The following is a 102,608-nucleotide window of genomic DNA, read 5'->3' as shown; positions in this document are numbered from 1 at the left end:
TCGCTAGCATCGGGGATGATGCGCGCCGCGGGCCGCGGCGCCCGGACCCGGGGACCTCGCGATGACCACCGACCGATCGACCGCCCACCCGTTCACTCGCGATCAATCCGGACACGCCGCGCGGGACCGGCCCCCAGCGGTGCTTTTCGTCTGTCTCGGCAACATCTGCCGCTCGCCGCTCGCCGAGGCCGCGCTCCGCGCCGCGGCCGAGGCGGCGGGGCAGGCGGTCGAGGTCGATTCGGCGGGGACCGGCGGCTGGCACATCGGCGAGCCGCCCGATCCGCGCGCGCAATCGGTCGCGCGGGCGCACGGGATCGACATCGGCGGCTATCGCGTTCGGCAGGTGTCGCGCTCCGACTTCGCGCATTTCGACCATATCGTCGCGCTCGACCACGAGAATCTCGACGTCCTGCGGTCGCTTCGGCCCGACGATGCGCGGGCGCGGCTGAGCCTGCTTCTCGACCACGTTCCGGGCCGGGAGGGGGAGGCGGTGGCCGATCCCTATTTCGGCGGTCCGGAGGGGTTCGAGGCGGCCTGGGCCGAGGTGACGGCGGGCGCCGAGGGCCTGCTGGCGACGCTGCGCAAGGCGGAGTGACCGATCTCGCCACCCGCGTCGCGTCGCTGCTCGGCGCCGAGGTCAAGGCGCCGCGGGTGCTCGCGAGCGGGACCTGCCTCACGTGCGCCGGATCGGCTTCGCGGACGGGCGGTCGATCATCGCGAAACTAGGTCCGACCGTGCGTGCCGAGGCACGGATGCTCCGCGCAACCAGGGCGGCGGGCGTTCCGGCGCCGGAGGTTCCCGCGGCCGAGGCGGATCGGCTGCTTCCGGAGGGTCTCGGTCCCGATGTGGGCTTGCCGGCGCGGCGGATCAGGCGTAGCGCGAGATGTTGAGCGGCCGCGCGTCGATCTCCGGGGCGACGCCGGACATGAGGTCGGCGAGAACCCGGCCCGCACCGCAGGACATCGTCCAGCCGAGTGTCCCGTGTCCGGTGTTGAGCCAGAGGTTGGCGAGTTTCGTCCGGCCGATCACCGGCGGCCCGTCCGGCGTCATCGGCCGGTGCCCGGTCCAGAACGTCCCCGATTTCGGCAGGCCGCCCTGCGGATAGAGATCCTTCACCACATGTTCGAGCGTCTTGCGCCGCCGCTTCGGCAGCCGCGAGTCATGGCCCGCGAGTTCCGCCATGCCGCCGACGCGGATCCGGTCGCCGAGCCGGGTGATCGCGACCTTGTGCAACTCGTCCATCACGGTCGATTCGGGCGCCCCGTCCGGATCGAGAATCGGGATGGTCAACGAATAGCCCTTGACCGGATAGACCGGCAGATCGATCCCGAGCGGCTTCACGAGCAGGGGAGAATAACTGCCGAGGGCCACGACATAGGCGTCCGCGGTCTCGGTGACGCCGCCGTCGCCCCCGTCGGTCACGACCCCGGTGACACGGTTGTTGCCGGTGGTGATGGCGCTGACCCTGGTCTCGTAGCGGAAGCGCACGCCCCGCGCCGCGGCCAGATCGCGCAGCGCGTTGGTGAACTTGAAGCAGTCGCCGGTCTCGTCGTCGGGCAGGCGCAGGCCGCCGACGAACTTGCCCCGCACACGGATGAGCGCGGGTTCGGCCTGGACGCAGCCGTCGATGTCGAGAAGCTCATGCGGCACGCCGAGGTCGCGGAGCACGGGCATGTCCTTGGCCGCGCCCGCCATCAGCTTCTCGGTCCGGAAGAGCTGCAGCGTGCCAAGCGATCGCTCGTCGTAGGAAATGCCGGTCTCGGCCCGGAGCGCGCGCAGGAGGTCGCGGCTGTATTCCGCGATCGGCACCATGCGGCTCTTGTTGACCGCGTAGGCCGCGGCGTCGCAGTTGCGCAGCATCGCGAGCGAGAAGCGCCAGAAGGCCGGGTCGAGCGACGGGTGGATGATGAGCGGGCTGTGCTTCATGAACAGCCACTTGATCGCCTTGGTCGGAATGCCGGGCGCGGCCCAGGGCGAGGCATAGCCGGGCGAGATCTCGCCCGCGTTGGCAAAGCTCGTCTCCAGCGCGGGGCCGGGCTGGCGGTCGATGACAGTGACCTCATGGCCGGCCTTCGCGAGATACCACGCGCTCGTCACGCCGATNCGCGTTGGCAAAGCTCGTCTCCAGCGCGGGGCCGGGCTGGCGGTCGATGACAGTGACCTCATGGCCGGCCTTCGCGAGATACCACGCGCTCGTCACGCCGATGACGCCGCTTCCGAGGACGAGTATCTTCATGCGCCAGCCCCACCTTCGCTTCCCGGCACCGGCGCCGACCCTTCCGGGCGGCGCCCCGAAGGCGCGACTGGCCGCGACCGGCCCGGCGCCGTCTCCGGAGGATGCTCAGTCTAGCGGCGATCGCATTCCGCGCAATCCCGCCCGGGTCAGCGTCGGGTGCGCGTCCTCAGGCCGCGCCGATCTCGGGCACCCGGGTTTCCTGGCCGGTCTCGGCGGCGAGGATGATCGCCTCCAGCGTCGCCATGGTGCGCGCGCCGTCGAGCGCGCCGATCATCGGCTCGGCGCCATCGATGACCGCGGCGAAATGCCGGAGCTGCGCCGCGTATGGATCGGCGGGCGTGAAGGGCAGGGTTTCCGAGTTCTGCGGATCGTACCAGCTCCCGTCCGGCGGATGCGTCCAGAGCCGCAGGTCGGGCAGGCTGAGCCCGGCGCGCGATCCGGAAAAGAAATGCGCCTGCGCCGCATGGGCCGGGAACCGCTTCGTCTCCGCGGAGGTGTTCTCCCAGGACCAGGGGCCGCGGGCCGCGTCGGAGATCGTGAGCGCGCCGAGACCGCCGGCGGCGAACCGAACGGTCGCCGCCGCCGTGTCCTCGACCTGAAAGCCGCGCCGGCGGTTCGAGACCTGCGCCGTGACGCTCTCGATCTCGCCGAAGAAATGCCGGAGCAGGTCGATCTCATGCACGAGGTTGATGTGAAGCGGCCCGCCGCTGCCGGTCCGGGTCCGCCACGCGACGGTATAGTAGGGCTCGTCCTTGTAGAGCGAGCAGATCACCGTCGCGAGCACCAGCTCCCCGATCCGGCCCGCGTCGATCGCGGCCTTCGCCGTCCGGATCATCGGGTTGTAGCGCCGGTGATGACCCACGAGGACCGGGACGCCGGTCTCGGCCTGGAGTGCGACGAGTTCACGCGCCTCGTCGATCGAATTCGCCGGGGGCTTCTCCAGCAGCACCGGGATGCCGGCCTTCAGACAGAGGCGCGCGAGCGGCAGATGCGTCTCGTTCGGACTCGCCACCAGCACGCCATCCGGCCGGGCGGCGGCGAGCGCGGTCTCGAGATCCGGATACCACGGGACGCCGTATTGCCCGGCGAGATCGGCGGCCGAGCGCATCGGGTCGATCAGCGCCGAGAGCGCCAGCTCGGGAACGTTCGCCATCGCGGCGACATGCATCCGGCCGATGATGCCCCCGCCGACCAGCGCGATCCGCTTCTGAGCGCCCCCGTCCTGGCCGCCCCCGTCCTGGCCACCCCCGTCCCGGGCGGTCGTTTCTTGCGCGGCCATGTCGGTTCCCTTCTCCACGTGTCCTCGCGGGTACAGTAGCGAGGCTGGACGCGGATTCCAGAGTTCCGTTCGTGACGGTCAGGGATCGATCATGGCGTCGCTGCGACGACGGCGGCCGGGAGGTATCAATCCCCGGTGAAGCTCCGCGCCCGGCGATCCTCGCGCGCCTGATAGATGATGATCCAGGCGAGCAGGATGAAGATCGGATGACCGAGCCCGCCCGAGAGCAGGATCGCGGGCAACCAGATCACGAAGGTGACGATGGCCAGGACCCACCGACCCGTGAGCAGGATCGAGAGCGGCGGCAGGAACAGGGCGAGAACATAGTTCATTCAGGGGACCTCCTCGTTGGCTTCGCAGGTAAGGTGCGCCGGCCCTTCGCGCAAGGGAGGCGCGCGGACGGTGGCGCCTCTCCCGGCCAGACGGGTGGGGGAGCCGATCGTCCCACGCCGTTGGACGGGTGCGCGCCAGGGGCCGGCGGACCGGTCGGAATTGGCGGCGGCGGAGACCATGATATGATCGGCCGCGACCCCGGCCGCTTCGGGGGATACGCGGGATGGCCCTGTTGCCTGCCGCGACCGCGCCGGTTCGGAACGGAGGTTCAGGGATGCTCGACAACCGACTGATCGTGATCAATCTTTATGAGCTGATCGAGGCGCCGGAGGATTTCACCCAGGCGATCCGCGCGCTCGCGACGCGGGTCGAGGCCGAGGGCGATCCGGGCGTTCTCGCCTACCGGTTCTTCGTCGACGCCGCCGAGCGCACGGCGCGCGGCGTCGTCGAGTATCAGGACCCCGATGCCTGGATCGGGCATCACGACATCGCCATGGGGTGGCCCGAGATGACCGCGCTCCATTCCGTGGCCCGGCTGGCGGAGGTCGTGTTTCTCGGGCCGCTGACGCCCGAGATCCGGGCCTGGATCGATGGCTCGACGCTGACCGCCCGCATCCGGAGCGGGAACAGCTTCGCGGGCGGGTTCCGGCGGGCGGGCGGAGAACCGTTCGATTAGGCCCGCGAACGCGCCGGGCGCGCGGGCGCGGGACCCCGCCGCGCCCGGTGCGATCCGCGGGGTGCCTTCCACCCGACCGCGGGACGACATTCTCGATTCTCGCAGGTTCTCGTCCTCCGCCGGGCTCCGACGCGGAGATCTCAAACGCTTTTGGGACTGGCAGGTACTGAGTCCCGGCGATACGCTGCAGTGCCCGTCGGTTCCGCCCGGTCCCGTCATCGCCGGAGGTTGCTACGCGCATGCGGACCATTCTGCACATCGGCATGTCGAAGACCGGCACCACCGCGTTGCAGGAAACCTTCGCACGCTCGCGGAAGGTTCTCGCTGGCCGGGGCGTGCTCTATCCCCGCAACCCGCCCGGGGGGCCGCAACGCAATCATCAAGTGATCGCCTGCGGCCTCGCTCCCTTCGAGCGGCTGCCACGCGAATTCCATTCCCGCTACCGCGACGCGGAGGCCGCGCGGGCCGCCTTCGGTGATTTCGCGGGGATGCTGGGCGCGCGGCTCGACGAGGCGCGGCCCGAGGTTCTGCTTCTCTCGGGCGAATCGATGTTCCGGGTTCTGAACGCGACGGCCGCGCGCCGCCTTGTCGGTCTGATCGGCGATCCCAAGGACGATTCCGGCGGCGAGGTCCGGGTCGCGGCCTATGTCCGCCGCCCTTCGGAGCACTTCCTGTCCCACATCCAGCAGGCGATGCGCTACTCGCACCGGCCCCGGCCCGCGCGCGGCCGCGAGATCCTGCCGGTTCTGGACAGCTACGCCCGGCTTTTCGGCGCCGGGGCGATCGACGCGCGGCCGTTCGAGCGCGAGATCATGGCGGATGGCGACGTGGTGTCGGATTTCTGCGCCCGCCATCTGGCGGATCGGGGCGTGACACGGGCGGAGCTCGCGGCGCCGGCCTTCGTCAACGAGAGCCTTTCGGCAGAGGCGAGCGACATCTCGCGCCGCTACCGCGCGGCCTTTCACCCCGGAAAGGACCGGTTTTCGCCCGATTCCAAGGCCTTGCTCGCGGAACTCGCGGATATAGATATTCGTCTCGGGCCGAAGCGGCCGCGGCTGCGCCTGGGGCTCGGGGAGGCGCTCGACTACGCGACCACCGAGCCGCTGGCCCTGCGCGACCGCTATGGGATCGAGTTCGCGGGTCTCGACTACGGCAGGCTGGAACGGGGCGAGTTGGTACGTCCACCGGCGGGCCGGCTCGACCTCGACGCGATCCTCGTCATCGACCGGGAGCGGCGATGCGCTGTCTTCGATGCGCTCCGTGGGTCCACCTGGGCCGACATGGCGGAGCGGCGGATCTGGATCGAGCGGGAACTCGGTTCGCTCGCATCTCTCGAGGCGGCGGGGGCTTGACGGGACGCCGGGGCCGCGTCCCTTGTCGCGACGAGGGTAACACCGGTCCGCGCGGAGCGGAGGGGTGATGGTCAGCGCGCAATTCGGCGAAGTGATCCTCGGGCGGCTGCGGGCGGCGTTGCCCGACGCGGCGGCGGCGACCGTGGCGGCGGCCCTCGCCTGGGTGCTCGCCCGGATGCTGTTCGGCCATCCGCATCCGGTCTTCGCATCGGTCGCGGCGATCATCTGCCTCGCACCGGGCCTGCCCGATCATGGGCGGCAGGCGGTCGGCCTCGTCCTGGGCGTCGCGACCGGGATCGCGGTGGGCGAGGTGGCATTGCTTTGGCCGGACGCCGCGCCGCTGCTCCGGATCAGCCTCGCCTCGTTCATCGCCGTGATGATCGCCGCGAGCTATGGGCTTCTGCCGGTGGTGCCGATCCAGGCCGGAGTCTCGGCGCTTCTCGTGCTGGCGCTCGGGTCCGAATCGGCGGGCCCCGCGCGCATGCTCGACGTGGCCTCGGGTACCGCGGTCGGGCTGCTCTTCAGCCAGGTGCTGTTCACGCCCGATCCGGTCAAGCGGCTCCGCGCCGGGGAGCGGGCGCTGCTCTCGGCCCTCGCCGCCGCCTTCGCCGAGGCGCGAGCGGCGCTTGAAGCCGGGGATCAGCCGAAGGCGCAGACGGCGCTCCGGTCCTTCTCGAACGCGCATACAGCGCTCGTAGCACTCGCGGGCGGCGTCGACGCGGCGCGCAGCACCGCGACCTGGACGCTGCGCGGGCGGTTCACGCGGCGCGACGTGCGCCTGGTCGCAGGACGCTTCAGCCGGCGGTCCGCCCGCGCCTACGCGGCCGCGTTGCTCTTCGGCTCCGCGCTCGCGACCGCGATGCAGCGCGATTCCGGCCCGGCGCCGGAAGGGCTCGGGCCGGCGATCGAGGCGGCGATCGCGCTCTGCGACATGAGCCGGCCCATGGCCGCGCCGGTCGTCCTGCCCTATGCTGGTGTCCAGGACGACTGGCGCCGCTGCCTCGTGCGTCTCTCCGAGGCGATGGAGGCGATCCGGGAGTTCCGCGAGGCTGCGTTGCCGTCCTGAGCGTAGATGCTCAACCTAAGAGAGAATCGGGCCCTCAAGGGTTATTCACACGCGGTTGTGGGTAACATCGTGTCAACCACAATATCTAGCGCGGATGTGAGATAAAGCGGTTGCGACTCGCAGGCAATTGCGTTCCCTTGAGGCAGCGCGGGGCGCAGCCACAATATCTGGTGGCGCCTACAAGATGCCCGAGGAGAGAGCAATGCAGATCGAACGTCGCTTCACCACCGAGGAAACGGGCGCCTATGGCGCGCTCGGCTTCCGCGTCACCGCGTCGGAGATCCGCAATCCCGATGGGTCGGTCGTCTTCAGCCTCTCGAATCTCGAAGTACCCGAGGGCTGGAGCCAGGTGGCCTCCGACGTTCTCGCGCAGAAGTACTTCCGCAAGGCCGGCGTCCCGGCGGCGGTGAAGCGCGTCAAGGAGAAGGGCGTGCCCTCGTTCCTCTGGCGCTCGGTCCCCGACGAGGAGAAACTCGCCGCGCTCCCGGAGGGTGAGCGTTTCATCGGAGAGACCTCGGCGCGGCAGGTTTTCGACCGCCTCGCCGGCGCCTGGGCCTACTGGGGCTGGAAGGGCGGCTATTTCTCCGCCGAGGCCGACGCCCGCGCCTATTACGACGAGATGCGCTACATGCTCGCGTCGCAGATGGCGGCGCCGAACAGCCCGCAGTGGTTCAACACCGGGCTGCACTGGGCCTATGGCATCGACGGACCGGGGCAGGGGCATTACTACGTCGATCACGCCACGGGCGACCTGGTGAAATCGCGCTCGGCCTATGAGCATCCGCAGCCGCACGCCTGTTTCATCCAGTCGGTCGAGGACGATCTCGTCAACGACGGCGGGATCATGGATCTCTGGACCCGCGAGGCCCGGCTCTTCAAGTACGGCTCCGGCACCGGCACCAATTTCTCGAGCCTGCGCGCCGCGAACGAGCGGCTCGGCGGCGGCGGCAAGTCCTCTGGGCTCATGTCGTTCCTCAAGATCGGCGACCGGGCGGCCGGCGCGATCAAGTCCGGCGGCACGACGCGCCGCGCGGCGAAGATGGTGATCTGCGATCTCGACCATCCGGATATCGAGGAATTCATCAACTGGAAGGTGGTCGAGGAGCAGAAGGTCGCCTCGCTCGTCGCCGGCTCGAAGATCCACGAGGCGCGGCTCAACGACATCTTTGGCGCGATCCGCGCCTGGGACGGCGCGGAGGGCGATGCCTTCGACCCGAAGAAGAACGCGGGCCTGAAGGCCGCGATCCGCTCGGCGAAGAAGTCGATGGTGCCCGAGACCTATGTGAAGCGCGTGCTGCAATACGCCGGGCAGGGTTTCGCCTCGATCGAATTCCGCACCTATGACACCGACTGGGATTCGGACGCCTATCTGACCGTCTCGGGCCAGAACTCCAACAATTCGGTCCGCGTCACCGACGCCTTCCTCAAGGCGGTGCGCGACGATGCCGACTGGGCGCTGATCCGGCGCACGGATGGCAAGGTGGCACGCACGGTGAAGGCGCGCGATCTCTGGGAGCAGATCGGCCATGCCGCCTGGGCCTGCGCCGATCCGGGCGTGCAGTTCCATGACACGATCAACGCCTGGCACACCTGCCCCTCGGACGGGCCGATCCGCGCCTCGAACCCGTGCTCGGAATACATGTTCCTCGACGACACGGCCTGCAATCTCGCGTCGATGAACCTGCTGACCTTCCTCCACGAGGGCAAGTTCGACGCGCAGGGCTATGTCCATGCGACCCGGCTCTGGACGCTGACGCTCGAAATCTCGGTGCTGATGGCGCAGTTCCCGAGCCAGCGGATCGCGGAGCTTTCCTACCGCTTCCGCACGCTCGGCCTCGGCTATGCCAATATCGGCGGGCTCCTGATGAACCTCGGGCTCGGCTATGACTCGGTCGAGGGCCGGGCGCTCTGTGGCGCGCTGACGGCGGTGATGACGGGCGAGGCGTACCGGACCTCCGCCGAGATGGCGGCCGAGCTTGGCGCCTTCCCGGGCTACGAGCCGAACGCGGAGAACATGCTCCGCGTCATCCGCAACCACCGCCGCGCCGCGACCGGCGCGCTCACCGGCTATGAGGGGCTCGCGGTTCCGCCAGTCGCGCTCGACCACACGAACTGCCCCGATCGCGCGCTGCTCAATCTCGCGCATTCGGTCTGGGACGAGGCGCTGGCGCTCGGCACCGAACACGGTTTCCGCAACGCCCAGGTCTCGGTCATCGCGCCCACCGGCACGATCGGCCTCGTGATGGACTGCGACACCACCGGGATCGAGCCCGATTTCGCGCTGGTGAAGTTCAAGAAGCTCGCCGGCGGCGGCTATTTCAAGATCATCAACCGGGGCGTGCCGCAGGCGCTGCTGAACCTCGGCTACACCCCGGCGGAGGTCGAGGAGATCGTCGCCTACGCCGTCGGCCATGGCACGCTCGGCAACGCGCCGGGGATCAACCCGACCGCGCTCGTCGGCCAGGGCTTCGGCCAGGAGGAGATCGCGAAGATCGAGGCGGCGCTGCCGACCGCCTTCGACATCCGCTTCGTCTTCAACCAGTGGACGCTGGGCGAGGACTTCTGCACCCGCGTCCTCGGCATCCCGGCCGCGAAGCTGCGCGACCCGTCCTTCGACCTGCTCCGCAGCCTCGGCTTCACCCGGGCGCAGGTGGACGCGGCCAATGCCCATGTCTGCGGCACGATGACCCTCGAAGGCGCGCCGCATCTGCGTCCCGAGCACTACCCGGTCTTCGATTGCGCCAATCCCTGCGGCAAGATCGGCAAGCGCTACCTTTCGGTCGAGAGCCATATCCGCATGATGGCGGCGGCGCAGAGCTTCATCTCGGGCGCGATCTCGAAGACGATCAACATGCCGAACGAGGCGACGATCGACGACTGCAAGGCGGCCTATGAGCTCTCGTGGTCGCTCGGCGTGAAGGCGAACGCGCTCTACCGCGACGGCTCGAAGCTTTCGCAGCCGCTCTCCGCCGCGCTGATCGAGGAGGACGAGGATCTCGAGGAGGTGCTCGCGACCGCGCCGCAGGCGGAGCGTGTGACCGTGCTGGCCGAGAAGATCGTCGAGAAGGTCATCGTCAAGGAGATCGAACGCTCCAACCGGGTGAAACTGCCGGAACGGCGCAAGGGCTATACACAGAAGGCCATCGTCGGCGGGCACAAGGTCTATCTCCGCACCGGCGAATACGAGGACGGCTCGCTCGGCGAGATCTTCATCGACATGCACAAGGAGGGCGCGGCCTTCCGGGCGATGATGAACAATTTCGCCATCGCGGTCTCGGTCGGGTTGCAGTACGGCGTGCCGCTGGAGGAATTCGTCGAGGCCTTCACCTTCACCCGGTTCGAGCCGGCGGGCATGGTGCAGGGCAACGACTCGATCAAGTCGGCGACCTCGATCCTCGACTACATCTTCCGCGAACTCGCGGTCAGCTATCTCGACCGCACCGACCTCGCGCATGTGAAGCCTTCGGGCGAGAGCTTCGACGAGCTTGGACACGGCGTCGCGGAATCGGCCGGGCCGGTCGACGAGGCACGGAACGAGGTGAGCCAGATCGAGGTGATCAAGCAGCTTTCCTCGACCGGCTACCTCCGCAAGCGACTGCCGCGCGAACTGGTGCTGCTGCAGGGCGGCGCGGCGGTCCCGGGCGCGCTCAACCTCGGCGCGGTCTCGACGGTGACGACGGTGGTCGAGACTTCCGGCACCTCCGCGCTCGATGCCCGCGCCAAGGCCCGGATGCAGGGCTACGAGGGCGACCCCTGCGGCGAATGCGGCAACTTCACGCTGGTCCGCAACGGCACCTGCCTGAAGTGCAACACCTGCGGCGGCACGAGCGGCTGTAGCTGAGATTGAGAGTTGGGGATCAGTGCTGCAACACCGATCCCCGGCTCGTCCGGCATCCGATTGTCACGCTGCCGGTAAGCGAGTTCGGCTCAAGGGCCGAGTTTCTGAGAAAGACTCGAACGGACGAAGCGATCAATAGCGTGACAGGTTATCCACCGAGATTTCCACAGATCTATCCTCAGGAATCTCGGATATCCAAGAATGGATAAATCATGACTAAAAAGAACGTCGAAGTGACCAGCAAGAAAGCCGCAACGGCCGCTTCCAAGGTGCTTCGCTCGCCGAGCGCATCGAAGGCTGCCAAAATTGCAGCGGGTTCCGCGCTGACGCAGCGCCCAAACAATAAATAGCGGCTGCGAGCGCCGACTGGTCCGGAAAGGTCGTTCAGCGGGCGACCGCGAATCGGTTGGGCAAGCAAGGGAAAGAGGAACTCGCGAGACCGGAAGGGGCCTTCGGGCCCCTTTGTCCTGTTCGGCCACCGTATCGTGAGCGGGAGGCGGCCCGTGACCTGCTACGGTCGCGACGGACTTCCGGGACCGCGCCGTTCAAACGGGGTTATAGTCCGAAGCGAGGTGTTCCGATGCCGAACGAATCCCCGACGACCAGAACCCCCGTCTTCGCACGCCGCGCGATCCTGCGCGCGCTGGCGCTTTCGCCCGTCGCCGCGCTCGTGCCCGGGCTCGCCCGGGCCGCGGCCGAGAAGGCGGGGCTCGTCAGCGCCAATGTCTGCATGCTGACGCCCGAGACCACCGAGGGGCCGTTCTACGTCGATCCGCGACTCGTCCGCGCCGATATCACCGAGGGGCGGTCGGGGGCCCCGCTCGAACTCAGGATGCAGGTCGTGACCGCCGACTGCCGGCCAATCGAAGGCGCGCGGGTCGATGTCTGGCATTGCGACGCCGAGGGGCTCTATTCGGGCTATGCCGACCAGCTCGGGGGCCTCGACATGCGCGGCGAGACCTTCCTGCGCGGTACGCAGATGACCGGGCGCGACGGGATCGCGCACTTCACGACGATCTGGCCCGGCTGGTATCCGGGCCGCACGGCGCATGTGCATTACAAGGTCTTCCTCGGCCGATCCGAGACGCTGACGAGCCAGCTTTTCTTTCCCGATGGCGCGAGCGAGGTGGTCTATGGCCGGGCCGAGCCCTATCGCGCGCGGGAAACCGCCCGCTACCTCCCGAACGCGCGTGACGGGATCGCCCGCCGCGCCGGAGAGGGCGCCTTCGCCGAGATCGCGGAGCATGGCGCGGGGTATCGCGCCACGCTCGTGGTGGGTGTCGCGGCCTGACGGCTCAGGCGAGCGTCGCGTCCATGGTGATCTCGGCGCCCGCGAGCACTTTCGAGACCGGGCAGCCTTCCTTCGCACCCTTGGCGATCGCGGCGAAGGTCTCCGCGTCGGTGCCGGGGACACTCGCCTTCACGGTGAGATGCACCGCGGTGATGGTGAAGCCGCCATCGTCGGGCACCACGGTGACCTGGGCGGAGGTCTCGATCCTGTCGGCGGTCAGGTCCTTCTGGCCGAGCGCGCCGGAGAGCGCCATCGAGAAACAGGCGGCATGGGCCGCGCCGATCAGTTCCTCGGGATTGGTGCCCTTCTCCTCGCCGAAGCGCTTGGCGAAGCTGTAGGGGACTTCGGCGAGAACCCCGCTCTCGGTCGAGACGGTGCCCGAGCCCCCCTTGATGTCGCCTGTCCAGACGGCGGAGCCGGTACGTTTCATGACATTCTCCTCGCGTGTTGTCGCCCGGACCGGATTCGAGGTCCTGTCCGGGCTCGCCTTGGGTACGATCGCGCACCCCTTGGTCACGAAACGGGGCGCCGCCTGATTCTGTTCCGTCCGCTTTCTGCCCGGCCGTCATCGCTGGCGGTCAACTGGGAAAAGCCGGGGCTTCCCTCCTTGCCTTGCGATCCCGCGTGTGCGAAACACGAAAAACCGCCGTCATGGACGACCTTTGCCCGAAGTTCCTGGGCCGGTGTCACTCTGTTCCGTTCATCTAGTTCCGGCCAGGCCCGCCGGGGGAGTGTCTCGTGAAGCCGATTACCGAGACCGACGATCTCGCAAGGTTCTGCGCGGAATGCGCGGACGCACCCTATGTGACTGTCGATACCGAATTCCTGCGCGAACGCACCTATTACGCGCAGCTCTGCCTCGTGCAGCTTGCCCGGCCGGGGAAGGGCGATTCGGAATCGGGTGACGGGGCCGCCGTCCTGATCGACGCGCTCTCCGAGCGCCTGTCGCTGGAACCGCTCTACGAGCTCTTCCGGAACCCGAATGTGATGAAGGTCTTTCACGCCGCGCGGCAGGATCTCGAGATCTTCCAGCTCGGCGCGGGCGTGTTGCCGAGGCCCTTCTTCGATACCCAGGTCGCGGCGATGGTCTGCGGCTATGGCGATCAGGTGAGCTACGAGACGCTGGTCCGGCAGATCGCCCGGGCCTCGATCGACAAGAGCTCGCGCTTCACCGATTGGAGCCGCCGCCCGCTCAGCGAGGCGCAGATGTCCTACGCGCTCGCCGATGTGACGCATCTGCGCCGGATCTACGAGGTGCTGTCGCGGCGGCTGAGCGAGACCGGCCGGGAAAGCTGGGTGTCGGAGGAACTGGCGGTGCTGACCGATCCCGCGACCTACGCCGTCGATCCGGAGCAGGCCTGGACGCGGCTCCGCACCCGGTCCACCCAGCCGCGCTTTCTCGCCGCGCTGCGCGAGCTCGCGCGGTTCCGCGAGGAGATGGCGCAGCGCAAGAACGTGCCGCGCGCCCGCATCCTGAAGGACGACGCGTTGCTGGAACTCGCGGCGAACCGGCCGAGGACGCCCGATGATCTGGCCAAGTCGCGGCTCTTGCTGCGCGAGGCGCGGCGCGGGGATGTCGCGGAGGGAATTCTCGCGGCGATCGCCCGCGCCGAGAAGCTGCCCGCCTCCGAGATCCCGAAGCCGCGCGAGGACCCGCCGCGCAAGCCCGGGTCGGAAGCGGTGGCCGATCTGCTGCGCGTGCTCCTGAAGGCGCGCGCCGATTCCTCGGGCGTGGCGCAGCGCCTGATCGCCTCGGGCGCCGATCTCGACGCGCTCGCCGCCGAGCAGACGGATGTTCCCGCGCTGAACGGCTGGCGCTACGAGGTCTTCGGCCGCGATGCCGCCGCCTTGCGGGAGGGCAGGATCGCGCTGGCCGCGAACGGGGGCTCGGTGCGGGTGGTTCCACTCGATTGAGCGGCGGCGGACGGGGGGACGCGCCGCGACGAGGGCGCACGGAAGCCCGTCCTACGAGCCGCTCGCGGCGTCGAGTTCGTCCATGACGCGGGTCCAGACCTCCGGGGCCTGCGCGCCATTGACGGCGTAGCGGCCGCCGAGGATGAAGGTCGGCACGCCCGCGACGCCCATCCGCGCCGCCTCGGCGATCTCCGCCTCGACCTCGGCCCGATCCGAGTCGCCCGCGAGCAGGCGCGCGACCGGCGCGGGATCGAGCCCGGCGGCGCGGGCGGCATCGGCCAGCACCCCGGCGTCGGAAATGTCCTCGCCCTCCTCGAAATAGCGCCGGAAGAGCTCGTCCGCGACGAGGGTCTGGCGATCCTCCGCCGCCGCCCAGCGGGTCAGCCGGTGCGCGTCGAGCGTGTTCGGCGCCCGCGTGATCCGGTCGAAACGGAAGGCGATGCCGATCGCCGCGCCCATCTCGGTCAGCCGCGCATGCGCCGCGGCGACCTTCTCCGGCCCGCCGAGCCTCGCCTCGATGTAAGGGCCACGCTCGTAGCCCTCCGGCGGGATCGTCGGGTCGAGCTGATAGGCGCGCCACTGGATCGCGAAAGGATGGGCCGCGCGCCCCGCTATCGCGGTCTCGAGGTTGGTCTTGCCGACATGGCACCACGGACAGACGAAATCGGAGATGATGTCGAGACGCGTCATGCCGGCTCCTCCCTCAGCGCGCGGCGGATGATCTTGCCGTTCGCGCTCCGGGGCAGGGTTTCGAGCGCGGTGAAGATCCTCGGGCATTTGTAGCGCGCAAGCCGCGCGGCGCAATGCCGGGCGAGCTCGTCCCCGGATGGCGCGGCGCCTTCGGGGACGTAGAAGGCGGCGATGACCGAGACGCCCGCGCGTATCTCGCGCTCGACCACCGCCGTCTCGGCGACACCGGGATGGGCGAGAAGCGCTGCCTCGACCTCGGCGGGCGAGACGCGGAAGCCGCCGGCGTTCAGGAGGTCGTCCGCGCGGCCGTGATAGGTGATCGTGTCGTCCTCCGCCATCTCGGCGCGATCCCCGGTCAGGAACCACTCGCCGCGGAAGGCCGCGGCCGTATCGTCGGGGCGGCGCCAGTAGCCCAGCATCAGACCCGGGTCGCGGCGCGAGACCGCGAGCCGGCCCGGTTCGCCGCGCGGCACCGGCGCCTCGCCGCCATCGTCGGGCAGGATCGCGACGCGGCGTCCGCGCTGCGGTCGGCCGGCACGGCCGGGGACCGGCGGCGAGCCGGGGGAGAAGGAGAGGTAGGTCGAGACCTCGGACATGCCGAGCGCCTCGTAGACCTCGCACCCCGCGCGCGCCCGGAATTCCGCCGCGACCGCCTCGGGCATCGCCTCGCCGGCGGAGAGCCCGTGGCGGAGATGCGCGAACCCGGCGGCCAGATCGGCGTCGGTTCCCAGCATCTGCCGATAGACCCCCGGCGTCGCCGCGAAGATCGTCGCCCGGTGCGCGGCGGCGAGCGCCGGCCAGACCGCCCGGTCCGGCGGCCCGGCATGGATGAGCGCGGTCGCGCCGATCGCCCAGGGGTCGGTCAGCCCGGCGCCGAGCGTATAGGTCCAGTTGAAGGCGCCCGCGTGCAGCACCCGGTCCTCCGGCGTGAGCCCGTACCAGTCCTGCCACATCATCCGCCGCGCCCAGGCGGCGCGCTGGGCATGGACGACGCCCTTGGGCCGCCCGCCGGTGCCCGAGGTATAGACCATATAGGCCGGATCGTCGGACCCTGTGTCCGCGAAACCCGGCGCGGGGGCATGGTCGCGGAGCGCGGCGATCGCGTTGGCGTCGAGCCGGTTCGGCGCCTCCGGGCAGGCGACGCCCACGCCCGCGAGGATCAGGGCGGGGTCGAGATCGGCGATGATCCCGGCGACCTCGGCCTCGGTCAGCTGCGTCGAGGTCGGGACCGGCACGGCGCCGAGCGCGTTGGCGGCGAAGAACAGGATCGGGAAATCGGAACTGTTGCCGATGCGAAGCAGCACCCGGTCGCCCTTGCCGATCCCGCGCGCCGCGAGCCCGCCCGCGGTGGCGAGCACCACGCGGCGGAGATCGGCGTGGCTCCAGCGTTCCGCGACCTCGCCCGGCGCGTTCAGCACTTCGAGCGCGACCTTGTCGGGGTCCGGGTGGTCGTGATCCAGCGTATGCGCCGCCATGTTGAACCGCGCGGGACAGGGCGGCGGCGGGCCCTGATCGAAAAGGGAGGGTCGGGTCATGGCTCCCTTTCCGTGCGGGACCGCGCCGGATCGCAGGCTCCGCCCATGCTATCGCGCCAGTTCGCGAATGCCGGCTTCGAGCCCGGCGAGGGTCAGGGGGAACATTCTCCCCTCCATGATCTGGCCGATCATGCCGATCGAGAGGTCATAGTCCCAGCGCTCCTCGCGCACCGGATTGATCCAGATCGCATGTTGCCAGGCCGCGAGCGCCCGGCCGAGCCAGACCGAGCCCGGCTCCTCGTTCCAGTGCTCGTTGGCGCCGCCCGGATGGGTGATCTCGTAGGGCGACATCGTCGCGTCGCCGACGAAGACCAGCCGGTAATCCGGGCCATAGGTATGCAGCACCTCCGCCGTCGGGATGGTCTCGGTCCAGCGGCGGCGGTTCTCGCGCCAGACATGCTCGTAGAGGCAGTTGTGGAAATAGTAGTGTTCGAGGTGCTTGAACTCGCTCCGCGCCGCCGAGAAAAGCTCCTCGACCACCTGGACATGGCGGTCCATCGAGCCGCCGACATCGAGAAACAGCAGCACCTTCACGGCGTTGTGCCGTTCCGGCCGGGTGATCACGTCGAGCCAGCCGCGCTCGGCCGTGGCGCGGATCGTGCCGGGCAGGTCGAGCTCCTCGGCCGCGCCCTCGCGCGCCCAGCGGCGCAGGCGGCGGAGCGCGATCTTGATCGCCCGCGTGCCAAGCTCGGCCGTATCGTCGAAATCGCGCAAGTCGCGGCGGTCCCAGACCTTCACCGCGCGCTGGTGCCGGCTCTCGTCCTGACCGATACGGACGCCCTCGGGATTGTAGCCATAGGCGCCGAAGGGCGAGGTGCCGGCGGTGCCGATCCACTTGTTGCCACCCTGATGACGGCCCTTCTGCTCCGCGAGCCGGTCGCGGAGCGCCTTCATCAGCGCCTCGAAGCCACCCAGGGATTCGATCTCGGCGCGTTCCTCGGGCGAGAGGTGCTTCTCGGCGAGCTTGCGTAGCCAGTCCTCGGGCAGCCCGACCGCCTCCAGCACCGCCTCCGGGCCCTGCGCGAGCAGTCCGCCGAACACGGCGGCGAAGACGCGGTCGAACCGGTCGGTGTGTCTCTCGTCCTTCACGAGCGCGGCGCGGGCGAGAAAGTAGAACCCGTCGGCGTCGTAGAGCACGACCTCGGCCTTGAGCGCGCCGAGGAAGGTCAGGTATTCGCGGAGCGACACCGGCACGCCGGCGGATCGCAGATCGGCGAAGAACCGGGTGAACATCGCTGCCTCAGCGGGCCCGGGGCGGGCGCCCCGGCATCAGAACAGTCCCACCCGGACCGCGACGATCCAGGCCACGAAGGTGACGAGCGTGAGCGGGATCGCATGCGCCGCGCCATACTGCAGCTTGTCGAGGCGGTCGCCGCCGCGTCGCGCGGCGCGCTGCCATCCAAGGGCGAATCCGGCGATGAAGACGAGGGTCAGCAGCATTCGGCGCTCAATTCCGGGGGGCTGGCATGCTGGCCGCGAGCGCGATCTGCTCCCGCGCCAGCGCGCCGTCGATATCACCGAAGCCATACCGCGCCCAGCGCAGGCTGTCGAGCCGTGCCTCCGCCGCCTCGCTCTCGGCGCCGGTCGCGGCGAGCGCGTCGGCCTTGAGCGTCAGGAAGCTCGCGACGAGGATCGCGTTCTGAAAGGCGATCGCATCGGGAATGTGACGGTCGGCGAGGCGGATCGCCGCGTCATGGTCACCGGCGCCGAGCGCGAGCGCCGCGAGGTGAACGCCCGCCTGGGCGGTGCGAATGTCGCGCGTGCCGAACTCGTCGCGAAACTCGGCATAGGCATCCGCGAACTGTTGCGCGGCGAAGACGGGATCGCGGCTGAGCGCGGCGCGGCCGAGCGCGAGCCGGGCCACGCCGAGGCGCTGGTCGGGCGGGCGCATCTCGGCCGCGACGCCGGTCGCGAGCAGGCCGGCGTCGATCCGGTCGGCGCGGTCGACGCGCGCGTCCTGCGCCGCCTCGATCGCCCCGGCCCAGACGCGCGACTCCGGCGCCCGCGGTCGCCGGGGCAGGGACCGCCCCATCGGATTGGTCCGCGCCAGCACGCGGGGGAGGACGGCGGCGACCTCGTCGCGCGTCATGCCGCTCCGGAACTCGGGCTGATAGAGCGTCCGCAGGATCGTCATGTCGAACCGAGTCGCCATGCCGTGGAAATTGTCGTCGTTCCAGATCGAATCGGGCAGGCGGTAGAGGTCGTTCGCCGGGCCGAGCGCCTGGGTGATCTCCTCGGCGAGGCAGTCGCGCGTATCCTGGGGCGTCGCATCGGGGGGCAGGAAGATCGCCGCCTCGCCGAGCGCCCGCTGCGCCGCCCATCGCGGATGCGTCTCTGCTGCGCGCGCCCGGAAACCGCGCCAGTTCCGCTCGCCGGGGGCGATGAAACAGGCGGCTGTCGGGAAGACCGAGGCGATCTCGCGCGAGGGCACCGCCTCGATGAAGATGCGCGCCTTCGCCGGGTCCCGGACGCGGGCGATGTCGATCCCGGCCTCGGTCCGGATGCGGCTCAGCAGCTGCGCGAGGTCGGGTTCGTAATAGGCGAGTTCGGGGCTGTCCATATAGACGCGGACCGGCTCCTCGTAACGGAGCAGCACGGGCAGCTCCTCGCCGTTCTCGAGCGCGAAGGTCAGGTCGAGGAAATCCTCGGCGAGATCGCGGTTCGACTGCCGGACGCCTTCCGGCAGCGTGGCCGGCGCGAAGCGGATGCCGGTCAGCGTCGCCGGCGGATCGGCGGGAAGCGTCGCGCAGCCCGCGAGCAGCGCGAGCGCGAGGCAGGTGCCGGCGCGTGCTGTCACGAGGCCGGACGCCGGTATTTGACGAAAGGCGTCAGCGTTCCCATGCTGTCGTAGAGCTGGCGCGCGGCCGCGTTGTCGGCCTGGGTCAGCCAGTAGACATCGGGCCGCCCGGCGGCGTCGGCGGCGTTGAAGACCGCCTGGAGCAGCGCGCGGCCGACTCCCGCGCCCCGGACATCGCTCGCGACATAGAGATCCTGCAGGTAGCAGACCTCGGTGGTCTGCCAGCCGTGGAAATGGAAGATCAGGTTGGCGATGCCGATCGCACGGCCGTTCTGCCGCGCGATCAGGCCAGTGTACTCCGTCACCTCCGGATCGATGATCCGGGCGAAGCTCCGCGCATAGACCTCCTCCGCCCGCTCGGTGCCGTAGAACGCGAGATACTCGCGCCAGAGGCGCCGCCAGTCCGACTCGTCGGAAGCAACGGTGGGAGAGATCTGCAACATCGGGTACCGCCGGATCTGCCCGGTGGACCGGGCGGGTTTCAGCCGCGAAGCTTGCGCGCGTTGGAACGAGTCTTGGCGCCATAGGGCTTTAGCGCGGCGGAAGCAATCTTCATGACGTCGCCGCCCTTCGCCGCCGTGATCGCCGCGCGCTCGCTGGCGATGGCAAAGGCGGTGGCCTTCTCCATCACCATCCCGATCGCCTCGGGCGGGGTCATGGTCCCCGATGCCATGCGTAGCGAGCGGCGGGTGATGACCTCCGCGGCGTGCATCGACATCTCGTAATAGGCCCGGGCGAACTTCATCCACGAAGTCGCGTAGGCGGTGTAGGCGTTGAAGGAAAGCATCCTGGCTCCTCGGTATTATATTGCACCGCAACATAGCATGGGCGCGACGTTCTGTCACGGGGCAAACGATGTAGCGCGATCAGCGGTGACGGCCATCCCGTCCCGCGCCGCGCGCGATGAATGCGAGCCGCTCGAACAGATGCACATCCTGTTCGTTCTTCAGCAACGCGCCGTGAAGTCGCGGCAGAGCCTCGGTGGGATCGCGGCGCAGATCCTCGGCCTCCAGATCGTCAGCCAAAAGAAGTTTAAGCCAGTCAAGGACTTCGGACGTGGACGGCTTCTTGCGCAGGCCGGGCGTCTCGCGGATCTCGAAGAACTGCGTGAGCGCCGCCCGGATCAGGCCGGGCTTGATGCCGGGGAAATGCACCGAAACGATTCGTGCGAGCGTCTCCTGGTCCGGGAAGCGGATATAGTGGAAGAAGCAGCGGCGCAGGAAGGCGTCGGGCAGTTCCTTCTCGTTGTTGGAGGTGATGACCACGATCGGTCTTGTGCGGGCGCGAACGGTTTCGCCGGTCTCGTAGACGAAGAACTCCATCCGGTCGAGCTCCTGCAGGAGGTCGTTCGGAAATTCGATGTCCGCCTTGTCGATCTCGTCGATCAGAAGGACGAGCTTCGCGTCCGAGGTGAAGGCCCGCCAGAGCGGCCCGCGCCGGATGTAGTTCGAGACATCGCCGACCCTAGGGTCACCGAGCTGGCTGTCGCGCAGCCGGCTGACCGCGTCGTATTCGTAGAGCCCCTGCGCCGCCCTTGTCGTCGACTTGACGTTCCATTCGATGAGTTCTAGCCCGAGGCTCGCCGCGATCTGGCGTGCGAGTTCGGTCTTGCCGGTCCCGGGCTCGCCCTTGACGAGCAGGGGCCGCTCCAGCGTGATCGCGGCGTTGACGGCGACCGTCATGTCCGCCGTTGCCACATAAGCGTCAGTGCCATTGAATTTCATGGATATTCTGGTCCGTTGCCTGTTTCCTGCGCAGCTTGCGCCGCGACCCTCGGTGGTGAGCATGATTCCGTACGTAGCGCGTGACAAGCCATCCGAATCCCTATATCGGGATGCAGCGAAAGCTTTGAGGGGCCATGGGAAAACCGGCCGGTATTCAGACGGGCGGGTCACACGGCCGAGGCGGCATCAAAGGTGTGGATCGTATGAAGCCTGAAACGAAGTTCGATGTCGAGTACCGGCCGACCGATGACGAGCCCTTTATGAATCCGCGCCAGCTGGACTATTTCCGGCGGAAACTGCTCGCCTGGAAGGCATCGATTCTGGCGGAGAGCCGCGGAACGATTGAAACGATGCAGGAGGGGACGCGGAACATCCCCGATATCGCCGACCGGGCCTCCGAGGAGACCGATCGCGCGCTCGAACTTCGGACGCGGGACCGGCAGCGCAAGGTGGTCTCGAAGATCGACTCGGCGCTGCGCCGGATCGAGGATGGCAGCTACGGCTACTGCGAGGAGACCGGCGATCCGATCTCGCTCCGCCGGCTCGAAGCCCGCCCGATCGCCACGCTGAGCCTCGAGGCGCAGGAGCGGCACGAGCGCAAGGAGCGGGTACACCGCGACGACTGACGCGCAGCCCGGGGCCCGGTCCCGCCGAAGCTCGCCGCGTCGGGGTCGGCTCACCGCATCAGCTCATCGGCGGCACACCGCAACTGACCGGCGTGTCGGTGACATCGGTCATCAGCTGCGTCATCGGCGTATCCTCGCCGTTCTCGGTCTCGATGATCAGGATCTCCGAGCCGAGCCGGGCATGGCGGAAACAGGCCGGCGGCTGATCCTCCCAGTAGAAGCAGTAATGCGGCGCCTCGTAATTCCAGGTGCCCTGCAGGCAGCGCCCGTCGCTGGCCTGCAAGGTCACGCGGTTCGAGCGCGGGTAGTAGTGTTCGAGCGCGAAGAAGACGCCGTTGATCCTGTAGGTCAGCGTATTGCCATCGGCCATCGCCACCCATTCCTCGAGAGGAATGTCCCTCGCCGCGTCGCTCTCGCCCGGCAGATCCTGCGCGATGACCGCGACGGGGGCCAGGAGAGCAAGGAGCAGGGCGGGCGTCGAACGCATGGCAGGTCCAGTCGGATGTCGCGGGTGCGAGGGTCGCCGGCGAAGATAGCTCGGCGGGAGACGGCCGGCCAGCCACCCATGCCGCGACACCGGTCACGTCCGTGCGTCCGCGGGAGTTCGCCGACTGCCAAGCACATCGCAAAGGCGGATCCCGACGAGTGCGCCGCGCAACGCAAGGGATGCTTCACCGGGGTTCGCGCACAAGCCGCCGTGACCAGGTGTGCGCGCAACAAGGCCGCGGGCGGGAACGGAGTCCGAGAGCCTGCGCGCTGTGCCTGTCCGGCAGCGCCTGTCGCCGCCGGACAGGCGCTTCATTCCCGCCGCGGCTTAGCCCAGACCGACGAAGGACAGGATGGCAAGGACGATGACGACGAGGCCGACGATGTAGATGATCGAATGCATGGGCTTCCCTCCCAGGGTGGCTTCGGCCGACGCGGCGGGAGCGGATGCCCCATGCCGGCGGATGTGCGCGATTAACGGCGACGCAGGCACTCGGGTTCCAAAAAAGCGGAACCGGGCGGGGAGTTACCGGAGACAGGGGTGAGGCGGGGTGGGCGCCCTCAGACGTCGAGTTCGTCCAGATCGACGAACTTCGCGTTCTCCTGAATGAACTGGAAGCGCAGTTCCGGCTTCTTGCCCATCAGCCGTTCGACCAGGCCCGCCGTGTCGTCGTCCTCGTCGCCGTCGAGCGTCACGCGGATCAGCGTGCGCTTCTTCGGGTCCATCGTGGTCTCCTTGAGCTGCGCGGGCATCATCTCGCCGAGACCCTTGAAGCGGCTCACCTCGACCTTGCCCCGGCCGCCGAGCCCCTTGGTCATGAGCGCGTCCTTCTCCGCGTCGGTCGAGACATAGACGGACCTCGCGCCTTGCGTCAGCCGGTAGAGCGGCGGCGCGGCGAGATAGAGGTGACCGTGGTCGATGAGCGGGCGCATCTGCGTGAAGAAGAAGGTCATCAGGAGCGAGGCGATATGCGCGCCGTCCACATCGGCGTCGGTCATGATGATGATCTTCTCGTAGCGCAGGTCGTCGAGGCGGAACCGCCCGCCCGTCTGCACGCCCATCGCCTGGCAGAGGTCCGAAAGCTCCTGGTTCTGCGTGAGCTTCGAGGAGGCCGCGCCGAGCACGTTCAGGATCTTGCCCCGGAGCGGCAGGATCGCCTGGGTCTTGCGGTCGCGCGCCTGTTTCGCCGAACCGCCCGCCGAGTCGCCCTCGACGAGGAAAAGCTCGGAGCCCTCGCGTGTCGCGCCCGAGCAGTCGGCGAGCTTGCCGGGCAGGCGGAGCTTCTTGACGGCGGTCTTGCGGCTCGTCTCCTTCTCCGCGCGCCGCCGCGCTCGCTCCTCGGCCTTCAGCACCAGGAAGTCGAGGATCGCGCCGGCGGTCCGCGTGTCGGCCGCGAGCCAGTTGTCGAACCGGTCGCGCACCGCGCCCTCGACGAGCCGCGCGGCCTCCTGCGTCGAGAGCCGGTCCTTCGTCTGGCCGACGAATTCCGGGTCGCGGATGAAGACCGAGATCATCGCCGAGCCGCCGGCCATCACGTCGTCACGGGTGATCTGGGCCGCCTTGCGGTTGTTGGATAGCTCGCCATAGGCGCGGATGCCCTTCAGGAGCGCGGCCCAGAAACCCTGTTCATGGGTGCCGCCCTCGGGCGTGTTCACCGTGTTGCAGTAGGAGGAGACGAAGGGATCGCGCTGCGGCGTCCAGTTGATCGCCCATTCGACCGAGCCAACCGTGCCGGCGCCAAAACGCTCGGCGAAATCGACTTTGCCCGCGAAGGGCCGCTCGGCATAGGTGTCCGCCCCTTCGAGCCGCTCGCCGAGATAGTCGGCGAGGCCGCCTGGAAAGTGGAAGGTCGCGCTCTCCGGCGTATCGTCCCCGGAGGGGATCGCCGAACGGTCGCACTTCCAGCGGATCTCGACGCCGGAATAGAGATAGGCCTTCGATCGGACCATGCGCAGGAGCCGCGCAGGCTTGAACTTCGCCGAACTGCCGAAGATCTCGGCGTCGGGATGGAAGGTGACAGTGGTGCCGCGGCGGTTCAGGGTCTGGCCGACGTTCTTCACCGGTCCGAGCGGCAGGCCGCGCGAGAAGCTCTGCGAGTAGAGCTGGCGGTTGCGCGCGACTTCGACCGTCACCCGGTCGGAGAGCGCGTTCACGACCGAGATGCCGACACCGTGCAGCCCGCCCGAGGTCTGATAGGCCTTGCCCGAGAACTTGCCGCCGGCGTGCAGCGTGCAGAGGATCACTTCCAGTGCCGACTTGTCGGGAAACCGCGGGTGCGGGTCGACCGGGATGCCGCGGCCGTTGTCGCGGATCGTCACCGAATGATCCGCTGACAACTCGACCTCGATGCGGTTCGCATGGCCCGCGACCGCCTCGTCCATCGAATTGTCGAGCACTTCCGCGACCAGATGGTGCAGCGCACGCTCGTCCGTGCCGCCGATGTACATGCCCGGGCGTTTGCGCACCGGCTCGAGCCCTTCGAGAACCTCGATCGCCGAGGCGTCGTAGCCGCCTTGCGAGGGATCGTCGTCGAAGAGATCGGAAGCATGGACCATGGTTGGCTCTTTATCTTTTGTCCGGTTTCGCCAAGGATAGGGAGGCGGATGCTTGCCCGTTCCATATCTGGTTTGGCGCCGGCGGGCAAAGGGTCTTTGGGAACGATGCCATGAGCGGGATCTTGCAAGAACGCCTGCCGGTCGCCCCCTGGATGACGGATCACAGCTGGCGATTGCCGGGAACCGGGCCCATCGCACCCGCGGAATGGCTGGTCCGCGACGAGGCCTTCGCCGGCCAGATGGCACTCCGCGACCGGCTGATCGCGGGGCGTCCGGAGGCGGTCCATGCGCTCGACGAACGGGCGCGGCCGGCGGCGGAGGAACTGCTCGCGGTCGTGCTGTCGCATCTCGAAGGGGTTCCGGGTTTCGCGCGCGAGGGCGCGGTGATGCGCCGGCCCGACGGCGTCGCGGTGCCGCTCGGGGGCGAGCCGCTGATCGCGGCGGGGCGGCTCGCGCAGGAGGATTTCTGCCTGCATCTGAAGCTCGGGGGCGAGGCGGAGCATCGGCTGCTCGGCGCGATCCTGTGCTTTCCCTCGAACTGGACCCTGGCGCAGAAGTTCGGCCATACGCTGAGCCGGATTCACGTGCCGGTGCCCCAGTACGACGACGGCGTTGCGAAACGCGTGCAGCGGCTCTTCGACGGCATCCGGCCGGAGAGGCCGATGGCGCGGGCGAACCTGCTCGTCTATGGCGAGGACCGGCTGCACAACCCCCGGAGTGAGTTCGACCGCCACCGGCCCGAGGGACCGGCGCGGTTCGTCCGGGTGGAGCGCCAGACCTTCCTGCGGCTGCCCGCGACGCGGGCGGTGGTCTTCGGCATCCATACCTACATGGTCCGGCCGGAAGCCCTGACCGGGGATCAGCGCGCTGGCCTGGAGGCGGTCCGGCCGGGCGTGCTGCCCTTGGGCGACGCCGCGTGAGGATCTTCGTCCTGACCGGGGCGGGCATCTCGGCGGATAGCGGCCTCGGCACCTTTCGCGACGCGGGCGGCATCTGGGACAAGTTCGATCCGATGAAGCTCGCGACGCCGGCGGCTTTCGCAGCCGATCCGGAGCGGGTGCACGAATTCTACAACCTGCGCCGGCGCGACATGCTGGCGGCGCGGCCGAACGCCGCGCATGTCGCGCTCGGCCGGCTCGGAGAGGGCCTCAAGGTGGATGGCGGCGCGCTGTTCCTCTGTACCCAGAACATCGACGACCTGCACGAACGCGCGGGCTCGCGCGCGGTGCATCACATGCACGGTCGCCTGTCGCGCGCGCTCTGTTCCTCCTGCCGGGCAACGCGCGAATGGCGCGCGGATCTCGGCGTCACCGACCGCTGCGCCGCCTGCGGCCGGGTCGGCACGCTCCGCCCCGACGTGGTCTGGTTCGGCGAGATGCCCTATGGGATGCCGGAGATCGAGGAGGCTCTTGCCCGCTCCGATCTTTTCGTCGCGATCGGAACGTCTGGCGCGGTCTATCCGGCGGCGGAATTCGTCGAGATCGCCCGCATGATGGGCATCCTCACGCTCGAGTTCAATCTCGGCAAGTCGGCGAACGCTCATCTCTTCGACGAATCGGTCTATGGGCCCGCGATCGAGAGCGTGCCCCGGTTCGTCGCGCGCCTGCTCGGGACCGGAGGCGAGGGATTGTGAGGCGAAGCCGGGCCGGAGAGTAAGGTCGCCCTCATCGCTGGGCAGCCTGACCAGAGGGTCACGGGGAGCTTCGCGGATAGCAGAAAGGCGGCGCCGAAGCGCCGCCTTCGCGAAATCGGAGGACCCGCCCGGATCAGCCGGAATAGTACATCTGGTATTCGATCGGGTGCGGCGTGTGTTCGAAGGCGAAGACCTCCTTCCACTTCAGCGCCATGTAGCCTTCGAGCTGATGCTCGGTGAAGACATTGCCCGCGAGGAGGTAGTCCTTGTCCTCCGCGAGGCACTCCAGCGCCTCACGCAGCGAGCCGCAGACGGTCGGGATCTCCGACAGCTCCTCGGGGGGCAGGTCGTAGAGATCCTTGTCCGAGGCGTCGCCCGGATCGATCTTGTTCTTGATGCCGTCGAGACCGGCCATCAGGAGCGCCGAGAAGGCGAGATACGGGTTTGCGAGCGGATCGGGGAACCGGGCCTCGACGCGCTTCGCTTTCGGGCTCTCGGCCCAGGGGATGCGGACGCAGCCCGAGCGGTTGCGCGCGGAATAGGCGCGCAACACCGGCGCCTCGAAACCCGGGATCAGCCGCTTGTAGCTGTTGGTGGTCGGGTTGGTGAAGGCGTTGAGCGACTTCGCGTGATGCAGGAGCCCGCCGATGTACCAGAGCGCCTCCTGGGAGAGGTCCGCGTATTTGTCGCCCGCGAAGAGCGGCTTGCCGTCCTTCCAGACCGACATGTTGACGTGCATGCCCGAGCCGTTGTCCCCGTAATAGGGCTTCGGCATGAAGGTCGCGGATTTGCCATAGGCGGCGGCGACCTGCTGGATGACGTATTTGTACTTCTGGATCTCGTCGGCCTGCTTCGTCAGCGTGCCGAAGATGAGGCCGAGCTCGTGCTGCGCCGAGGCCACCTCGTGGTGGTGCTTGTCGACCTTCATGCCCATCCGCTTCATCGTCGAGAGCATCTCGGCGCGGATGTCCTGGGCGCTGTCGACCGGGGGCACGGGGAAGTAGCCGCCCTTGACGCCGGGCCGATGGCCCATGTTGCCCATCTCATAGGCGGTGTCGGTGTTCCAGGAGGCGTCGATCGCGTCGATCTGGAAGCTGACCTTGTTGATCGTGTTCGAGAAGCGCACGTCGTCGAACAGGAAGAATTCCGCCTCGGGGCCGAAATAGGCCGCGTCGCCGAGGCCGGAGGACTTGAGGTAAGCCTCGGCCTTCTCGGCCGTGCCGCGCGGGTCGCGCTCATAGGGCTCGCCGGTATCGGGCTCGACGACCGAGCAGTGCAGGCAGAGCGTCTTCTCGGCGAAGAACGGATCGACGTAGGCGCTCTCCACATCGGGCATGAGCTTCATGTCCGATTCCTCGATGCCCTTCCAGCCGGCGATCGAGGAGCCGTCGAACATGAATCCCTCATCGAGGAAATCCTCGTCGACGAGATCGGCGAGCACGGTCACATGCTGGAGCTTGCCCTTCGGGTCGGTGAAGCGGATGTCGACATAGGAGATCTCGTCGTCCTTGAGGGACTTCAGAATGGACTCTTTATCGCTCATGTCTGTTCCTTAGCTTAGTTCTGTCTCACTATGCATTCGCGGCCTCGGCCGGGCCGCTTGGACCCGGGAAGCCGGGTCCGGCACTGTCTCGCGGGAGCGCCGCGTCAGAGGGCGTCGTTGCCTTCCTCGCCGGTGCGGATGCGGATCGCCTGATCGACGGGGAGGATGAAGATCTTGCCGTCGCCGATCTTGCCGGTCTTGGCGGCGGAGATGATCGCCTCGACCGCCGCGTCCACCTGGTCATCGCCGAGCACGACCTCGATCTTCACCTTCGGAAGGAAGTCCACGACGTATTCGGCGCCGCGGTAGAGTTCGGTATGGCCCTTCTGACGGCCGAAACCCTTCGCCTCGGTCACGCTGAGGCCCTGAATGCCAACTTCCTGAAGCGCCTCTTTCACCTCGTCGAGCTTGAATGGTTTGATGATCGCTTCGATCTTCTTCATGAGGGGGACGCTCCCTTTTCCAGTCCGAACGACCCAGTCGTGGATCGGGGTCGAAAAATCAGCTTGATGGGGTGGATTCAAGCACCCGGCCGTCGCGCGTTGGCCGGTGCCGGAAAATCCTTCGCCGATGCCCATCTATTGACCATGTTGCCCGAGAAGCAAGCAAATTAAGATCGGACACCCGCCCGCGCCGGGCCGCGCCCGCCTCGCGGAGAGGCGGCGCGGGCGTCATTTCGGGCCCGCGCCGCGCCGGTTGGTGGCATCATCCGGGGTGGGGTCCGAAGCGCGGAGAGGCGCGTAGCTCGAGGCGGGGTCGAGGCGGCGGAGAAACGCCGGAACACCGACGGCGCGGCGGGTTTCGAGGTCGACGGCGACGAGGCTGTTCTCGATGCACGCGATCGGTGCGCAGCGGTCCGTCTCCAGCCGGTGGCGCGTCGCAATGGAGGTCCGCCCGATGCGCGCGATCCGCGACCGGACCCGGATCATCGTGCCGGGGAGGCAGGCGCCGAGCGGGGTGATCCGGCTTTCCACGACCATGCGGCCGATCCTGTTCTCGGCCTCGAAGCGCGTGGTGAAGCCGAGCCGGTCGAGCATCGCGTGCAGCCCGTAGGCGCCGCGCCGGACGATCTCCTCGTGCAGAAACGCGCCGGTGTGGTCGAATTCCGCCGGCCGGGCCGCGCCGGTCTCCGCGATCTCGGAGCCGGCCCAGCTGTTCTCCTCGGGGGGCGTCGGCGCGCCGCGGGGAAAGGCGAGCCGGCCGATTTCCGGACCGACGCCCGGCAGCGCCTCGCCGCCGCGACCCGGCAGGTCCAGCGCGGTCGCCGAGAGACGGCCGCCGCCGCTCAGGAGATGCGCCACCGCGCCCGCGTGAGCGCCCGAGGTCACGCGGGCGGAGCGGACTTCGACGGCGGTGCCGGCGAGGAGCTCGCGGTGAAACCGGATGGTCCGCGAGCCAAGCAGCGCCATGCCCGGATTGTCCAGCCCGCGGAGCGTCGCCACCCGCTCGGCCGCGAGCTGAAAGCTCCGCCCATAGAAACGCGCGTTCCAGTGGTCATTGAAGTCGCATTCCCAGCTCTCGACCCGCGTCGTGAGCGTGGGCCGCCCGATGGTCGTCGCATCCATGGGATTTCCCCGCAGCCTTCCCGGGAGCCCATCGACCAGCCCGGCCGCGACCTGTCAAGTCGCAGGCCGCGGGGGAGATGCCCGGCGGCGTCTCAGACGACCCTGGCCGGCATCGGTTTCCCGGCGAAGAAGGCTTCGAGATTGTCGACCGCGAGCATGCCCATCGCGGTGCGGGTCTCCAGCGTCGCGCTGCCGATATGGGGCAGCAGCGTCACGTTATCGAGCGCGATCAGCTCGGCCGGCACCTTCGGCTCCTCGGCGAAGACGTCGAGCCCGGCGCCGGCGATCCTGCCCTCGGCGAGCGCGGCGATCAGCGCGGGTTCCTCGACCACGTCGCCTCGCGCGGTGTTGACGAGATAGGCGGTCGGCTTCATCGCCGCGATCATCGCCGCCGAGATCCGGCCCCGGTTCTCGCCGCCGCCCGGAATATGCAGCGACACCACATCGGCCTCGGCCATCACCTCCTCGATCGTCTCGCGCCGTTCGGCGGGGAAATCGAGCGTGACCCTGAGCGGCGAGCGGTTGTAGTAGATGACCTTCATCCCGAAGCCGAGCGCCGCGCGCCGCGCCGTGGCCTGGCCGATGCGGCCCATGCCGACGATCCCGATTGTCTTGCCGCTCAGCCCCATGCCGAGCTGCGCCGTGAGGGAGAAACCCTGCCAGCGGCCTTCGCGCAGCATCTTCTCGGTCTCGTACATGCGCCGCGTCGCCGCGAGCATGAGCGCGATCGCGAGATCCGCCGTCGCATCGGTCAGCACGTCGGGCGTATTGCCGACCGCGATCCCGGCCTTTTCCGCCGCCGCGAGGTCGATGTTGTTCACGCCGACGCCGAAATTGGCGAGGACGCGGGTCTGGAGGCCCTCGGTCCCGAGCAGGTCGGCCGACATCCTGTCCGTCACCGCGCAGAGGACGCCATCGGCCTGCCGCAAGGCTTCGGCTAGCCGCCCGGGGGTGAAGGGGGTGTCGTCCTCGTTGAGTGCGACGGTGAAATTCGTACGCAGCCGCTCCTCGACCGGGGCGGGAAGCTTGCGCGTGGCGATGACTCGGGGGAGCGGCAAGGGCTGTTCCTTCAATGCAGGCGCGCGCCGAGCGGAACCTCGGCGTCGGGTGACACGAGAACGACCGCCCCTTCCGCGTCGGCGAGGCCGAGCACGAGCACTTCGGAGCGGAAGGGGCCGATCTGGCGGGGCGGGAAGTTCACGACGCCGAGCACCCGGCGGCCGACCAGTTCCGCCGGGGTGTAGTGGACGGTGATCTGGGCGGAGGACCGAAGCGTGCCGAACTCGGGGCCGAAATCGATCCAGAGCCTGTAGGCAGGTTTGCGCGCCTCCGGGAAATGTTCGGCGCGTTCGATCCGGCCGACGCGGATGTCGAGGCGAAGGAAATCGTCGAAGCTCGCCGTGTCGCCCATGCGATCGTTCCTCGTCCGCCCGGGCCGCCCGTTTGCCCCCCGTGCAACAGAAAAACCGCCCGCCCGGTCAGGGCAAGCGGTTTTCCGGAATTCAGGCGAAAAGTCTGAACGCTACGGCGCGATCAGGCCTTCTTGTTCAGGTTGGACGCGAGGTCGCGAAGCTCGACCATGCTCTCCTGGATACGCGCCGAGACGATCTCGTAGGCGCTCGCATTGGCCTTCTGCGCGGATTCCGCGAGGGCCTGCATGTTGGCGATCGCCTTCTCGAAAGCGGCGCGGGCGAGCTCGGCCTGGGCCTTCGCGGATTCCGCGTCGAGCTTGGTGGTGTCGAGCGACTTGAGGTGCTTCTGCGCCTCGGACATCGTTTCCTCGAAGATCGAGACCTGCTTCTTGAACAGATCCTGATAGCCGGCGGCGGCGGCCTTGTTGGCCTCCACGAGCGCGTCCATGTTCTTCTTCTGCGAGTTCAGGAGCGCCTCGGTGTCGACCTCGGGCAGCTTGAAAGCGGCGAACTGCTTGGTGAAGTCGTTCTGCTTGAAGAACTCGGAGATCTTTTCCGGGTCGAAGGCGAAGGTCTTGGGGTCGAACATCGGGGGTTCCTCTGGTTTGATTCTCTTCCGCTACCTTATGCTGCACTGCAACATAAAGTCAACCGGTATCTCGCACCTTGGCGGAAGATGCGTCCCGAGCCGCGCGGACCTCGCCGCGAGAACCCCGGGTCGATGGATGTTATCACGAAAAAACGCCGATCGCGTGACACCCGGAGAGAACCGGGAATAGCGATCGGCGTCAGGGCCTTCGAGGCTCCTTCTCCCAGGGAGGCGGAGGAGGAGCCGGGCACGGGCCTCAGGCCCGGCCGTATGCCTCGGTCATCGCGATGCCGAGCGCCGCCTCCGGCGATTCATTGCCCCAGGCGACCAGCTGGAAGGCGGGATAGAAGCGCTCCGCCGACAGGAGGGCGGCGCGGACCATGCCGTTGATCTGCGCCGAGGTCGCCACCGCGCCGCCGGCCAGTACCAGCCCGTAGCGGAAGGCCATCATCTTCTGCTCCGGCCAGAACACGAAGGCCCCGGTCCAGCACTTGTCGTTGGCCAGCGTGATCGCGCGGTGCAGCGCGTTCAGCCGACGCGCGGGCGGCGCCAGGTCGAAGGCGCAGATGAGCCGGAGGGACTCGTCCTGCGCCGACCAGGCGAGGGTGACGGAATAGGTTGTCCAGCTTCCTTCGATGGCCATTGCGATCTGATCATCGGCGATCCGGTCGAAATCCCAGGAACGCTCCTCCGCGAGCGTCTCCACGATATCGATGGGGTGGATTTCCTCGCAGTCAAAATCACGCTCGACTATGCCCATGCCCGGTGCCTCTGCTAATGGCCGCCGGCGGGGCACAACCCCGCTCGGGGTCTGTGAGGTTAACAACAGGTCACCCGCCTCGACGGGGAACCTACCAAATATGGTGTGAGAACCTTGAACGTCTGTAAAGACAATTTTTGACGACGGTTCCGCGTTGGCGAAAAAATCGCCGCGCCTGCGAAAAGCTTGGCGAGGCCGGCGGCTAGTCGGCCAAGTTCCACCATGACGTGAAGCGGGCGGCGGCGGATTCCCGCCGCGGCCCGTCGGCCCGGATCAGGATTTCGCGGCTTCCTCGAGCGCGGCGATTCGGGCCCTGAGCGCCTCGTTCTCCTCGCGCGCCTTCTGTGCCATCGCGCGCACCGCGTCGAATTCCTCCCGCGTCACAAGGTCGCGGTCCGCGAGCCAGCGGTCCAGCATCCCCTTGAGCGCGGTCTCCGCCTCGTTCTTCGCGCCCTGGGCGACGCCGACGGCGTTGGACATCAGCTGCGTCAGGTCGTCGAGGATCTTGTTGCGGGTCTGCATCGGGCTCTCCCTCCGGTTCCAACCGTCATATGGCCATGATCGGCCGGTTTGCCAAGAACCGCCACCTCGACCGCCGCCGGAACCGCGACCCGCACCGGTGGTTCTGTCGGCATGCTTCCCGGCGGGCTCGCCGATGGGGTGCCCGGCTTGACTCCGTCCCGATCGGCCCCGATGCAGGGACGCGCCAATGCCGGAGCCGCGATGCCCTTCGTCCTGCCCTTTCCCGACATCGATCCGCGTCTGTTCTCGATCCAGCTGTTCGGCGTCGAATTCGCGCTGCGCTGGTACGCGCTCGCCTATATCGCCGGGCTGATCCTCGGGTGGCGCTATGTCGCGGCGCTCTGCCGGCGGCCGGCGCTCTGGGGCGGCCGGGCGCCGATGCCGCCGGAGCGGTCGGACGATCTCCTGACCTGGATGGTGCTCGCCGTGATCCTCGGCGGGCGCATCGGCTACGTGCTCTTCTATCAACCCGCGTATTTCCTCGCCAATCCGGGCCGCGTCCTCGCGGTCTGGGAGGGCGGCATGTCCTTTCACGGCGGGTTGCTCGGGGTCGCGACCGGGATCATCCTCTTCAGCCTTCGCAACGGCTTTCCGATCCTGAGCATCGGCGACGCGGTCTCGGCGGCCACGCCGATCGGGCTCTTCTTCGGGCGGATCGCGAATTTCATCAACGCCGAACTCTGGGGCAAGCCTTCGACCGCGCCCTGGGCGGTGATGTTCCCGGGCGAGGGCGCCACCTGTCCGGTAGACTGGACGGCGGTCTGCGCGCGCCATCCCTCGCAGCTCTACGAGGCCGGGCTCGAAGGGATCGTGCTGTTCCTCGTGCTCGTCGTCGCGATCCAGAGGGGGGCGCTCGCCTTTCCGGGGCGCATCTTCGGCCTGTTCCTGATCGGCTACGCGCTTGCCCGGATCTTCGTCGAACTGTTCCGCCAGGCGGACGCGCAATTCGTGACGCCCGACAATCCCGCCGGCCATGTGATCGCGTTCGGGGCGGAGTGGGGGCTGACCATGGGGCAGGTGCTCACGCTGCCGATGCTCGCGCTCGGGCTCTTCCTCTACTTCCGCGCGCGGCGGGTCGGAGCGTGACGCCGCTCGGCGAAGTCATCGAGCGGCTGATCGCCGAGCACGGGCCGATGCGGCTCGACGAATACATGGCGCTCTGCCTCGGGCATCCGGAACACGGATACTACACCCGCCGCGATCCGCTCGGCGCCGGGGGCGACTTCACCACCGCGCCCGAGATCAGCCAGATGTTCGGCGAGTTGATCGGCGCCTGGCTCGCCGAGGTCTGGCAGGGGCGGGGGGCGCCGGAGCGGTTCGTGCTGGCCGAGCTCGGGCCGGGGCGAGGGACGCTGATGCGCGACGCGCTGCGGGTGGCGGCGCGGGTGCCGGGCTTCGCCTCCGCGGCCGAGCTCTGGCTGGTCGAGACCAGTCCCGCGCTTAGGGCGCGGCAGGCGGAGCTGCTCGGACCGTTCCGGCCGAACTGGGCGGGGCGTCTCGATGACCTGCCGCCGGGGCCGCTATTCCTCGTTGCCAACGAATTCTTCGACGCGTTGCCGGCGCGGCAGTTCCGGCGCGCCGACATGGCATGGTGTGAGCGGCTCGTGATCCGCGCGGAGCCCTCCGGTCTCGCCTTCGCCTGGGGACCGCCGCGCCCGGAACCGGAACTCGCGCGGCGTTTCCCGCTCGCGCCGGACGGGGCTATCGTCGAGGTGAACGCGGGGGCGGAGGCGGCCGCGGCCTGGATCGGCGCGCGGATCGCCGCGGAGGGCGGCGCGGCGCTGGTGATCGACTACGGCGACTGGGACGGCACCGGGGATACGCTGCAGGCGGTCAAGGCGCATCGGTTCGTAGGCGCGCTGGAAGATCCGGGCGCGGCGGATCTGACGACTCACGTCCGCTTTCGCGCGCTGGGCGAGGCGGCGGGCCCGGCCATCGTCGCCGGGCCGGTTCCCCAGGGCGTGTTTCTGGAGCGGCTCGGGATCACGGCGCGTGCGAATGCGCTGGCGCGGGGACTGGCGCCGGCCGGCGGGCCGGATCGGGGCGGCGAGGCGGATGCTGTGGAGGCGATCGTCAGGGCGCATCGTCGCTTGACCCACCCCGACGAAATGGGAATCCTTTTCCGGGTCTTGGGGCTGACTTCTAGAGGCAGCGCGCGGCTGCCGGGTTTCGATCCGGCCGAGATCCGCGCGAGCACGGACTGAGAATGCTGGAGATCCTCACCTCGTCCCTTCTTGGGGACACACAGCACGGCTTCTTCACGCGCAAGGGAGGTGCCTCCTCGGGCATCTTCGAAGGGCTGAACTGCGGCCAGGGTTCCTCCGATCTGAACGAGGCGGTGACGATCAACCGCGCCCGGGTCGCCGGGGCGATGGGTGTCGCGCCCGCGGGCCTCGTGTCGCTCCGCCAGGTGCATTCGACCCGCGTCGTCTCCGTCACCGCGGCATGGAGCGGCGGGGAACGGCCGGAGGCCGACGCGGCGGTGACGGACCGGCCGGGGATCGCACTCGGCATCCTGACGGCGGATTGCGCGCCCGTCCTCCTGCGCGCCGGCGACGCGCCGGTGATCGGGGCGGCGCATGCCGGGTGGCGTGGCGCGCTCGACGGCGTGCTGGAGCGGACCGTGATCGCGATGGAGGCGCTCGGCGCCCGGCGGAGCGCGATCCGCGCGGCGGTGGGGCCGACGATCAGCCAGCGCGCCTACGAGGTCGGACCGGAATTCTTCGAACAGTTCGCCTGGGAGGAGGCCGGATTCGACCGCTTCTTCGTTCCCGGCCCGGGCGACCGGCTGCGCTTCGACCTGCCGGGCTTCGTGTTGAGCCGGTTGCGGGATCTCGGCGTGGAGGCGGAATGGACGGGTCACTGCACCTATTCCGACCCGGAGCGGTTCTATTCCTATCGCCGTGCCACCCACGCGGGCGAGCCCGATTATGGCCGGATGATCGCCGCGATCCGTCTCTGACGCACGGGCAGGCGATGACCGAGGACGGCCAATCGAAGCGGAGGGCGGGCAGCCCCCCGGCTTCGATCCCCCGCGTCAGTCATCAATCCCCTCGCATCAGTCGCGGGCGCGGGCGCGCTCCTCGTAGACGTCGAAGGGGACCGCCGGCTCGTCCTTCGCGCAGCGGATGACGAGGCTCGTCTTCACGCTCGCCACGTTGGGCGCCGAGGTGAGCCCTTCTGTCAGGAAGCTCTGGAAGGTCGTGAGGTCCGGCGCGACGCATTTCAGGATGAAGTCGATCTCGCCGTTCAGCATGTGGCATTCGCGCACCAGCGGCCATTCGCGGCACCGCGCCTCGAAGGCGGCGAGATCCGGCTCGGCCTGACTCGACAGCCGGATCATCGCGAAGACCTGCACTTCGAAGCCGAGTTCGCGCGCGTTGACATCCGCGTGATAGCCGCGGATGAGTTCGCCCTCCTCCAGCGCGCGCACCCGCCTGAGGCACGGCGGCGCGGAGATCCCGACACGGCGCGACAGTTCGACATTCGTCATCCTGCCATCGGCCTGGAGTTCCGCGAGAATCCGGCGGTCGATCGGATCGAGTTTGGTGGAAGCCATGAGACGCGATAGTTCCCGTAATGTGTCGCGGTAATTAGGCGCGCGGGTGCGTGAACGCAACAATCTTTCGCACAGGCGAAAGGAAACGGAAAGCCCACCCGGACGGGTTCCTCGATCGGGTGGCGGTCTCACGGACGGCCGGTCCCCGCGATGTCCCGCGGACTTTCCTTCGCGGCTCCGGGCTCCTATATGACGCCGGTCATTCGGGGATCCGTTCCGGGTTCCGTTCGCGGATCATTGTGCCAGGGGTCACTGTACCATGTCGGCTGAGCGTCACACTCGTCTCTTGATCATCGGGTCCGGTCCGGCCGGATATACGGCGGCGATATACGGCGCCCGCGCGATGCTGTCGCCGATCCTCGTCCAGGGGATGCAGCCGGGCGGCCAGCTCACCATCACGACCGAGGTCGAGAACTGGCCCGGCGATACCGAGGTGCAGGGCCCCGACCTCATGGTCCGCATGGAGGCCCATGCCCGCGCGACCGGCGCGGAGATCGTCACCGACCACATCGCCTCGCTCGATCTTTCGCGGCGGCCCTTCGTCGCCGCGGGCGAAAGCGGCGACATCTACACCGCCGACGCCGTGATCCTCGCGACGGGGGCGCAGGCGAAATGGCTCGGGCTGCCGTCCGAGGAGAAGTTCAAGGGCTTCGGCGTCTCGGCCTGCGCGACCTGCGACGGGTTCTTCTTCCGGAACCGCGAGGTCGTCGTTGTCGGCGGCGGGAACACCGCCGTCGAGGAGGCGTTGTTCCTGACCAATTTCGCCTCGAAGGTGACGCTGGTCCATCGCCGCGACTCGCTTCGGGCGGAGAAGATCCTCCAGGACCGGCTCTTCAAGCATCCGAAGGTCGAGGTGATCTGGAACCACACGCTCGACGAGGTGACGGGAGACGCGACTCCGCCCTCGGTCAATGGCGCGCGCATCCGGGACGTCGAGACCGGGGAGGCGCGGGACATTCCGGCCGATGGCATCTTCATCGCGATCGGCCATGCGCCGGCGAGCGAACTGGTCGCCGGTCAGCTCACGCTGCATTCCGGCGGCTATGTGAAGGTCAAGCCCGGTTCGACCGCGACCGAGGTTCCGGGCGTCTTCGCCGCCGGCGACATCTGCGACCCGATCTTCCGGCAGGCGGTCACGAGCGCCGGCATGGGCTGCATGGCCGCGCTCGAGGCGGAACGCTTCCTCGCGGCGCATGAGGCCGAGACCGAGGCCGGGGCGGAAGCCGTCGCCGAGGCGGCCCGGGCCTGAGGGTCCGGCCTTGCTCGCGGCTTTCGTCACGGCCTTCTTCACGGGCCGGGTCCACGACGACCCGGAGCGCGGGCCGGATCAGCGTGCGTAGGCCGCTTCGAGCGCGGCGACATCGACCTTCTTCATCTTGTGGAACGCCGCCATCACCCGGTCGGCCCGTTCCTGATCGGTGTCGCCCAGCATGCGAAGTACGCTGTCGGGCGTGATCTGCCAGGATATGCCGTACCTGTCCTTGAGCCAGCCGCAGGCCTCCGACTCCGGGACCGCCGACATGGCGGACCAGAGCCGATCGATCTCAGCCTGATCGGAACAGCGCACGAAGAGCGAGATGGCCTCGTTGAAATCCCAGTCGTGCGCGCCGAAGGCATCCATCACCATGAAGGTCTCGCCCATCAGCGTGAACTGGCCATGCGCGACGCCGCGCGCGCCCTCCACCGGGGCGGCAAGTCCGTTTTCGCCATAGCGTGCGAAGCCTTCGATGGCGGAGTTCGGGAACAGCGCCACCCAGTCGCGAACCGCCGCTTCGGCCTCGCCCGCGCGGGGGCCGGCGAAGCTCAGGAGCGGCGCCACGGCCCGGCCGGATCTGGCCGGATCGCCGAGACAGATCTGCCAGTTGAGCCCCCAGCGATCCGCCAGCCAGCCATAGCGTTCGGACCACGGATAGGTATCGAGCGGCATCAGCGTTTCGCCGCCCTCGATCAGGCCGCCCCAGAGCGCATCGATCGCCGCGCGGTCGGGCAGGGTGACGAAGAGCGAGATCGCCGGCGTGAAGCTGAAGCGCGGCCCGCCGTTCAGCGCGTTCAGCCGCGTGCCGGCGATCTCGAACTCCTGGAACATGAGCGAGCCCGCTGGCTGGCCGTGGTCCTCCTGCCCGACCTCGCTGTAACGGGCGGACCGGCCAAGCCGCGCATTCGGAAACAGAGCGACATAGGTCCGCGCCGCCTCCTCGGCGGCGCCGTCGTACCAGAGATGCGGGATGATGTACTGCATGATGCCTCCTCCGCGGGGCTGGCGCGAGTCGCGTCGATCCCGGAGGAGGATGCCAACTGGTCGGTATTCGAACAACCCACAGGCCCCGCGGCCCGGGGGCCCGGATGAGGCTCCGGTCGCATGACGCGCCCGGCCGTTGCCGAGCGCGCCGGTTGGCGGCCTGTCAGTGCACGCTGACCGGAGAGAACTCGTTCTGGCGTGCGACGACGAAGGCCTGCGCGCGGTCGGAGACCAGCGCCAGAACGGAACCGTCGGGCGAGTGGATCGAATAGATGTGATCGAGACCGGGGGCCTGCGCCTGCAGGGCCTCGGGAAGCTCCGACGTCTTCATGGACCGCACATACACGATGCGGTTCGGCGATTCGTCGGTGAGAGACGGAAAGTCGGTCATCAGTCTGTCCTCCTTAACCTTTCCTGCCGTTTATCGCGATGGTTCGCACGATCGCCTCGGGTTGGGCGCGGGTCAGATCGACATGGAGCAGGCCGTTCTCGAGCTCGGCGCCCGAAACTTCCACCCCATCGGCCAGCACGAAACTGCGCTGGAACTGCCGCGCCGCGATGCCGCGGTGAAGGAACACCCGGTCATCTCCCTCGTCGGATTGCCGTCCCCGGATCACCAGCTGATTGTTCTCGACGGTGATGGAGAGGTCGGCATCTGCGAATCCGGCCACTGCGAGCGTGATGCGGTACGAGGTCTCACCGCGCTGCTCGATATTGTACGGAGGATAGCCGTCATTGCCCGCCTTGGCTGTCCTTTCGACCAGCCGATCCAGCTGCTCGAAGCCGAGCAGGTATGGATGCGAGGCGAATGTTACCTTTGTCATGGCCAAGCCCTTGTTCCAAGCGACCGCCGCGGGCCCCATTTCGGCGACACCGCGTAAGATCTAGATGGGCGCGGCGTCCCGAAATACAAGACCGGCGATTCCGGGCCCCCGGGGTGTCCGATCCCCTAGGCGCGGGCAAAAGGCGCGGCTATAAATCGTTTCAGATCGTCCATGCACGGGCCGGCGCGGGAAGCGGCCGGCCAGACTCGGATGATGGCCAAAGGTGAGCCCACGCCCATGACTGACCCCGAGATGTCGCGAGAGGATGTGCTGCGCGTCAAGCTGGAGCTCTTGCGGGCCGAGCATCGCGATCTCGACGACGCGATCGCGGCGCTCGACCTCGAAGCCCGTGCCGACCCGCTCGCGGTCCGGCGGCTGAAGAAGCGCAAGCTGATGCTCAAGGACGAGATCACCCGTCTGAGCGACGAACTGACCCCGGATATCATCGCATGAACCCTGACGAAGAGCCCACGCCCCTGATCGGTATCGTGATGGGCAGCCAGAGCGACTGGGAGACGATGCGCCTCGGCGCGGAGATCCTGCGCGCGCTCGCGATCCCGCATGAGACGCGGATCGTCTCCGCCCACCGCACGCCCGACCGGCTTTTCGTCTATGCCGAGGACGCCGCGTCGCGGGGCCTGCGCGTCATCATCGCGGGCGCGGGCGGCGCCGCGCATCTGCCGGGGATGCTGGCGGCGAAGACGCGGCTTCCGGTGCTGGGCGTCCCGGTCCAGTCGAAGGCGCTTTCGGGCATGGATTCGCTGCTCTCGATCGTGCAGATGCCGAAGGGCATTCCGGTCGGCACGCTCGCGATCGGGCCGGCGGGCGCGGCGAACGCGGCGCTGCTCGCCGCGGCGATCCTTGCGACGACCGACAGCGCTCTCGCGGAGCGGCTCGATGCCTGGCGGGCGCGCCAGACCGCCGATGTGGCCGAGGTTCCCGCCGAGCTTTCCGCCGAGATTCCCCATGGCAGCTGAGCGTCTCCCGATCGGAAGCCGCATCGGCATCCTCGGCGGCGGCCAGCTCGGCCGGATGCTCGCGGTCGCCGCGAGCCGGCTGGGCATGGAGGTCGAGATCTTCGAGCCGGCGGCCGATCCCTGCGCCGGACAGGTCGCGAACCGCGTCACCCGGGCCGAATACGATGACGTGGGCGCGCTCAGCGATTTTGCCTCGCGCATCGATGTCGCGACCTATGAATTCGAGAACGTACCGCTCGGCGCGGCGCGTGTGCTCAGCGATCTCGTGCCGGTCCGGCCCGGGATGGGCGCGCTCGAAGTGTCGCAGGACCGGATCGTGGAGAAGGACTTCCTCACCGGCATCGGCCTTGCCACCGCGCCCTACGCGGCGATCGACGACTTCGGCGACCTGACGGCGGCGCTCGGACGAATCGGGGCGCCGGCGATCCTCAAGACCCGGCGTTTCGGCTATGACGGCAAGGGCCAGACGCGGCTGACCGATGCCGACGAGGCGCCGGCCGCGTGGGAGTCGTTGGGCGAAACCCCCTCGGTCCTCGAAGGCTTCGTCGCCTTCGACCGCGAGATCTCGGTCATCGCGGCCCGGGGTGTGGACGGGCAGGTGGTGGCCTTCGATCCGGGCGAGAACGCGCATGAGGACGGTATCCTGCGCACGACCACCGTGCCGGCGGCGATCCCGAAGCCTCTCGCCCAGGACGCGGTGCTGCTCGCCGGGCGGATTCTGAATGCGCTCGATTACGTCGGCGTGATCGGCGTCGAGCTTTTCGTCACGCCCTCGGGGCTCGTCGTCAATGAGATCGCCCCGCGCGTGCATAATTCCGGCCACTGGACGCAGGACGCCTGCCTGATCGACCAGTTCGAACAGCATGTCCGCGCCATCTGCGGCTGGCCGCTCGGCGACGGCTCCCGGCATTCGGACGCGGTGATGACGAACCTGCTCGGCGAGGAGATCTTCTCGGCCGAGACCATGACCGGCGCGGCGGTACACGTCTACGGCAAGGGCTCGGCGCGGGCGGGCCGGAAGATGGGGCATTTCACCCGGCTCTCGGCGCGCGGTTGACGCTGGCGGGGCGTGCCGCGCGGGTTGCCTCGGCGCCGATTTCTCGGCACTAGACGGCCATGACGCCCGGTGCCCGCCTGTCCGCCGCGATGGAGCTTCTCGACCCGATCCTCGCCGGAGAGCCGGCCGAGCGGGTCCTGACGCGTTGGGCGCGCGGCAGCCGTTTCGCCGGGTCCAAGGATCGCGCCGCGGTGCGGGATCTGGTTTTCGACGGGCTGCGTCGCCGGCGCTCGCTCGGCTGGCTCGGCGGCGGCGATACCGGGCGCGCGATCGGCCTCGCGCTCGCCGCGGAGGAGGGCGGGCTCGACACGCTCTGCACCGGTGACGGCTATGATCCCGCGCCGCCCTCCGCGGCGGAGCGCGCGCGCCTCGTCGGCGATATCGCGCGGGCGCCGGAGGCGGTGCGGCTCGACTTTCCCGATTTCCTCGGCCCCGCGCTCCACGCGGCGCTGGGCGGGGATTTCGGCGCGGTGCTTGAGGCGATGCGCCATCGCGCGCCGGTGGATCTTCGGGTCAATACGCTCCGCACCAACGCCGACGCCGCGACCGTGGTCCTCGCGCGCGACGGCGTCCGCGTCGCCTCGCAGCCGCTGGCGGGCCATGCGCTGCGGGTGCTCGAGAACCCGCGCGCGGTGGCGGCGAGCCGGGCCTATAGCCAGGGCATGGTCGAGTTGCAGGATGTCTCCAGCCAGTACGTCGCCGAGGCGGCGGGCGCGGAGCCGGGGATGACGGTGCTCGATTATTGCGCCGGCGGCGGCGGCAAGACGCTGGCGCTGGCCGCGACGATGCGGGGACGCGGGCGGCTGATGGCCTGGGACGCCAACCCCCGGCGCATGTCGGATCTGCCGGAGCGGGCGCGGCGCGCGGGCGCCGAGATCGCGATCCTGTCGGCCCGCGATCATGCGCGGCTCGGCGCGGTCTGCGATCTCGTTCTGGTCGACGCGCCCTGTTCCGGCACGGGCGCGTGGCGGCGCAAGCCGGAGGGCAAGTGGCGGCTGACCCCGGAGGAGGTGGCGGGGTATCCGCCGCTGCAGGACGCGATCCTCGACGAGGCGGCGGCGCGGGTCCGGCCGGGCGGGATCATCGTCTATGCGACCTGCTCGCTCCTGCGCGCGGAGAACGAGGAACGGGCCGCCGCCTTCGCGGCACGCCAGCCGGGATGGACGCCGCTCGGAGACCGCCGCCTGAGCCCGGTCGACGGCGGGGACGGTTTCTACATGGCCCGCTTCCGGGCGCCCGGGTCTGTTCCCGGACAGCGCTCTCAATCTTCCGTTAACTTTATCGGTGGCTGATCTCGCCATGACACGCTAAGGTTGAGTGTCGGCAGCGGGAGACGATGACGTGCCACGGGACTCCATCGGCGGTTCTCGGACGCCGCACCCCGCGCTCGCGGCGGGGCTGCTGCTGCTCCTGCCCGCCGGGCTGATGCTCGTGCCGGGCCTCGGCCCGGTGCTTCCCGCCGCGCTGGCCGCGGCCGGGCTGGTGGTGGGGGGCTTTCTTCTCGTCATCCGGCTCTCGAGCGCGGTCGCGCGGGCCGACGCGGCCGATACGGCGGGGTTCGACGGTCAGCCTACCGCGGTTTATCTCACGGATCTGGCGGGCCATGTGCGCGGTCGTAACGCCGCGGCGATCGCCCAGGCTGGCGCGGGATCGGGCGCGGGGTCGGGTGCCGCTGGGGCGCCGGGCGACTGGCTGCCGGAGGCGGCCGCGGCGCGCTACCGGCTGATCCGGGAGGCCACGGCGACCGGTGTCGCCCGCCAGGAGGCGGAGGGCCGCCGTCTCGTCGTGACCCGGCATGGACGCGCGCGTCTGCTCTGGCGCGAGCTCGCCCCGGCCGCCGCGGAGGACGGCGGGGACGAGGTTCCGACATCGCTTCCCTGGATACGGATCGACGCCGATGGACGCGTGCTCGCCGCCAATCCCGCGGCGCTCGCGCTCGCCGGCGGATCGCTACCCGCGGGCGTCGGCGACATCGTCGCCGATCCCCCGCTGCGCCACGACGGCGCCCATGCGCTCCGGGCAGGCGGCGCCGTGCGCGCGGTGTTGCTCGGCGAGAGTGACGGCCAGCGCGATGTCCTGCTGAGCCCGCTCGATCCCGAGGCGATCAGCGGGCTGATGCCGGACGACTTCCTCGAGGATCTGCCCGTGGCGGTCGTCCGGATGGAAACATCCGGCCTCCTGTCCTTCGCGAACAAGGCGGCGCGCGCGCTGCTGGGTCCCGCCGCGCGGCCGGGCGTGATGATCGACGGCGTGATGGAGGGGCTCGGCCGGTCGATGGCGGAGCAGGTCGCCGACACGCTGCGCGGCCGGGCGCTCGGGAAACCGGAGGCGGCGCGCGCCGTCGTCGAAGGGCAGGAGATCTTCCTGCAGGTCACGCTGACCCGCGCCGTGCTCGACGGGGTGCCCTCGGTGCTCGCGATCCTCTCGGATGCCACCGAGCTCAGGACGCTGGAGGCGCAGTTCGTGCAGAGCCAGAAGATGCAGGCCGTTGGCCAGCTCGCCGGCGGAGTGGCGCATGATTTCAACAACCTGCTGACCGCGATCAACGGCCACTGCGACCTCCTGCTCATGCGCCACGATGTCGCCGATGTCGAACACGGCGATCTGATGCAGATCCGCCAGAACGCCAATCGCGCCGCCTCGCTGGTGCGCCAATTGCTCGCGTTCTCGCGCAAGCAGACGCTGCGCCCGACGGTCATTCACCTGCAGGACACGCTGAGCGAGCTCAGCCACCTCCTGAACCGCCTGCTGACCGACAAGGTGACGCTCAGGATCGAGCACGGGGCCGATCTCGCCCCGGTCCGCGTGGACGAGCGCCAACTCGAACAGGTGATCATGAACCTCGTCGTCAACGCCCGCGATGCGATGCCCCGCGGCGGCGAGGTGCGCGTGACGACGAGGAACGAGCATTTCGACCAGGATGTGAACCGCGACCGCGCCGCGATCCTGAAGGGCGACTACGTGGTGATCGAGGTCGCCGATTCCGGCATCGGCATCCCGCGCGACCGGCTCAACAAGATCTTCGAACCCTTCTACACGACCAAGCAGGTCGGCGAGGGCACTGGCCTCGGGCTCTCGACGGCCTATGGCATCATCAAGCAGACGGGGGGTTTCATCTTCGCAGAGAGCCCGCCGGGGCAGGGGGCGACCTTCACGATCTACCTCCCGGCCCATGACAGCCGCGACGCCGCGCCCACGCCCGAGATCGAGGCGCCCCGGCCGCGCGACCTGACCGGGCGGGGCCTCGTGCTGCTCGCCGAGGACGAGGATGCCGTCCGGAGTTTCGCCGCGCGCGCGCTCCGGCTGCGCGGCTATACCGTCGTCGAGGCGAGTTCGGGAGAGGAAGCGCTCGAGATCCTGCGCGACGCCGATTTCCACGTCGACATCATGCTCTCGGACGTGATCATGCCGGGTCTCGACGGCCCGGCCTGGGTGCGGGAAGCGATCCGCACGCGTCCCACGGCGAAGGTCATCTTCATGTCGGGCTATGCCGAGGACGCCTTCGTGGGTGGCGACGGCGGCATCCCGGACGCGGCATTCCTCGCCAAGCCCTTCACGTTGCAGGAGTTGACGGAACGGGTGAAGGAGGCGCTCGACGGATGAGGCGCCGACTGGCCCGCCGTTAACCGGCGCCGCGCCGGGCGCTCGGCGCCCCGAGATTCAGTTTGCAATGTTCCCTCTTTGCCCCCATCTTGGCAACATGAGAACATGTGGGGAACATCCCCGTCCGCCGGCGATTGCCGGTCCGGTGCAACTGTGAAATAAGAGGCGGCAATGGCCAGTCAGATTCTGGACTTCAGCGAAAGACGCGGGATGGACAAGCAGAAGGCGCTGGAATCGGCGCTCGCGCAGATCGAGCGCAGTTTCGGCAAGGGCTCGATCATGAAGCTCGGGGCGACGCCGGCGCTGGATATCGAGGCGATTTCCACCGGATCGATCGGGCTCGACATCGCGCTCGGCATCGGCGGCCTGCCCAAGGGCCGCATCGTCGAGATCTACGGGCCGGAAAGCTCGGGCAAGACCACGCTGGCGCTCCACGTCCTCGCCGAGGAGCAGCGCAAGGGCGGCGTCTGCGCCTTCGTCGATGCCGAACATGCGCTCGACCCGGTCTATGCCAAGAAGGTCGGCGTCGATATCGACGAGCTTCTGATCTCGCAGCCCGACACCGGCGAGCAGGCGCTCGAGATCACCGAGACGCTGGTGCGTTCCGGCGCGGTCTCGGTCGTCGTGGTCGATTCCGTCGCCGCGCTGACCCCGAAATCCGAGCTTGAGGGCGACATGGGCGAGGCGCAGGTCGGCGCGCAGGCGCGCCTGATGAGCCAGGCGATGCGCAAGCTCACCTCCGCGATCAGCCGTTCGAACTGCATGGTGATCTTCATCAACCAGATCCGGATGAAGATCGGCGTGATGTTCGGCAGCCCGGAAACCACCTCGGGCGGCAATGCGCTCAAGTTCTACGCCAGCGTCCGGCTCGACATCCGCCGCATCGGCTCGATCAAGGACCGCGACGAGGTCGTCGGCAACACGACCCGCGTGAAGGTGGTCAAGAACAAGGTCGCGCCGCCGTTCCGCCAGGTCGAGTTCGACATCATGTATGGCGAGGGGATCTCGAAACGCGGCGAGCTCATCGATCTCGGCGTCAAGGCCGGCGTCGTCGAGAAATCCGGCGCCTGGTATTCCTTCGGCGATCAGCGCATCGGCCAGGGCCGCGAGAATGCGAAGCAGTTCCTGAAGGACAACCCCGACATCTCCTGGCAGATCGAGGACAAGCTCCGCGCCGCCCACGGCCTCGATTTCGGCATGACCACCGAGGAACAGGCCGAGGTGGTGGAGGACTGAGGCGAAGCGACGCCGTCGCGGGAAAGGGGGCGGGAGGCTCGCCCCCATTCGCAAACCACGGCGGTGCGCGGCCGGGGGCAACGGTAGGGGTTCGGTTCCCGGAGCGGTGTTCCGAGTCACTCCTCCCCGGAGCCGGCGCGCAGCGGTGATCCCCGGCGCCCATCGCCTCGAAGACGGCCGAGGGATGCGATGGACTCCGCCGCGCGGGAAGGCTAACCGTGGCGGTCACGGGCGGCATCCGCGCCGCGCCCATCCTGCTTGCGAGAAACCGATGGCCAGCCTGAACGAAATCCGCTCCACGTTTCTGGACTATTTCCGGCGGAACGATCACCGCGTCGTCGCCTCTTCACCGCTCGTTCCGCGCAACGATCCGACGCTCATGTTCACGAATTCGGGCATGGTCCAGTTCAAGAACCTGTTCACCGGGGTCGAGCATCGCGACTATGCCCGGGCCGCGACCAGCCAGAAATGCGTGCGCGCCGGCGGCAAGCACAACGATCTCGACAATGTCGGCTACACGGCGCGGCACCATACCTTCTTCGAAATGCTCGGAAATTTCTCCTTCGGCGATTATTTCAAGGAACAGGCGATCCCGCATGCCTGGGAACTGCTGACCAAGGATTTCGGCCTGCCGAAGGACAAGCTGCTCGTCACCATCTATCACGATGACGAGGAGGCGGCGGTGCTCTGGAAGAAGGTCGCGGGCCTCCCCGATGACCGGATCATCCGGATCGCGACCTCGGACAACTTTTGGATGATGGGTCCGACCGGCCCCTGCGGCCCCTGCTCCGAGATCTTCTTCGACCACGGGCCGGACATCTGGGGCGGCCCTCCGGGCAGCCCTGACGAGGACGGCGATCGGTTCATCGAGATCTGGAATCTCGTCTTCATGCAGTTCGAGCAGCACGAGGACGAGAGCCGGACGCCGCTGCCGCGGCCGTCGATCGACACCGGCATGGGGCTCGAGCGGATCGGCGCGGTGCTGCAGGGCAAGCACGACAATTACGACACCGACCTCATGCGCGCGCTGATCGAGGCCTCGGCGCATGCGACCTCGTCGGACCCCGACGGCCCGGGCAAGACGCATCACCGGGTGATCGCCGACCATCTTCGTTCGACCTCCTTCCTGATCGCGGATGGCGTGATGCCCTCGAACGAGGGCCGCGGCTATGTGCTGCGCCGGATCATGCGCCGGGCGATGCGCCACGCGCATCTGATCGGGGCGCAGGACCCGGTCATGCACCGTCTGGTGCCCGCGCTCGTCGGCGAGATGGGCGCGGCCTTCCCCGAGCTCGGCCGCGCACAGGCGCTGATCGAGGAAACGCTGCTGAACGAGGAGACCCGCTTCAAGGCGACCCTCGACCGCGGCCTCAGGCTTCTCGACGATGAACTGTCGCGGCTTCCCGAGGGCGACGAACTGCCCGGCGAGACCGCCTTCAAGCTCTACGATACCTACGGCTTCCCCCTCGACCTGACGCAGGATGCGCTGCGCGAGCAGGGCCGCGCCGTCGACGTGCCCGGCTTCGAGGCGGCGATGGCCGAGCAGAAGCGCAAGGCCCGCGCGGCCTGGACCGGTTCGGGCGAGGCGGCGGACGAGGCGATCTGGTTCGAACTCGGCGAGAAGCTCGGCGGGACGGAGTTCCTTGGCTATGACACCGAGGCCGCCGAGGGCCAGATCCTCGCGATCGTCCGCGACGGCGAGACGGTCGGCTCGGTCCAGGCTGGCGACAGCGCGCAGATCATCCTGAACCAGACGCCGTTCTACGGTGAATCGGGCGGCCAGGTCGGCGATACGGGTAGGCTCACGACGGATGGTGCGACGGTGACGATCACCGACGTGCGCAAGAAGCTCGGCCTCTATGTCCACTACGGCAAGGTCGAGGCGGGGGACCTGGTTCCTGGCGTCCCGGCCGTCCTCACGGTGGACCATGACCGCCGGACGGCGATCCGGGCCAATCATTCCGCGACGCATCTCCTGCACGAGGCTCTGCGGCGCGAACTCGGCGACCATGTGGCGCAGCGGGGCAGTCTCGTCGCGCCCGACCGTCTGCGCTTCGATTTCAGCCATGCGAAGGGGATGTCGGCCGACGAGCTCGCCCGGGTCGAAAGCGAGGTCAACGACTACATCCGCCAGAACACCGCCGTCGAGACCCGCGTCATGACGCCCGCCGGCGCGCAGGATCTCGGGGCCCGGGCGCTCTTCGGCGAGAAGTATGGCGACGAGGTGCGGGTCGTCTCGATGGGGAAGGCAGCGGGCTCCGGCGTGGGCGCGGCTGGCGATACCTATTCGCTCGAACTCTGCGGCGGCACGCATGTCGGCCGCACAGGTGACATCGGCGCGTTCAAGATTCTGAGCGAGGGTGCGAGCGCCGGCGGAACCCGTCGGGTCGAGGCGCTGACCGGCGCCGGCGCGCTCGCGCATGTCGCTGCTCAGGACGCGGCGCTGCGTGAGACCGCCGGGCTCTTGCGCGCGCGGCCGGAGGAAGTCGCGGAGCGGGTGCGCGCGCTCCTTGACGAGCGCAAGGCGCAGGCCTCCGAACTCGCGGAGCTGCGGCGCAAGCTCGCGCTCTCGGGCGGGACGGGCGTTGGTCCGGCCGAGGAAGGGCCCGAGGAGGTGGGTGGCGTGCCCTTCCTCGCGCGCACGCTCTCGGGCGTCTCCGGCAAGGATCTGCGCGGGCTGATCGACGAGCACAAGACCCGGCTCGGCTCGGGCGTGGTGCTGCTCGTCGCCGACACCGGCGACAAGGCCGCGGTCGCGGCCGGGGTCACGCCCGATCTCACGACCCGGGTGTCAGCGGTCGATCTGGTTCGCGCGGCGGCGGAGGCGCTTGGCGGAAAGGGCGGCGGCGGCCGACCCGACATGGCGCAGGCGGGCGGCGCCGATGCGACCCGCGCGCCGGAAGCGATCGCGGCCGCCCGCGCATTGCTCGAAACCTGACGGAGAGTACCATGCCTGCTTACTGGATCGCCCATGTCAGCGTCACCGACGAGGCGGCCTATGGCGAATATGCCCGGCGCGCCGGTCCCGCGATCGAGGCGAGCGGCGGCCGTTTCCTCGCCCGCGGCGGCCGCCGCAGGCAGCTCGAGGGTGAAGATCGGCCGCGCAACGTGGTGATCGTCTTCGATACGCTGGAGGCGGCCGAGGCCTGCTATCACTCGCCTGGGTACCAGGAAGCCCTGGCCTTCGCGAAGGACGCCTCGGTGCGCGAGCTCGTGATCGTCGAGGGTCTTCCGGAGTAACGCTTGGGCGGAACCCGGTGGCGCGGCCCGGCGGATTGGGGCCGTCCCTGAGCGATGCCCGCGCACCGCGGCCGTCGCTACGATCCCGCGAGCGCGGCGCAAATTCCAGTGGCGCGCCGGGATGCCGGTGTCCACGCTCGGCTCGGCTCGGCTCGGCTCGGCTCAGCGCGTTGCTGGATGAGGCTTTGGCATCGGCGTCACGGCTTCACCGCCGCGATGTCCGTAGGGAACAGGATCGGAGGGCGGTCGGGCGACCGCGAAGGGTTCCGGTCCCGCGGCGCCGGCCAGAACAGTCGTGCCCCGCGCGAGATTGGCGGTCCCGCCCGGGGCGAGCCGGGTTGGCCGATGAGATCACGCAGTCAGGTACAACTGACGCGGGGCGAGCCAGTCGCCAGATCGCCTTCGCCCGACGATTTCAACACCAGCCTGTCGTGTCCCCGGAACATCGTCCGGCGCCCGGAGGCGCCGAACGGTTCCGGGCGCGTCCGCGATGTCAGGCGAGCGCCTTGTTCAGGTTCTCGTCGACCTTCTCGAGGAAGCCCGTCGTCGTCAGCCACTTCTGGTCCGGGCCGACGAGGAGCGCGAGGTCCTTGGTCATGAAGCCCGATTCCACCGTGTCGACGACGACCTTGTCGAGCGTCTCGGCGAAGTTCAGCAGTTCCGCGTTGTCGTCGAGCTTCGCCCGGTGCTTCAGGCCGCCCGTCCAGGCGTAGATCGAGGCGACCGAGTTGGTCGAGGTCTCGTTGCCCTTCTGATGCTCGCGGTAGTGCCGCGTGACGGTACCATGCGCGGCTTCGGCCTCGACCGTCTTGCCATCGGGCGTCATCAGGACCGAAGTCATGAGGCCGAGGGAGCCGAAGCCCTGGGCGACGGTATCCGACTGCACGTCGCCGTCGTAGTTCTTGCAGGCCCAGACGTAGCCGCCCGACCACTTCAGCGCCGCAGCGACCATGTCGTCGATCAGCCGGTGCTCGTAGGTGATGCCCTTCGCCTTGAACTTGTCGGCGAATTCCTCTTCGTAGACCTTCTGGAACAGATCCTTGAAGCGCCCGTCATAGGCTTTCAGGATCGTGTTCTTGGTCGAGAGGTAGAGCGGCCAGCCGAGGTTCAGCGAGTAGTTCATCGAGGCGCGGGCGAAGTCGATGATCGACTGGTCGAGATTGTACATCGCCATCGTGACACCGGAGCCCGGCGCATTGAACACCTCGCGCTCGATGGTCTCGCCGTCCTCGCCCACGAACTTGATCGTGAGCTTGCCCTTTCCGGGGAAGCGGAAATCGGTGGCGCGGTACTGGTCGCCGAAGGCGTGACGGCCGACGACGATCGGCTTGGTCCAGCCGGGGACGAGGCGCGGGACGTTCTTGCAGATGATCGGCTGGCGGAAGATCACGCCGCCGAGGATGTTGCGGATCGTGCCGTTCGGCGAGCGGTACATCTCCTTCAGGCCGAATTCCTCGACCCGCGCCTCGTCGGGGGTGATGGTCGCGCATTTGACGCCGACGCCGTACTCCTTGATGGCATTGGCCGCGTCGACCGTGATCTGGTCGCTGGTGCGGTCACGCTCCTCGATGCCGAGGTCGTAATACTTCAGGTCGATGTCGAGATAGGGGAGGATGAGCTTCTTCTTGATGAAGTCCCAGATGATCCGGGTCATCTCGTCGCCGTCGAGTTCGACGACCGGGTTGGCGACTTTGATCTTGCTCATGAAGCTATCCTTCCGGGGTTTCGGTACGCGTCAATCCTTCGCTGCCTAGCCCATAACGCGGCGCAAGAAAAGACGGTATACCGTCGCATACCTCATTCCGTGGCGACCTTGCCGGATGCCGCTCCAGCGCGTATCACCGCCACCGGCGAGAGGGAGCGACGGCGTGAGCGAAACCGACGAGAGCAAGATGAGCGCGGCGCCCGGCGCGGGACCGGTCTTCGTGCTGGTCGCGCCGCAAATGGGCGAGAACATTGGCGCCGCCGCGCGGGCGATGTGGAACTTCGGGCTCGACCGGATGCGGCTCGTCGCGCCGCGCGACGGCTGGCCCAATCCGAAGGCCGAGGCGATGGCGAGCGGGGCGGCGCGGGTGCTCGACCGGGTCGGGGTCTTCGAGACCACCAATGCCGCCTGCGCCGATCTCTCCTTCGTCTTCGCGACCACCGCGCGGGAGCGGGCGCTGACGCGCACCGTGATGACACCGGCGCGGGCGATGGCGGAGGCGCGGGCGATGATCGCGGCGGGCGAGCGCGTGGGCGTGCTCTTCGGGCCCGAGCGCGCCGGGCTCGAGAACAGCGATATCGTGCGGTCGAACGCGGTCATCACCGTGCCGGTGAACCCGGAATTCGCCTCGCTCAACCTCGGCCAGACCGCGCTGCTCATCGCCTATGAATGGATGCGCCAGGCCGATGCGACGCCGCCCGCGACCTATGCGCTCGCCGGGACCGAACGGGCGACGCGGGTGGAGGTGGAGAAGTTCCTCGAGCATCTGGTGGGCCGGCTCGACGCGGTTGGCTTCTTCTTCCCCGAGCACAAGCGGCCGAACATGGTCGCGAACCTTGAGAACCTGTTTCGCCGCGCGCCGCTGACGGACGCGGACATCCGCACGCTCCATGGCATCGTGCGGGCGCTCGCGGTGAAGGTGCCCGGCCGAAAATGAACGCCGCGAGTGATCGCCAAAAGTGATCGGCGCCGCGCGGCGCGGGATCAGTCCGCCTCCTCGGACGGGACCGGGTCGCGCGCCTCGGCCTTGTCCGGCTCCTTCGCGAGCGGATGGTGCTCCAGCACCAGTTCGCGCATCCGCGTCTCGAGGATATGGGTATAGACCTCGGTCGTCGCGATGCTGGCATGGCCGAGAAGCATCTGGATCACGCGCAGATCCGCGCCATTGGCGAGAAGATGCGTCGCGAAGGAATGCCGCAGCGCATGGGGCGACACCGCCGCCGGGTCGAGGCCCGCGGCCCGGGCGAGATCCTTCAGGCGCACGAAGAAGGTCTCGCGCCCGAGATGGCCAAGCTTGCCCCGGGCGGGGAACAGGAACGGGGACCCCGCGCGGTGGCTCCGCGCGGCCTGCGCCGCGTCGGCGGCGTCGCGGAGTTCCAGCCATGCCGTGATGGCTTCCCGCGCGGGTGGCGAGAGCGGCACCATCCGTTCCTTGCCGCCCTTGCCGCGGACGAGGATCATCCGGGGGTCTCCCCGGACCGCCGCGACCGGCAGCGACACGAGTTCGGTCACCCGCAGGCCCGTCGCATAGAGCAGTTGCAGCAGGCAGATGTCGCGCCGCCGCTGCGGCTCGTCCCGGGCGAAGCGGTCCGCCGCTTCGATGAGCCGGTCGATCGCATCCTCGTCGAGCTGCCGAGGCAGGGCGCGGGCGCGCTTCGGCCCCTTGACCGGCGCCGCCGGATCGTCCGGGCGCCAGCCCTCGAGATAGGCGAAGCGATAGAGCTGCCGGATCGCGGAGAGCCGGCGCGCGCGCGTCGCCCGCGCCATGCCGCGGGCTTCGAGATCGACGATATAGGCTTCGATCTCGGCACGCCCGGCCGAGGTGAGATCCCGCTCCCGCCCGGTGAGGAACGCGGTGAAATCCTCGATGTCGCGGGCATAGGAGAGGACGGTGTTGCGCGCCGCGTCGCGCTCTGCCTGGATGGCTTCGAGAAAGCGCGGCAGCCAGGTCTGTGACATCCGCGCCTCCCTCAGCCCGCCGGCCGCGCCAGCAGCGTCTGCAGCGCGATCTGGCGCGCGACCGCTTCCTCACCGGCGGCGCGAAGCCCGAACAGCGCCGCGCGGAGCGAGGCCGGGTCGGTGTCGGCTCCGGCGAGGACGAGATCGAGCGATTCGAGGATCGCGCCGCCGATCTTCCCGGACTCGGCGAGATCGGCGAGCCGGGATTCGCGATCGTCGAGGGGAGCCTTCTCCGTCAGCCCGGCGCGCGCCGCGCTGAGCCGTTCGGGCGGCGACGGGGCGGGCCCGGTGCCCCCGGCGCTCCGGGTGCCGGCGTTCCCCGTGGCTTCCCCGGTGGCGCGTCCGGCGGCGAGCCCGACCAGCGCGGCGAGCCGCGGGTCTCCGAGGCCGCTGGCCGCTTCCGCCGCGGCTTCGGTCTCGCCGCCAAGCAGCAGCAGTTCGACGAGCCGCGCCCGCGCGGCCTCCGAAAGCACCGACGGGTTGGTGACGCGGAGCGCGCCGGCATAACCCTCGGCTAGCGCGACGCGCAGGCCCCGCGCGCTCAGGGCATCGTCCGCCGCGATCAGCGCCTCGTCGACCGCGTCCGCGTAGCCCTGGTCCAGCGCCGCGTCCAGCGCCTGAACCGCGCGTGCCCGGTCCCAGACCCCGCCGGAAGCCGCGGGCTCGCCGCCGCGATAGGCGTCGAGAAGGCCGGGCGCCGGGAGCGATCCGGCGAGCCAGAGCCGCTCCGAGGCGTCGATCCGTGCCCGCATCGGCGCGTGTTCGGCGAGATCGCCGCGCAGGAAGGCGAGCGGCAGCGGCCCGGGCGGCCGGGGCAGGCCGACGGCCTCGCGCAGCAGGAAATCGAGCGGCGTCAGCGGATCGGGGACTGGCGGGTCGGGCTCCTCCTCGAAGAGCACCGGGTCGAGGAATCGCGCCAGCAGATGCTCCTGCGCCTCTGAGATCGAGCCGACGCCACCGCCCAGCGTGAGCGTGATCTCCGCCGCGTTCCAGTCGCCGCCCCGCGCGAGGCAGAAGACCCGCGCGGGCAGCGTCGGCGAGAGCGAGGGATTGCCCTTCAGCGCCTCGCAGGGCGGTTCGGCGCGGTCGAGCAACAGGCCGAGGTCGAACCAGCGCCGGAAGAGTTCCGGCGAATTCGGCCCCGCCGCCTCGACCAGCGCTTCCGCCTCGTCGAGCGCGCCCATGCCGAGCAAACGGTCGATCCGTGCGATGAGAAGCGACGAACTGCCGTCGGAACCCGGTGGAGGGTCCGCCTCGGCGAGCAGCACCTCGCGGAACAGCCCGATCGCGGCGGGCACGCCCGCGCCGCCCTTGTCGAGCACCATGTTCCGTGCCTCGGCGACGGGCGGCCCGCCCCAGAGGTCGCGCGGGAAACCGGTCCGGGCCGGCGTGAGCAGGCCGACCGCGTCGCGGCTGATGTCGCCGAGCGGCACGACGGTGATCGCGTCCGGATCGGCCGGGTCCATCGGCGCGTCGCCGCGGGCGGGTGGCGGCGGGGCGCCGGTCATGATGCTCTCGGAGAGCCAGGGGATGGCCGAGCGCGGCTCCTGCGCGGCCGCGGGGCCGAGCGTGAGAGCCCCGCAGGCGATGAGGACGAGGCGCGCGCCGCGAGGGTTCACTTCGACGTCACCGGCAGTTCGACCGGTTCGCTCGGGGCCGGCAGGTCGGAGAAGACCGCGTAGGCCACGATGCCGATCGCACCGAGAACAAGGAGGCTGAGCACCGCCTTCATCAATAGTCGCATGTCACCTGCTCGGTCGCGCGGCTGTCCCGCCGCTTGTTCCGTCGCCTGTTCCGCCGCCAGATCCGCCATGGAAACCGGAAGATCCCGATCGGCGCGGCTCCCATGGACAATAGACCGGGCAAGACGCTACAGCAATTGCGATGATCGAAGGGACGGATCTGTTGCAGGAGCTGAGTACGGATATCCCGCGGCTGCGCCGGCCGCTCGTTCTGGTCGGACTGATGGGCGCGGGCAAGACGAGCGTGGGCAAGCGGCTCGCCCACCTGCTCGGCGTCGGATTCATCGATTCGGACGCGGAGATCGAGCGCGCCGCCGGCATGGCGATCTCCGAGATCTTCGCCCGGCTGGGCGAGCCCGCGTTCCGCGACGGCGAGCGGCGGGTGATCGCGCGGCTGCTGGCGGAACGGCCCGGTGTGCTTGCGACCGGCGGCGGCGCCTTCATCGAGCCGCGCACGCGGGAGGCGATCGCCGGGCTCGCCACCTCGGTCTGGATTCGCGCCGAGCTCGACCTGCTCTGGGACCGCGTCCGCGACCGACCCGGTCGGCCGCTCCTGCAGGCGCCGAACCCGAGGGGCGTTCTGGGCGACCTGCTCGACAAGCGCTACCCGATCTACGCCGAGGCCGATGTCACCGTCGACAGCCGCCCGGGCGTCACGCAGGAATGGATGGCGCGGGAAATCGTGCGCGCCGTCCGGGCATGGGACGCGGGCCGCGCCGGGCGCCCCGCGACCTTCGAGGAGCGCGCGCAATGAGCTTGCCAGTCGAACCGACCAGGATCGGGAGCGTCGAGACGGTGCGGGTGCCGCTCGGCGCGCGCGCCTATGACATCCGGATCGGCGCGGATCTGCTCGACACGGCGGGGGAAGCGATCGCGCCGCTGCTGCGCCGACCCCGGGTCGCGATCCTGACCGAGGAACGCGTCGCGGCGCTGCATCTCGACCGGCTGACCGCGGCGCTCGACGGCGCGGGGATCGAGAGCGCGGCGCTCGCATTGCCGGCGGGCGAGGGAACCAAGGGCTGGCCGGGGCTCGAGCGCGCGGTCGAATGGCTGATCGCGCGCGAAGTGGCGCGGGACGATCTCGTGATCGCCTTCGGCGGCGGGGTGATCGGCGATCTCGGCGGCTTCGCGGCGGCGGTCCTGCGCCGGGGCGTCGGCTTCGTCCAGATCCCGACGACGCTGCTCGCGCAGGTGGATTCCTCGGTGGGCGGCAAGACGGGGATCAATTCCGGGCAGGGCAAGAACCTGATCGGCGCCTTCCATCAGCCGCGCCTCGTGCTCGCGGATATCGCGCTGCTCGGCACCCTGCCGCCGCGGGATCTGCTCGCGGGCTACGGCGAGGTGGTGAAATACGGCCTGCTCGGCGACGCGGGATTCTTCGGCTGGCTGGAAGCCAACGGCCCGGCGCTCGCGGCGGGCGACGGGGCGGCCCGCGCCCATGCCGTGCGGCGCTCCTGCGAGATGAAGGCCGAGATCGTCGCGCGGGACGAGACGGAGCAGGGCGACCGCGCGCTTCTGAACCTCGGCCATACCTTCGGCCATGCGCTGGAAGCGGCGACGGGCTATTCCGACCGGCTGTTGCACGGCGAGGGGGTGGCGATCGGCTGCCTGCTCGCCTTCACGCTCTCCGCGCGTCTCGGTCTCTGCCCGCAGGAGGCGCCGAGCCGGGTCGCCGCGCATCTCGAACGGATGGGCATGAAACGCGATCTGGCCGACATCCCCGGCGAGCTTCCCGACGCCGAGGCGCTCGTCGCGCTGATGGGCCAGGACAAGAAGGTCCGCGACGGCCGGATCGCCTTCATTCTCGCCCGCGACATCGGCGCGGCCTTCGTCTCGCGCGACGTCGATCTCGCCGATGTGCGCGGCTTGCTCGCCGAGGCGCTGGCGCGGCGGCGCTGAGCCTCCCCGGACCGGGCGAGAGGCGGGACGAGTCGGGTCCCGTTGGAGATGGTCCATGTTTTTTCGTTGCTTCGTGGCAGGACGCTTGCGTGAACACGGCACGGCAACCATACGTTGTCAAACGACCTTCGCCGATTCGCGCCGGATTCCGCCGCGCGGTGGAGGCGGAGCGCCGGGGCCGGCGAACGTGCATGGACTGACCTGGGGGGGACGCGACGGGATGCGGCTTCGGACTTTTCCCGCCGAGACGACGAGGATGAGAAGCCAGTCGAGCCGAGGTCTGTTGGGGGGCTTGATGCGAGGTCCGAGGCGTTGCCGGACGCGCGCCTCAACTCGGGCATCGATTCTGGCCGCCTGCGCGCTCCTCGCCTCCACCGTCTCCGCGCAGGAGCCCGCCGCCCCCGTCGTCGGGACACTCCAGCAGGGCATCCGCGAGATCCCCTCCGCCGCCGCGAGCCCGCAACTCGGTGGGCCGCTCGAAGCGGTGACGGAGCCGATCGCGGCGGCGCGGCCCGGTGTCCTGCCGGCCTTCATCTACGGCAATGGCGTCTTCGACGCGGAGACCCCGGATATGGTGATGACGCTGCGCGGCGGCGTGCGGTTCTCTCCCGCCTATTTCGGCTCGAGCACGATCCGCACCGGCCCCGACGTCGGCCTTCGCATCGACCATCTCGAACTTCCGGGCGGGCTCTCGCTCGGCTCGAACTCCACGGTCGGCTTCCTGCGCGGCTTCGGCCCCAGACTCTCCGCGCGCTACATCCGGCGACGGAACTCGGACGGCTACGACGAGATCCGCGGGCTCGACGACGTGCCCTTCGCCCTCGAACTCGGGGTCGGCCTCGGTTACGAACGGCGCAACTACCGCGCCTTCGCCGATGTGCGCTACGGGGCGATCGGTCATGATGCCTGGGTCAGCGACGTGGGCGCGGATGCGATCAGCTATCCCTACGAGGGCCTGACGCTGACGCTCGGACCGCGCGTCTCCTTCGGATCGCAGAAATTCATGGACACCTATTTCGGGATCGAGCCCGACGAGTCGCAGGCCTCCGGCCTCGCCGAGTTCCAGCCGGAACCGGGGATCTACGGCGCCGGCATGGAGCTTGGCGCGCGCTATCTCTTCAACGAACGCTGGGGCATCGAGGGCGCGGCGCGCTGGACCCGGCTCATGAACTCCGCGGCGGATTCGCCGATCGTCACCAATGGCGCCAGCGACCAGTACATGGTCCGCTTCGACATCTCGCGCCGCATCAGCCTGGATTTCTGACGCGGGCCGCGCGCGGGGGCGGTCCACCGCCCTCGCGTTGCCGATCCCGCTACTCGATCCGGCCCGGCAGGCTGAGGTCGCCGGATGCGACGTCGAAGACATCGGTGACGCAGAGCAGCGGCGCATGGATATTGGCGTTGACCCGCAGCGCCGAGGTCACGCCGTCGTAGGAGGTGCCGGAGGTCTCGACGGTGGAGGCGAAGGGAACCGTCACCGCGATCTCCGGGCCGTCGAATCGCGGCGTGTAGCCGGGGCTGTCGAGAAAGATCGGGAGGCCCGGCCAGGTCGCCGGCATGGCCGGCGTCTCGCCCTCCGGTATGTCGCGCACGCCAAGCGCGCCGTCGCCGCAGCCCTCCGTGGGCGTGAGCACCACCCAATGGCTGTGCCACTTCGTGCCGTCATTGGCGGGATCGCCGTCCGCGTCCTCGTCGAACCAGGGCGTGTCGTCGAAATCGGGATGGCTGGTGGCGGCGAGGGCGAGGATGCCGGTCCCGCCCTCGAAGCCGACCGAGGACGGGTCGAGCGATGTCGGCCAGACATAGGAAAGGACCGGCGCGCCGCCGGTCTCGCCCACCGCTTCGGGGATGTCGGCGCCCGCGACGCCGTTGGTGGTCATGTGAAACGTGACGAGCCGGCCGTCGCGGTGGGCATGCGCGGCCAGAATGTCGAACGAGGCGGTGATCGCCCCGTCGGCGGGCGATTTCACCGCGCCGTCCTCATCCACCGCGTGATTGCCATCGGCCAGCGTGGCGCCGGCGCTCAGGGCGAGCGCGGCGAGCGTGAAAGTGATCCTGATCATCATCCGATCCTCCATTGTCGCGGCCGCGTCGCCAGAATAGTAGCGAGTCGCTATTATTGCAAGATGGTTTCGAGTCGAATACATAAGGGGGATGGACCGCGCCGACCGGATACGCCTGCTCATCAACCGTCACGCACGGCTCGACGCCGCGCTCATGCGTTCGCCGCGGCTGAACGCGGCGCAGGTGATCGCGCTCGACTATCTGGCCAATGCGAACCGGTTCTCGCGGTCGCCCTCGCATGTCGCCGAGTATCTCGGCACCACCCGGGGGACCATGTCGCAGACGCTGAAATCGCTGGAAGCGAAGGGATATGTCACCGAGGAACGCTTGCCCGACGACAGGCGATCGATCCGCTATCAGGTGACCGAGGCGGGACGCGAGGCACTGCGGATGAGCAATGTCGAGCAGTCCGCGCTCACCGCCTTGCCGGATGCCGATCTGGCAAGCCTGGAGCGCCTGCTGTCACACTGGCTCGTCCATCGCGTCGAGCGGACGGGGACGAGGATGTTCGGGATCTGCCGTGACTGCCGGCATCACGATCCTCAGCCGAATGGCCGCCGGTATTGCCGCCTGCTCAGGATCGAACTGACGCGCGAGGAAGCGGAGCAGCTTTGCCACGAGCACGCGCCAGCCTGACGACCCGTCAGTCGGTAACGGTGATCGCTGACCGCGCCCCGGCCCCGATCAGCCCCGTTCCGCCCTCTGCCGCGCGAGCGCGCTCTCCTGGTCCGAGACGCCGAGCAGATTGGCGACGAGCCTGAGGAACCCGCGTTCGTCCGCGTCGATCCCATCCGCGATCGCCACGCGCCAGAGGGTTTCCACGACCCAGACACGTTCCTCGTAGGGCACGTCCTCCTTCACCACCCGGGTGAACTGCACGGTGTCATGCGCCATCGACTCGGCGCGTTCCGCCTCGCGGCGCAGCGACGCGGCTTGCTCAGGCGGCAGGCGGTAGTGGTCGGCGAGAAGCGCGTCGATCCGGGCGCGCTCGGGGTCGGAATACCGCTCGTCGCTGCGCGCCACGCGGACCATCAGCGCCGCCATCGCGACGCGGGCGTCCTCGGGGCCGAGCCGGCGCGCATCGGCGGTGGCGTTCAGGCGGCGGAGCAGGTCTGCGAACATCGGCGTCTCGTCTCGGGAAAGGCTCCGCCCGAGCAGAACGCCGAAGCGCGGCGAAGACAAGAAAAGTCGCCGTGAACCGCGAGACGGGCCCTGACCCCCGGAGGCTCGCGTCCGAGGCGACGCGTCACACCAGGCGCGACTGGTCGACGGCCGCGCGGATGAAATCGGCGAAGAGCGGGTGCGGATCGAAGGGTTTCGACTTCAACTCCGGGTGGAACTGCGTGCCGATATACCACGGATGCCCCGGGATCTCGACGATCTCGGGCAGCCGGCCATCGGGCGAGACGCCGGAGAAGCGCAGCCCGGCATCCTCCAGCTTCTCGCGGTACGTGATATCGACCTCGTAGCGGTGGCGGTGCCGCTCGGAGATTCCGGTCGCGCCGTAGATCCCGGCCACCTGGCTTCCATCCGCGAGCACCGCGTCATAGGCGCCGAGCCGCATGGTCCCGCCCTTGTCGTCGGTCACCTCGCGCTGGATCGTCCGGTTGCCCTCGACCCATTCCTTGAGGTGGTAGATGACGGGCGTGAACCGGCGCTGGCCCGCCTCGTGATCGAATTCCTCGGAACCAGCGTTCTGAACCCCGAGCAGGTCGCGCGAGGCCTCGATCACCGCCATCTGCATGCCGAGGCAGATGCCGAGATAGGGTACCTCGCGCTCGCGGGCGAAACGGGCGGCGTGGATCATCCCCTCGGTGCCGCGCACGCCGAAGCCGCCGGGAACGAGGATGGCGTGGAAATCCTCGAGCAGCGGCGGGATCTCCTCGTCCTTCTCGAACAGCTCGGAATCGAGCCATTGGGTATGGACCTTCACCCGGTTCGCGATCCCGCCGTGCGTGAGCGCCTCGGCGATGGATTTGTAGGCATCGCCGAGCTGGGTGTACTTGCCGACGATGGCGACCTTCACCTCGCCCTCGGGATTGTGGATGCGATCGACCACATCTTCCCATTTCGAGAGGTTGGGCCGGGGCGCCGGCGCGATGCCGAAGGCGTCGAGCACCGCCTGGTCGAGTCCTTCGCGGTGATAGGCGAGCGGCGCCTCGTAGATCGACTTCAGGTCCTGCGCCGCGATCACGGCGTCGGGCCGCACGTTGCAGAAGAGCGCGAGCTTCTCACGCTCCTTCTTCGGGATCGGCCCTTCGGAGCGGCAGACGAGCACGTCGGGGGCGATGCCGATGGCGCGAAGCTCCTTGACCGAATGCTGCGTCGGCTTGGTCTTGAGCTCTCCCGAGGCCGCGATATAGGGGAGCAGCGTCAGATGCATGTAGATGCACTGACCGCGCGGGCGCTCCTGGCCGAACTGGCGGATCGCCTCGAAGAAGGGCAGGCCCTCGATATCGCCGACCGTTCCGCCGATCTCGCAGAGCATGAAATCGACCTCTTCCTCACCGATGCGAAGGAAGTCCTTGATTTCGTTCGTGACGTGCGGAATCACCTGGATCGTCTTGCCGAGGTAGTCGCCCCGGCGCTCCTTCTCCAGCACGTTGGAGTAGATCCGGCCGGAGGAGACGGAATCGGTCCTGCGCGCGGCGACGCCGGTGAAGCGTTCGTAGTGGCCGAGGTCGAGGTCGGTCTCCGCGCCATCGTCGGTCACGAAGACCTCGCCATGTTCGAAGGGCGACATCGTGCCCGGATCGACGTTGAGATAGGGGTCGAGCTTGCGCAGGCGAACGGAATAGCCGCGCGCCTGCAGAAGCGCGCCGAGCGCGGCGGATGCGAGGCCCTTGCCAAGCGAGGAGACCACACCGCCGGTGATGAATACGTATCGCGCCATGGAGATGCAGTTCCCGTGTCTTCGCTTCAGTCGTCTCGGTGGAGGATGAAGCCGCGCCTCACGGGACCTCATCCATAGTGGAACCCCGCCGTCCCCACAAGGGGCCCGGCGCCGGTTCCTGTGTTCGTGGAGTGAGACCCGCTGTCGCGGGGTCTCCGAAAACCCCCGGCCGTTACTGCGACGGCGGAGGTGCCGTGTCTTCGCCAGCCGGCGCCGGCGCGGCGTCGGGCGCCGGAACCGAAGGCGCCGGGACCGCGGATTCCGGAGCGGCGGGTTCCGGAGCGGAGGGCGCCGCGGCGTCGGGTGCCGAAGTTGGCGATTCCGGAGAGGACGGCGCCGGAGTCGACGGTTCAGGGGTGGACGGTGCCGAGGTGGACGGCGCCGGAGCCGCTGGCGCGGACGACGCGGGCGGGGAAGCGGGCGCCGGCGGCGTGGCGGGCGCGGGCGCCTCGGGGGTGGGCGACGGCGCGGTCTCGCCGGGGGCCGACGACTCCGCCGGCGCGGGCGGCGGCGCGATATCCGGCGCGGGCATGCTCGGCGCCGGGGCGGGAACCGCCGGTTCCTCCGAGGCCGGCGGGCCGTCCACGCCGAGACGGTCGAGCACCGAGCCCGAGCCACCCTCGCGGGCGGAGAGGATGGTGAGCGTGATGCTCGTCACCACGAAGGCCGCCCCGATGAGCCAGGTGAGCTTGGAGAGCGCGGTCGCGGCGCCCCGGCCGGTCATCAGTCCGCCGCCCCCGCCGCCGCCGATCCCGAGGCCGCCGCCTTCGGAACGTTGCAGCAGCACCACGACGATCAGGGCGATCGCGAGAATGAGGTGGACGGTCAGGATGATGTTCTGCATCGCGCGGGCCTTCGAGCTCCGGGTCCGGGACCCTCTCCATAAGCGCGCGCTTCTAGCGGAGCGCCGGGGGAATGTCGAATGTGAATTGAACGCCCGGCGCAGGTCGGCGCGCGCATCCGGGCTCGCGGACGGATGGCCTTGGCGTCCGGCGCGACGGGGCCTAGGGTGCGCGCGAACGGGCGGGGAGCGCGGGGATGGACGCGATCGACACGGATATTCTCATCGCCGGCGGCGGCGTCGCCGGGCTGAGCGCCACGGCGATCCTCGCGTCGCGCGGCTTCTCGGTTCTCTGCGCCGATCCCGCGCCGCCGGTCACATCGGCCGAGGCGGCGGGGGCGGATCTTCGCTCCACGGCCTTCCTCGGCCCCTCCGTCGCGCTCCTGCGCGACTGCGGGCTGTGGGACCGGCTCGAAGCCGAGGCGGCACCTCTGCGCGTCATGCGGATCGTCGACGCGGGCGAGGATGGCGCGCCGCGCCGCGTCGCCGATTTCGACGCGGCGGAGATCGGGTCCGATGCCTTCGGCTACAACCTCCCGAACTGGCTCATCCGGCGCGAAATGGTCGCGCATATCGGAGGCATGCGAGGCGCGCGGCTCCGTGCGCCGGCGCGGATCACCGGCATCGTCCCGCGCGGCGATCGCGCGGTGGCACGTTTCGGCGACGGGACCGGGGTTTCGGCGCGTCTCGTGATCGCCGCCGATGGCCGGGACAGCGGCCTCCGCGAAGCGGCGGGGATCGGCGCGCGCCGCTGGGGCTACGGTCAGAAGGGGCTCGTCTTCGTCGTCCGGCACGAAAGGCCGCACGAGGGCGTCTCGACCGAGGTTCACCTCAGCGGCGGCCCCTTCACGCTGGTCCCTCTGCCCGGCCGGGAGGGGGCGCACCGCTCCGCCGTCGTCTGGATGGAACGCGGGCCCCGCGCGCTCCACCTCGCGGCGATGCCGGAGGCGGAGTTCGAGGCGGCGGCCAATGCGCGGTCGGCGGGCGTCCTCGGTCGCCTGACGCTCGAAGGCCGGCGCGCGGTCTGGCCGATCGTGGCGCAGATCGCCGACCGGCTCGACGCGCCCCGGATGGCGCTGATCGCCGAGGCCGCCCATGTCGTGCCCCCGATCGGCGCGCAGGGGCTCAACATGAGCCTCCGCGACATCGGAGCGCTCGCGGATCTGCTGGTCGAAGCGCGGGCGGCGGGCCGCGACATCGGGGCGCCCGAGGTGCTGGCCCGCTATCACCGCGCCCGCCACGCCAAGGTATTGGCGCGCATTCTCGGCGTCGACGCGCTGAACCGCGCCGCGATGACCGGTGCCGGGCCGCTGCGAGGGCTGCGTGGGCTCGGGCTCGGCGTATTGAGCGGAACGACGCCACTGCGCCGCGCGGCGATGCGCCTAGGGCTCGGCGCCGAGTAGGGCCTCGCTTCGCGGTCGTGCGAAATGATCAGATCGGCGGGACTCAGATGGGGGGCGGCGCGTTCTTCTCCTCGCGCAGCATCACGTTCGATTCGACCTGTCCCACGCCCGGCAGGGTCATGATCCGGCGTCGCAGGATGCGCTCGAAATCGCTCAGGTCGCGCGCCACGACGCGCAGCCGGTAGTCGTAGACGCCGATCACCTGCTGGACCAGCTGCACCTCCGGGATCGCCTGGACCGCGCGTTCGAAGGCGTCGAGGTCGAGCCGGCCCTTCGCCGCGAGCTTCACGCCGAGAAAGACCACGACGCCGAAGCCGAGCTTCTCGCGGTCGAGGATCAGCCGGCGGCCCCGGATCACGCCCGTCTCCTCGAGCCGCCGGATGCGGCGCCAGGCGGCCGGCTGGCTGAGGCCGACGCGCGCGCCCGCCTCCTTGGCGCTGAGCGAGCCGTCGGCGAGGAGCACGCGGATGAGCGCGCGGTCGGTGTCGTCGATCTCCGCCATCAGACCGGCAACCTCTCACTCATCTTCAGCTCGGAGACCAGCATCAGCGCATCGATCTCGGCGATATGCGGGAGTGCGAGGATGCGGTCGCGGTAGATCTCCTGGTAATGCGCCAGATCGCGCGCCACCACGTCCATCCGCACATCGACCCGGCCGAGCAGCGTCTCGATCGCGACCACCTCGGGCAGCGCGCGGGCCGCGGCGAGGAAAGCGTCGAAGGCATTGCTCGCCGACTTGTCGAGCACGACCCTGAGGAAGACCCGGACCTCGTAGCCGAGCGCCCGGGGATCGATCTCGACCGCCCGGCCGAGGATGACGCCGGCCCGTTCCATCTTCTCGATCCGCCGCCAGCAGGCACCGGCGGAAACTCCCGCCCTGTCGGCGAGCTCCGCGACCGGCAGGCCCGCGTCTTCCTGCAGAATCCGCAGCAGGCGGCGGTCGAGATCATCAAGCCTCTGCATGAATATTCCGGATTTCTCGGATTTGGCGAATACAAGTTCGCGATTCATAGCGGATCTCGGCGAGATAGAAAACCGGCTGCGCGCGCGCCGCCTATGCTCGCCGCCACGACATCCGGAACGGGGAGCGCCAAATGCGCGTCTATTACGATCGCGACTGCGACATCAATCTGATCAAGGACAAGAAGGTCGGCATCGTCGGCTACGGCAGCCAGGGCCATGCCCATGCGCTGAACCTGCGCGATTCGGGCGCGAAGAACGTCGCGGTGGCGCTGCGCGAGGGCTCGCCCTCGGCTAAGAAGGCCGAGGCCGAGGGGCTGAAGGTCATGGGCATCGCCGAATGCGCCGCCTGGGCCGATGTGCTCATGATGACCATGCCCGACGAACTTCAGGCCGATACCTACAAGAAGTACATCCACGACAACCTGCGCGACGGCGCGGCGATCGCCTTCGCCCACGGCCTCAACGTGCATTTCGGCCTCATCGAGGCCAAGAAGACCGTCGATGTCATCATGATGGCGCCGAAGGGTCCGGGCCACACGGTGCGCGGCGAATTCACCAAGGGCGGCGGCGTCCCCTGCCTCGTCGCGGTCGAGAACGACGCCTCCGGCAACGCGCTCGAGATCGCCAAGAGCTACTGCTCGGCGATCGGCGGCGGCCGTTCGGGCATCATCGAGACCAATTTCCGCGAGGAATGCGAGACCGACCTCTTCGGCGAGCAGGCGGTGCTCTGCGGCGGTCTGGTCGAGCTCATCCGCATGGGGTTCGAGACGCTGGTCGAGGCGGGCTACGAGCCCGAGATGGCGTATTTCGAGTGCCTGCACGAGGTGAAGCTGATCGTCGACCTGATCTACGAGGGCGGCATCGCCAACATGAACTACTCGATCTCGAACACCGCCGAGTACGGCGAATACGTGTCGGGCCCGCGCATCCTGCCCTATGACGAGACCAAGGCGCGGATGAAGGCGGTTCTCCGCGACATCCAGACGGGCAAGTTCGTGCGCGACTTCATGCAGGAGAACGCGGTCGGCCAGCCCTCGTTCAAGGCGACCCGCCGACTCAACTACGAGCACCAGATCGAGCAGGTCGGCGAGAAGCTGCGCGGCATGATGCCGTGGATTTCCTCGGGCAAGATGGTGGACAAGTCCCGGAACTGACCGGCGCCGGAGCGGGGCGGGCGTTCGCATCCGTCCCGCGACAGCGGGTACATTTCCCGCCACGCGCAGGGCGGACTCTGGTCCTCCCGCCGCGGGTCTAGGCGAGGCTCTTCAGAAACCCCGCCAGATCGTCGGTCCGGTGGTGCACATGCGGTGCCATCTCAGCCGGGCCGACCAGAACGGTACGCATTCCGAGGCGGTGCGGCACCGCGAGGTTGCGGGGATCGTCCTCGAACATCGCCGCCCGGCGCGGTTCGACTCCGTCGAGCGCGAAGATCGCGGCGAAAGCCTCCTCGGCGGGCTTCGGCGTATGGCCCGCGTCCTCGATCCCGTAGAGCGCGTCGAAAGCCCCGTCGAGGCCGAGCGCCTTCGTCACGCGCCGGGCATGCTCGCGGGAGCCGTTGGTGTGGACGATCCGCCGCCCGGGAAGCGCCGCGATCGCATCGCGGAGCGCCGGGCTTTCGGCGACCATCGACAGATCGATGTCATGCACCTCGGCGAGATAGGGCGCGGGGTCGAGCGCGTGCTCGCGCATCAGACCCGCGAGCGTCGTGCCATGCTCGCGCCAGTAACTCGCCCGCAGCGTCGCCGCGCGCGCCCGGTCGATGTCGAGCACGCGCATGACATAGTCGATCATCCGCGCCTCGATCTGGTCGAAAAGACGGATCTCGCGCGGATAGAGCGTGTTGTCGAGATCGAAGACCCAGGTCCTGACGTGAGCGAACTCGACATGAGATAGGTGTTGGCGTGGCATGACGCGGGTTTTACCGGTCCGCGCCGTGATCGGCAATCGCGCGGCTCGCATTCGGCCGGGCGCGCGGATAGGCTCGGTCCGCTCAAGGCGGATGGATTTGCATGACAGGTCTGGTTCAGGGTCAGAAGGACGCGCTCTACATGATGCTGGAGGCGATCGACCAGGGCGAGTTCAAACCGGGCGACCGTCTGGTGGAGGCTGAACTCGCCGAGCGTTTCGGCGTATCGCGTACCCCGATCCGGGAGGCGCTGCAGCGGCTGGAGACGCAGGGCGTGCTCGCCCGCGACGGGCGCAGCCTCGTGGTGGCGAGCCTCAATCACGATCAGCTGGGCGAACTCTACGTCGTCCGCGCCGAGCTCGAAGGTCTCGCCGCGCGTCTCGCCGCGCAGCACGCGGCGCCGGAGGAGATCCGGGTGCTGTGGGAGATGGTGCGCAAGGATCGCGAGATCGTCGACCGCCCGGAGCAGCTCGCACGCGCCAACAAGCGCTTTCACCGCCAGATCCATCTCGCGAGCCACAACCGCTACCTGATCCAGCAACTCGACATGGTGCATCGCGCGATGGTGCTGATCGCGACCACCTCGCTCGCGGCGAAGGGGCGGGGGGAGAAGGCGCTGGAGGAGCACGAGAAGATCGTGATGGCGATCGAGGCGCGCGACGGCGAGGCGGCCGACCTCGCGCTGCGCCAGCACATCAGCCGCGCCTTCGAGACGCGGCTGAGGCTCGAAGCCGAGGGTTGAGCGGCGCGGCGGGCCGTCAGACGGGAGTTTCCGCCGTCTCGCCTCGTCCTGGCTCCCCTGGTTCCGGGATCTCGGAATGCCAGGTGGTCGCGTCCATAGTGCGCGCACCTCCGACGCCGTGCTCGGTCTTGTGCCAGAGGAAGGGCGCGTAGAAGAGCTCCGCGATTGCCCGATAGGCGGCGATCGCCCCGAGCGGCCAGTAGAGGCAGAGCGTCGGCACCCAGGCGAGAAGCCCGATCCTGCCGGCGTCGCGCGCCGCGATCAGCGCGATCACCAGCATCGTCGCCTGCCCGAGGATCATCGACACGAAGAAGGCGGTGCGAAGCGGCGCCGGGAAGCCCTGCCAGATCGGCGCGTCGAACCCGAAGGTCAGCGCGGCGAGCAGCCAGAAGAGCGGGATCGCGAGATACGAGGTCAGGGCGCCGAGAAACAGCACCTGAAAGCCGAAGAAGCCGCGGGGTCCGAGATCGCGCCAGAGCGCGGCGGGATCACGCATGTGGCTGGCCCAGGTCACGGCGTAGCCCTTGAGCCAGCGCGACCGCTGTCGGACCCAGGCGCGCGGCGTCAGGGTCGCTTCCTCCATCGTCGTCGTCGGCAGCATTTCGCAACGGTAGCCGAAGCGTGCGAGCCGCATCCCGAGATCGGCGTCCTCGGTGACATTATGCGCGTCCCAGCCGCCGATCATCGCGAGATGGGCGCGGCGGAAGAAGACCGTGGTGCCGCCGAGCGGAATCGGGATGCCGAGCCGCTGCACGCCGAGCAGGATGACGCGGAACCAGATCGCATATTCGAGCGTGAAGCAGCGCGCGAGCCAGCCGCTCTCGGTGTTGTAGATGTCGAGATAGCCCTGCAGGCAGGCGACCTCGGGCGGCGCCTCGGCGAAACGCGCGACCACGGCGCGGATCTGGCCGGGGTCGGGCCGGTCCTCCGCGTCGTAGACGCCGACGATATCCCCCCGGCAGAGCGGCAGGGCGTAGTTCATGGCTCGCGGCTTGGTGCGCATCGCATCCGCGGGCACCGAGACCACTTCCATCGTCGGGGGCAGCCGCGTCGCCTCGATCGCGGCGCGGGTCACGGTGTCGTGCTCCTCGAGCACCAGCTTGATGTCGAGAAGCGCCGGCGGGTAGTCGAGCGCGCCGAGCCCTGCGAGCAGGTCGCGTGCGACGCGCGCCTCCTTGTAGAGCGGCACGAGCAGCGAGACGCGGGGCAGTTTCCGGGCGTCGGCGGGCCGGCCCGTTCCGGGCGCCGGGGCGGGGGCGAGGACGGTCGGGCCGGATCTGAACCGCGCCAGAAGCGCCGTGAGCCGCAGTGCCATCGTCGCCGCGTTGGCGATCATCGCCCAGACGAGCAGCAGCCTCAGCACGACGAGCGGGGCGCAGAACGCGAGCGCCGCCGCCCCGCAGGCGGCGAGCCGGGACCACCAGCCCCGCGAGGCGCCGAGCCAGTCCCGGCAACTGAATTGTGGCGGACAGAGTTCGCGCGCGTCGTCGCGGAGCCGGTCCCGGAAGGTCGCCGTGATCGCGGCGCGGATCTGCGCCGGCGGGGCGAGGGCCACCTCCACACGGTCGGCGCCGCCGCCGAAGGCCACCGCCGCCGCGTCCCGCCGCCGGGGATCGCCGATCACGACCACCCGCCTTCCGCCGAGGTCGCGCCAGGGAATCGCCTCGAGCGCGATGCAGAGATAGGGGTCGAACCGCGCCACCAGCGCCGTATCCGGCGGCGCGGCATCGAGGTCCACCCGGCTCAGCCCGGATTGCCGCGCCAGCGCGACGCTCAGGTCCTCGGCGCTGATCGTGCCATCGGAGACCAGGATATGGCCGAGCGGCGCGTCCTGCGACCTCTGGAAGTCGAGCGCCCGTTCGAGCCGTCCCGCATCGAGCGCGCCCGCGCCGATCAGCACGTCACCGAGCCGTTCCGGCCGCGGCGCGGCGATCGCGTCCGGCGTGGCGGCCGGTCCCGTGGCGGGAGGGGGCGGGGCGAAGGGCAGAACTCTTGCCATGATCGAACTGGACTGACGCGGAGGGCGCCAGAGTGGCCGATCGCGCGTAAAGATCCGGCTAAGAGCGAGGTTTCGGGACGCCGACCACGCCGCGCGCGCCCCATCAGGGCCGCGTCACACCGCGGGGCTCATCGCATCGAGGCGACGAAACGCTCGAAGAGATAGAAGCTGTCCTGCGGCCCGGGGCTCGCTTCCGGATGGTGCTGCACCGAGAAGACGCGGCCGTCCGTCGTGGCGATCCCGCAGTTGGAGCCATCGAAGAGCGAGATATGGGTCTCGACGACGCCCTCCGGCAGCGTCTGGCCGTCGACGGTGAAGCCGTGGTTCATCGAGGTGATCTCGACCTTGCCGGTCGAAATCTCCTTCACCGGATGGTTCGCCCCGTGATGGCCGTGGTTCATCTTGATGGTCCGCGCGCCAAGCGCCAGCGCGAGCATCTGGTGGCCGAGGCAGATCCCGAAGACCGGGATGTCGGATTTCGCCAGAACTTCCTGGATCATCGGCACGGCATAGACGCCGGTCGCCGCCGGATCGCCCGGACCGTTCGAGAGAAAGAGGCCTTCCGGCTCGTGTTCGAGCACATCGGCCGCCGTCGCCGTCGCGGGCAGCACGGTCACGTCGCAGCCCGCCGAGGCGAGGCAGCGCAGGATGTTGCGCTTCGCACCATAGTCGATCGCGACCACCCGGCGGCCCGCCGCCTCGCGCCGCCTGTAGCCCTCGGGCCAGGCCCAGCGCATCTCGTCCCAACGGTAGCTCTGCGCGCAGGTCACCTCGCGCGCGAGGTCCATTCCGGTGAGACCGGGGAAGGCGCGGGCGCTCGCCACCAGCGCGTCGAGGTCGAATTCGCCGGCCGGGTCATGGGCGATCGTCACATGCGGCGCCCCCTGCAGCCGGATCGCCCGGGTGAGGCGGCGCGTGTCGATCCCGCCGACGCCGATCCGGCCCCGGCGCGCCAGCCAATCGGGCAGGTCGCCGGTCGCGCGCCAGTTCGACGGCTCGGTCGGGTCCCACTTGACCACCATGCCCGCCGCGACCGGCTCTCCGGTCTCGTCGTCGTCGATGTTGACGCCGACATTGCCGACATGGGGAAATGTGAAGGTCACGATCTGCCCGGCGTAGGAGGGGTCGGTCATGATCTCCTGATAACCGGTCATCGCGGTGTTGAAGCAGAGCTCCGCCACCGCCGTCCCGATCGCGCCGAAGCCCTTGCCGTAGAAGACCTGCCCGTCGGCGAGCACGATGCAGGCGGTCGCCCGCAGCGCGCTGTCGGGCGCGGCGGCCAGCGCCTGGTCGGAAGGGGCGGCACGTTCGGTCATGATCGAATCCTGGTCGGGGTCGCGCGCACCCTACGCCGCCGGCATTTCGGGGTCAACCCGATCCCGGGCCGAGGCAATCCGTTATAAATCAATAGGTTACGGGATTTCATGACGCTTGCGTCTCATCTCGCGAAGGAGTATGAGGGCTGTTTACGCGGCCCTGGGCCGTCAGAGACAGCAAGGTGTGGGATGCTTCGCACGAGGCTTTCAAGCGATCTCAAGGAGGCGATGAAGTCGAAGGACATGGTCCGTGTCTCGACGCTTCGCCTGATCTGCGCGGCGATCAAGGACCGCGACATCGACGCGCGCGCCGCCGAGTGCGAGGAGGCGGGCTGCGAGGGGGTGACGGAATCCGAGATCCGCGCCATCCTCACGCGCATGATCAAGCAGCGCCGCGACAGCGCCAGGAGCTACGAGGAGGGCGGACGACCCGAACTCGCGGCGCAGGAACGCGCCGAAATCGCGGTGATCCAGACCTATCTGCCGAAGCAGCTGAGCGAGGCCGAGGTCCAGCGCGCCGTCGCCAGCGCGATCGTGGAGACGGGGGCGAGCTCCGTCCGCGACATGGGCCGCGTGATGGCCCATCTCAAGGCGCGCCATACCGGCCAGATGGACTTCGCCAAGGCGGGTGCCTGCCTGAAGGAAGCCTTCCGCTGAGGCGGGCGGTGCCTTCGGCGGCCTGATCGTGATCGACGCGCCGGCGCTCCCGGGCGGGGCATTCGGGTGGCGCCTTCGCATCGCGCATCGTCCGCGCTCGCGGCGCTCCATGACGAGGCCGGCGGCCCTGATGCCCGGCACCCGGCGGCTCGCGGCGCGGGAACAGGCGGCGCGCGAAGGGGTTCGTGTTTCAACGAAACTGATCGAGAAGATCTCGCAGATCGGGAGGGCGGCGGCATGAGGAAGACGCGTTTCGGGGAACTCGACGGGCGAAGCGTGGACGCGGTCACGCTCGAATCGGCCGACGCGGCGGTGACGATCCTGAGCTTCGGCTGCGTCATGCGGGATTGGCGGGTGGATGGACCGAACGGCAGCCTGCCGATGGTGCTGGGCTTCCCGGATATGGAAAGCTACCTGACCGCATCGCGCTCGCACGGGGCGATCGTCGGACGGATCGCGAACCGCACGAAGGACGCGCGCTTCGATTTCGAGGGCCGGACCTGGGAGCTTACCCCGAACCACGGGCCACGGAAGCAGCACCACATCCACGGCGGCGAGACCGGTCTCGGCAGACGGAACTGGGCGATGGAGCCCGACAGCGCGGCGGAGGCGGTGACGCTGAGCTATGCGAGCCCGGACGGCGAGGAGGGCTATCCCGGCGCGGTCGATTTCACCGTGACCTACCGGCTCGACGGCCCGATGCTGACCTGCGAGATGCGCGGCCAGCCGGACCGGCCGACGCCGGTCAATCTCGCGAGCCACACCTATTACAACCTCGGCGGCGGCGGCGGCGTGCGCGACCACACCCTCTTCGTCGATGGCGGCGAGGTGACGCTTCTCGACGAGGAAAGCATTCCCACGGGCGAAATCGTCCCGGTCGACGGCACGCATTACGACTTCCGCGAACCGCGCGAGATCGAGGCGAGCGACCCCGACCGGAAGGGGATCGACATCAACTACGTGCTCCGCCCGGGCCGGGACCAGAGCACGCCGGCGGCCTGGGCGCGCTGCCCGCGCACGAACCTGCTGATCCGCGTCTTCAGCGACCAGCCGGGACTGCAGATCTTCAATGCGCCGACGATGACCGTCTCGGCGCCGGGGCATGGGGGAGAGGTCTACCGCCCCTACGCCGGCCTCTGTTTCGAGGCGCAGCACTTCCCCGATTCGATGCATCACCCGGACTGGCCGAGCATCGTCGTCACGCCCGAGGCACCCTATTTCCAGCGACTCTCGATGGAGATCGCGAAGGACTGACGCGCCGGGGCGCGCCGGTCCTCCGCGGGTCCGGGCCTTACGCCGCCGCCGAAGCCGGGGCTTGACCGCGGACGACGCGAGGCGCGAACTCGGCTGCGACGCTCTCCGCCACCAGCCGCGCCGTCGCAGCGGACAGCGTCCAGCCGAGATGGCCGTGGCCGGTGTTGTAGAAGACACCCTTCGCCTTGCCGCGGCCGACACGGGGCAGCATCGAGGGGGTCATCGGGCGCAGGCCCGCCCAGGGCACCACCTGCTCGGTGGAGACGCCGGGGAAATGCTTCTGGCACCATTCCACCAGCGGCTGGATCCGGTCGGCGCGGATGTCCTTGTTGGCGCCGTTGAATTCGGCGGTGCCGGCGATGCGGAAACGATCCGCACCGAAGCGGCTCGCCACGATCTTCGCCCGGTCGTCCAGCAGGCTGATCCAGGGCGCGGCGGCCTGGCTTTCCGCGTCCGGAAGCTGCACGGTGATCGAGTAGCCCTTCACCGGATAGATGTTCACCCGGTCGCCGAGCGCCTTCGCCAGGGACCGGCTGCGAACGCCGGCCGCGACGACGACGCCGTCGAAGGTCTCGCTCGTCAGCGGCGTCACCACGCGTACGCCGCCCTCGATCGTCGTCACGTCGTTCACTTCGGTTCCGAACCGCATGTCGGCCCCGCGACGCTCGCAGGCGCGAGACAGCCCGACGGTGAACTTGTGGATGTCGCCCGAGCTGTCGCTCTCGGTGACGAAGCCGCCCACGAAGTCGCCGTGCAGCGCCGGCTCGAGATCGCGCATCTCGCCGGGCGTCACCTCGCGGCGGTCGAGTCCGCCCTGCTTCAGCAGGCCGTTCACCATGCGCGCGTGCTTGAAGTCCTTCTCCTTGGAGTAGAAGTGCAGGATGCCGCGCCGTTCCAGGTCGAAGTCGATCCCCTCACGCTCGGCCATTTCGAAGAGCACGTTCCGCGCCGCGATGGCGAGCTTCACGGTCTCGACCGTGTTCGACTTGTAGGACGGGATGTTCGACAGGAACTCCATCATCCAGCGGATCTTGTGGATCGTCGGCGCCGGGTTCACGAGGAGCGGCGCGTCGGCCGAAAGCATCCACTTCAGCCCCTTCAGCACCGTGCCCCACTGGGTCCAGGTCTCGGCGTTGGAGGCGGAGAGCTGGCCGCCGTTGGCGAAGCTCGTCTCCATCGCGGCGTAGCGGTGGCGGTCGAAGACCGTCACCTCGAAACCGCGGTCGAGAAGTTCATAGGCGGTGGTGAGGCCGGTCACACCGGCACCGATGACAGCGATACGGGTCATGAGTCACACTCCAAGACTGCGGCGTCCTCGCCGCGGTGCCCCCTCCGTGCCTTGGACCTGAGAGTTTCACCTTCGGGTCTCGGACCCTCGGGTTTTCTCCTTCGGTGGGCCTTTCGGGCCGCTTTCCGGAGTGTTTCGCCAACGCCGGTCCTTGGACCTGAGAGTTTCCGGGGCGGTTGCTCCTTCGGCGGCGGGTCTCCCCGCCTTCTCCCGGCGTGACGTGATGTGAGATTGCTTATGCCCAAACTCGATGATTCGGGCAACGAAATTCTTCGACCTGTCCGATCCCGCTCCCTTTCCGTCACGGCGCCGCTCGGCTCTAATGGCGATCGGGGGAGCGGGAGCGAATATCTTGACCAGGCCGACCTTCAGCGACATCGCACGCCATGCCGGGGTGAGCACCGCGACGGTGGAGCGCGTGCTGAACGGCCGGGGCGGCGTCAGGCCCCCGACGGTCGAGAAGGTCGTCGCCGCGGCGCGCGCGCTCGACTATCCCCGGCGGCTGCCGGAGGTGCACCGGGGCCTTCTCAGGGTAGAGGTGCTGCTGGTGCGGCCGGAGACGGATTTCTACCACCGCCTCTCGCGCGCCTTCGAGCGGATCGCGGCGACGCTCGATCCGACGGTGCGCGTGCATCGGACCTTTCTGAAGGAGGCCGATCCCGAGAGCATCGCGAAGCGGATCGCCTCGCGGGAGCAGCGTCGCGCGGGCATGATCCTCGCCGTGCCCGACCATCCGAGCATCCGGGCGGCCGTCGCCGGTCTCCCTCCCGGCATGCCGATCGTGCATGTCGTGACGCGCGCGCACGAGAGGATCGGCGAACTCATCGCCATCGACAATTACGCGGCCGGGCGGAGCGCCGCGATGTTCATCGCCCGGATGGAGCGGCGGCCGGGAACGGTGATCGCGATCTCGCACCATATCTACGAGGTGCACCGGGCGCGGATGCGGGGCTTCGCCGACTACATGGCGGCGCATGCGCCGGAGGGGCTCGTGTTCCGCTGGATCGGCTTCTCGCATGACGACCGGCGGCTCGCGGGCGACCGGCTGTTCGAGGCCTTCAACCTCTGGCCGGATCTCGTCGGGCTCTACAACGCCGGGGGCGCCAATACCGGGCTCGTCGAGGCGCTGAGGCGGCATCCGCGCGGGCGCGAGCTTTTCGTCGTCGGGCATGAACTCAGCGAGGCGACGGAACCGGCGCTGCGCGAGGGATATGTCGACGTGGTGCTCGATCAGGCACCCGAGGCGCAGGCCCGCCGCGCGCTCGACCTCATGCTGCGTCGAATCGGGCTCCTCGACATGGAGCCGGACACGCGACCCATCCGTTTCGTGACGGTGACCGCCGAGAGCCTTTGATCAGATCTGATCAAGGGACTCGTGGATTCGCGGGGCTCGGACGCGTATCAATGGCTGGCAACGAAGACGGGAGGTGACGCCCCCCTGGGTTGTCCGGACGGCGAGGAGACTGGCCGGCGGAAACCTCGGATGGGAGCTCAACCGGCGGGGGATGATCCCGCGCCGGCGGCGGACGCCTAGTCTTCTCCACCCGGCGCGGAGGAGAACGCCATGGACGACCTGCAGTACGGAAAGAGAAACAAGCGCGGCGACTGGGCCCCGAACGAGCCGCTGACGCTCGCGCCGGTGTTCCAGCTGCCCTTCGACTTCAAGGCCTTCCTGAAGTGGATTCCGCACTACTTCTTCCCGTGGAACATCATCTTCGCGATCTCGGCGGTCGCCTACTGGGCCTGGATCATCCCCTCCGTCGAGACGATGCAGACGCTCTCCTTCGGCTGGGCCTTCTGGCTCTACGCGGTGAACGCGGTCCTGACCTTCCTCTTCTTCGGGGCCTTCGAGCTTCATCTCTACGTGCTGAAGCGGCAGGAGAACCGGTTCAAGTACAACGGGAAATTCCCCTCCGAGTCGAAGAACAGCGTCTTCTGGTTCCAGAGCCAGAACTTCGACAATATCCTGCGCACCTTCCTCTCGGGTGTGACGATCTGGACCGCGATCGAGGTGATCGTGCTCTGGGCCTTCGCCAACGGCTATGCCCCCTGGCTGAGCTTCGCCGATCATCCGGTCTATCTCGCCGCCCTCGCGCTCGCCGTGCCGATCATCCATGAGTTCCACTTCTTCTGCATCCACCGGCTGATCCACACGCCGTTCCTCTACAAGTGGGTGCATTCGGTTCACCACAACTCGATCAACCCGTCGCCCTGGTCCTCGCTCTCGATGCATCCGATCGAGCACCTGCTCTACTTCTCGACGATGTTCTACCACCTCATCATCCCGTCGAACCCGATCATCGCGCTCTACCAGCTGAACTACGCCGCCTTCGGCGCGATCCCGGGCCATGTCGGCTTCGACAAGGTGGAAGTCGGCGATGACAAGTCCTTCGACAGCCACGCCTATGCCCACTACCTGCACCACAAGTACTTCGAGGTGAACTACGGCGACGCCCTGATCCCGCTCGACAAGTGGTTCGGCACCTGGCACGACGGCTCCAAGGAAGGCGACGCGCGGATGCAGGAGCGGTTCCGGCAGCGCAAGGCGAAGATCGCCGAGGCCCAGGCCCGCAAGGCAGCCGCCAATCCGACCAAGGAGGCCGCGCAATGACCGTCGCCGCCATGACCTGGATCACCGCCTGTCAGCTCGACGATATCGAACAGGAAGGCGCCCTGCGCTTCGACCACGGCACCAAGACCTTCGCCCTCTACCGCGCCCCCGATGACAGTGTCTGGTGCACGGACGGCCTCTGCACCCACGAGGCGATCCACCTCGCCGACGGGTTGGTGATGGACTACGAGGTCGAATGCCCGAATCATTCCGGGGCCTTCGACTACCGCAGCGGGGAAGCGATCAGGCTTCCCGCCTGCAAGGATCTCCGGACCTACCCGGCCGAGGTGGTCGATGGCGAGGTCCGGATCCGGATCGGCTGACCGTCCGTCACCCGTCACCCACCATTCTAACCTCCACCTCCGGGCCCCGCGGGGCCCGGCTTTTTTTCGAAGCCCGCGATTGGCGGGCCCGATCTATGCCCGAACGTCTTCCTGACACATTTCCCGGCAAGCCCGAAACAGCATCCACCGGAGGAGAGCCATGTTCCGTTCCCGCGCAGTTCAATCCCACCGCGCCGCTTCCGGCCAGTCGGGGAGGCGGTCATGACCGGCATGGTGATCGTTGGCGCCGGGGAGTGCGGGGCGCGGGCGGCGCTGGCGTTGCGGGAGGCGGGCTACGCGGGGCCTGTGACGCTTCTCGACGCGGAGGCGCATGATCCCTATGAGCGGCCGCCGCTCTCGAAGGATGCGATCCTCGCCGAGACGCCGGTTCCGAAGGGGATAGGCGGCGCCGAGCGGCTCGCCGAGGCGGGGATCGCGTTCCGCCGGTCGCGCAAGGCGCATGCGATCGACCGGGCGCGCAAGACGGTCGTCTGCGACGACGGTTCGGAACTGCCCTACGAGCGGCTCTTGATCGCGACCGGCGCGCGGCCCCGGCCGCTTCCAGGGAATGACCGGGGCGCGGAGGCTCCGAATGTCGTCACGCTGCGTACGCTCGACGACGCCGCCCGCATCCGCGCCGCGCTCGGTCCGGGCAAGCGGCTCGCGGTGATCGGCGGCGGCTTCATCGGGCTCGAACTCGCGGCCTCGGCGCGCAGGCTCGGCGCCGAGGTCACGGTGATCGAGGCCTTGCCCCGGCTCCTGAGCCGCGCGGTGCCGGAGGAGATCGCCGCCGTGCTGCACGAGCGTCACGCCGCCGAGGGCGCGCGCATCCTGACCGGCGCCCGCGTCGCCGGGATCGAGGGGGCGGGCGTCGTCCTCGCCGATGGAAGCCTGGTTCCGGCCGACCTCATCGTCGTGGGCATCGGCGCGATGCCCAATGTCGAACTCGCGGAGGAAGCGGGTCTCGCGCTCGAGAACGGCGTCGCGGTCGATGCGACGCTGGCAAGCTCCGACCCGGACATCTTCGCGGCGGGCGATTGCTGCTCGGTGCCGATGCCGCTCTATGACGGCCGGCGGGTGCGGCTCGAAAGCTGGCGCAGCGCGCAGGAACAGGGCGGCCTCGCGGCGCGCAACATGCTGGGCGCGGGTGAGACGGTCTCGGCGGTGCCGTGGTTCTGGTCGGACCAGTACGACCTGACGCTGCAGATCGCGGGGCTCGCCGACGGCGCGGGAAGCCATGTGCGGCGCGAGGGCAAGGACGGGGCCTTCCTGATCTTCCACCTCGCCCCTGACGGCCGGCTCCTCTCGGCCTCGGGCATCGGCCCCGGCAACGCGGTCGCCAAGGAGATCCGCCTCGCCGAGATGCTGATCGCCCGACGCGCCACCCCCGACCCGCAGGCGCTCGCCGACCCGGGCGTCAACCTCAAGAAGCTGCTCTGAGAGGGGCAGGGGCGCGCAACCAACCCGCGCCCAAAACCCACCCGCGCCACCCGGCCGCGGACACGCTCAGCCGTGGCCACGCTCGGCCCCGAAGACCTCAGTCCCGGCCCAGCTCTTCTGCGCGAACGAAGGCCGCCTCGACCGCCTGGGTCATCAGCCGCGTCAGGCGGTCGTCTTCCATCAACACACCGAGCGCGGCGGCGGTGGTGCCGCCGGGGCTCGTCACCGCCTTTCGCAGCGTCTCGGCATCCTCGGGAGACGATTCCGCCAGCGCCGCCGCGCCGAAGACGGTCTGGCGCGCCGCCTCGACGGCCACGTCATCGGGCAGGCCGATCGCCTTCGCCGCGGCGGCCAGCGCCTCGATGAAATGGAAGAGATAGGCGGGGCCGGAGCCCGAGACGGCGGTGATCCGGTCGATCATCGCCTCGTCCCCGACTTCGAAGACCGTGCCCGCCGGCTCCAGCAGCCGGCGCACGAGCGCGCGCTGCTCCGGCGTCGTCCGGTCGTTCGCGGTGAAGCCGAAGACGCCCCGGCCGATCGCCGCCGGGGTGTTCGGCATGCAGCGCACGATGGCCGCCTCGCCGAGCCCCCCGGTCAGCGCCGCCATCGTCGTTCCGGCGGCGATCGAGACGAAACACGCCTCCCCGAACCGCGCGTAATCGGGAAGCACCTTTCCCATCATCTGCGGCTTCACCGCGAGGATCACCGCCTCGGGTGCGAAATCCGCCGGGAGCTCCGCCGCCGAGGCGACCGCGACGGCCCCCGTGGCCGCGGCCCTTTCCCTGAGCGCATCGGCCGGTTCGACGACCGTCACCTCGGGTGCGTCGGGCATGTTCATCCAGCCCGCCAGCATCGCATGGCCCATGTTGCCGCAGCCGACGAGCAGAAGGCGGATCGTCATTCGTGTCTCTCCCCCGCGATAGTTCCGTGACCGCCGATCCGGGCTTGCCGGGCTCGGCCGCGCCGATGGCATGGGCGAAAACGCCGTGCCGGTCAACGCCCGGCCTTTCGCGCCGCGCGCATCGGAGTCGGGGCCGACGCGGCGCCATTTCGTGGCGCATACACGAAACTTCAACGGTTTCAGCGTCAGGTTGCATGCGGGGGCGGTCGCGGGTGGCGTGCCAGAACGGCGAGCATTTCATCGGTCTTCCGGGGGAATGTCGCGCGCACCGACGATGCGCGGCCGCCGTGTCCAGACGGCGCGCGGCGCGGCGAGGGATACCGGCGGATCGAAGGGTCCCGGTCGCTCATTCGCAAATCGGTTCACCGGGAGTCGGGCCCTTCGGCCCGGAGGTTCCAGGCCGGAAACGTCCCCGAAATCGGCGCGCGGGCGCGAGAATCTTCCGCGCGGAACGAGGTCCGAACACGCCCATCGCTCCATGGGAGCAGCCGATGCGCGGTTCATTGCGAGGGTGCCGGCGCATCGCCGGCGAAGGGGATTGGGTGGCAAATGGCTGATATCGTTGTTTTCGGAGGGGACGGCTACATAGGCTGGCCGCTGGCGCTCGAGCTGGCGACCTCGCGTCCCCGCGCGAAGGTTCTGATCGTCGACAATTATCTTACACGCCGGCACGCGGAGGGCCTCGGAGCGGGCTCGCTCCTGCCGATCCGGCCGTTGCCGGAGCGGATCGCGGCCTATCGGGAGGTCTTCGGGCTCGACAACCTTTCCCATGTCGAACTCGACTCGGCCGATCCCGACCAGATGACCGCTTTCATGGCGTCGATCCGCCCCGAGGTCATCTATCACCTCGCCCATCAGCGCGCGGCGCCCTATTCGATGCTCGGGCTCAAAGAATGCATCGAGACCGTCACCAACAACGAGGTCGGGTTCCTGAACCTGATCTGGCTGGTGAAGGAACATCACCCGGACTGCCATATCGTGAAGCTCGGCAGTTTCGGGGCCTATGCCAAGGCGGGCCTCGACATTCCGGAAGGCAACGCGGTCATGTCTTGCGGCGGCAAGACCTCCGCCGCGCCGATGCCCTTCCCGCGGGCGAGCGACGACTTCTATCACATCACCAAGATCAATGACGGCAATTTCGCCGGCCTCGCCGCGCGCAAATGGGGGCTCAGGATCACCGATGTGATGCAGTCGACCGTCTTCGGCGCGATGACCGAGCGGACGATGACCGACGAGCGCCTGCATACCCGCTTCGACTATGACGAGGTGCTCGGCACGGTGCTGAACCGCTTCTGCGTTCAGGCGCTCGCCGGCCTGCCGCTCACCGTCTACGGGCTCGGCACGCAGACCTCGGGCATCATGACGCTCGAACACTGCATCGGCGCCCTGGTCTCGCTCGCCGATGCGCCCTGCGCGCCGGGAAGCCATCGCATCATCAACAACTGCCCGAAGGTCTACGCGATCAACGAACTGGCGGAGATGGTGCGGCTCGAAGGCAACCGGCTCGGCCTCAACGTCCGGGTCTCGCGCAACCGCTACAATCCGCGGTTCGAGGATGGCGTCGCGCATGACTATTCGGTCGAGACGCGCTATCTCGCGACCCTGCCCGAGCCGCTGCCGATGCGGCTTGCCATCGCGCGCAGCCTGGAGGTTCTGGCGGAGCAGCGCGATGCGATCCGCGTGTCCTGCGTCGAGCCGAAACACGACTGGATCGGTGGCGCGGCGCAGGACGAGCCGGGCTCCTTCGCCGCCCGGGGTGCCTGACGGCCCAGGTCGCGGGTCCGAGATTGAATGCGAGGGTCAGCCGGAATTCCGGCTGGCCCTTTTCGCGTGACGCAGCCGTCGGTTCGCGCGGCTCCCGCTCAAGACACTTTCAAATCCGTGCGTTCTGGTGTGATGCTCCCCGAAACGAGACCGGGGAGGGATTCGCATGTCCGACCATTGGCCTGGCCGTGCGGACCGCGTTCCGCCGGGATGTCCCGAACCCGCGCCAGGAAAGAAAACTCGCCGCGCATCGGCGATCGGCCGTGCGTTCCGGCCGTGCGGTTCGCGCTCAAGGAGGATCAGACCCATGAAGACGATCATGTTCGCCGCCATCGCCGCCGTCGCGACGGCGGGGGGCGCCGCGGCCCAGGATGTCACGCTGCGCCTGCACCATTTCCTCTCCGCCGAGGCGCCCGTCCAGACGGGTTTGCTGGAGCCCTGGGCGGCCGCCGTGGAGGAACAGTCGGGCGGCAGGATCGACGTCGAGATCTACCCGGCGATGCAGCTCGGCGGCAAGCCGCCGCAGCTTTTCGACCAGGCGCGCGACGGGATCGTGGACGTGGCCTGGACGCTTCTCGGCTACACGCCCGGGCGGTTCCCGATCGCCGAGGTCTTCGAACTGCCGTTCATGGCCGGAACGGCGGCCGAGACGACGAACGCGCTGCAGCGGTTTCAGGCCAAGTACCTCGCCGACGAGCTTTCGAGCGTGCATCCGCTCGTGCTGCACGCGCCCGCGGCCTACAAGATCCACACGCGGGACAAGGCGGTCGCGAGCCTCGGCGATCTCGGCGGGTTGAAGATCCGCGCGCCCTCGCGTCCGATGACCGACGGGCTGAACGCGCTCGGCGCGACCGCGGTCGGCATGCCGGTGCCGGAAGTGCCGCAGGCGCTGACGACGGGCGTGATCGACGGCGCGGTGGTTCCCTGGGAGGTCTTCGGCTCGCTCCGTATCGAGACGATGGCGAAGGATCATACGGAATTCGGCGAGGAGAACGGCGGCATGGCGACTTCGGTCATGGCGCTGGTGATGAACCGGGCGGTCTACGAGGGCCTGCCCGATGACCTGAAGGCGGTGGTCGACGCCAATTCCGGCGCGGCCCTCGCCGAGATCGCCGGCCGGGTGCTCGACGAGGCCGAGGCGACCGAGCGCCAGAAGGCGCTCGACGCCGGCGGTACGGTCCATCTAGTCCCCGAGGCCGATGTCGCGGCCTGGGTCGAGGCGACGCGGCCGGTGGTAAATGCCTGGGTCGCGGCGATGGAAGGAGCCGGACATGATGGCGCCACGATGCTCGAGGACGCACGCGCGATGCTGAACGCGGCCGGAGGCAGCTGAGCAGGCGAGACATGGAGGACGGTATGGTCGAACCGGACAGCCCGACCGAGCACGCGCATCGCGTGCCGGTCCCGAACTGGATCGCCGTCCTCGCCCGCGTCTTCGCGGGGCTGGGGGGCCTCACACTGCTGGCGATGATGTTCGTCATCGTCGCCAGCGTGACGCTCCGCGGCGTCGTCGGCCGTCCGATCCCCGGCGATTTCGAACTGGTGGAGATCGCCAGCGCGGTGACCATCTTCTGCTTCCTGCCGTGGTGCCAGATCACCGGTGGCAACGTGCTGGTCGATTTCTTCACCCAGCGTTCGGGCCCGCGCGTGAACCATCTCCTCGAAGCCCTCGGAGATCTCATCTATCTGCTGATCGCGGCGCTCCTCCTCTGGCGGCTGGTTCATGGCGGCATGGAGATGCGGCTTTATGGCGAACAGTCGATGGTGCTGCGGATTCCGATCTGGTGGAGCTTCATCGTCGTCCTGCCCGCGATGGCGCTTCTGACGCTCAGCTGCGCCGCGACGATGATCGGCCATCTGCGGGCGGCGCGGGCATGAGCGGGATCGCCGCCGGGCTGACGGGATTCGCCGCGCTCCTCGCGCTCATGGCGATCCGGGTGCCGATAGGTGTCGCGATGCTGGCCGTGGGGATTGGCGGCTACGGGCTCTACTCCGGCTTCACGCCGCTGCTCGCCTTCCTGAAGACCTCGACCTACTACCAGTTCTCGACCTATTCGCTGTCGGTGATCCCGCTCTTCGTGCTGATGGGCGAGTTCGCGACCCAGGCGGGGATGAGCCGCGCGCTCTACCGGACCGCGGCGGCGTTCCTCGGTCACAGGCGGGGCGGGCTTGCGATGGCCTCGATCGGCGGCTGCGCCGCCTTCGGCGCGATCTGCGGCAGTTCGCTCGCCACGGCCGCGACCATGGCCCGCGTCGCCCTGCCGGAGATGCGGCGGCACCGCTATTCGGGCGCGCTCTCCACGGGATCGCTCGCGGCGGGCGGCACGCTCGGCATCCTGATCCCGCCCTCGGTCATCCTTGTGCTGTACGCGCTGATGGCGGAGCAGAACATCGCGAAGATGTTCGTCGCCGCCATGGTTCCGGGGGTGCTCGCCGCCGCGGGCTATATCGCCGCCGTCGCGATCTACGCGCGGATCTGGCCGGACGAGGCGCCGGCGGGGCCGCGCGCGTCCTGGCGCGAGCGGCTGGTCACGCTCAGGGAGACCTGGCCGCTGGCGCTGATCTTCGCGCTGGTCATCGTCGGCATGTACCGCGGCTGGTTCACTCCGACCGAGGCGGCGGCGGTCGGCGCCTTCGGGACCGGCGTGCTCGCGGTCCTGCGCGGCGGCATGCGGCTTCCGGGGGTGCTCGCCTGCCTGCGCGGCACGGCCGGCACCTCGGCGATGATCTTTCTGATCCTGCTCGGCGCCGAGACCTTCAACGCCTTCCTCGCCCAGACCCGGACGCCGATGCTGGCCGCGACGGCGATCTCGGACTCCGGCCTGTCGCCGATGTGGGTGCTGCTTGCGATGCTGCTGCTCTATCTCGCGCTCGGCTGCGTGATGGATTCGATGTCGATGTTGCTGCTGACGATCCCGATCTTTTACCCGATCATCGGAGGCCTCGACTTCGGGATGCCGCGGGAGGATACGCTGATCTGGTTCGGCATCCTCGCCGTCGTCGTGGTGGAGGTCGGGTTGATCACGCCCCCGGTCGGCATGAATGTCTTCGTCATCAACGGGATGGCGCGCGACGTTCCGATGACGGAGAGTTTCCGCGGCGTGCTCCCGTTCCTGATCAGCGATATCATCCGGATCGCGGTGCTGATCGCCTTTCCGATCCTCACGCTGGGACTCGTCAGGCTGTTCGGCTAGCTTTCCCCGCCTCCACCGTCGTCGTGACTCCAGTCCACGCTCGGGGCGAACATGTATCCGGCGCCGTAGATCGTCTTGATGATCCTGGGGTTGCGCGGGTCCTCCCGGAGCTTGGCGCGCAGTCGCGAGACGCGCACATCGATGCTCCGGTCGAAGGCGATGGCGCCGGTCCCGTCCTCGCCCTCCATGAGCGACTCGCGCGTCTGGACCCGGCGCGGGCGGGCGGCGAGGGCGCGCAGCAGCCGGACCTCGCTCGCGCTGAGCTCGACCTCGGTGGCGTCGGGCGCGATCAGGCGATGCGCGCGGAAATCGGCGGTCCAGCCGCCGAACCGCGCCACGGTCGCCTCCGCCACCACGGCGTTCTCCGACCGGCGCAGCACGGCGCGCACGCGCGCGACCAGTTCGCGCGGATCGACCGGTTTCAGCAGGTAATCATCCGCCCCCATCTCGAGCCCGAGTACCCGGTCGGAGACCTCGGTCCAGACCCCGCTCATCGCGATCGCGGGGATCGCGTCGGCCTTCAGCCGGCGGCCGATCACGTCGAGGCTCGGCCCGTCCGGCAGGTTCATGTCGAGAATGCAGATCGCCGGCCGCACCTGGGTCAGCCGCCGTTCCAGGTCGCGTACGAGTCCGAGCGATTCGGCGTCGAACCCATGCTCGCGAAAGGTCCGGGTCAGTGTCGCGGCGAGGTCGGCGTCGTCTTCGAGCACCAGCACGAGTGGACGCGCCGTGGCCATGTCGTATTCCTCCCCCCGCCGGCTCAGGCCGGTCCGTTGTCCTCCCCGCCCGCCTCGATCGCGCGGACCAGCGCTCGGGGGTCGAAGGGCTTCGCCAGGACGGGCAGGGCAAGTCCTTCCCGATCCGCCTGGGCGGCGCCATCGTATCCGGTCATTAGGACGATTCTGAGGTCGGGGCGCAAGCGCTGGGCGGTGCGCGCGAGCATGAAGCCCGACATGCCGGGCATCACCACGTCGCTGATGAGGGCGCGCAACTCGGTCACCCCCTCGACAAGCTCCAGCGCCTCCTCGCCGTTCTCGGCGTCGAGCACCGAATAGCCGAGCCGCGTCAACTGGCGGCAGAGCGTCTGGCGCAGGTCGTGATTGTCATCGACCACCAGGACGAGGCCGCGGCCCGCGGCCGGCGTCCCGGCCGGTCGGGTGTCCGCCGGGACTTCCGGCGCCGCCGGCAGGCGGATCGTGAACCGCGTGCCCGCGCCCGGCGCGCTCTCCACGTCGATCGTCCCGCGGGACTGTCGCACGAATCCCCAGACCATGCTGAGACCGAGCCCCGTCCCCTTGCCGGTGCCCTTCGTGGTGAAGAACGGTTCGAAGATCTGCGCCGCCGTGGCCGGGTCCATGCCCGAACCGGTATCCGCCACGACGATCCGGACCTGGCGGCCCTCGTCGGCCTCCTCGGGGGCGGATGGATAGTCGATCTCGACCCGGATATCGCCACCCTCGGGCATCGCGTCGCGCGCGTTGAGGCAGAGGTTCATGAGCACGGTCTCGAACTGCGCCCGGTCGATATGAAGCGGCGCGGGCGACCCCCTCCGGTCGAGCGAGAGGCCGATCGAGGGCGGCAGCGTGCGGCGCATGAGTTTCAGCAGGTTGTCGACGCATTCCTCGACATCGACGCGCTCCGGCCGGAGCGGCTGGCGGCGCGCGATCGCGAGCAACTGCGCCGTGAGCTTCGCGCCCTGTTCGGAGGCGCGGATCGCGGGCTCGATATAGTCCTCGAGCAGCGCGGCGTCCAGGTCCCCGTCGCGGAGCGGCAGCAGGTTTCCAAGAATGATCGCCAGGAGATTGTTGAAATCATGCGCGATCCCGCTCGCGAGCTGACCGACCGCGTCCATCTTCTGCGCCTGCAGGAGCGCCGCCTCCGCCGATTTCTGCTTGGTGATGTTGATCGACCAGACATAGAAGCCGTGCACGGTTCCGTCCGCGCCGATATCGGGGCGCAGGAAGGTGCGGACGGTCAGCAGTCTTCCGTCGGCGTGGCGCGCGGGATGCGTGAAGTCCACCGCCTCGCCCGAATGGGCGGCGGTGAAGAACGGATCGCCAAGCTCCATCGCGTCGCGCCAGATGAATTCGTCCGCGTGCTTGCCGACGATCGCTTCGACCGAAAGTCCATAGGCCGCGGCGAAGCGCTGGTTGGCGAAACGGTAGTACTTGTCCTGATCGACATAGGCGATTCCGACCGGGAGGGCGTCGGTGATGGTCCGAAGCCTCGCATCATCATCCCCTGAGCGGGGCGCTCTCGAAGTCAGGGGGGATTCGAGGGGCATTCGTGTTCTCCGCGGGGGCTGAGGGGCGAAGGCCAAGGTAGGCCGAATCGCCTCGTCCGGGAACGGGGCGGATCGCCCCGTTACAATTCGTTGGAATTCTGCAAAGCCTGCGCAACACTCGCGCGCGTAGATGAGCGGGCAAGGTGTTCGGCGCGGACGGCCGGCAGCGATGGCGCGGAGACCATCGCCCGACTCAAGGACAGCGCCGGCGGCCGAAGAGCCAACGAGGAGGAGCCGACAATGACAACACAATCCCCGGATACCCTCGGTCCCGATCGGAGGGCCGCGGCGCATGGCGAGATGCGATGGAAGCGGCGCGACGCGGCGATGCACCGTCCGATCCGCCCCGGCGCCGCCGGGGCGCGATGACGCGATGAACGACCGCAGGGCCAATACCCGCCGGAACCCCCTTTCTGCTCAAGGACCGAGACCATGACCGATTACACGCCGCCGCTTCGGGAGATCCGCTTCGCGCTCGACGCGCTCGCGGGCCTGCCCGATCTCGCGCGCCTGCCCGGCTACGAGGAAGCGACCCCCGACCTCACGGACAGCATTCTGGAGGAGGCCGGCAAGATCGCCTCGGGCGTGCTCGCGCCGCTCAACAGGGTCGGCGATCTCGATGGGGCGAAGCTCACCGACGCGGGTGTGAGAACCACTCCGGGCTGGAGCGGCGCCTGGGGAACGCTGATCGAGGGCGGCTGGAACGGCCTGTCCTATCCGACGGAATACGGTGGAATGGGGCTGCCGGGCGTGCTGAACCTCGCGGTGCAGGAGATGTGGGCGGCGGCGAATCTCGCCTTCTCGCTCTGTCCGATGCTGACCCAGGGCGCCACCAACGCGATCAACACCTACGGTTCCGACGATCAGAAGGCGCGGTTCCTGCCCAACATGGTGTCCGGCGAATGGACCGGCACGATGAACCTGACGGAACCGCTCGCCGGATCGGATCTCGCCGCGGTCCGGACCCGGGCCGTACCGGAGGGCGACCACTACCGGATCACCGGGCAGAAGATCTTCATCACCTATGGCGATCACGACCTGGCCGAGAACATCATCCATCTCGTCCTCGCCCGGCTGCCCGACGCGCCGGAAGGCGTGAAGGGCATCTCGCTCTTCATCGTGCCCAAGGTGCTGGAAGACGGCACGCCGAACGATGTCGCCTGCGTCTCGCTGGAGCACAAGCTCGGCATTCACGGGAGCCCGACCGCGGTGCTCGCCTTCGGCGAGAAGGGCGGGGCGCTCGGGGAACTGGTCGGGGAGCCGAACCGGGGCCTCGAATACATGTTCGCGATGATGAACCACGCCCGACTCGGTGTCGGCCTGCAGGGGCTGGCGATCGCCGAGCGCGCCTATCAGCAGGCTCGCGCCTATGCGCGCGAGCGCCGGCAGGGCAAGCCGGTCGGCTGGACGGGCGGGCCGGTCGGGATCGTCGAGCATCCGGACGTGCGGCGGCTGCTCATGAGCATGAAGGCGCGGATCGAGGCGATGCGCGGCCTCATCTACCGCGTCGGCGCCGATACCGACATCTCCCATGCCCATCCCGATCCGGAGGTCCGCGCGGCGGCGCGCAGGCGTGTCGATCTGCTGACGCCCGTCGCCAAGGGCTGGAGCACCGAGACGGGGATCGAACTCGCCTCGCTCGGCGTCCAGGTCCATGGCGGCATGGGCTATATCGAGGAAACCGGCGCCGCCCAGCACTGGCGCGACAGTCGGATCACCTCGATCTACGAGGGAACCACGGCGATCCAGGCGAACGCGCTGGTCGGGCGCAACGTCCTCCGCGACGGCGGCGCGGCGGTGGGCGAGTTCATCGCCGAGGTCGCGGGAGAGGGCAGGGCGCTCGCCGATGGTCCGCTGGCCGCGGAAGGCGCGGCGCTGGTCGAGGCGGCCGACACCGCCGCGCGCGCCGTCGAGGCGCTGGTGGCGGCGGGGCGAGGCGACCCCCGGCGCGCCTTCGCCGGATCGGTTCCGTTCCTCATGCTGCTGGGCACGCTCGCCGGCGGCCAGGCGCTCGCCCGGGCCGCCTCGGCGGCGCAGGCGGAGATCGACAAGGGCGAGAACGATCCCTGGTGGCAGGCCCGCGTCGGCCTCGCCCGCTTCTACATGGCCCATGTCCTTCCCCGTGCCGCCGCCGAACTGCCGGCGATCCGCGAGGGGGCGGAGCAGGTCTTCGCCTTCGACGAAGATCTGCTCTGATCGCGAGTCGCCCCGGGGGCTCGCTTTTGAAACCGGGAGACGATCTTTCCCGCACGCACCGCCACCCGCGAAGCATCCGGGTGGCGGTGTTGGGTGCGCCTGCGAACATTGAAGTTGAGCGGCCGCCGGTCGGTATGATAGGCTGACGCGCAGTTTGGCAGCGCGGCGACATGATCGGCACGCGCCCCGATAAGAAAATGATATTCTGACCACCGAAGTAAACGGTGGAACTTCCGTGGCCGACGTTCCGGTTTTTGCTCGCCGCGACGATCTTTTCGGCCACCACCCAGCATAGTCGGGCGCGCGCGGTGCCGGCCATCGGGAGGCGAGAGATGAAAGACTGCCCAGTCGTGGCTCTGATTCCAGTCGGCCCCGACGCGGACCCGAAGTTCCTCGCCGATACGGTCGACAGCGTGCTCCACTACGCCAGTGTGCCGACCGCCGTTCTCCTGCTCGACAACGGGCGCAAGGGCGTCCCCGACCAGGTGGCGCTCGGCCGGCCCGGGGTCGCGGTGGTGGCGTCCCGCGGGCTCTCCGGAAAATCCGGCCGGCTCTACCTCAATCTCGCCGGAGCGATCGAATATCTGCTCGATACATCCACCTGCGACCTGATCCTGCGGCTCGACGACGACGGGTTGGTGATCGGACGTGGGGGCGATCTGGCGGCGATGCGGTATTTCGATGAGAATCCGCAGGTTGCGATCGCGGGCAGCCATCACGTCGACTGCATGGGCAAGTCGCGCGGATTCACGGCGCCGGCGCGGCGGCTGACCTATCTCGCGACCGTCGGACGCGTGACGGTGCCGGAGGCTTCGCGCACGGTCAGGAAGCTCATGCGGGCGGCGCGCTCGAATGGCTACGTTTTGGGCGAGCACTGTCTCGGCGGCTTCTATCTCTGGAACGCGCGTGCCATCCGCGACATTCGCGCGCGTGTGGGCCTCGCGCATGACAGCCTGATGGACGCGGGTCTCGAGGAGGACCACATCTTCTCGCTGATCGCCCGGGCGGCGGGCTACCGGCTGGGGGATCTTGCAAGCGGCGATCATCCGGTCGGCGCGGCCTGGCGCGGCCTCCCCGCCGCGCCGGCGCGCCTGCTCGAAATGAACAAGAAATTCATCCATTCCGTCCGTTCCGGCCCGCCCGGCGCGCCGGCGATGGACGAAGCCGAGATCCGGCGTTTCTTCGCGGCCCAGCGGGTGGAAGAATTCGCCATCGCAGATTGATCGGGAGATTTTCGTGTATCGTGGAAGTGGAGCGATACCGGCGAGAGCGCCGATATGCCTGCTCGCGGGAGGAAGCTCCGATAATTACTTCCCGTGCACGAGGTTCCGGCGTAGCATGTGGGGTGTTGATGGGAGGGGTCAGCGTTCTTGTCACGCGCGTTTCGGTGACAGGGCGCGCGGATGGTCTGGCGGGCGCGGCATTCATCTTGCCACCGGGACATCCATCCGCGACACTCGTGTTCGTGGTGGGCGCGTGAAATCCGCGCGGGGTTCGTGGAGCCGGGATGAGTGATGCTGCTCTGACCTCGGGGCAAGGGTCGGCGGATTTCGTCCGTGTCGCGACCGCGCTCAATACCGCGTTCCTGATCGCGATCTTCCTTCTCGAAGCGCACCAGCCGGAAGCGATCCCGATCAAGCTCGGCAATCTCCTGCTCGTCGCCGCGGGCGGCGTGGTCGTCGGGCTGACGGCGCTCTGGCGGGCCGAAGGGCTCGCTCCCGAGATGCGCGTCGCGATGCACGACTGGATCTATCTCGGCTATCTCTGCTGGTGCTTCGGCGGCGTCGTCTGGAGCGTCGCGCCCGCCCAGACGATGGTGCTCTCGATCTATCTGCTGGCGGTCTGGCTCGCGACCGTGAGCCTCGCCTTCGTCCCGACGCTCCGGACGGTACGCACGGTCTTCCTGCTCGCCGTCATCGTATCGGTCCTGTCGCTCGCCATCCTGCCGATCGCGCCCGAATTCGCGAAGCAGCCGGATGTGCCGACGGGCCATTTCGAGCTGCGCGGCGTCATCGATCATCAGATCCGCCTCGGTATGCTGCTCAGCATGGCGATCGGACTCACCGCGCTAGCCCTCCTGAACGGGAAGATCGACGCGCTGCGGGGCGCGGTCCCGGTCTCGCTGTTCCTGCTCGCGGTCATCCTCTGCCTCGGTGTGCTCTTCCTGTCGCGGGCGCGGGCGGCGGGCGCCGCCTTCGTGGTCGCCTGCCTGCTCTGCGGTCTCATGGCGCGCCAGCGCCCGGTGGCGCTGGTATCGCTCATGGCGCTGGCGGTCACCTTCCTCGCGCTCTTGCTCTTCGGCGATACGATCGCAGCCTATGTGTTCGAGGACGAGCGCGACGCGACCCTCTCGGGACGCACGCTTCTCTGGCCGAAGGTGATCGAACTCACCGAGCGGCGCTGGTTCTCGGGCTACGGCTACGGCTCCTTCTACGAGCCGGTCTTCGAGGAGTACTGGCGCAACTACCGCCCTCCGAGCGCGCACAGCTCCTGGATGCAGGCCGCGTTCGAGACCGGGCTTCCGGGGCTCGCGCTCACGATGATGCTCTCGCTTTCGCTGATCCTGAGCGGGGTCTGGATCTCCGTCGCGCTCAGGCGGATCTCGTACACGCTTTTCGTCGGGCTCTTCGTGACCCTGAGCGGGCTGCTCGACGTGACGCTGGCGGGCAAGCTCAACGTTCCGGTGGTGTTGATGCTGCTCGTGGCGGCGCAGGAGGCGACCGAGTTCCGCGCCTGGCACGCAACGAGGGGGAGGGTGCCGGCATGAGCACGCCCTCCCGCATGGCCGCGCGCTTCTTCTATTCGGCGAAGACGCAGTATTTCAACGCGGGCGACGCGCTCATCAACCGCGAGTTGCTGCGCCTCCTGCGCGCCCGCGGAACCGTCGAGATCGCGCGGTGCGACGCGCCGGAGGAGTATCTGTCGCAACTCGCCCTCGGCTCCGGGGAGGCAAGGCACGGCGGGCGGCCCGGTCTGATCGCGGCGGCCTTCGGGGCGGGGCTGCGCTACCGCCTCGGGCTCGACGGTAGGCGGCCCTATCTGGCGCTGACGCCGGGCGATCCGTTCTGGGGTTTCGGCGCCGGGACGATCCTGACCGGGCTTTCCATGGTCGCCCTCTCGATCGCCGGCGTCCGGCCGATCCGCCTCGGCGTCTCCTTCGCCCGGCGCGACCCGGCACGGCTCCGCTGGGAGGCATGGATGTCGCGTTGGGGCCACGCGCTCGGGCTCCGCGACGCGGCCTCGCTCGAGATCACGCGCCGGGCCGGGTTCGCCAGGGTCTCCTACTTCCCTGATCTCGCGCTGACCCTGCCGGTCCGGCCTCGCGCGCCCCGGCCAGCCGAGGCGCCGCTTCGGATCGCGGTTTCCTGCCGGCTCGACAAGCTCGGCCGTGAGGAAGCATCGCTGCTGCGCGCGCGTCTCGCGGATATTCTCGCCCACCTCTCCGCGGCGGGGCCGGTCAGCGTCGCCTTCGTCTCGCAGGTGCGCGGCGACGGGGCGCGGATGAACGCCGATTTTGAAGATATCGCAGCCCGGTACAAGGCCGAGGTCATCGAGAGCATCGATCTCGACGCGCTCGCCCTGGTCTATCGGGATACGGATCTCGTCCTGTCGAACCGGCTGCACAGCCTGCTCTACGCGGCCGCGCAGGGCTGCCTGCCGCTGGGGCTGCTCAGCCCCGCGCATGACTACAAGATCTCGGGTCTGCTCGACACCGCGGGGCTCGCGGACTTCTGGGAGAGCCTCGACGCCCGGTCCCCCGGTTTCGACCTGGCCAGACTCGAGGCCGGGCGGCCGGCGATCCGACGCGCCTTCGAAACCGGCGCGGCCACGGCGACGGCGGCGCTGGCGGACCTCCTCGGCGCTCCGGTCCACAACGGCGCCGATGCCAGGCGGAGGGTCGCATGAGCGCGCTCTCCCCGAACACCCCAGCCCCGGACGCACCTCCGCCGCGCATCCCCGGCAGGCGCGGGGCCTCGCGGCCCGTCCGCGCGGTTCCCTGGACGATCGCCAACGCGGTCTTCCAGCTGCTCTCGAAATTCGGGGTGCTCATCGTCCTGTCGCGCGTGCTCTCGGCGGCGGAGTTCGGGCTCTTCTACATCGGTCTCGCGATCGTCGTCGTGATCGGCACGGTGGCGCAGATGGGGATCGCCACCAATGTGGTGTTCCTGCCGGAAGCGACGCGCCGGACGGTCGCCTCGGCGCTCTGGCTCGGGTTCGGTTCCGGGCTCGTCTGGGCGGGCCTGACCTGGTTCGGCTATTTCCACCTCTACGGCGCGACCGGGGGGACGATGGATGGCATCATGCTCGCCGTCGTGGCCTATCTGCCGTTCCACGTCATCTTCCTCGTGCTGGACGCGGTGTCCCGCAGGATGTTCCGCTTCCGCGAACTCGCGGTCTCCGATCTCGTCGGCACGATGCTGGGCAGTCTCCTCGTCGCCTATGTCCTCGCTCTCCTCGGCTGGAGCGTCTGGGCGCTCGTCGCGGGGCAGGCGGTCTATGGGCTCATCCGGATGGGTTTCCTGCTCTGGACCAACCGGGACATGCTGTCGCCGCGCCCGAGCCTCGCGGATGCGCGGCGTCTCACCCGGGGCGGGCTCGCCATCACCGTGAGCGAGGTCGCGAACATCGCCTCCGTCTACGGAACGCGGCCGCTGATCGGCGCGTATCTCGGCCCGGCCGCGGCCGGGCTCTGGGCGCGCTACTACCAGATCATCGTGGTCCAGCTCTGTGCGCTGGTGGACCCGATCGACCGGCTGGTCCTGCCCGCGCTCGCGCGTCGCGAAGGCGATGGCATCACGGCGCGCGTCGTCGCGCTCATCGAGGTGATTTCGCTCCTGACGCTGCCGGCGGCGCTCGTCACCATCGTGATCAGCCCCGTCGCCATTCCGCTCGCCTTCGGTCCCGGTTGGGAGCGGCTGATCGAGCCGATGCAGATCGGCGCCATCGCGCTCTTCCTGCGCGGCGTGGACAAGGTGCTGCTGAGTGCCACGCGCTCGACGGGACGGATGGGCGCCCGCGCGGTCGCGCAGGTGGTGCAGTTCCTCCTGATCTTCGGCGCGCTGCTGATCGCGATGCCCTACGGCCTGCCGGCGGTCGCCGCGGGCTTCGTGGCGACGCAGGTGGTCTGCCTCGGCCTGATGATCGCGGTCTGGCAGGTGTCGAGCAGCATTTCCGCCGTGCTGGTCCTGAGGGCGATGGGACCGGGCGCGTTCGTCGGGGCGAGCGGGGCGCTCGCCCTGACGCCGATGCTGTTCGGCGTGGATTTCGGTCCGCTGGCACAGACCGCGGCGGTGCTGATCGGGAGCGCCACCGCCTTTCTGATCGTGCTGATCCGGCGGCGGCGGATGCTGTCGACGCCGGTGAACGATCTCATCGACCTGTTGAAACACGCGCTGGCGACGTCGCTCAAGCCGCGGCTCGCGCGGACCGAGGGGTAACCGGACATGCGGTCATTCGACATGGGGTCATTCGGCATGGGGGGTGATCGGATGTGGGACATGGCTGCCCCGAAGTTCTCCGTCGTCATTCCGCTGCATAACCGGGCCGAGGCGATCGAAACCTGTGTCCAGTCGGTGCTGAACCAGACCTGCCAGGATTTTGAGATCGTGGTGGTGGACGACGGATCGACCGATGGCGGCGCCGAGGTGGTCGAGGCGATCGGCGATCCCCGGATCCGCTGCCTGCGCCAGGTGAACCGCGGGTCGAACGCCGCGCGCAACCGGGGTATCGACGCTGCGCGGGGGCGGTTCGTGGCCCTGCTCGATTCCGATGACCAGTTCTTTCCAAGGCACCTGGAGCGGGCGGCGGCGATCCTCGACACGGCGCCGGAGGCGATGGTCTTCGCCCGGGTCGTGGTGGATCGCGGCGACGGGCGCTACTTCATGAAGCCGCCGCGGGGGCCGCGTCCCGGCGAGGAGATCTGCGAGTATCTGTTCTGCGACCGGGGCTTCACACAGACGAGCACCATCGTGCTCTCGGCGGAGACGGCGCGGCGCGTCCGGTTCCTCGAATGGCTGAAATGCAGCCAGGATTCGGATTTCGCCGTCAGGCTCGCCGCGGCCGGGGTGCCGTTCCGCATCGTCGAGGAGCCCGGCGCGGTCTGGAGCGATCATTACGACCCGCGGCGGATCTCCTCGGTCGCGCGTCATGAGACACCGCTGCGCTGGTGCCGGGAATATCGCGGGCTGATGACCGAGCGGGCCTATCACGCCTTCCGCGGCTGGGTCATCGCGAAGCATCTCGCCCGCGCCGGCCGGAGGCGCGAGGCGCTGCGGCTCTATGCGACGGCGGTCCGGCATGGTTGCTGGAAGCCGGCGCTGGCGCTCAGGATACTGGCGCAGTTGGCGACCAACGAGGGTGGCTACCGCAGGGTGGCCAACCTCCTGATGCCGAAGCGCGAGTCGCGCCGCGGCGAACAGATCTGAATGAAGAGCGCGAGGTAGCACAGAGTGAGCGATCGTCAGCACTTCAACCCGACCCGTATCGTCCCGCCGGAGATCTGGCTCCTGTTCCGGCACAAATGGCTGATCGCCGCTTGCGTGCTCGCCATGATGGCACTCGGCGCGGCCTATCTGGTCCTGCGGCCGGATCACTACACCAGCACCGCCGATCTCGTGATCGACAACCGCCGCATGGTCGTCTTCGGCAACGACGACGTGCTGACCGAGTCGCAACTTACCGACGGCATCATCGACAGCCAGGCCGAGGTTCTGACCTCGGACAGTGTCGGGCTGCTCGTCGTCGATGAACTGGCGCTCGCCGAGGACCCGGAATTCGCCCCCGAGGGGCTCCCATTGCGCGCGCGGATCTACGCGGCGCTCGGCCTGCGCGACGCGGAACTGACCCCGGAGGGGCAGCGCCGCACCGCGCTCAGGAACTTCAAGGAAAACCTGACCGTGCAGCGGGTGGGGATGAGCTACGTGCTGCACCTCTCCTTTCGCAGCGAGGACCCGGTCAAGGCGGCGACGATCCTGCAGGTGCTGATCGACAACTATCTGCGGCAGCGGGCGGAGATCAACGCGGCCGCCGGTGAACAGGCGACCGGCTGGCTCCGCTCGCGCGCCCGCAACATGGGCATCACCGCCTCCGTCGCCACCCGGCCCGCGCCGCCGTCCTATCCGGGCGGGCTCGGCGCGCCGGCCGTTCTGGTGGCCTGCGCCGTGCTCGGCCTGCTGCTCGGCCTCGGGGCGGCGCTCTTCAGGTCGCTCTTCAACACCAAGCTCGTGACCCCGGCCGATGTCGAGGACCGGCTCGGGGTTCCCTGCTTCGGCGCCCTGCCGCCGATGCCGCGCGGCCTGCCGATGGCTCAGGACCCGACCGCGGCCATGACATTGCAGCTCGCGGCCGGCGATCTTCTGGGGCAGGCGGGCGGGGAGCGGGCGCGGGTCATCGGGATCTGCGCCGTCGAACGCGGCGTCGGCGCCTCGACGGTCGCGCGCGAGCTCGCCGCGCTGATCAGCCAGGCCGCGGGCGAGCCGGTGCTGCTGGTCGATGCGTCGCAGGATTCCGCCGCCGCCGGAATCGCGCCGCTGAAGGGGGCGCCGGATGTCACCGTTCTCACGGTCTGGCCGGCCGAGAAGATGGCCTCGATGACCTACTGGATGAACGTGGCGCCGAGGGAGCTCGCGGACTGGCACCGGGATCGCGGCACGATCGTCATCGACCTGCCGCCGGCCGCCACCTTCCCGGACACCCGCAATGCCCTGCCGCTCCTGGACGCGCTGGTAGGCGTGGTGGGGTGGCGCGGCGGCGCGGCGGAAGCCTGGCGCTCGCTGCTCGCGCTGCCGGAAGTCCGCGAGAAGCTGCGCGGCGTGATCTACAACCGCCTCTCCTCCGGCTGGTTCGGAGGCGGCGATGGCGGCCGTGGCCGAGGCGCGACCGTTCCTGCCGCGCCCCCCGCCGAGGAGAGGCCGCCGGTTCCGGTCCGGGCGGCGGCCGAACGGATCGCGGCGGGACTCACGATGGGGCTCACGGTCGGACTCACGGTAGGCCCCTCGTCGGGACTCGCGGGGGGCGGTGTGATCCTGGCCCGGCTCGTCGTGCCCGGCCTGCTCGGCGCCCTCATGCTCATGCCGGCGGGCGCGCGGGCGGCGGAATACAGGATCGTCGAGCGCGACAAGCTCGAGGTCGTCGTCCCGGAATTTCCGCAGTCGAGCGGGATCTTCGCCGTCGATGCCGACGGGACGATCGTGGTGCCCGAGGTCGGCTATGTCCAGGCGACGGGGCTCACGCCGCGCGAGGTCGCGGCGCGGGTCGAGGACCAGATGTCGCTCATCACCGGCGGCGGACCGGACGGGGCGGTCACGGTGCGTATCGCGGAATACGCACCGGTCTATGTCATGGGCGACGTGGAGGTGCCGGGCGGCTATCCCTTCGTGCCGGGAATGACGCCGCTTCAGGCGGTGGCGCTCGCGGGTGGCGTCTATCGCACCGGCCCCGACCAGATGCGCGCCGTCCTGAACGACGCGGGCGAGATGCACCAGCTCCTCTACGACCGCGCCCGGACGCTCGCCCAGATGGCCAGGCTCCGCGCCGAGGTGGCCGGCTCCGACGCGATCACGTGGCCGGAGCGCGATCTCCGCGGCGTCGATCCCACCGCGCTCGCCGAGATGATCGCGCAGGAGACCGCGATCTTCGAAGCCAGGCGCGATCTCGACTCGCGCCAGATCGAGGGGCTGGCCCGGCTGCGCGAGCTCTACACCAACGAGATCGCGACGCTCGGCGAGCAGATGGAGCTGAAACGCCGGCAGATCGAGACCTATGCGATCGAACTGGAGCGGCTGAGCCGGTCGACCACGCCCTCGCCCCGCGCGCTGGAACTGCAGCGATCCCAGGCGGATGCCGAGTCGCAGCTTCTGGAACTCGTCGGTCTGCGCCAGCGGGCGGAGCAGTTGAAGGCACAGGCGGAGCAGGACGCGCTGATGGTGGATGGCGGCCAGTATTCCGACGCGACCAACAGCCTCCGCGACCGGGCCGCCGCGCTCGAGCAGATCGACGAGCGGCTGGCGGCGCTTCGGGAGCTGACGCGATTTGCGCGGGTGCCGATCTTTTCGGACAGCTGGCGCTCGCAGGGGCTTCGCTACCGGGTGAGCCGTCGGGGAAGCGCGGAGCCGATCGAGGTCGATGCCTCGGGCAGCGTGGAGATCATGCCCGGAGACATCATCGAGGTGCTGCAGACAACGGAGGTACCAAATTTGAACTGAGCATGGCTCGCGCCTAGCCGACGATGCCGCGCCCGGCTCGCGATCAAGATCGTACAGAGCGGATTTTGATAATTATCTCAGGTATTTCGTCTGTAAGCGCGAAATACGGTATTAGATTCGGTTGGTATGTCTCTGAAAAACAATCAGCTCTTCGCTTGGTAAATCGGCTGAAATTTATTTGATTAACGTTAACGGCTCATTTACCATTGAGCCGGGTGGGCAAAAAAGGGGCTCTCCGATGCAAGGTGGATCAAGAGTTTCACTTGATGACACCTACGCGCCGGATATCGAGAGGATCATGATCGGGGGCCATGAAATTGCGGTCGTCGATCGGGAGATGCTCGCGGCACGCATGGTGGATGATTGTTTCTACAACCGTAAGCGGCGGGGGCCGCCGCGGCTCATTTTCGACGCCAACGGGCAGAGTGTCTCGCTGATCGGGCGGAATCCGGACTTCGCCGCGGCGATGGCGGCCGCGGACCTGATTCACGCGGATGGGATGTCGCTCGTCACCGCCTCGCGCATTCTCACGGCCAAACCGCTGCCGGAACGCATCGCGGTCACCGATTTCATCGAGGACGCCGCGGTGGCGGCGGGGCGGCACGGGTTGTCGTTCTTCATTCTCGGCGGGACTGATTCGCGGAACGAGGCGGCCTGCGACGAACTCAGGCGGGAATATCCGGACCTCCGGATCGTCGGGCGGCACCACGGCTACTTCGATCTGTCGGAGAGTTCGCGGATCTGCGCGCTGGTTCGCGACAGCGGAGCGGATGTGCTCTGGGTGGGGCTCGGGCGGCCGTTGCAGGAGATCTGGTGCGCGCGGCACCGCGACGAACTCGAAGGTGTGGGCTGGGTCAAGACCTGCGGCGGGCTGCTCGGGTTCCTCGCTCACGAGGAGCGCCGGGCACCGCGCTGGATGCAGCGCACGAACCTCGAATGGCTCTATCGCGTGATGCATGATCCGATGCGTCTGGGCGCGCGGTATCTGGTGACCAATCCGCACGCGGTCTACCGGATGCTGCTCCATACCGCGCGGCAGCCGGTCAGTCTCGGCGGTTTGCCGGTGGGCGAGAAAGGCATGCCGGTCGATGCGCGGTTCTGAGGCGCGCCCCGCGATCCGGGGCTTCGGCGAGGGCTTCAGGGTCAGCCGGCGCGCGGCGCTCGCCGCGCTCGTCGTGCCACTGTCCGCCGCGTTCCTCACGCCCCGGGCCGGGCGCGCGCAGGAGAGTACGCCGCCGTCGCCGCGCCCTCCGGCCTGGAACGCGAGCGACCCCCGGCTGAGCTGGTCGCCGCCCGTGATCTGAGGGCGCCCCTTCGCGGGTATCCGGACAGCCATTCGGGGGCGTCAACCGTCCTGATATCCGGGCGACACGTAGTTCAACCCGACCGAGCCGGCGGGAACGAAGTCACCGCCCGGTGGCGCGCCGAGCCGCACCCGGCCGGGGTTGCCATCGAGATCCTGGATGATCCCGCCCAGTTCCGGCCACCAGACATAGGGGCTGATCGCGTCCGAGCCGATCGTGGCGCCGTGTTTCGGGAAGATCACGTCGTGCGGGTCCTGGCCGGCCGGGATCTCCGCCCAGACATCGGTGAGATAGATCTTGTAGTTGACCGCGGCGACCTCGGCGTCGGAGGTGCCGAAATAGATGAGTTTCGTCGGACCGGTCTCGCCGGGGATCGCATTCTTGCGGAAGTTGCAGCGCCTGAGATCGATATGGCTGAGGATGCGGCCGCCATAGGGCTCGGGCCGCATGAAGAGCACCTGGTAGTTGGTATCCGCCGTCAGCTTGTCGATGTTGATCGAATGCGCCGACAGATCCATCTGGAACACATCGGCGTGCAGCGCGTCGTAGGTCCCGCGTACGCCCTCCACCCGGACGTTCTGGATATACACCTTCGGGAAGAGGACGAAGGGCGTCTCGTGCCGCGACGTGCCGCCGGCGACGATGGCATCGGCGGATTTCTCCATGATGATGTGCCGGCCCTCGAGGAAGACGACCTCGGAGATGTTCTTGTAGATCTCCGCGATGATGCCGGTGCCGCTGAACCGGGTCTGCCCGCCGATGTTGGAGACACGCGCACCGCCGACGATCTGCACCGCGCCGGTCCGGGTGGCGGGGTTCGGCTCCAGAACGAGATCGGCATCGCTCGGGGATTCAAGGCGATGCAGGCCTGTCTTCAGGCGGACATTGGTCATGGCATGCTCCAGCTCAGGCGGTTGTCGGTCGGGTCGAACGCGGCCTCGGAGACCGGCGCGATCTTCGCGGCGACGACGACGGACCAGGGGCCGGCGCCGAGCCGGGTGCAATCTCGCTGGCGAGCGTAGCAGACCGAAAGCCCGCGGGGCAGCCCGGTCGCGATGACCATCGCGTCATCCGTGACCGTGATTGCGAAGAGCGGGCCGCCGGAGCCGTGCGGCCTCTCCGAAAGCTCGATCCAGCGCGACGCGCGGAAAGGCGAAATGCCCAAGGGCCGGATCACCGCCGTGCCGGCCTCTGGCAGCGTGATCCCGGGAGCCCGCGCACGCGGCGTCTCGACGGGTCCGGCGCTACGCGGATCGAGATATTGATCGGCTGGCCGGTATCGACCGGCGGAAGAGTGAGAACCCGCATGCCCGTTCCCGGTCCAGGGAAGTTCGCGGCAGCATGCCTCGGCCCGGATTTCGTTGCGCGCCCCGCCGCCCGATCAGGCGGCGCGAAGCGGAACCCCGCCTGACCGGACCATGCGTGAGCTTCAGCTGCCTCGGGGCGCCGCGGTCGAACCGCCGTCCGTGAAGGTCGGTGTCATGACGCTTCGGAGCGACGCCGCGTCGGCGCCGCGGATCGCGCGGTCGAGGTGATCCGCGAGAAGGTCATAGGCGGCGGGGAAGGGGCTGCGGCTGCCGGTCAGCGCCGGGGAGAAGCGCGTGGCCGGATAGAGCGCGAGATCGTCGTCATGCGCGACGACGGAGACATCGCCGGGGATCGAGAGGCCGAGATCGCCGAGCGCGCGCACGACGCCGGCCGCGACGACGAAATTGCCGGCCACGATCGCGGTCGGCCGCGAGGCCGGATCGGCCATCATCCGCCGGGTCGTCATCGCGCCAAACGTTTCCGTCAGCAGGCCATGCGCGATCCGGCCGGCCCGCGGTTCGATCCGGTGCTCCCCAAGTGCCAGCCGAACCCCGAGGGTGCGTTCCCGGGCGAAATGGAGACCCGCCGGGCCATCGATGACGGCGATGTCCCGGTGGCCGAGCGTAGCGAGATGCGCGCCCATCATCCGCCCGGCGTCCCGGTTGTCGATATCGACATAGGGGTATTCGGCCTCGTCGGCGTGCCTTCCATGCGTGACGAAGGGCACGCCCGCTTCCATCAGATATCCGATCCCCTCCGCCTCGATGCCCGGATTGAGCACGACGAATCCGTCGAGCCGACCCTCCTGCGAGAGCCGCGCATAGGCTTCCGAGAGGGGACGGTCGACCGGCATGACGTTGAGGACGACGAGCATGTCCCTGCGGCGGAAGGCGACGGCGAGCCCGAGCAGGATCTCGACGAGGATGCTGCTCTCTTCCTGTTCGGACCCTTCGGAGAGCACGAGGCCGACGATGCCGGAGCGCCCAGTCCGCAGCTTCCGCGCCAGCGCGTTCGGGCGGTAGCCGAGTTCATGCGCGGCGGCCTCGACCCTGCGTCGCGTTTCCGCGCTGACGTCGGGATACCCGTTCAAGGCCCTGCTGACCTGTGTCTTCGACAGGCCGAGATATCGGCTCAGATCGGTCAGCTTTACCATCGACTGTGCATTCCCGCGGGGGGAGCTCCCCGCGTCTGGGGCGATCGGGAGCCGGCGCTTACCTCCACAACCGACCGTCCCGCAACGGCTACATTCTCACCGCATTCGATTTCATGTGGAATTGGCAAGCGGTGGTGCAAATTGTCGCAGGTACCAGCCGACGGGAATATCGCGCTTTTTGGCCGGAACTGCCATCAGGGCGGGGTCTCGGACGGGGTCTCGGCGACCGGATCGATCTGGTCGGCGTATGGGAGCGGCCTCTTGCTTCCGCGATGGTTCGAAAAGGAACCCGGCGCTTTGCGCGCGGCCCATTCCGGTCGCCGCCGTGCAAGAGAGGTTGTCCGCTGCTGAGTCTGCAATCAACCTCCAGATTGGGAGAGGAGCAAGTTTATTGTTTAAGGAAACTAAAGACGTTTCAAAGTCGGATCTGTCCGACGGCAGGGATGCGGTGTCGCAACCCAAGGCGATCAGAATCGACGAAGATCAAGTCGTAGTGATCGTTGCGTCAACAGACGTGGGCAGAACGGGAGGTGGATTCGATCAATCTGCTCTTACTACTTTCATAAATGTTGACGGAAGAGCTTGTGGGAAAACAAGATACTGGTCTCCAACTGGAGGGGGCGATCGGAGGTGGCTCGGTTTGTCTGAACAGCTTTGCGGCTTTCGCTGAGCGAATCTCCGCCTTGGTTACGCAGCCGCCGGGATCGGCGTCTGCTGGTTGAAATAGGCCTGATCGGGCGTTCGCCCGCCATGCGACGAATGTGGGCGCCTACCATTGTAGAAGCTCAGATAGCGGCCGATCGAGGCCCGGGCTTCGGAGACGCTGGCATAGACGCGCAGGTAGACTTCCTCGTATTTCACCGTTCGCCAGAGGCGCTCGACGAAGACGTCGTCGCGCCAGGCGCCCTTGCCGTCCATGCTGATGGCAATCGCGGCATCCTTCAGCACCTTGATGAAGTCGACGCTGATGAACTGCGAGCCCTGGACGCCCTTCTGTTTGTCAAGCCACGATGCGGGTCGTGTTTATCTGCTTCTGGCGGCGCATGATGATGTTGAAGACCTCACGCGCGACATAGCGCTTCAAGGCGCGGATGGCCTCGAGTTTGGAATGTCCTTCCGCGACGCGACGGGCGACATA

General features: G+C 68.8%; 97 protein-coding genes, 2 pseudogenes and 1 riboswitch. Of the genes and pseudogenes, 50 read left to right on the top strand and 49 right to left on the bottom strand.

Annotated features, from left to right (window positions below; translation table 11 throughout):
* Window positions 1-61 precede the first annotated feature (61 nt).
* Window positions 62-595, top strand: coding sequence for a low molecular weight protein-tyrosine-phosphatase (locus tag ACLJK8_RS08905; RefSeq protein WP_413149832.1), 534 nt, complete (start codon window positions 62-64; stop codon window positions 593-595).
* Window positions 596-867: 272 nt separating this feature from the next.
* Here ACLJK8_RS08905 and ACLJK8_RS08900 read toward each other — a convergent pair whose 3' ends face one another.
* From ACLJK8_RS08900 to ACLJK8_RS08885, 4 genes are all read right to left on the bottom strand, one after another.
* Window positions 868-2,115, bottom strand: coding sequence for a D-amino acid dehydrogenase (locus tag ACLJK8_RS08900; protein WP_413149830.1), 1,248 nt, complete (start codon window positions 2,113-2,115; stop codon window positions 868-870).
* Window positions 2,060-2,236, bottom strand: coding sequence for an FAD-dependent oxidoreductase (locus ACLJK8_RS08895; RefSeq protein ID WP_413149829.1), 177 nt, complete (start codon window positions 2,234-2,236; stop codon window positions 2,060-2,062). The genes ACLJK8_RS08900 and ACLJK8_RS08895 overlap by 56 nt, the downstream gene beginning before the upstream one ends.
* 166 nt (window positions 2,237-2,402) lie before the next feature.
* On the bottom strand, window positions 2,403-3,515 hold the full coding sequence (locus ACLJK8_RS08890) for a Gfo/Idh/MocA family protein (protein ID WP_413149828.1): 1,113 nt from the start codon (window positions 3,513-3,515) through the stop codon (window positions 2,403-2,405).
* Between the two features lie 125 nt (window positions 3,516-3,640).
* Window positions 3,641-3,847 (bottom strand): hypothetical protein, encoded by a 207-nt coding sequence (locus ACLJK8_RS08885; RefSeq protein ID WP_413149827.1) that lies wholly within the window; start codon window positions 3,845-3,847, stop codon window positions 3,641-3,643.
* 275 nt (window positions 3,848-4,122) lie between these two features.
* On the opposite strand from ACLJK8_RS08885, the gene ACLJK8_RS08880 reads away from it, so the two are divergent.
* The 6 genes from ACLJK8_RS08880 to ACLJK8_RS08855 all read left to right on the top strand — a co-directional run bounded on the left by ACLJK8_RS08880 (window position 4,123) and on the right by ACLJK8_RS08855 (window position 12,071).
* Entirely contained in the window at window positions 4,123-4,524 is a 402-nt protein-coding gene (locus ACLJK8_RS08880) for a hypothetical protein (RefSeq protein WP_413149826.1), read from the top strand.
* A 239-nt stretch (window positions 4,525-4,763) separates the two neighbouring features.
* Complete coding sequence (locus ACLJK8_RS08875; protein ID WP_413149824.1) at window positions 4,764-5,876, top strand: hypothetical protein; 1,113 nt, start codon at window positions 4,764-4,766, stop codon at window positions 5,874-5,876.
* 67 nt (window positions 5,877-5,943) lie between these two features.
* On the top strand, window positions 5,944-6,942 hold the full coding sequence (locus tag ACLJK8_RS08870; RefSeq protein ID WP_413149822.1) for an FUSC family protein: 999 nt from the start codon (window positions 5,944-5,946) through the stop codon (window positions 6,940-6,942).
* Window positions 6,943-7,144: 202 nt separating this feature from the next.
* Window positions 7,145-10,783, top strand: a complete 3,639-nt coding sequence (locus tag ACLJK8_RS08865) for a vitamin B12-dependent ribonucleotide reductase (RefSeq protein ID WP_413149821.1) — start codon at window positions 7,145-7,147, stop codon at window positions 10,781-10,783.
* A gap of 209 nt (window positions 10,784-10,992) precedes the next feature.
* On the top strand, window positions 10,993-11,130 hold the full coding sequence (locus tag ACLJK8_RS08860; RefSeq protein ID WP_413149820.1) for a hypothetical protein: 138 nt from the start codon (window positions 10,993-10,995) through the stop codon (window positions 11,128-11,130).
* Between the two features lie 230 nt (window positions 11,131-11,360).
* Window positions 11,361-12,071, top strand: coding sequence for an intradiol ring-cleavage dioxygenase (locus ACLJK8_RS08855; protein ID WP_413149819.1), 711 nt, complete (start codon window positions 11,361-11,363; stop codon window positions 12,069-12,071).
* 4 nt (window positions 12,072-12,075) lie between these two features.
* Here ACLJK8_RS08855 and ACLJK8_RS08850 read toward each other — a convergent pair whose 3' ends face one another.
* Window positions 12,076-12,501: an OsmC family protein gene (locus ACLJK8_RS08850; protein ID WP_413149818.1), complete on the bottom strand. Its 426-nt coding sequence runs from the start codon at window positions 12,499-12,501 to the stop codon at window positions 12,076-12,078.
* A 308-nt stretch (window positions 12,502-12,809) separates the two neighbouring features.
* Between ACLJK8_RS08850 and rnd the strand changes: the two genes are divergently transcribed.
* Window positions 12,810-13,985 (top strand): ribonuclease D, encoded by a 1,176-nt coding sequence (rnd, locus tag ACLJK8_RS08845; RefSeq protein WP_413149817.1) that lies wholly within the window; start codon window positions 12,810-12,812, stop codon window positions 13,983-13,985.
* A 51-nt stretch (window positions 13,986-14,036) separates the two neighbouring features.
* Here rnd and ACLJK8_RS08840 read toward each other — a convergent pair whose 3' ends face one another.
* The 8 genes from ACLJK8_RS08840 to ACLJK8_RS08805 form a co-directional block, all read right to left on the bottom strand.
* Complete coding sequence (locus tag ACLJK8_RS08840) at window positions 14,037-14,675, bottom strand: DsbA family oxidoreductase (protein ID WP_413149816.1); 639 nt, start codon at window positions 14,673-14,675, stop codon at window positions 14,037-14,039.
* Window positions 14,672-16,210, bottom strand: coding sequence for a class I adenylate-forming enzyme family protein (locus tag ACLJK8_RS08835; RefSeq protein ID WP_413149815.1), 1,539 nt, complete (start codon window positions 16,208-16,210; stop codon window positions 14,672-14,674). Before ACLJK8_RS08835 ends, ACLJK8_RS08840 begins: the two co-directional genes overlap by 4 nt.
* A gap of 48 nt (window positions 16,211-16,258) precedes the next feature.
* Window positions 16,259-17,443, bottom strand: coding sequence for a vWA domain-containing protein (locus ACLJK8_RS08830; protein WP_413149814.1), 1,185 nt, complete (start codon window positions 17,441-17,443; stop codon window positions 16,259-16,261).
* A 36-nt stretch (window positions 17,444-17,479) separates the two neighbouring features.
* On the bottom strand, window positions 17,480-17,650 hold the full coding sequence (locus tag ACLJK8_RS08825; RefSeq protein WP_413149813.1) for a hypothetical protein: 171 nt from the start codon (window positions 17,648-17,650) through the stop codon (window positions 17,480-17,482).
* 7 nt (window positions 17,651-17,657) lie between these two features.
* Window positions 17,658-19,007 (bottom strand): DUF2927 domain-containing protein, encoded by a 1,350-nt coding sequence (locus ACLJK8_RS08820; RefSeq protein ID WP_413149812.1) that lies wholly within the window; start codon window positions 19,005-19,007, stop codon window positions 17,658-17,660.
* On the bottom strand, window positions 19,004-19,450 hold the full coding sequence (locus ACLJK8_RS08815; RefSeq protein WP_413149811.1) for an N-acetyltransferase family protein: 447 nt from the start codon (window positions 19,448-19,450) through the stop codon (window positions 19,004-19,006). The genes ACLJK8_RS08820 and ACLJK8_RS08815 overlap by 4 nt, the downstream gene beginning before the upstream one ends.
* A gap of 38 nt (window positions 19,451-19,488) precedes the next feature.
* The gene (locus tag ACLJK8_RS08810) at window positions 19,489-19,794 is read right to left on the bottom strand and encodes a hypothetical protein (RefSeq protein WP_413149809.1); all 306 of its coding nucleotides are present in this window, start codon (window positions 19,792-19,794) and stop codon (window positions 19,489-19,491) included.
* Between the two features lie 79 nt (window positions 19,795-19,873).
* On the bottom strand, window positions 19,874-20,731 hold the full coding sequence (locus ACLJK8_RS08805) for an AAA family ATPase (RefSeq protein WP_413149808.1): 858 nt from the start codon (window positions 20,729-20,731) through the stop codon (window positions 19,874-19,876).
* A 203-nt stretch (window positions 20,732-20,934) separates the two neighbouring features.
* Between ACLJK8_RS08805 and dksA the strand changes: the two genes are divergently transcribed.
* Window positions 20,935-21,357 carry an RNA polymerase-binding protein DksA gene (gene dksA / locus ACLJK8_RS08800; RefSeq protein WP_413149807.1) on the top strand — a complete coding sequence of 141 codons (423 nt, stop codon included), beginning with the start codon at window positions 20,935-20,937 and terminating at the stop codon, window positions 21,355-21,357.
* A 58-nt stretch (window positions 21,358-21,415) separates the two neighbouring features.
* Here dksA and ACLJK8_RS08795 read toward each other — a convergent pair whose 3' ends face one another.
* Window positions 21,416-21,844, bottom strand: coding sequence for a hypothetical protein (locus ACLJK8_RS08795; protein ID WP_413149806.1), 429 nt, complete (start codon window positions 21,842-21,844; stop codon window positions 21,416-21,418).
* Window positions 21,845-22,404: 560 nt separating this feature from the next.
* Window positions 22,405-24,399 (bottom strand): DNA topoisomerase IV subunit B, encoded by a 1,995-nt coding sequence (gene parE / locus ACLJK8_RS08790; RefSeq protein ID WP_413149805.1) that lies wholly within the window; start codon window positions 24,397-24,399, stop codon window positions 22,405-22,407.
* Window positions 24,400-24,509: 110 nt separating this feature from the next.
* Between parE and ACLJK8_RS08785 the strand changes: the two genes are divergently transcribed.
* Both ACLJK8_RS08785 and ACLJK8_RS08780 read left to right on the top strand, forming a co-directional pair.
* Window positions 24,510-25,319 (top strand): heme-dependent oxidative N-demethylase family protein, encoded by an 810-nt coding sequence (locus tag ACLJK8_RS08785; RefSeq protein WP_413149804.1) that lies wholly within the window; start codon window positions 24,510-24,512, stop codon window positions 25,317-25,319.
* Window positions 25,316-26,032 (top strand): NAD-dependent deacylase, encoded by a 717-nt coding sequence (locus tag ACLJK8_RS08780; protein ID WP_413149803.1) that lies wholly within the window; start codon window positions 25,316-25,318, stop codon window positions 26,030-26,032. The genes ACLJK8_RS08785 and ACLJK8_RS08780 overlap by 4 nt, the downstream gene beginning before the upstream one ends.
* A gap of 133 nt (window positions 26,033-26,165) precedes the next feature.
* Here the strand turns inward: ACLJK8_RS08780 and glnA are convergent, their stop codons facing one another.
* The 8 genes from glnA to ACLJK8_RS08740 all read right to left on the bottom strand — a co-directional run bounded on the left by glnA (window position 26,166) and on the right by ACLJK8_RS08740 (window position 32,423).
* A complete protein-coding gene (glnA, locus tag ACLJK8_RS08775) occupies window positions 26,166-27,575 on the bottom strand; it encodes a type I glutamate--ammonia ligase (RefSeq protein ID WP_413149802.1) in 1,410 nt (469 codons plus the stop codon).
* A 104-nt stretch (window positions 27,576-27,679) separates the two neighbouring features.
* Window positions 27,680-28,018 carry a P-II family nitrogen regulator gene (locus tag ACLJK8_RS08770; RefSeq protein ID WP_413149800.1) on the bottom strand — a complete coding sequence of 113 codons (339 nt, stop codon included), beginning with the start codon at window positions 28,016-28,018 and terminating at the stop codon, window positions 27,680-27,682.
* A 228-nt stretch (window positions 28,019-28,246) separates the two neighbouring features.
* Window positions 28,247-29,140: a hypothetical protein gene (locus ACLJK8_RS08765; protein WP_413149799.1), complete on the bottom strand. Its 894-nt coding sequence runs from the start codon at window positions 29,138-29,140 to the stop codon at window positions 28,247-28,249.
* A 92-nt stretch (window positions 29,141-29,232) separates the two neighbouring features.
* On the bottom strand, window positions 29,233-30,198 hold the full coding sequence (locus ACLJK8_RS08760) for a 2-hydroxyacid dehydrogenase (RefSeq protein ID WP_413149798.1): 966 nt from the start codon (window positions 30,196-30,198) through the stop codon (window positions 29,233-29,235).
* A gap of 11 nt (window positions 30,199-30,209) precedes the next feature.
* On the bottom strand, window positions 30,210-30,551 hold the full coding sequence (locus ACLJK8_RS08755; protein ID WP_413149797.1) for a tRNA-binding protein: 342 nt from the start codon (window positions 30,549-30,551) through the stop codon (window positions 30,210-30,212).
* A gap of 122 nt (window positions 30,552-30,673) precedes the next feature.
* Complete coding sequence (locus ACLJK8_RS08750) at window positions 30,674-31,141, bottom strand: phasin family protein (protein WP_413149796.1); 468 nt, start codon at window positions 31,139-31,141, stop codon at window positions 30,674-30,676.
* A 256-nt stretch (window positions 31,142-31,397) separates the two neighbouring features.
* Window positions 31,398-31,901: a YbjN domain-containing protein gene (locus tag ACLJK8_RS08745; RefSeq protein WP_413149795.1), complete on the bottom strand. Its 504-nt coding sequence runs from the start codon at window positions 31,899-31,901 to the stop codon at window positions 31,398-31,400.
* A gap of 273 nt (window positions 31,902-32,174) precedes the next feature.
* Window positions 32,175-32,423, bottom strand: coding sequence for an accessory factor UbiK family protein (locus ACLJK8_RS08740; protein ID WP_413149794.1), 249 nt, complete (start codon window positions 32,421-32,423; stop codon window positions 32,175-32,177).
* A gap of 201 nt (window positions 32,424-32,624) precedes the next feature.
* Here ACLJK8_RS08740 and lgt point away from each other — a divergent pair, with 201 nt between their 5' ends.
* From lgt to pgeF, 3 genes are read left to right on the top strand one after another with little or no spacing between them, the layout of a single operon-like run.
* Window positions 32,625-33,509: a prolipoprotein diacylglyceryl transferase gene (lgt, locus tag ACLJK8_RS08735; protein WP_413149835.1), complete on the top strand. Its 885-nt coding sequence runs from the start codon at window positions 32,625-32,627 to the stop codon at window positions 33,507-33,509.
* Window positions 33,506-34,627 carry a class I SAM-dependent methyltransferase gene (locus tag ACLJK8_RS08730; RefSeq protein WP_413149793.1) on the top strand — a complete coding sequence of 374 codons (1,122 nt, stop codon included), beginning with the start codon at window positions 33,506-33,508 and terminating at the stop codon, window positions 34,625-34,627. Before lgt ends, ACLJK8_RS08730 begins: the two co-directional genes overlap by 4 nt.
* A gap of 2 nt (window positions 34,628-34,629) precedes the next feature.
* Window positions 34,630-35,385: a peptidoglycan editing factor PgeF gene (gene pgeF, locus ACLJK8_RS08725; RefSeq protein ID WP_413149792.1), complete on the top strand. Its 756-nt coding sequence runs from the start codon at window positions 34,630-34,632 to the stop codon at window positions 35,383-35,385.
* Between the two features lie 96 nt (window positions 35,386-35,481).
* Here pgeF and ACLJK8_RS08720 read toward each other — a convergent pair whose 3' ends face one another.
* The gene (locus tag ACLJK8_RS08720; protein ID WP_413149790.1) at window positions 35,482-35,982 is read right to left on the bottom strand and encodes an Lrp/AsnC family transcriptional regulator; all 501 of its coding nucleotides are present in this window, start codon (window positions 35,980-35,982) and stop codon (window positions 35,482-35,484) included.
* Between the two features lie 259 nt (window positions 35,983-36,241).
* Between ACLJK8_RS08720 and trxB the strand changes: the two genes are divergently transcribed.
* Entirely contained in the window at window positions 36,242-37,231 is a 990-nt protein-coding gene (gene trxB, locus ACLJK8_RS08715; RefSeq protein WP_413149788.1) for a thioredoxin-disulfide reductase, read from the top strand.
* A 78-nt stretch (window positions 37,232-37,309) separates the two neighbouring features.
* On the opposite strand, the gene ACLJK8_RS08710 is transcribed toward trxB, so the two are convergent.
* The 3 genes from ACLJK8_RS08710 to ACLJK8_RS08700 all read right to left on the bottom strand — a co-directional run bounded on the left by ACLJK8_RS08710 (window position 37,310) and on the right by ACLJK8_RS08700 (window position 39,045).
* A complete protein-coding gene (locus ACLJK8_RS08710; RefSeq protein WP_413149787.1) occupies window positions 37,310-38,221 on the bottom strand; it encodes a VOC family protein in 912 nt (303 codons plus the stop codon).
* A gap of 163 nt (window positions 38,222-38,384) precedes the next feature.
* Window positions 38,385-38,612 (bottom strand): DUF1150 family protein, encoded by a 228-nt coding sequence (locus ACLJK8_RS08705; RefSeq protein ID WP_413149786.1) that lies wholly within the window; start codon window positions 38,610-38,612, stop codon window positions 38,385-38,387.
* A gap of 13 nt (window positions 38,613-38,625) precedes the next feature.
* Window positions 38,626-39,045, bottom strand: coding sequence for an Hsp20 family protein (locus tag ACLJK8_RS08700; RefSeq protein WP_413149785.1), 420 nt, complete (start codon window positions 39,043-39,045; stop codon window positions 38,626-38,628).
* A 237-nt stretch (window positions 39,046-39,282) separates the two neighbouring features.
* Here ACLJK8_RS08700 and ACLJK8_RS08695 point away from each other — a divergent pair, with 237 nt between their 5' ends.
* The 8 genes from ACLJK8_RS08695 (at window position 39,283) to ACLJK8_RS08660 (ending at window position 49,158) form a co-directional block, all read left to right on the top strand.
* Window positions 39,283-39,498, top strand: coding sequence for a YdcH family protein (locus ACLJK8_RS08695; RefSeq protein WP_413149784.1), 216 nt, complete (start codon window positions 39,283-39,285; stop codon window positions 39,496-39,498).
* Window positions 39,495-40,022 carry a 5-(carboxyamino)imidazole ribonucleotide mutase gene (gene purE, locus ACLJK8_RS08690; RefSeq protein WP_413149783.1) on the top strand — a complete coding sequence of 176 codons (528 nt, stop codon included), beginning with the start codon at window positions 39,495-39,497 and terminating at the stop codon, window positions 40,020-40,022. Before ACLJK8_RS08695 ends, purE begins: the two co-directional genes overlap by 4 nt.
* Window positions 40,012-41,079 carry a 5-(carboxyamino)imidazole ribonucleotide synthase gene (locus ACLJK8_RS08685; protein WP_413149782.1) on the top strand — a complete coding sequence of 356 codons (1,068 nt, stop codon included), beginning with the start codon at window positions 40,012-40,014 and terminating at the stop codon, window positions 41,077-41,079. Before purE ends, ACLJK8_RS08685 begins: the two co-directional genes overlap by 11 nt.
* 59 nt (window positions 41,080-41,138) lie before the next feature.
* On the top strand, window positions 41,139-42,371 hold the full coding sequence (locus ACLJK8_RS08680; protein ID WP_413149781.1) for an RsmB/NOP family class I SAM-dependent RNA methyltransferase: 1,233 nt from the start codon (window positions 41,139-41,141) through the stop codon (window positions 42,369-42,371).
* A 49-nt stretch (window positions 42,372-42,420) separates the two neighbouring features.
* Complete coding sequence (locus tag ACLJK8_RS08675) at window positions 42,421-44,682, top strand: ATP-binding protein (protein ID WP_413149780.1); 2,262 nt, start codon at window positions 42,421-42,423, stop codon at window positions 44,680-44,682.
* 171 nt (window positions 44,683-44,853) lie between these two features.
* Window positions 44,854-45,918, top strand: coding sequence for a recombinase RecA (gene recA, locus ACLJK8_RS08670; protein ID WP_413149778.1), 1,065 nt, complete (start codon window positions 44,854-44,856; stop codon window positions 45,916-45,918).
* A 271-nt stretch (window positions 45,919-46,189) separates the two neighbouring features.
* Entirely contained in the window at window positions 46,190-48,856 is a 2,667-nt protein-coding gene (alaS, locus tag ACLJK8_RS08665) for an alanine--tRNA ligase (protein WP_413149777.1), read from the top strand.
* An 11-nt stretch (window positions 48,857-48,867) separates the two neighbouring features.
* The gene (locus tag ACLJK8_RS08660; protein ID WP_413149776.1) at window positions 48,868-49,158 is read left to right on the top strand and encodes a DUF1330 domain-containing protein; all 291 of its coding nucleotides are present in this window, start codon (window positions 48,868-48,870) and stop codon (window positions 49,156-49,158) included.
* Between the two features lie 493 nt (window positions 49,159-49,651).
* Here the strand turns inward: ACLJK8_RS08660 and ACLJK8_RS08655 are convergent, their stop codons facing one another.
* The gene (locus ACLJK8_RS08655; RefSeq protein ID WP_413149775.1) at window positions 49,652-50,863 is read right to left on the bottom strand and encodes an NADP-dependent isocitrate dehydrogenase; all 1,212 of its coding nucleotides are present in this window, start codon (window positions 50,861-50,863) and stop codon (window positions 49,652-49,654) included.
* A gap of 187 nt (window positions 50,864-51,050) precedes the next feature.
* Here ACLJK8_RS08655 and ACLJK8_RS08650 point away from each other — a divergent pair, with 187 nt between their 5' ends.
* Window positions 51,051-51,800, top strand: a complete 750-nt coding sequence (locus tag ACLJK8_RS08650; protein WP_413149834.1) for an RNA methyltransferase — start codon at window positions 51,051-51,053, stop codon at window positions 51,798-51,800.
* Between the two features lie 47 nt (window positions 51,801-51,847).
* Here the strand turns inward: ACLJK8_RS08650 and ACLJK8_RS08645 are convergent, their stop codons facing one another.
* Genes ACLJK8_RS08645 through ACLJK8_RS08635 form a run of 3 tightly spaced genes read right to left on the bottom strand, consistent with a single transcriptional unit; the run spans window position 51,848 to window position 54,566 of the window.
* Window positions 51,848-52,822: a site-specific tyrosine recombinase XerD gene (locus ACLJK8_RS08645; RefSeq protein WP_413149774.1), complete on the bottom strand. Its 975-nt coding sequence runs from the start codon at window positions 52,820-52,822 to the stop codon at window positions 51,848-51,850.
* Between the two features lie 11 nt (window positions 52,823-52,833).
* Window positions 52,834-54,441, bottom strand: coding sequence for a hypothetical protein (locus tag ACLJK8_RS08640; protein WP_413149772.1), 1,608 nt, complete (start codon window positions 54,439-54,441; stop codon window positions 52,834-52,836).
* On the bottom strand, window positions 54,438-54,566 hold the full coding sequence (locus ACLJK8_RS08635; RefSeq protein WP_413149771.1) for a hypothetical protein: 129 nt from the start codon (window positions 54,564-54,566) through the stop codon (window positions 54,438-54,440). Before ACLJK8_RS08635 ends, ACLJK8_RS08640 begins: the two co-directional genes overlap by 4 nt.
* 161 nt (window positions 54,567-54,727) lie before the next feature.
* Here ACLJK8_RS08635 and ACLJK8_RS08630 point away from each other — a divergent pair, with 161 nt between their 5' ends.
* The 3 genes from ACLJK8_RS08630 (at window position 54,728) to ACLJK8_RS08620 (ending at window position 57,727) form a co-directional block, all read left to right on the top strand.
* Entirely contained in the window at window positions 54,728-55,318 is a 591-nt protein-coding gene (locus ACLJK8_RS08630) for a shikimate kinase (protein ID WP_413149770.1), read from the top strand.
* Window positions 55,315-56,463: a 3-dehydroquinate synthase gene (gene aroB, locus ACLJK8_RS08625; protein WP_413149769.1), complete on the top strand. Its 1,149-nt coding sequence runs from the start codon at window positions 55,315-55,317 to the stop codon at window positions 56,461-56,463. Before ACLJK8_RS08630 ends, aroB begins: the two co-directional genes overlap by 4 nt.
* Before the next feature lie 295 nt (window positions 56,464-56,758).
* Entirely contained in the window at window positions 56,759-57,727 is a 969-nt protein-coding gene (locus ACLJK8_RS08620; protein WP_413149767.1) for a MipA/OmpV family protein, read from the top strand.
* Between the two features lie 49 nt (window positions 57,728-57,776).
* On the opposite strand, the gene ACLJK8_RS08615 is transcribed toward ACLJK8_RS08620, so the two are convergent.
* Window positions 57,777-58,526 (bottom strand): hypothetical protein, encoded by a 750-nt coding sequence (locus ACLJK8_RS08615; RefSeq protein ID WP_413149766.1) that lies wholly within the window; start codon window positions 58,524-58,526, stop codon window positions 57,777-57,779.
* Window positions 58,527-58,617: 91 nt separating this feature from the next.
* On the opposite strand from ACLJK8_RS08615, the gene ACLJK8_RS08610 reads away from it, so the two are divergent.
* Window positions 58,618-59,163, top strand: a complete 546-nt coding sequence (locus ACLJK8_RS08610; RefSeq protein ID WP_413149765.1) for a MarR family winged helix-turn-helix transcriptional regulator — start codon at window positions 58,618-58,620, stop codon at window positions 59,161-59,163.
* 48 nt (window positions 59,164-59,211) lie between these two features.
* Here ACLJK8_RS08610 and ACLJK8_RS08605 read toward each other — a convergent pair whose 3' ends face one another.
* From ACLJK8_RS08605 to secG, 3 genes are all read right to left on the bottom strand, one after another.
* A complete protein-coding gene (locus ACLJK8_RS08605; protein ID WP_413149764.1) occupies window positions 59,212-59,649 on the bottom strand; it encodes a TerB family tellurite resistance protein in 438 nt (145 codons plus the stop codon).
* Window positions 59,650-59,773: 124 nt separating this feature from the next.
* A complete protein-coding gene (locus ACLJK8_RS08600; RefSeq protein WP_413149763.1) occupies window positions 59,774-61,420 on the bottom strand; it encodes a CTP synthase in 1,647 nt (548 codons plus the stop codon).
* Window positions 61,421-61,592: 172 nt separating this feature from the next.
* Window positions 61,593-62,264 (bottom strand): preprotein translocase subunit SecG, encoded by a 672-nt coding sequence (gene secG / locus ACLJK8_RS08595; protein WP_413149762.1) that lies wholly within the window; start codon window positions 62,262-62,264, stop codon window positions 61,593-61,595.
* A gap of 194 nt (window positions 62,265-62,458) precedes the next feature.
* On the opposite strand from secG, the gene ACLJK8_RS08590 reads away from it, so the two are divergent.
* On the top strand, window positions 62,459-63,664 hold the full coding sequence (locus tag ACLJK8_RS08590) for an FAD-dependent monooxygenase (protein ID WP_413149761.1): 1,206 nt from the start codon (window positions 62,459-62,461) through the stop codon (window positions 63,662-63,664).
* Between the two features lie 43 nt (window positions 63,665-63,707).
* Here ACLJK8_RS08590 and ACLJK8_RS08585 read toward each other — a convergent pair whose 3' ends face one another.
* On the bottom strand, window positions 63,708-64,166 hold the full coding sequence (locus tag ACLJK8_RS08585; RefSeq protein WP_413149760.1) for an Lrp/AsnC family transcriptional regulator: 459 nt from the start codon (window positions 64,164-64,166) through the stop codon (window positions 63,708-63,710).
* Window positions 64,166-64,627, bottom strand: coding sequence for an Lrp/AsnC family transcriptional regulator (locus tag ACLJK8_RS08580; RefSeq protein WP_413149758.1), 462 nt, complete (start codon window positions 64,625-64,627; stop codon window positions 64,166-64,168). Before ACLJK8_RS08580 ends, ACLJK8_RS08585 begins: the two co-directional genes overlap by 1 nt.
* A 110-nt stretch (window positions 64,628-64,737) precedes the next feature.
* On the opposite strand from ACLJK8_RS08580, the gene ilvC reads away from it, so the two are divergent.
* On the top strand, window positions 64,738-65,781 hold the full coding sequence (gene ilvC / locus ACLJK8_RS08575) for a ketol-acid reductoisomerase (protein ID WP_413149833.1): 1,044 nt from the start codon (window positions 64,738-64,740) through the stop codon (window positions 65,779-65,781).
* A 97-nt stretch (window positions 65,782-65,878) separates the two neighbouring features.
* Here the strand turns inward: ilvC and ACLJK8_RS08570 are convergent, their stop codons facing one another.
* Window positions 65,879-66,535, bottom strand: coding sequence for a pyrimidine 5'-nucleotidase (locus tag ACLJK8_RS08570; protein ID WP_413149756.1), 657 nt, complete (start codon window positions 66,533-66,535; stop codon window positions 65,879-65,881).
* Between the two features lie 101 nt (window positions 66,536-66,636).
* Here ACLJK8_RS08570 and ACLJK8_RS08565 point away from each other — a divergent pair, with 101 nt between their 5' ends.
* On the top strand, window positions 66,637-67,275 hold the full coding sequence (locus ACLJK8_RS08565; protein WP_413149755.1) for a GntR family transcriptional regulator: 639 nt from the start codon (window positions 66,637-66,639) through the stop codon (window positions 67,273-67,275).
* 16 nt (window positions 67,276-67,291) lie between these two features.
* Here ACLJK8_RS08565 and ACLJK8_RS08560 read toward each other — a convergent pair whose 3' ends face one another.
* Entirely contained in the window at window positions 67,292-69,274 is a 1,983-nt protein-coding gene (locus tag ACLJK8_RS08560; protein ID WP_413149754.1) for a glycosyltransferase, read from the bottom strand.
* Between the two features lie 128 nt (window positions 69,275-69,402).
* A complete protein-coding gene (gene carA, locus ACLJK8_RS08555) occupies window positions 69,403-70,590 on the bottom strand; it encodes a glutamine-hydrolyzing carbamoyl-phosphate synthase small subunit (RefSeq protein WP_413149753.1) in 1,188 nt (395 codons plus the stop codon).
* A 189-nt stretch (window positions 70,591-70,779) separates the two neighbouring features.
* Between carA and ACLJK8_RS08550 the strand changes: the two genes are divergently transcribed.
* Both ACLJK8_RS08550 and ACLJK8_RS08545 read left to right on the top strand, forming a co-directional pair.
* Complete coding sequence (locus ACLJK8_RS08550; RefSeq protein WP_413149752.1) at window positions 70,780-71,247, top strand: GatB/YqeY domain-containing protein; 468 nt, start codon at window positions 70,780-70,782, stop codon at window positions 71,245-71,247.
* A gap of 237 nt (window positions 71,248-71,484) precedes the next feature.
* Window positions 71,485-72,501 (top strand): aldose epimerase family protein, encoded by a 1,017-nt coding sequence (locus ACLJK8_RS08545; protein WP_413149751.1) that lies wholly within the window; start codon window positions 71,485-71,487, stop codon window positions 72,499-72,501.
* 37 nt (window positions 72,502-72,538) lie between these two features.
* On the opposite strand, the gene ACLJK8_RS08540 is transcribed toward ACLJK8_RS08545, so the two are convergent.
* On the bottom strand, window positions 72,539-73,789 hold the full coding sequence (locus ACLJK8_RS08540) for a D-amino acid dehydrogenase (RefSeq protein ID WP_413149750.1): 1,251 nt from the start codon (window positions 73,787-73,789) through the stop codon (window positions 72,539-72,541).
* A 135-nt stretch (window positions 73,790-73,924) separates the two neighbouring features.
* Window positions 73,925-74,012: riboswitch (glycine riboswitch) on the bottom strand.
* Window positions 74,013-74,141: 129 nt separating this feature from the next.
* Here ACLJK8_RS08540 and ACLJK8_RS08535 point away from each other — a divergent pair.
* From ACLJK8_RS08535 to ACLJK8_RS08520, 4 genes are all read left to right on the top strand, one after another.
* Entirely contained in the window at window positions 74,142-75,143 is a 1,002-nt protein-coding gene (locus tag ACLJK8_RS08535) for a LacI family DNA-binding transcriptional regulator (protein WP_413149747.1), read from the top strand.
* Window positions 75,144-75,353: 210 nt separating this feature from the next.
* Window positions 75,354-76,400, top strand: a complete 1,047-nt coding sequence (locus ACLJK8_RS08530) for a sterol desaturase family protein (protein WP_413149746.1) — start codon at window positions 75,354-75,356, stop codon at window positions 76,398-76,400.
* On the top strand, window positions 76,397-76,723 hold the full coding sequence (locus tag ACLJK8_RS08525) for a MocE family 2Fe-2S type ferredoxin (RefSeq protein ID WP_413149745.1): 327 nt from the start codon (window positions 76,397-76,399) through the stop codon (window positions 76,721-76,723). The genes ACLJK8_RS08530 and ACLJK8_RS08525 overlap by 4 nt, the downstream gene beginning before the upstream one ends.
* A gap of 222 nt (window positions 76,724-76,945) precedes the next feature.
* The gene (locus tag ACLJK8_RS08520; protein WP_413149744.1) at window positions 76,946-78,163 is read left to right on the top strand and encodes an NAD(P)/FAD-dependent oxidoreductase; all 1,218 of its coding nucleotides are present in this window, start codon (window positions 76,946-76,948) and stop codon (window positions 78,161-78,163) included.
* A gap of 97 nt (window positions 78,164-78,260) precedes the next feature.
* Here the strand turns inward: ACLJK8_RS08520 and proC are convergent, their stop codons facing one another.
* Window positions 78,261-79,064: a pyrroline-5-carboxylate reductase gene (gene proC / locus ACLJK8_RS08515; RefSeq protein WP_413149743.1), complete on the bottom strand. Its 804-nt coding sequence runs from the start codon at window positions 79,062-79,064 to the stop codon at window positions 78,261-78,263.
* Between the two features lie 549 nt (window positions 79,065-79,613).
* On the opposite strand from proC, the gene ACLJK8_RS08510 reads away from it, so the two are divergent.
* From ACLJK8_RS08510 to ACLJK8_RS08495, 4 genes are all read left to right on the top strand, one after another.
* A complete protein-coding gene (locus ACLJK8_RS08510) occupies window positions 79,614-80,828 on the top strand; it encodes an NAD-dependent epimerase/dehydratase family protein (protein WP_413149742.1) in 1,215 nt (404 codons plus the stop codon).
* A gap of 307 nt (window positions 80,829-81,135) precedes the next feature.
* Window positions 81,136-82,161, top strand: coding sequence for a TRAP transporter substrate-binding protein (locus ACLJK8_RS08505; RefSeq protein WP_413149741.1), 1,026 nt, complete (start codon window positions 81,136-81,138; stop codon window positions 82,159-82,161).
* A gap of 23 nt (window positions 82,162-82,184) precedes the next feature.
* On the top strand, window positions 82,185-82,706 hold the full coding sequence (locus tag ACLJK8_RS08500) for a TRAP transporter small permease (protein WP_413149739.1): 522 nt from the start codon (window positions 82,185-82,187) through the stop codon (window positions 82,704-82,706).
* Window positions 82,703-84,022 carry a TRAP transporter large permease gene (locus ACLJK8_RS08495; RefSeq protein ID WP_413149738.1) on the top strand — a complete coding sequence of 440 codons (1,320 nt, stop codon included), beginning with the start codon at window positions 82,703-82,705 and terminating at the stop codon, window positions 84,020-84,022. Before ACLJK8_RS08500 ends, ACLJK8_RS08495 begins: the two co-directional genes overlap by 4 nt.
* On the opposite strand, the gene ACLJK8_RS08490 is transcribed toward ACLJK8_RS08495, so the two are convergent.
* Both ACLJK8_RS08490 and ACLJK8_RS08485 read right to left on the bottom strand, forming a co-directional pair.
* On the bottom strand, window positions 84,019-84,759 hold the full coding sequence (locus tag ACLJK8_RS08490; RefSeq protein ID WP_413149737.1) for a winged helix-turn-helix domain-containing protein: 741 nt from the start codon (window positions 84,757-84,759) through the stop codon (window positions 84,019-84,021). The two genes, ACLJK8_RS08495 and ACLJK8_RS08490, sit on opposite strands and share 4 nt — an antisense overlap.
* Window positions 84,760-84,782: 23 nt before the next feature.
* Window positions 84,783-86,306, bottom strand: coding sequence for an ATP-binding protein (locus ACLJK8_RS08485; RefSeq protein ID WP_413149736.1), 1,524 nt, complete (start codon window positions 86,304-86,306; stop codon window positions 84,783-84,785).
* Between the two features lie 432 nt (window positions 86,307-86,738).
* Here ACLJK8_RS08485 and ACLJK8_RS08480 point away from each other — a divergent pair, with 432 nt between their 5' ends.
* From ACLJK8_RS08480 to ACLJK8_RS08440, 9 genes are all read left to right on the top strand, one after another.
* A complete protein-coding gene (locus tag ACLJK8_RS08480) occupies window positions 86,739-88,502 on the top strand; it encodes an acyl-CoA dehydrogenase (protein WP_413149735.1) in 1,764 nt (587 codons plus the stop codon).
* A 332-nt stretch (window positions 88,503-88,834) separates the two neighbouring features.
* Entirely contained in the window at window positions 88,835-89,725 is an 891-nt protein-coding gene (locus tag ACLJK8_RS08475) for a hypothetical protein (protein WP_413149734.1), read from the top strand.
* A 284-nt stretch (window positions 89,726-90,009) separates the two neighbouring features.
* Entirely contained in the window at window positions 90,010-91,269 is a 1,260-nt protein-coding gene (locus ACLJK8_RS08470; protein WP_413149732.1) for an O-antigen ligase family protein, read from the top strand.
* On the top strand, window positions 91,266-92,408 hold the full coding sequence (locus ACLJK8_RS08465) for a polysaccharide pyruvyl transferase family protein (protein ID WP_413149731.1): 1,143 nt from the start codon (window positions 91,266-91,268) through the stop codon (window positions 92,406-92,408). The genes ACLJK8_RS08470 and ACLJK8_RS08465 overlap by 4 nt, the downstream gene beginning before the upstream one ends.
* Window positions 92,405-93,940, top strand: a complete 1,536-nt coding sequence (locus ACLJK8_RS08460) for an oligosaccharide flippase family protein (RefSeq protein ID WP_413149730.1) — start codon at window positions 92,405-92,407, stop codon at window positions 93,938-93,940. Before ACLJK8_RS08465 ends, ACLJK8_RS08460 begins: the two co-directional genes overlap by 4 nt.
* 60 nt (window positions 93,941-94,000) lie before the next feature.
* The gene (locus ACLJK8_RS08455) at window positions 94,001-94,927 is read left to right on the top strand and encodes a glycosyltransferase family 2 protein (protein WP_413149729.1); all 927 of its coding nucleotides are present in this window, start codon (window positions 94,001-94,003) and stop codon (window positions 94,925-94,927) included.
* A 24-nt stretch (window positions 94,928-94,951) separates the two neighbouring features.
* Window positions 94,952-97,705 carry a polysaccharide biosynthesis/export family protein gene (locus ACLJK8_RS08450; protein ID WP_413149728.1) on the top strand — a complete coding sequence of 918 codons (2,754 nt, stop codon included), beginning with the start codon at window positions 94,952-94,954 and terminating at the stop codon, window positions 97,703-97,705.
* 298 nt (window positions 97,706-98,003) lie between these two features.
* Entirely contained in the window at window positions 98,004-98,807 is an 804-nt protein-coding gene (locus ACLJK8_RS08445; RefSeq protein ID WP_413149726.1) for a WecB/TagA/CpsF family glycosyltransferase, read from the top strand.
* Window positions 98,794-99,009: a hypothetical protein gene (locus ACLJK8_RS08440; protein ID WP_413149725.1), complete on the top strand. Its 216-nt coding sequence runs from the start codon at window positions 98,794-98,796 to the stop codon at window positions 99,007-99,009. Before ACLJK8_RS08445 ends, ACLJK8_RS08440 begins: the two co-directional genes overlap by 14 nt.
* Before the next feature lie 41 nt (window positions 99,010-99,050).
* Here ACLJK8_RS08440 and ACLJK8_RS08435 read toward each other — a convergent pair whose 3' ends face one another.
* The 5 genes and pseudogenes from ACLJK8_RS08435 to ACLJK8_RS08415 form a co-directional block, all read right to left on the bottom strand.
* Window positions 99,051-99,902 carry a hypothetical protein gene (locus ACLJK8_RS08435; protein ID WP_413149724.1) on the bottom strand — a complete coding sequence of 284 codons (852 nt, stop codon included), beginning with the start codon at window positions 99,900-99,902 and terminating at the stop codon, window positions 99,051-99,053.
* Window positions 99,899-100,072, bottom strand: coding sequence for a hypothetical protein (locus ACLJK8_RS08430; protein WP_413149723.1), 174 nt, complete (start codon window positions 100,070-100,072; stop codon window positions 99,899-99,901). Before ACLJK8_RS08430 ends, ACLJK8_RS08435 begins: the two co-directional genes overlap by 4 nt.
* A 366-nt stretch (window positions 100,073-100,438) precedes the next feature.
* On the bottom strand, window positions 100,439-101,470 hold the full coding sequence (locus tag ACLJK8_RS08425) for a LacI family DNA-binding transcriptional regulator (RefSeq protein WP_413149722.1): 1,032 nt from the start codon (window positions 101,468-101,470) through the stop codon (window positions 100,439-100,441).
* 687 nt (window positions 101,471-102,157) lie between these two features.
* Window positions 102,158-102,454: pseudogene (locus tag ACLJK8_RS08420) on the bottom strand (transposase); the annotation flags it as partial.
* Window positions 102,455-102,470: 16 nt separating this feature from the next.
* Window positions 102,471-102,608, bottom strand: a pseudogene (locus ACLJK8_RS08415) (IS110 family transposase); the annotation flags it as partial.

It is taken from the genome of Amaricoccus sp. W119 (genome assembly GCF_047275745.1).
In the GTDB taxonomy this organism is placed as follows: domain Bacteria; phylum Pseudomonadota; class Alphaproteobacteria; order Rhodobacterales; family Rhodobacteraceae; genus Amaricoccus.
The sequence above is the reverse complement of the archived record's forward strand: the minus strand, read 5'-3'. Positions and strand labels throughout refer to the sequence as shown.

Bases quoted from the DNA above. Each gene is read 5' to 3' on its own strand.
- ACLJK8_RS08865 (WP_413149821.1), top strand. From the start codon at position 7,145: ATGCAGATCGAACGTCGCTTCACCACCGAGGAAACGGGCGCCTATGGC.
- ACLJK8_RS08660 (WP_413149776.1), top strand. From the start codon at position 48,868: ATGCCTGCTTACTGGATCGCCCATGTCAGCGTCACCGACGAGGCGGCC.
- ACLJK8_RS08795 (WP_413149806.1), bottom strand. From the start codon at position 21,844: ATGCGTTCGACGCCCGCCCTGCTCCTTGCTCTCCTGGCCCCCGTCGCG.
- ACLJK8_RS08615 (WP_413149766.1), bottom strand. From the start codon at position 58,526: ATGATCAGGATCACTTTCACGCTCGCCGCGCTCGCCCTGAGCGCCGGC.
- lgt (WP_413149835.1), top strand. From the start codon at position 32,625: ATGCCCTTCGTCCTGCCCTTTCCCGACATCGATCCGCGTCTGTTCTCG.
- alaS (WP_413149777.1), top strand. From the start codon at position 46,190: ATGGCCAGCCTGAACGAAATCCGCTCCACGTTTCTGGACTATTTCCGG.
- ACLJK8_RS08550 (WP_413149752.1), top strand. From the start codon at position 70,780: ATGCTTCGCACGAGGCTTTCAAGCGATCTCAAGGAGGCGATGAAGTCG.
- ACLJK8_RS08565 (WP_413149755.1), top strand. From the start codon at position 66,637: ATGACAGGTCTGGTTCAGGGTCAGAAGGACGCGCTCTACATGATGCTG.
- ACLJK8_RS08455 (WP_413149729.1), top strand. From the start codon at position 94,001: ATGGCTGCCCCGAAGTTCTCCGTCGTCATTCCGCTGCATAACCGGGCC.
- ACLJK8_RS08840 (WP_413149816.1), bottom strand. From the start codon at position 14,675: ATGACGCGTCTCGACATCATCTCCGATTTCGTCTGTCCGTGGTGCCAT.
- aroB (WP_413149769.1), top strand. From the start codon at position 55,315: ATGAGCTTGCCAGTCGAACCGACCAGGATCGGGAGCGTCGAGACGGTG.
- secG (WP_413149762.1), bottom strand. From the start codon at position 62,264: ATGCAGAACATCATCCTGACCGTCCACCTCATTCTCGCGATCGCCCTG.
- ACLJK8_RS08520 (WP_413149744.1), top strand. From the start codon at position 76,946: ATGACCGGCATGGTGATCGTTGGCGCCGGGGAGTGCGGGGCGCGGGCG.
- ACLJK8_RS08445 (WP_413149726.1), top strand. From the start codon at position 98,004: ATGATCGGGGGCCATGAAATTGCGGTCGTCGATCGGGAGATGCTCGCG.
- ACLJK8_RS08645 (WP_413149774.1), bottom strand. From the start codon at position 52,822: ATGTCACAGACCTGGCTGCCGCGCTTTCTCGAAGCCATCCAGGCAGAG.
- ACLJK8_RS08505 (WP_413149741.1), top strand. From the start codon at position 81,136: ATGAAGACGATCATGTTCGCCGCCATCGCCGCCGTCGCGACGGCGGGG.
- ACLJK8_RS08805 (WP_413149808.1), bottom strand. From the start codon at position 20,731: ATGAAATTCAATGGCACTGACGCTTATGTGGCAACGGCGGACATGACG.
- ACLJK8_RS08570 (WP_413149756.1), bottom strand. From the start codon at position 66,535: ATGCCACGCCAACACCTATCTCATGTCGAGTTCGCTCACGTCAGGACC.
- ACLJK8_RS08620 (WP_413149767.1), top strand. From the start codon at position 56,759: ATGCGAGGTCCGAGGCGTTGCCGGACGCGCGCCTCAACTCGGGCATCG.
- ACLJK8_RS08540 (WP_413149750.1), bottom strand. From the start codon at position 73,789: ATGACCCGTATCGCTGTCATCGGTGCCGGTGTGACCGGCCTCACCACC.
- ACLJK8_RS08885 (WP_413149827.1), bottom strand. From the start codon at position 3,847: ATGAACTATGTTCTCGCCCTGTTCCTGCCGCCGCTCTCGATCCTGCTC.
- ACLJK8_RS08765 (WP_413149799.1), bottom strand. From the start codon at position 29,140: ATGGATGCGACGACCATCGGGCGGCCCACGCTCACGACGCGGGTCGAG.
- ACLJK8_RS08750 (WP_413149796.1), bottom strand. From the start codon at position 31,141: ATGTTCGACCCCAAGACCTTCGCCTTCGACCCGGAAAAGATCTCCGAG.
- ACLJK8_RS08465 (WP_413149731.1), top strand. From the start codon at position 91,266: ATGAGCACGCCCTCCCGCATGGCCGCGCGCTTCTTCTATTCGGCGAAG.
- ACLJK8_RS08605 (WP_413149764.1), bottom strand. From the start codon at position 59,649: ATGTTCGCAGACCTGCTCCGCCGCCTGAACGCCACCGCCGATGCGCGC.
- ACLJK8_RS08870 (WP_413149822.1), top strand. From the start codon at position 5,944: ATGGTCAGCGCGCAATTCGGCGAAGTGATCCTCGGGCGGCTGCGGGCG.
- ACLJK8_RS08680 (WP_413149781.1), top strand. From the start codon at position 41,139: ATGACGCCCGGTGCCCGCCTGTCCGCCGCGATGGAGCTTCTCGACCCG.
- ACLJK8_RS08430 (WP_413149723.1), bottom strand. From the start codon at position 100,072: ATGGTCATCGCGACCGGGCTGCCCCGCGGGCTTTCGGTCTGCTACGCT.
- ACLJK8_RS08470 (WP_413149732.1), top strand. From the start codon at position 90,010: ATGAGTGATGCTGCTCTGACCTCGGGGCAAGGGTCGGCGGATTTCGTC.
- ACLJK8_RS08875 (WP_413149824.1), top strand. From the start codon at position 4,764: ATGCGGACCATTCTGCACATCGGCATGTCGAAGACCGGCACCACCGCG.
- glnA (WP_413149802.1), bottom strand. From the start codon at position 27,575: ATGAGCGATAAAGAGTCCATTCTGAAGTCCCTCAAGGACGACGAGATC.
- ACLJK8_RS08655 (WP_413149775.1), bottom strand. From the start codon at position 50,863: ATGAGCAAGATCAAAGTCGCCAACCCGGTCGTCGAACTCGACGGCGAC.
- proC (WP_413149743.1), bottom strand. From the start codon at position 79,064: ATGACGATCCGCCTTCTGCTCGTCGGCTGCGGCAACATGGGCCATGCG.
- ACLJK8_RS08650 (WP_413149834.1), top strand. From the start codon at position 51,051: ATGAGCGCGGCGCCCGGCGCGGGACCGGTCTTCGTGCTGGTCGCGCCG.
- ACLJK8_RS08755 (WP_413149797.1), bottom strand. From the start codon at position 30,551: ATGGGCGACACGGCGAGCTTCGACGATTTCCTTCGCCTCGACATCCGC.
- ACLJK8_RS08480 (WP_413149735.1), top strand. From the start codon at position 86,739: ATGACCGATTACACGCCGCCGCTTCGGGAGATCCGCTTCGCGCTCGAC.
- ACLJK8_RS08510 (WP_413149742.1), top strand. From the start codon at position 79,614: ATGGCTGATATCGTTGTTTTCGGAGGGGACGGCTACATAGGCTGGCCG.
- ACLJK8_RS08815 (WP_413149811.1), bottom strand. From the start codon at position 19,450: ATGTTGCAGATCTCTCCCACCGTTGCTTCCGACGAGTCGGACTGGCGG.
- recA (WP_413149778.1), top strand. From the start codon at position 44,854: ATGGCCAGTCAGATTCTGGACTTCAGCGAAAGACGCGGGATGGACAAG.
- ACLJK8_RS08525 (WP_413149745.1), top strand. From the start codon at position 76,397: ATGACCGTCGCCGCCATGACCTGGATCACCGCCTGTCAGCTCGACGAT.
- ACLJK8_RS08685 (WP_413149782.1), top strand. From the start codon at position 40,012: ATGGCAGCTGAGCGTCTCCCGATCGGAAGCCGCATCGGCATCCTCGGC.
- ACLJK8_RS08585 (WP_413149760.1), bottom strand. From the start codon at position 64,166: ATGGCGGAGATCGACGACACCGACCGCGCGCTCATCCGCGTGCTCCTC.
- ACLJK8_RS08770 (WP_413149800.1), bottom strand. From the start codon at position 28,018: ATGAAGAAGATCGAAGCGATCATCAAACCATTCAAGCTCGACGAGGTG.
- ACLJK8_RS08835 (WP_413149815.1), bottom strand. From the start codon at position 16,210: ATGACCCGACCCTCCCTTTTCGATCAGGGCCCGCCGCCGCCCTGTCCC.
- pgeF (WP_413149792.1), top strand. From the start codon at position 34,630: ATGCTGGAGATCCTCACCTCGTCCCTTCTTGGGGACACACAGCACGGC.
- carA (WP_413149753.1), bottom strand. From the start codon at position 70,590: ATGACCGAACGTGCCGCCCCTTCCGACCAGGCGCTGGCCGCCGCGCCC.
- ACLJK8_RS08860 (WP_413149820.1), top strand. From the start codon at position 10,993: ATGACTAAAAAGAACGTCGAAGTGACCAGCAAGAAAGCCGCAACGGCC.
- ACLJK8_RS08545 (WP_413149751.1), top strand. From the start codon at position 71,485: ATGAGGAAGACGCGTTTCGGGGAACTCGACGGGCGAAGCGTGGACGCG.
- ACLJK8_RS08810 (WP_413149809.1), bottom strand. From the start codon at position 19,794: ATGCTTTCCTTCAACGCCTACACCGCCTACGCGACTTCGTGGATGAAG.
- ACLJK8_RS08560 (WP_413149754.1), bottom strand. From the start codon at position 69,274: ATGGCAAGAGTTCTGCCCTTCGCCCCGCCCCCTCCCGCCACGGGACCG.
- purE (WP_413149783.1), top strand. From the start codon at position 39,495: ATGAACCCTGACGAAGAGCCCACGCCCCTGATCGGTATCGTGATGGGC.
- ACLJK8_RS08850 (WP_413149818.1), bottom strand. From the start codon at position 12,501: ATGAAACGTACCGGCTCCGCCGTCTGGACAGGCGACATCAAGGGGGGC.
- ACLJK8_RS08785 (WP_413149804.1), top strand. From the start codon at position 24,510: ATGAGCGGGATCTTGCAAGAACGCCTGCCGGTCGCCCCCTGGATGACG.
- ACLJK8_RS08485 (WP_413149736.1), bottom strand. From the start codon at position 86,306: ATGCCCCTCGAATCCCCCCTGACTTCGAGAGCGCCCCGCTCAGGGGAT.
- ACLJK8_RS08745 (WP_413149795.1), bottom strand. From the start codon at position 31,901: ATGGGCATAGTCGAGCGTGATTTTGACTGCGAGGAAATCCACCCCATC.
- ACLJK8_RS08880 (WP_413149826.1), top strand. From the start codon at position 4,123: ATGCTCGACAACCGACTGATCGTGATCAATCTTTATGAGCTGATCGAG.
- dksA (WP_413149807.1), top strand. From the start codon at position 20,935: ATGAAGCCTGAAACGAAGTTCGATGTCGAGTACCGGCCGACCGATGAC.
- ACLJK8_RS08705 (WP_413149786.1), bottom strand. From the start codon at position 38,612: ATGACCGACTTTCCGTCTCTCACCGACGAATCGCCGAACCGCATCGTG.
- ACLJK8_RS08695 (WP_413149784.1), top strand. From the start codon at position 39,283: ATGACTGACCCCGAGATGTCGCGAGAGGATGTGCTGCGCGTCAAGCTG.
- ACLJK8_RS08490 (WP_413149737.1), bottom strand. From the start codon at position 84,759: ATGGCCACGGCGCGTCCACTCGTGCTGGTGCTCGAAGACGACGCCGAC.
- ACLJK8_RS08700 (WP_413149785.1), bottom strand. From the start codon at position 39,045: ATGACAAAGGTAACATTCGCCTCGCATCCATACCTGCTCGGCTTCGAG.
- trxB (WP_413149788.1), top strand. From the start codon at position 36,242: ATGTCGGCTGAGCGTCACACTCGTCTCTTGATCATCGGGTCCGGTCCG.
- ACLJK8_RS08590 (WP_413149761.1), top strand. From the start codon at position 62,459: ATGGACGCGATCGACACGGATATTCTCATCGCCGGCGGCGGCGTCGCC.
- ACLJK8_RS08720 (WP_413149790.1), bottom strand. From the start codon at position 35,982: ATGGCTTCCACCAAACTCGATCCGATCGACCGCCGGATTCTCGCGGAA.
- ACLJK8_RS08890 (WP_413149828.1), bottom strand. From the start codon at position 3,515: ATGGCCGCGCAAGAAACGACCGCCCGGGACGGGGGTGGCCAGGACGGG.
- ACLJK8_RS08855 (WP_413149819.1), top strand. From the start codon at position 11,361: ATGCCGAACGAATCCCCGACGACCAGAACCCCCGTCTTCGCACGCCGC.
- ACLJK8_RS08610 (WP_413149765.1), top strand. From the start codon at position 58,618: ATGGACCGCGCCGACCGGATACGCCTGCTCATCAACCGTCACGCACGG.
- ACLJK8_RS08435 (WP_413149724.1), bottom strand. From the start codon at position 99,902: ATGACCAATGTCCGCCTGAAGACAGGCCTGCATCGCCTTGAATCCCCG.
- ACLJK8_RS08580 (WP_413149758.1), bottom strand. From the start codon at position 64,627: ATGCAGAGGCTTGATGATCTCGACCGCCGCCTGCTGCGGATTCTGCAG.
- ACLJK8_RS08530 (WP_413149746.1), top strand. From the start codon at position 75,354: ATGGACGACCTGCAGTACGGAAAGAGAAACAAGCGCGGCGACTGGGCC.
- ACLJK8_RS08425 (WP_413149722.1), bottom strand. From the start codon at position 101,470: ATGGTAAAGCTGACCGATCTGAGCCGATATCTCGGCCTGTCGAAGACA.
- ACLJK8_RS08635 (WP_413149771.1), bottom strand. From the start codon at position 54,566: ATGCGACTATTGATGAAGGCGGTGCTCAGCCTCCTTGTTCTCGGTGCG.
- ACLJK8_RS08830 (WP_413149814.1), bottom strand. From the start codon at position 17,443: ATGTTCACCCGGTTCTTCGCCGATCTGCGATCCGCCGGCGTGCCGGTG.
- ACLJK8_RS08500 (WP_413149739.1), top strand. From the start codon at position 82,185: ATGGTCGAACCGGACAGCCCGACCGAGCACGCGCATCGCGTGCCGGTC.
- ACLJK8_RS08460 (WP_413149730.1), top strand. From the start codon at position 92,405: ATGAGCGCGCTCTCCCCGAACACCCCAGCCCCGGACGCACCTCCGCCG.
- ACLJK8_RS08440 (WP_413149725.1), top strand. From the start codon at position 98,794: ATGCGCGGTTCTGAGGCGCGCCCCGCGATCCGGGGCTTCGGCGAGGGC.
- ACLJK8_RS08825 (WP_413149813.1), bottom strand. From the start codon at position 17,650: ATGCTGCTGACCCTCGTCTTCATCGCCGGATTCGCCCTTGGATGGCAG.
- ACLJK8_RS08475 (WP_413149734.1), top strand. From the start codon at position 88,835: ATGAAAGACTGCCCAGTCGTGGCTCTGATTCCAGTCGGCCCCGACGCG.
- ACLJK8_RS08740 (WP_413149794.1), bottom strand. From the start codon at position 32,423: ATGCAGACCCGCAACAAGATCCTCGACGACCTGACGCAGCTGATGTCC.
- ACLJK8_RS08710 (WP_413149787.1), bottom strand. From the start codon at position 38,221: ATGCAGTACATCATCCCGCATCTCTGGTACGACGGCGCCGCCGAGGAG.
- parE (WP_413149805.1), bottom strand. From the start codon at position 24,399: ATGGTCCATGCTTCCGATCTCTTCGACGACGATCCCTCGCAAGGCGGC.
- ACLJK8_RS08905 (WP_413149832.1), top strand. From the start codon at position 62: ATGACCACCGACCGATCGACCGCCCACCCGTTCACTCGCGATCAATCC.
- ACLJK8_RS08600 (WP_413149763.1), bottom strand. From the start codon at position 61,420: ATGGCGCGATACGTATTCATCACCGGCGGTGTGGTCTCCTCGCTTGGC.
- ACLJK8_RS08495 (WP_413149738.1), top strand. From the start codon at position 82,703: ATGAGCGGGATCGCCGCCGGGCTGACGGGATTCGCCGCGCTCCTCGCG.